Raw genomic sequence first — 109,223 nt, forward strand, 5'->3', positions numbered from 1 at the left:
CCTCGACTCGGCCGATCCTACCAACCCGCTCGCCCGGTTCCGCTCGAACCGGACCGCGGGCCTGCTCATGGCCGCGGCGTGCTTCGTCGCCGGCAATGCGTGAGGGCAGCGGTCGGTGTGCAACCTCTACCGCATGACGAAGACCGCTGCCGAGGTCGCGAACTGGTTTGAAGCGATCAACGAAGCGGCCGGCGCCAACTTCGCGGAGGAACTCTATCCCGGCTATCCCGGGCTCGTCGTCTCGGAAGGGCGGGTGCGCGCGATGAACTGGGGGTTTCCGGTCGTCCTCAAGGGCAAGAAGGGCCAGCCATTGAAGCCCAAGCCAGTGACGAACGCGCGCGACGACAAGCTGACCACCGCTTTCTGGCGCGACAGCTTCGCCAGGCGGCGCTGCCTCATCCCGGTAACGCAATGGGCCGAAGCGGAGGGAAAGCCCGGACGGATGACCCGGACATGGTACAGCCTCGCGGGCCACGATCTCTTCGCCGTCGCCGGGCTGTGGCGGCCGACGGCGGAATGGGGTCATTCCTACACGATGGTCATGGCCGATGCCTGTTCGCAGATGGTCGAGGTCCATGACAGGATGCCGGTAATCCTCACCCGCGAGCAATGGGGCCCGTGGCTCGGGGGCGCGGAGCACGAGGCGCTGGCGCTTGCACGTACTTGCGACCTTGAACTGGCGGTGGAGCGGACCGACGCTCTGTGGGTGACCGGCGAGCGCCCGGCGCAGAATCCGCTGTTCTAGGCCTGCCGTGACGAACCCGCCGCGCTTCCTTACCACGGGGCAGGAATACCTGCTCGCGCTGGCGGCCGCAGTGGTCACGGCGAATGCCTATTACATCCATCCCATCATCGGCGATGTCGCTCAACACTTTGGCGTCAGCGCCGCGCGCATCGGGCTGGTGCCGGCGCTGAACCAGCTTGCGGTCGCGGTCGGCATCCTGTTGTTGCTGCCGCTTGGCGACCGATACTCGAACCGGACGCTCACGATCGTGTTCACGACCGGGCAATGCGCGGGCCTCGTCACGATGACGGTCGCGCGCGACTTCGCGCTCTTCACCGCCGGATCGACCCTGCTGGGGTTCTTCACAATCGCGCCTTACCTGCTGCCGGCCTACGCCTCCAAGCGCGTCGCGCCCGACCGGCTCGGCCACGTGACCGCTACGCTGACTGCCGGGGTCATCTTCGGCATCCTGATCGCGCGGGTGGGGGCGGGCGTGGTTGCGCACTATTTCGGCTGGCGGACCGTCTACTGGCTGGCCAGCGGCGCGATGATCGCGATCACCGTCGCTCTGCCCCGGATCATGTCGGGCGCACCTGCCGAGCGCGAGGCGAGCCCGCTTTCGTACGGGCGACTGCTGCTGTCGCTCGTCACGCTCGCGCGCACGCACCGCGAGATCCTGATCTCGGGCGCGATCCAGGGGATCGGTTTCGGCCAGTTCATCGCGTTGTGGCTGGGCCTCGCGTTGCACTTCACCGGCCCCGAGATGAATTACGGTACCGACGTGGTCGGCTACCTCGCCGGCTTTGCGGCCGTCAGCGTGTTCACGACGCCGATGTGGGGAAGGATGGCCGACCGGATCGGTCCGCGCCGCGCGCGCGTGACGTTCGCGCTCGTGCAGACCGCCGGGTGCGCTCTGTTGCTGCCGTTCGGCTGGAACCTGTGGCTGCTGATGATCCCGCTGCTGCTGGGCAACGTCGTCGGCCCGGCGATCGACGTCACCAGCCGCATGACCTTCCTGTCGCTCGCGCCCGAAGTGCGCACGCGGCTGACGACGATCTATATCGTGATGATGTTCGTGGGGGGTGGCGCGGGGAGCCTGGCGGGCACGGCGGTATTCGATGCCTTCGGTTGGACCGGAACCGCGCTCTACGTCAGTGCTTCCTGCCTCGTCCTCACCGCGCTCAGCGTGGTCGGATATCGCCTTTACGGATCGGGCGAGAGGGACGGGACTTCACGGGTATAGCTCACGATCTCCCACTCGATTCCGTCCCAGTCGAAGAAGTAGAAGCGCCGGCCCGGCTCGTAGTCGCCATGGTTGATCGCCTCGAGGCCTGCCTCGACCACGACGCGTTCGGCGGACTCGAGATCGTCCACCACAAGCGCGACGTGCTGCAATGGCCGGCCTTTCTCGAACGGCCCGCGGATGTCGGGATGGCAGTAAAGCGCGACATAGGCATCGTCGTTTCCGCAATGGATCGTCCGGCCGCCCATAAGCGAAGGCCCTTCCCAACGCCGCCGCCAGCCGGCCAGCCGGCCAAGCAGGTCGGCCATGCGATCGGGGTCCGAGACCGAGATGTTGACGTGTTCCAGCGTGCCCGTGGGCATCGTTCGCCTCCTGCTGTTCGATGCGGATCGAATCGTCCGCTTGGCGTTGATGCAACCTCAAGCTAGGTTGAGGTCAAGGAGATTCGCGATGAGGTTGCGATCCACCGACCTGTTGTCGATTGGAGAACTCGCGCGGCGCACCGGACTCAGCGTGTCTGCGATCCGCTATTACGAGGCGCGCGGCCTGGTCGAGCCGATCCGAACCGCCGGAAACCAGCGGCGATTCCTGCGGGGCGACATCCGCCGGTTGAGCTTCGTGCTGATCGCGCAGCACCTCGGTCTCTCGCTTGCCGAGATTGAGGGCGAACTGGCCCGCCTGCCACAGGGGCGCAACCCGACGGCGGCAGATTGGAAGCGGATCAGCCGCCGCGTGCGCAGCGCGATCGATGCGAAGATCGCGACGCTCGAGAAGACCCGGGCGGACCTCGATGGATGCATCGGCTGCGGTTGCCTGAGCCTGAGGAAATGCAGGCTCTACAATCCGGGGGACCGCTGGGGCGAAAGCGGCGCGGGACCGCGGGTCCTGCGCTGATACCGCGGGGATCTAGTGCTCGGGCGCCAGGTCGGGGTCGAGATCGCGCGGGCGGGCAAAGTGGACGAGCCTTGCGCACGGCGCGCCAAGCTCGGTCCAGTCTTCCAGGTCAAGTTCGAGCAGCGCGAACGACGCGGTGGGAAACTTGACCGCCGCTTCGTCGAACAACGCATTTTCGTTGGCGGGAGGGATGAGCTTGAGCAGGACGTCCTGCATCCCGGGATTGTGGCCCGCCATCAGCACCGCCGCGGCATCGCCGCAGCCTTGCAGCACCTCGATCAGCGTCTCGACGTCGGCAAGGTAGATGCGCTGGTCCCAGCGGACATCGGCACCGGGCATGGCCTCGGCCAGGGTGGCCTTTACCCGTTCTGCGGGGCTGGCGACGACGAGATCGAAATCGATGCCCCGTTCGCCGATGTGTTCGCCGATCAGCCGCGCGCCGCGGCGACCGCGGTCGTTCAAGCCGCGATCGAAGTCGCGCTGGCCGATGTCGTCCCAGTCGGACTTGGCGTGACGCAGCAGGCCGAGGCGCTTCACTTGGCTTGGCTCATCCCTCTTGCGACGCCGGGGCGGCGACGCTCTCATCCTCGACGCCGCATCGTCCCTCCTGCAGGCGTTGTAAAGCCTCGTCGAGCGTCACGCGCTGGACCGGGGTTCCCACGGGAAACGCGGTGAGAAGGCGGCTGGGGAACGCGGGCGAGAGCACCACGAAGTGGCCGCGGTCGTCCTTGCTGCGGATCAATCGTCCGAACGCCTGCGCCAGCCGCGCGCGGATGATCCTGTCGTCGTAGGCGCTGCCACCGCCGGCTGCGCGCCGTGCGCGGTGCAGGATCGTCGGGCGTGGCCAGGGCACCTGCTCCATTACGACGCAGCGCAAGGATCGGCCAGGGACGTCGACCCCGTCGCGCAGGGCATCGGTGCCGAGCAGGCTCGCCGCCGGATCGTCGCGGAAGATGTCGACCAGCGTGCCGGTGTCGATCGGATCGACATGCTGCGAATAGAGCGGCAGGCCTGATCGGGCGAGCCGGTCGGCGATGCGGCCATGCACCGCGCGAAGCCGCCGGATCGCGGTGAACAGGCCCAGCACGCCGCCCCCGCATGCCTCGACGATCCTCCCGTATGCGCCCGCGAGCGCCGGGATATCGCCGCGCTGTACGTCGGTCACGATAAGGACCTCGGCATTGGCGGCGTAATCGAACGGGCTCTCCGCTTCGCCGAGACGCGGCGTGACCTCGATATGGCGTGCCCCGCTGCGCGCGATCGCGGCGTCCCAGTCGGGTCCGTCCTTCAATGTCGCACTCGTCAGCATGACCCCGTGCGCCGGTTCGAGCACGACGTGCGCGAACGGCTTCATCGGGTCGAGCCAGTGGCGATGCAGGCCAACATCGTATTCGCGGGTGTCGCTGCGCTCGACCGCGAGCCAGTCGATGAATTCGGGATCGCCGGGACCACCGAGCCGATCGAGCAGCGCCTCCCATGCGGCAAGCAGTTCGCATCGCCACAAGAGCGAATGGCGCGCGCCCTCGATGCGCGCGCGGCCCTGCGCGTCGAGCCAGTCGGGCGGATCGGCAAGGATCGCCTCGAGCCGCCCGCCGAGGCGCAGCAGGGGCGAACGGATCGCCGCCAGCGCGCCGGCTGCCTGCCCCGCGAGTTCGACCACGGGTCCGTCGAGCCCGGCTGCCTCGGTCTCGATGCCGTAACCCGCTTCCTGTCCGCCGCTCTCGTCGCGCGCGTAGGTGACTGCCCGCACCGCGCCGAGCAGCGCCTCGACGGGGCCGTGCGGGACGCCCTCGACGAGCCGCTGGAGCCAGCCGTCGGCGGGGAGCGCCTGCGCCGCCGCGAGCGCGGCTTCGATCGCCTTGCCGCCTGCCTCGTCGTAACTGGCGACATCCGCCAATCGCGCGGCAAGGCCGCGGCGCCGCCCGCGCGACTGCTTTTCCGGACCCACGATCCAGCGCCTGAGCTCGATCGCCTCCGCTCCGGTGAGTGCGGCGGCGAAAGTGCTGTCGGCCGCCTCGAACACGTGGTGCCCCTCGTCGAACACGATCCGGGTCGGTCGCTGGGCGTGATCGCGCCCACGCGCGGCGTTGATCATCACGAGCGCGTGATTGGCGATCACCAGGTCGGCCTGCGCCGAGGCGCGCGCCGCGTGTTCGATGAAGCATTTGCGGTAGTGCGGACAGCCGGCGTAGACGCACTCCCCGCGCTGGTCGGTCAGCGCGGCGATCCCGCGCTTCCTGAACAGCGTGCCGAGCCAGCCGGGCAGGTCGCCGCCGATCATGTCGCCGTCCTGGCTGAAGGCCGCCCAGCGCGCGACCAGTTGCGCTAGGATCGCCGCGCGGCCGCCGAAGCCCCCTTGCAGCGCGTCTTCGAGATTGAGGAGGCACAGGTAATTCTCGCGTCCCTTGCGGACCACGACGGGCCGCGAGCCGTCGGAACGCGCCGCCGGCCAGGCGCGACCGCTCTCGCCGCGGAGCTGGCGTTGCAGGTTCTTGGTGAAGGTAGAGACCCACACCGTGCCGCCCGATTTTTCCGCCCAGAGAGAGGCCGGTGCGAGGTAGCCGAGCGTCTTGCCGATGCCGGTACCAGCCTGCGCGAGGAGGACATGCGGGGTCCCCCGCTTTGCGCGCGGGGCAAAGACGCTGCCTGCATCGCGGGCGTATCTCCGCTGGCCTTCGCGCTGCTCCGCGCCTTTGCCGGTCAGGCGGGCGAGGCGGGCCTCGACCTCCTCCTCCTCGATCAGCACGTGCGCGGGCTGCGGTCGTTCGGGCCCTTCCTCCCACTCGGGCAGGCGCGCGAAGAGCCAGCGCTCGGCGCGCTCGGGTTTGCGGACGTGCGGCAGCAAGACCTGCGCCCACGGCCAGCGCAGGCGCACCAGCGACTGCAAGGAGGACCACGCTCCTTCGCGCTGCGCCCAGTCCTCGCCTTCGCACGTCGCGATCAGTTGGCCCGCGGCGCGCTGGAGAAAGGCGGGGACCGCGTCGTCGCTCGCCGGTTCGTCGATGCCCAGTGCGTGCGCCAGTCCCTTCGGCGTGGGCACCGCGAACTGCGCGGGGTGAACGAAAGCGAAAAGTTCGAGCAGGTCCAGACCCGACAGGTCCGGATAGCCGAGCCGGGTCGCGACCAGCGGCGCGTTGAGCAGTAGAAGCGGAGTATCCGCCGCGGCGGTAACCGCCTCGCCCTTGCTGCACGCCCGGGTGCTCGGCCCGTCCCGCAGCCAGGTCCCCGCATGGCTCGCGTGAAGCGCGGGGAGGGCAAGCTGAAAGGTCACGTCCGATCCGTGAAAGAAGCAGAACGAAAAGTAAACATCTACGGGCCCCGGAAAGCCCGGCTTGCCACCGCCGCGCGCTTGCGCGATGGCGCACGGCGATGACCGACGATGCCCTCATGGAAGCCGCCCGCACGTCCAAGGCCTGGCCGTTCGAGGAGGCGCGCAAACTGCTGAAGCGCTATCCCGACGGCCGCCGGCCCGACGGTCGGCCGGTCCTGTTCGAAACGGGGTACGGCCCAAGCGGCCTCCCGCATATCGGCACGTTCCAGGAGGTGCTGCGCACCACATTCGTGCGCCGCGCGTTCGAGGCGCTCACCGGCGGGGCGCCAACGCGGCTGGTCGCCTTTAGCGACGACATGGACGGCCTGCGCAAGGTGCCGGACAACGTGCCCAACCCGCAGTTGCTGGCGGACAACCTGGGCAAGCCACTCAGCCGCATTCCCGATCCGTTCGATGCCGGGTTCGAGAGTTTCGCGGCCCACAACAACGCGATGCTGCGGCGGTTTCTCGACCGGTTCGGCTTCGAATACGAGTTCGTCTCCTCCAGCGAGATGTACAATTCAGGCGCCTTCGACGACGGCCTGCGCGGCGTGCTGCGCAACTACCAGGCGATCCTCGACATCATGCTGCCTACGCTCAGGGCCGAGCGCGCCGCCACCTATTCGCCCGTCCTGCCCGTCAGCCCGGCGAGCGGCCGGGTGCTGCAGGTCCCGGTCGAGGTCGTCGACGCCGAGGCAGGCACGATCCGCTTCACCGACGAGGACGGCAGCGTCGTCGAGCAATCGGCGCTGGGGGGCAGCGCCAAGCTGCAGTGGAAGGTCGACTGGGCGATGCGCTGGGTCGAACTGGGCGTCGATTACGAAATGTACGGCAAGGACCTGACCGACAGCGGCGTTCAGTCGGGCAGGATCGCGCAGGTGCTCGGCGGGCGGAGGCCCGAAGGGCTGGTGTACGAACTGTTCCTCGACGCGAACGGCGAGAAGATCTCGAAGTCGAAAGGCAACGGCCTGACGATCGAGGAATGGCTGACCTATGGCAGCGAGGAAAGCCTGGGGTTCTATATCTTCCCAAATCCCAAGAGCGCCAAGAGTCTGCACGCCGGGGTCATACCGCGGGCGGTCGATGACTATTGGCAATTCCGCGCCGCGCTGGCCGATCAGCCGATCGAGAAGCGACTGGGCAATCCCGTCTGGCATCTTCTCGGCGTAACGGATCCGGAGCGCGCGGGGGCGGGCGATAGCCTGCCGGTGACCTATGCCCTTCTTCTCAATCTCGTCGGCGTACTCGGCCCGCACGCGACGCGCGAGCAGGTCTGGTCGTACCTCGCCAATTACGTCGACGATGCCGACCCGGCCGCGCATCCCGCGCTCGACCGGCTGGTGGACAACGCGCTCTCCTACAACCGCGAATTCGTGGCACCGGGTCTCGTGCGCGCCAGGCCGACCACGAACGAGGCGGCGGCGCTTCGGGAGCTCGACCGGCAACTGGCAAGTATGGAACCCGATACGCCCGCGGAAGATTTGCAGACCATGGTGTACGAAATCGGCAAACGCGAGGAGTTCGGTTTCGCCTCGCTGCGCGACTGGTTCCAGGCGCTGTACCGCACGCTGCTGGGCAGCGAGCAGGGGCCCCGCATGGGCAGCTTCATCGCGCTTTATGGGATTGCGAACACGCGCAAGCTGATCGCCGAGGCGCTGGCCCGGTGAACCGGTCCGCCGATCCCGAGAAGCTGGCGCGCGATCTTCTCGGGCGCGAACTTGCGGAACTCGACGAGGAAGAGCAGGACGTCATCCAGCGTGTCGCGGCGGGATGCTACCTCGGGCTCGATGCATCAGAGGCGCAGCAGCTCGAAGCGAGCTTCGGCGACCGCTTGGCAGACCGGGTTGCCGCGATCGGTGGCAGCTGGGGCTTCATCGTCGTCTTCATCGCCGTCATGGCGGCGTGGATGGCCCTCAACGTCACCCACGCGATGGGCGTGGATTTCGACCCCTATCCGTTCATCCTTCTCAACCTGACGCTATCCACGCTGGCGGCGCTGCAGGCCCCCGTCATCCTGATGAGCCAGAACCGACAATCGAAGAAGGACCGGATTACCGCCCGCCACGACTACGAGGTCAACCTTCGCACCCAGCTGGAAATCGTGCGCCTGTCGCGCAAGCTCGACCGGATGATGCACATCGCGATCAAGGGGGCCAAGCGGGCGGAGGAAAACCTCGAGGACGTGGTCGGCGGGGTCATCGCCGACAAGTAGGCCGGTTATTTCCAGCGCCGGGTCCGGTACCACTTGGTCAGGACGTACTTCACCCCTTCCAGCACCGGGGTACCGGCATGGAGCGTGTTCTCGTTGGGCGATCCGTCCGGCAGCGCATTGTTCCACACCAGCAACACGCCCGGCTTGGGTTCGATCTTGGCACCCACTTCGACGAAGTGCGTCTCGCCGCCCTTTTCGACCCTGTTCAGGAACGCCATCGCCGTCCAGGCACGCTGTCCGCCCCGTTTGCGTTCACCCTTCCAGTAGTCCTGGTCCGTGTAGAACCAGTCGTTGTGCGGCTTGAACTGCTGGCCGGGGAAATAGCGCTGCGCCTGGATCGCTTCGCCGCAGATGGGATTGATGCCGAGCAGGTCGTCGATCCGCCGGCTCACCGCCTTGACGAGCGGATCGTGCGGATCGAGGTCGCCGGAGTACGAGGTGCGAAAGCCGGTCGAGTAGTCCTGGTCGTACAGCGAACTCGGCCGCGCGACGGTATCGGTCATCAGGATCAGCCGCCGGCATTCCGACGGGCTGAGGAAATCGCCCACCGCGAAGATTTCCGCCTTGTCGGTCGGCACCCGGTAGACCCGCGGATCGGCCTTGAGCCGGGTGCGGACCGTTTCGCCCAGTCGCCTCAGGGCGTCCTTGTCGGGAATCATTTCGGTCGTCGCCATGATGTGCTCCTACCAACCCGCTTGCGGCGCGCAAACCCGTCGGTAGAATTGTCCGCGAACCTTGGGGGAGATGGTCGATGAACCAACCGGAGCGCACGCGGTATTCCCGGGTGGCGATGCTGCTGCACTGGCTGATCGCGATCGCGGTGATCGCGCAATGGCGCATCGCAGAGAGCGCCGAACACGCCGCCAGCGAGACCGCCGGCCGCGCGATCATGGCAAACCACTTCTCGCTGGGCGTGACGACGCTGATGCTGGTGCTGCTGCGGCTCGGATGGCGGTTCGTGGCGCCGAACCCGCCGCTTGCGGCGCACCTTGCGCAATGGGAGCGCTGGCTGTCGCGCACGACCCATACGCTGTTCTACGTCCTGCTGGTCGTCATGCCACTCGCCGGGTGGATGGCGATGTCGAAATACGGCGCGCCGGTTTCGGTCTGGGGTCTGTTCGCGCTTCCTCCCCTTCCGGTCGCCCCTGATCCCGATGGCGCCAAGGCGATCTTCGGGGCGCATGCCACGGCCGGTATGGTCCTGCTCGGCCTGCTGGCGCTGCACGTGCTCGGCACCCTGAAACACACCGCGATCGACAAAGACGGCAACCTGTTCCGGATGCTGCCGTTCGGCACCCCCCGGGCCTGACACAAACGAAAGAAGCCCCGCCGGCGCAGGCCAGGCGGGGCTTCAGTCCTCCCGCGGCGAGCCACTCAATCCCGCCCGGGAAACCTTACCAGAAGAAGTCGTAGATCACGTCGACGACCTCGCCGCTGTAGATGTCGACCAGCAGCGCGTCGTCGTAATAGCGAACCCAGCGATACGGGCCGTAGGCCGGCGGCAGCCGGTACTGCCACGGGTCGTTGATCCAGTAGCGGCTGCCGAAGAACAGGCTGTCGAGGTAGACCCCGATGCTCAGCCGGTTGTAGCGGTAGTTGCGGTACGGCGCATAGTAAGCGCCGAGCCGGTAAGTATCGCGGTGAAGCCTGCGATGGCTGTACCAGTTGTACCGGTTGTCGCGCCGCCAGTCGTGGCTCCACCGGCGGTGATCGCGCCGGTCGTAGCGGTCGCCGTCGCGCCGTCCGTCCCAGCGCCGACCGTCGCGCCAGGTGTCGGTCCGCTGGCCGTCGCGATAGCCCGAGCGGTAGGCATCGCGCCGATCCGAGCGATCCTGCCGGCTGTCGGCGGTGCGTCCGTCGCGATAGCCGTCGCGGTAGGTGCGGTTGCGCGCGCCGTCGGAGTAGCCGCGGTTGCGGTCACCGTCCCCGCGGCGCCATTCGCCACCGCTGCGGTTCCAGTCCTGCGAACGCTGACGCGCGGATGCCTGCGCCTCGGCTCGCTGGCGTGCTTCCACCCGGGCTTGTGCCTGCGCCTGTGCCTGTGCGGCGCGGGCTTGGCCCCAGCTGTTGTTGTCGCTGCGGTTCCACTCGCGGCCGCTGCGCTCCTGCGCGCGTTCGGCGCGCCGGGGCGGCTCGGCGTGCTGGCGCGGGGAGTGGGCGCGGTCGACCTCACGCGCCTGCTGGCGTTCGGCGCGCCGGTTCTGCCACTGCTGGCGCGCCTCGTCGCGCTCGCCCAGTTCGGTGCGGTCGCGGCGGTCGCGCCGCTCGTCGCGTTCGTCGGCGGAGGCGGGTGCGGCAAGCGCGCCGAGCGAGAGCGCGGCGACGAGCGCCGATGCCCCGCAGGTGCGCAGGATGGTCTTGAAGTTCATTGGGCGTCCTTTCGTCCAAGAACCGCCCCACCACCTGCGGTTGCCTGTTAACGACTCGTCGACTAGTTCATTCAGCCTGTCCGAAATCTGAACCGCGCGGCCCGCGAGGGGCCGGATCGTGCGCCCGTGTCAAACAGTCCCGGTCAAGACATGCCCCGCTGGCCACGGCACGGCATGCAGGAATGCGGGCTCCCGCGATCACCCTACCGGGCAAGCCGCGCCGATCCTGCGGACAGCCTCGTGCGCGGCCGCGAGCGCGTCGGCGCGGGCTTCGTCGCCAAGCCCGAGACCTTCGGCGATGACGAACTGCGGCTGGGTGATCCCGATGAACGCGAGCGCGTCGGCAAGGTAGCGTTCGGCGTGCTCAAGGCTGCGCTGCGGCGTGCCTTCGCCATAAAGTCCGCCCCGGGCGAGCGCGACGATCACCGTCTTGTCGCCGGCAAGCCCTTGCGGTCCGCTATCGGTGTAGCGAAAGGTCTCGCCCGCGATCAGCACCCGGTCGATCCAGGCCTTGAGCTGGGTGGGCACGGTGAAGTTGTACATCGGCGCGCCGATCACCACGACGTCAGCGGCGTGAAATTGGGCGAGCGCCTCTTTCGAAGCATCGCTGGCGAAGCCGGGCAGGGTCAGGTGCTCGAGCGGCTGGGCAACGAGATCGCGATAGGTCACCCGAGCTGAAGGATCGGCATCGGTCAGCTCGCGTACGATCGCGGCGGACAGCGCGCGGCTGGCCGAATTGTCGCCGGTGATGCTCGAATCGAGGTGCAGGATGTTCATGCGGTGAGGCTCCGTAAGGGTGGTCACAAATATTGACCTGAACCAGATAAGTGACCACATAGGTCCCGCAAGGACGCAAATTTTCATGACCAGGTCAGCTCAATGTGACCGGGTCCGAGGGACGAGATCGCATGACCGAAACCCCGCATCCCCACGCCGATCCCGATTGCCGCGCGGTGAGCGAGATGCTCGGCCGCGTCGGCGACAAGTGGACGGTGCTGATCGTCAAGACGCTGGTCGCCAGGCCCTGCCGCTTCAACGAACTCAAGCGCGCCGTGGGCGGGATATCGCAGCAGATGCTGACCCGCACCCTCCGGACGCTAGAGCGGGACGGCATGGTCGAACGGACGGTGCACCCGACCGTGCCGCCCTCGGTCGAATACGCGCTGACCGACCTCGGCCGCTCGCTCAGCGTCCCGGTGCTCGCCTTGACCGAGTGGACCTTCGCGCACCTGCCGCAGATCCACGCCCACCGGGCGGCCTACGACGCGGCCGAAACGCAGGCTGCCTGACCGCGTCGCACCGCTTCGCGGCTGCACCGGGCGAACAGGGAGCCCGTCGGAAGCCGGGAACCGTGAGCGATTTCGCGTGTCCTCCCTCTGCAGGCCCGCGAACACGGTGTTCGAGAGGCCGGACAAGGGAAAGATGACCATGAAAAAGGCACTTATCGCCCTGGCTCTCTCGAGCGGGCTTATCCTGTCGGCGTGCAACACGGTGCGCGGCGCCGCCGCCGACGTCGAATCGGTCGGCGACTGCGTGGACGGCAAGCGCGGCAACTGCTGACCGGCCAGGGAATTTGAGCGGCGGGTCGGAGGCAGGGCCTCCGACCCGCCGTTCGCGTATCAGCGGGTCAGCTTCTTGTAGGCCAGCCGCGTTGGCCGGTCGGCGGCATCGCCGAGGCGGCGGCGCTTGTCTTCCTCATACGCCTCGAAATTGCCTTCGAACCACTCGACATGGCTGTCGCCCTCGAACGCGAGAATGTGGGTCGCGAGCCGGTCGAGGAAGAAGCGGTCGTGGCTGATGACCACCGCACACCCGGCGAAGTTCTCGATCGCGTCTTCCAGCGCGGCAAGGGTCTCCACGTCGAGGTCATTGGTCGGCTCGTCGAGCAGCAGCACGTTGCCGCCTTCCTTGAGCATCTTGGCCATGTGAACCCGGTTGCGTTCGCCGCCAGACAGCTTGCCAACGTTCTTCTGCTGGTCCGGCCCCTTGAAATTGAACGCGCCGACGTAGGCCCGCGTGCTCATGTCCTGGCCGTTGACCTTCATGTAGTCGAGCCCGTCCGAAATCTCTTCCCAGACGTTGTGCTTCGGGTTCAGGTGGTCGCGGCTCTGATCGACGTAGCCGAGGTGGACGGTCGAACCGATCTCGATCGTGCCGCTGTCGGGCTGCTCCTTGCCGGTGATGATCTTGAACAGCGTCGATTTGCCGGCGCCGTTCGGGCCGATGACGCCGACGATGCCGCCCGGGGGCAGGGTGAACGACAGGTCTTCGAACAACAGCTTGTCGCCATAGGCCTTCGAGATGTTCTTCACCTCGATCACCTTGCCGCCGAGGCGCTCGGGCACCTGGATGACGATCTGCGCCTTGCCGACCTGGCGGCTGTCCTGGCTGTTCTGCAGTTCCTCGAACTTGCGGATGCGCGCCTTCGACTTGGTCTGGCGCGCGGCCGGGGTCTGCCGGATCCACTCGAGCTCGCGCTGGAGCGCCTTCTGCTTGCCCGATTCCTCGCGGCTTTCCTGCTCGAGCCGCTTGGCCTTCTTTTCCAGGTAGGTCGAGTAGTTGCCTTCGTACGGATAGTAGCGCCCGCGATCGAGTTCGAGAATCCAGCCGACCACGTTGTCGAGGAAATAGCGGTCGTGGGTGATCATCAGCACCGCGCCGGCGTAATCCTTGAGGTGGTTTTCCAGCCACTGGACGCTTTCCGCGTCGAGGTGGTTCGTCGGCTCGTCGAGCAGCAGGATGCCGGGCTTCTGGATCAGCAGGCGGGTGAGGGCGACCCGGCGCTTCTCGCCGCCCGACAGGTCCTTCACCGACCAGTCGCCGGGCGGGCAGCGCAGGGCCTCCATCGCGACCTCGAGCTGGTTGTCGAGCGTCCAGCCGTCGACCGCGTCGATCTTGTCCTGCAGCTCGGCCATCTCGGCGCCCAGCGCGTCGAAGTCCGCCCCGTCCTCGGCCATTTCCATGCCGATCGCGTTGAACCGCTCGACCATGTCGGCGATGTGGCGCGCGCCGTCCTTCACGTTCTCGAGCACGGTCTTGCTCTCGTCAAGCTCGGGCTCCTGCTCGAGGTAGCCGACGGTAATGTTCTCGCCTGCCCACGCTTCGCCGGTGAAGTCCTTGTCGATCCCGGCCATGATCTTGATCAGGGTCGACTTGCCCGCGCCGTTGGGGCCGACGATGCCGATCTTGGCGCCCTGGTAGAACTGCAGGTTGATGTTGCTGAGCACCGGCTTCTGTGCGCCGGGGAAGGTCTTCGTCATGTCCTTCATGACGTATGCGTACTGGGCGGCCATCGGGGGTCCTTCGAAGAATCCGTAGGTGTCTGGAGTTGGCGGCCAGATAGGCGCTCGCCCCGCCGCGGGCAAGCCGCGGGTCGGCACGGCCGGAACATCTGGGCCTGCCGGTTCGTAAGTCTGTCATGATTAAGAAAACACTGGCATCGATGAGCGCACTGGCGCTCGTGATTATCCCCGCTCCCGCGCTGACCCAGGATGGCAAGTCCCGGAACGATCAATCGCAGGGCACTTCGCGCACGACTGCTAACGGGCTCAATGTCTCGTTGCCCGGCGGCGTCACCCGCGAGATGCTTGGCGAGCGCAGCGTCGAAACGGTGGCGGTCCAGGTCATGCTCGACCGCAGCCGTCACTCGCCCGGGGTCATCGACGGCTACATGGGCGGAAACACCCGGCGAGCAATCCGGTATTACCGCGAAGCGAACGGGCTGCCGTCAGGAGACAGGATCGACAAGGAGCTGCTGCGATCGCTCGTCGACACTCAGACCGGCGACATCTTTCGCACCTACAGGATCACCGAGGACGATCTCGACCGCTCGTTTCGGGAAAATCCGGACGGGTTTGCCGAAATGGCGAAGCAGGACCGCATCGGCTACGAGACCCCGCTCGAGATGTTCGCCGAGCGATTCCACATGGACCGCGATTTCCTCGCCGCGCTCAACCCCGACGCCGACTTCGGCACGGCGGGGACCGAACTGGTGATCGTCTCCCACGGCGACGAGGAGCTGTCCACGGACCTCGACAAGATCGAGATCCGCAAGTCGGAAAATACGGTCGCGCTGTTCGACGCAAGCGGCAAGCTGGTCGCGAGTTACCCGGCGACGATCGGCAGCGACGACTTCCCCAGCCCGAGCGGCGACATGGAGGTGCGGGCGGTCGCGCCCGAAGCCGTCTACTACTTCTCGCCGGAAGGACGTGAATGGGGACCGGACAAGCGCCTCGAGATTCCCGCCGGCCCTAACAACCCGGTCGGGGGCATCTGGATCGACCTTAGCAAGGAGGGATACGGCATCCACGGATCGCCCGATCCGCAGATGGTCGGCAAGCGCACAAGCCACGGGTGCGTGCGGCTTACCAACTGGGATGCCCGCGAAGTCGCCGGAGCAGTGGAATCCGGGGTCCGCGTGGTCTTTGTCTAGGCTCCGCGGGAAAGGCTTGGCAGCACCGGGGCGCGCGGGTAACGAGCGGGCGATGAGGTCGCTCCCCCTGGCGCTCGGCGCCGCTTCGCTCCTGGCTGTCAGCTCTCCGCCAGCCGCCGCCCGCCCCACGCTCGAAGAGCGGATCGCCGCAGCCGCCGACGCAGCGCAGGAAGGCGACACCCTGGCGTGGGATTTCGTCGAGGGCATCACCACCGAGGTCGGGCCGCGCCAGGCCGGGACCGAGGCCGAGGCGCGCGGGCGCGCCTGGACGTCCGCCTGGCTCAAGGCCAATGGCTTCGGCAAGGTCACGGTTGAACCCTATCCGATGCCGACATGGGTCCGCGGCGACGAGCGGGCCGAGATCGTCGCGCCCTTCGCCCAGCCAATGCGCGTGACCGCGCTCGGCAATTCGGCGTCCACGGGCGAAGGCGGGCTGACTGCCGAGGTCGTCCATTTTCCCAGCTATGCCGCGCTCGAGGCCGCGCCCGCCGGCAACCTCGCGGGAAAGATCGCGTTCATCGATCACGCGATGCGGCGCACGCAGGACGGATCGCACTACGGCGTGTTCGGCAATGTCCGCCGGGCCGGGCCCAGCCTCGCCGCGAGTAAGGGTGCGGCAGGGGTCGTGATCCGCTCGATCGGCACCGAGAGCCATCGCACCCCGCACACCGGGGGCACGAGCTTCGCCTCCGGGGTGACGCCGATCCCGGCGGGCGCGCTGAGCAATCCCGATGCCGACAACCTTGTGCGCATGCTGAGGCGCGCACGCGGCAAGCCCGTCACCATGAAGCTCGTGCTCACCCCGCGCAATCTCGGCGAGACGGAAAGTGCGAACGTGGTGACCGAGGTGACCGGTCGCGATCCCGCGCTGCCACCGCTCCTGCTTGCCTGCCACCTCGACAGCTGGGACCTTGGCACCGGAGCTATCGATGACGGCGCAGGCTGCGGCATCATCGCCGCAGCGGCCCGGCGCGTCGCCGAGGCGGGCCAGCCGCTGCGCACGATCCGCCTGCTGTTCGCCGGAGCGGAAGAAACGGGGCTGTGGGGCAGCAAGGCCTATGCGGCTGCGCACAAGGGCGAGGCAATCTACGCCGGTCTCGAGAGCGATTTCGGCGCCGATCGGATCTGGCGGATCGACACAAACTTCTCGAAGTCGGATCCCGCGCTATACCGCGCGCTGGCACAAGCGGTGGCGCGTTTCGGGGTCGCGCCTTCGAACGCGGTCGCGACCGGCGGAGCCGATCTGAATCTCGCCCGCGAATCGAACGCGGCGATCCTCGACCTGCAGCAGGACGGCACGCACTACTTCGACCTGCATCACACCCCCGATGACACGCTGGACAAGATCGATCCCAACGCCCTGCGGCAGAACGTGGCGGTGTGGACTCAGGTGGTCGGTATTCTCGCCAACCGGGCCGAGCCGATCGCCAGAGGCGAATAGGTCGTCCGGTCCGGTTCCGGCCGGGGCTTACGTGCGCCCGCGTAATCGGCGATACCGGGCCGAAACTAGGGCGAACCTGTCATGACCATCCCCGCGGCACGAGACGATCACCCCGAAATCCGCGAGGCGGTGCGCGCGCTCGTGCGGGAATTCGGCGACGCCTATTTCCGCGCCGCCGACGAGGCCTGCGCGTACCCCGAGGAATTTGTCGAGGCGCTGACCAGGGCTGGCTGGATGGCCGCCCTGATCCCGGAGGAATACGGGGGCGCCGGGCTCGGGCTTACCGAGGCTTCGATCATCATGGAAGAGATCAACCGGGCGGGCGGCAACTCGGGCGCCTGCCACGGGCAGATGTACAACATGAACACGCTTCTGCGTCACGGCAGCGACGAGCAGAAGCGGCGGTTCCTGCCCGAGATCGCCAGTGGCGCGCTGCGGCTTCAGTCGATGGCGGTGACCGAGCCGACCACCGGCACCAATACGACCGAGCTGAAGACCCGCGCGGTGCGCAAGGGGGATCGCTACGTCGTCGACGGGCAGAAGGTATGGATCAGCCGGATCCAGCACTCCGACCTGATGATCCTCCTTGCCCGCACGACCCCACTTACCGAAGTGAAGAAGAAAGCCGACGGGCTGTCGATCTTCCTCGTCGACCTGCACCGGGCGATCGGCAAGGGCATGGAGATCCGCCCGATCCGCAACATGGTCAACCACGAGACAAACGAAGTGTTCTTCGACGGGCTGGAACTGCCCGCGGAGAGCCTGATCGGGGAAGAGGGCAAGGGTTTCCGTTACATCCTAGACGGGCTCAATGCCGAGCGCGCGCTGATCGCGGCCGAGTGCATCGGCGACGGCTACTGGTTCGTCGAGAAAGCCGCCCAGTATGGCCGGGAACGGGTCGTCTTCGATCGCCCGATCGCGAAGAACCAGGGGATCCAGTTTCCCATCGCCCAGGCCTATATGGAAGTGCGCGCGGCCGACCTCATGCGCTACGAGGCGTGTCGCCTGTTCGACGCGCACCTGCCGTGCGGGGCGGAGGCCAACATGGCCAAGCACCTTGCCGCCGAAAGCTCATGGAAGGCGGCCAATGCCTGCATGCAGACGTTCGGCGGCTTCGGTTTCGCCGCCGAGTACGACGTCGAACGCAAGTTCCGAGAGACCCGGCTCTATCAGGTCGCGCCGATCAGTTCGAACCTGATCCTGAGCTATGTCGGGGAGCACGTTCTCGGCATGCCGCGCTCGTTCTGAAATCCCGTGGGCACCTAGTGCCCGATCGACGGCGCGGCCTCGATATCGCTGCGCAGCACGGCCCGTCCGGCGGCAAGCGCGATCAGCACGAGCAGCAGGTAGCATATGCCGGGCACGATGAAGGCGGTCGCATAGCTCGTGGCGTCGGCTACCGCGCCGGTCAGCACCGGCAGCAGCGCGCCGCCGATGATCGCGGTGCACAGGAAGCCCGATGTCGCCTCGGTCGAGGCGGTCGAGCGCTCGAGCGTCAGCGTGAAGATGACCGGGAACATGATGGAATTGAACAGGCCGATCGACAGCGCCGCATAGCCCCCGGTGACCCCGCCAACGACGAAGACGAACAGGCACAGCAGCGTGTTGGCCGCGGCAAAGGCGGCGAGCAGCCGGGCAGCGGGAATGCGGGTCAGCAGCGCCGAGCCGGCGAACCGTCCGATCATCGCGCCGAGCCAGTACAGGCTGACGTAATAACCCGCGCTCTGGAGCGGGATGCCCCAACTCTGGTCCGAGTGCAGGTAGAGCGCCATCTGCGTCCCGATCGCGACTTCCGCCCCGACGTAGAGGAAGATCGCGAGGCCGCCGAGCAGCGCCCAGCGGGACCGGGCCACTTCAGAAAGCGTCGCGGAAAAGCCATGCGCTTCTGCGGTGTGCGGCGCCGCCCGGGTAATCCGGTGGCGCGACAGCCAGATAAACGCCGCGAGCAGGGCCAGCATGCCTGCGATCAGGAGGAAACTCACGTCGATGGAGGCGAGCGCGGCGGCGCGATCCTCGGCAGCGATCTGCGTTCCGGGAGCGACCTCGACCCGCTCGAGCAGCAGCTTTGCGCCCAGCAGCGGACCGAGGACGGTGCCGAGCGAATTGAACGCCTGGCTGAACGTCAGCCGGAAATGGCTGCGTTCGGGCCGGCCGAGCGCGGCGGCGAGCGGATTGGCGGCGACCTGCAGGATGGTGATGCCGCTCGCGAGGACGAACAGGCCGAGCAGGACCCCCTCGTAGGTGGCAAGGTTGCTGGCGCCCAGGATGATCAGGCACGCGCCAATCATCAGGCCGATCGCAAGCACGATCGAGGGGACGGCGCGCAGGCGCGACACCAGGATCGCGGCCGGGATCGAGACGACTCCGTAGGCGATGAAGAACGCGAACGCGGTCAACTGCGCCTCGAGGTTGGAGAGCGAGAAGATGCCCTTCACCGCTGCGACCAGCGGGTCGATCATCGAGGTTATGAATCCCCAGGCGAAGAACAGCGTGGTGACGCTGGCGAATGCGCCGACCGTAGAAGGAGGCGCAGAGGTTCCCGTCGGTGCCTGAGATGCCATCGTCTTCACTCTCCCCGATGTGCCGGGGCTGGCGCCCGGCTCCATGTGTTCGTCGGTCGATGCCAGCAGGCGGCCGGGATGTCACCGCCCGAATCGCGTGCATACGATTTCGTGGAAGGCGTTCACGGAGAAGGTGGCGCTGCGTGGGGCGGGGAACCGGCGCCGATTGGTCGGGGAGACAGGATTCGAACCTGCGACATCCTGCTCCCAAAGCAGGCGCGCTACCGGGCTGCGCTACTCCCCGACCTGATCGGCCGGCCGGTGGTGGGCCCGGCAGGATTCGAACCCGCGACCTAGCCGTTATGAGCGGCCAGCTCTAACCGCTGAGCTACAGGCCCCATCCGTGACCCCGATGGTCGCGGCCGGTGCGGCGCTCGGTAGACTCGGCCACGCGCGCTGGCAAGCGTGTCAGCGAAGGGCCGTGTCGAGGATACCTTCCACCGTCGTCGGCGCGACACCGCGCATGCCGAGGTAGGCGTAGACCCGGTCCAGCCAGTCGTAGAGCTGTTCGACGTCGGCTTCGCTGCGCACGTAAGGCGTGAGACCTGCCGCGAGCGAGGGGCTGTGAAAACTGAGCACGAGGAGGGGAAGTCCGTCATCGAGGGCGATGTCGATGCCGCGCAGCGCCTCGTCGGCGGTCACCCCTTCGGGGGTCAACGCGATTCGCTCGAGCAGGCCCGTCCGCGCCAGCGCGCCCAGCGCGCGCGGACTGCTCGCCAGCAGGCGCTGGAGCGCGGGCCCCTGCTTGCGGAGCAGGCCGAAATGGACCGTGGTGAGCGGCAGTTCGAGCAGCGTGCGATCCCCATCCACCCAATAGGGCGCGAGCGGGTGGCGGCCGTAATCGGGACCGTGATCGGTGCTGTAATCGTGGTTCGCGCGCACCGAACTGTCGACCGGTATCCCGGCTTCCTTCAGCAGGGCGGCCGTGTGCGGACCAAGCCCGTAGCGCCCGGCCCGGTAGATCAGCGGATCGGTCCCGAACGCTTCCGCGATCCGGTCGCGCAGGCGGAAGAACTTCTCGCGCTCGAGCGCAGGCGGAAGGTTTCCGGCAAAGCTGTTGCGAACGCCAAGCTCTTCGTCGAACGGCGGATTGACCCACGGGTGCAACTGGATGCCGACTTCGGCCGCGCCCCCGCGCACCGCGCCGCCGATGATCTCGACCGCGCGCGGATCGGTGGCGACCGGCCAGTCGACGAGATAGACTGGCGACACGCCAAGCGTCTCGCAGAACGACTGGAAGCGCGGGATCGCGGCGACATGAGTCAGCCCGTGTCGGTCGCGGGTAAACGGGGCCCCCCAGTCGAATTCCTCCTCCGTATCGACGGTAAGCAGCGCGCGCTGGCCCGAACCCGGCGCAAAGTGCGTGGCGCGGCCGGGCGGCGGCGGTTCGGTGATCGGACGGTCCATCTTGCCCCCTCACCTCCGAAGTCCGTTCCGGAGGCCTTGTCCGGCGCGTACCGCGGCCCCTAACCCAGAGCGGCGTCGGCCTCGGCGGGGCTAGGATCGCGCTGCGCTGCGGTCAAGCGGGGCAGGGTGACAATCAGGCGGTCGCCGTCACGCTCGAGCGAGCCGCCGATCGCGTTCGCCTCGGCGCGGGCGAGGCGCAGCGCGAACCCGGCGCCGAACATGCCGGCACTGACGGCGCCCCCGCCGGCACGCCCGTCGGCAGCGAATATGTCGCCTGCCTGCGCCATCGATGCGGGGATCTTAGCGGACAGGCAAACCGCTTCGTCGTCGTGCGTCAGATCGAGCGCGAGAGCCTCGCCCGCGCCGGCGGCGCCGGTCAGCGTTGCCAGCACTCGCCAGCCCAGCGCCTCGGCGTCGTGCGTGTCGAGCGGCACGGGCATCGGACCGGGCGCGCTCGACAGTTCGAAGCGTGCACCGCGCGGACCGAGCACCTCGTCGAGCTGCCGCGCCAGCGCCGCGACGATACCCGCCCAGTCCGCCTCGCCGGGTTCGGGCTGCAGCGCGCCGCTTTCGAGCCGCGCCAGCCGGTCGAGCTCGTCGAAACCGGCAAGGATGCGCGCAGCATCGCCGGCGATCGCCGCGGCAAGCGCGCGATATTCGTGGGGCGTGGGCCCGAAAAGCTGCTGCTGGATGACCTCGGCAAATCCCTGGATTGCGTTGACCGGCGTCTTCAGCTCGTGAAGCAGCTGCCGCATCCGGTCGGCGGCGGGATCGTGCGGCGGTGCGGCGACTTCGGGCGCGGGCGGACGGCGGAACCGGCCCGCGTACCCCAGGAACCGCCCACCCGGATCGCTGAATCGCGGCGCTGCATCGACGATCCAGTCCCCCTCCACCGCTGGCGCACCCTGCCAGGCAACAGGGGCGGCGACGATGGGCTGGTGGCGGCCCGGCCGGGCGATCGCGGGAGGCAGCAGCGCGCCCACGACCATCGGCGCCACGGGCGCGTCGGCCCAGTCGAGGCGCCCCTCGGAATCGGTGGTGAAGGCAAAGCCCGCCGGCGGCCGCGCCGCCGCCTCGCCGCGCTCTCCCAGGGGCAGGCGGGGATCATCCTGTGGTTGGCCGGGGTGGGCGGCGCGATGCTTTCGAAACGCTTCGATCCGCTTGACCAGCGCGCCGATCTCGCTGTCGTCCCCGGTGCCGGCAGGAGCCGGAGCTGGTTCGGAGGAAGGCGCGGGCTCGTCGGCGAGGTCGTTTGCGGGAATCGGCCGTCGCGCCGCTGCAGATCCGGCTTCCACGACGAGGTCGAGCGGTTCGGCAGCGTCGCCCGCGGCGCGGCCGGGCCGGGGCAAACCGCGATCGCGCACGCCCAGCCGCTCAAGGAGTTCCTGTGTCGGGACGGGCAGGTCGCGGCGAAGGCGAAGGAAGCCCCGCGCGCGGATCGGCAGGCGCGGGATCAGCGCGTCCCAGTCGTCGACACCGAGCTGCGCCACCGCGAGCGCGGCCGCAGCGACCTCGGGCTCGTCCTCAGCGAGATGCAGCGCCAGTTCGGGATTGCGGAACCGCAGGCCCGGTTCGCGGATCATCCGCGCGCGTTCGTCCGCGGGTAGCGATTCGCCGAGGGCGGCAAGTCGCAGCCATGCTGCCGCGAGCATGCTCTCGTCGCGTCCGTGCCGGCGGCTTCCGAGTAGATCGAGAAGCTGGCGAAACTGCGTGCGCGCCGCGCGCTCGCCGGCCGCGCGGTGGCGCAGGACCGTGGCGAGGCGATCATCGAAATGCATGGCGCTCCTGATATGGCACTGCCGCGCTCAACCGGAAGGAGCGCGAACGACTTGTCGACTACCATGCGGCGAAGCGCCCCGCATCGGCAGCGGACCGTGCGTTGCAAAGCGGGACAATTGCTGGCAGGAACAATAAAATTATCCGGCAGCGCGACTCAGCGCGGCCTTAATTGCCCGGGGACAGGGCCCGGGCGGGCATACCAGGGGCGCCGTGATGGCCAATCTCGACGATATCGACCGGAAATTGCTGGCGGAACTGCAGACCGAGGGGCGGGTTACGAACGTCGAACTCGCCAGCCGGGTCGGCCTGACCGCTCCGCCGTGCCTGCGCCGGGTCCGCAGCCTCGAGGAAGAAGGCGTGATCCGGGGCTACCACGCCGATCTTGACCCCTCGAAACTCGGCTTCGCGATCACGGTCTTCGCCATGGTGAGCCTCAAGAGCCAGGCCGAGAGCGCCCTGCGCGAATTCGAGGAGCACATGAAATCGCTGCCCGAAGTGCGCGAATGCCACATGCTGAACGGCGAGATCGACTTCATCCTGAAGATCGTCAGCCAGGACCTTCAGAGCTTTCAGGAGTTCCTGACCAGCAAGCTGACCCCGGCGCCGAACGTGGACAGCGTGAAGACTTCGCTGACGATCCGCACCGCAAAGCACGAGCCGGGGGTCCCGCTCGAGTGAGCGGGTAGGCCGCGCTCGGTCGAGTGGGATGGGGAGCTGGTCGATCCCGTGATGCCCTGACATCGCGAAATCCGCAGGAGCGGGCGGACCATCAGGAGTCCGTTCGGCCATGATCCGTTTCGTTCCGTTTGCCTTGCTCGCGCTGGCCCTTGGCACGCCCGCGCCGGATGTCCGCGCGTCGCCGGCTTCCCCAGCTGCGGATCGGGCCGGCGATTTTGCCACAGACCACCCAGCGGGCGCCCCTGCGCGAGCGTTCCTCGAATTGCTGACAGGTTCTGAACCGATTGCTCCAAGGCTCGGCGGTATCTTTTCAAAAGCCGCGCTCGAACGGCTGGGGTCCGAAGCAGTCGTTCACGACCTTGAAACAATGCGCCGGCAAAGCGGCGGATTCGATCTGGTATCCATTGCTTTCCCCGGCGAACGCATGGCGGAAATCCGCCTTCGGTCGGTGGCTGGCTCGCGGCACGGCAAGCTTGTGCTGTTTCTCGCCAGAGACGAGCCGGGGCGGGTGAGCCAGTACTTTTTCCTGGCCGACCGCGACCCCGAACGGGCTGCCGCCGATGCGTTCCCTCGGCAAAAGGTGGATCGCGACACCCTGCGCCGACTGGTCGTGAATCGGCTCGACGCACTTGCCCAGGAGGGACATTTTTCCGGCGCTTTGCTGGTGGCGCAAGGCGACGAGATCGTGCTCCGCGAGGCGCGCGGGTTTGCCGACGCGGTCTGGGGAATAACCAACACCCCCGACACCCGTTTCAACATCGCTTCGATCGGAAAGATGTTCACCGCGGTCGTTATCCTGCGCCTTGCCGAACAAGGCGTGCTCACCCTCGATGATACGGTCGGCAGGTGGGTTCCCGAATACCCGCACAAGGACGCCGCGCAGAGGATGACCTTGCGCAGCCTGCTAAACCACACCGCGGGGGTCGGCGCATGGGACGGGCGGATGCTACGGAGCGCCGCCCGGCCAAACGAAAAGGCGGCCAGCATGACTGCGCAACCCAATCCGTCCGGCGGGCGCGTGTCCTACAGCAATGCCGGCTACGTGCTCTTGGGCGCGGCGGCCGAGGCGGCCACCGGAAAATCGTTCGAGCAATTGGTAGACGAACTGGTGTTCCGTCCGGCAGGCATGGGGCGCAGCGGGTACTGGCCCGTAACAGCCGTAATCACGGATCGGGCCACCGGCTACCGTCTCCCGGAATCGGACCCGCTCGGTTTCAACGGCCGGATGTCGAACGAACAGTTCCTGGGTTACGCTGGCGATCCCTCCGGAGGTGCCTACGCGACAGTCGATGACATGATGGCCTTCCACCGTGCGCTTGCCGATGGAACGCTCCTGTCCGCCGCCTCGAGAGCGGCGATGATCGCCGACCCCGTGCCCTTTCCCGGTGCCCCCCGGCCGTGGACCTACGGGCTTGGCATGCGGCTGGAGGATTGCGCGGGCGTGCCAACCCTGGGCCACAGCGGCGGCGGGGCGAACAGCGGCGTGAGCGCGAGTACCCACGCCAGCCTAGACGGCAGCTGGACGATTATCGTGCTCGGCAACGTTGATCCGATGCCCGAGGAGCTCGCAATGGACATTTGCGAGCTCGTCCACCAGCAATAGGCCGCTATCGCCTTATTACGCGCGGGTTTTCAGCCACTCCTCGAGCCACTTGATCGAGTAGTCGCCGCTCAGCACGTCGGGTTGGCGAATCAGCTCCTGGTGCAGCGGGATCGAGGTCTTCACCCCTTCCACCACCATCTCCTCAAGCGCGCGGCGCAGGCGCATGATGCACCCCTCGCGCGTGCGGCCGTACACGATCAGCTTGGCGATCATGGAGTCGTAATACGGCGGTATCCGGTAGCCGGCGTAGAGGCCGCTATCGACCCGCACGTGCATGCCGCCCGCCGCGTGGTACGCTGTCACCGCGCCGGGCGAGGGGGCGAAGGTCCACGGATCCTCCGCGTTGATGCGGCACTCGATCGCGTGGCCCTTGAACTCGATCTCGTCCTGCGTGACCGACAGCGGCTTGCCGTCGGCGACGCGGATCTGCTCGCGGACGAGGTCGAGACCGGTGATCGCCTCGGTGACGGGGTGCTCGACCTGGAGACGGGTGTTCATCTCGATGAAGTAGAACTCGCCGTCTTCCCACAGGAACTCGATCGTGCCCGCGCCGCGATAGCCCATGTCAGCCATCGCCTTGACGCAGACCGCGCCCATGCGGGCCCGGTCCTCGGGCGTGATGACGGGCGAGGGCGCCTCCTCGAGCACCTTTTGGTGGCGCCGCTGGAGCGAGCAGTCTCGCTCGCCGAGGTGGATCGCGTTGCCGTTTCCGTCGCCGAATACCTGGAACTCGATGTGCCGCGGATTGCCGAGGTACTTCTCGATATAGACAGTGGCGTCGCCGAACGCCGCCTTCGCCTCGCTGCCGGCCTGCTTCATCAGCGTCTCGAGCGTGTCCTCGCTCTCGCACACCTTCATCCCGCGGCCGCCGCCACCCGACGCCGCCTTGATGATGACCGGGTAGCCGATCTCCGCGGCGATCCTGCGTGCTTCCCCGACTTCCGAAACGGCGCCGTCGCTGCCCGGCACCAGCGGCAGGCCGAGCTTGCCCGCGGTGCGCTTGGCCTCGACCTTGTCGCCCATCGTCACGATGTGTTCGGGCTTTGGGCCGATCCAGGTGATCCCGTGCGCCTCGACGATCTCGGCGAACTTGGCATTCTCGGACAGGAATCCGTAGCCCGGGTGGATCGCATCGGCCTGCGCGATTTCGGCTGCCGAGATGATCGCGGCAACGTTGAGGTAGCTGTCGGTCGCCGGGGGGGGGCCGATGCACACCGCGTGATCGGCGAGGCGGACGTGCATTGCATCTGCATCGGCGGTTGAATGCACCGCGACCGTTTCGATGCCCATCTCGTGCGCGGCGCGATGGATGCGCAGGGCGATCTCGCCTCGGTTGGCGATCAGGATTCGAGAGATACCCATGGCGTCGTCAGCCGATCACGACCAGCGGCTGGTCGTATTCGACCGGCTGGGCGTTCTCGACGAGAATCGCCTTGATCGTGCCCGCCTTGTCGGCGGTGATCGGGTTCATCACCTTCATCGCCTCGACGATGAGGAGGGTGTCACCCTGCTTCACGCTGTCACCCACCTTCACGAACGGCGCGGTCCCGGGCTCGGCCGAGAGGTAGACCGTTCCGACCATCGGCGACTTGAGCGCACCCGCCACATCGGCAGGGGCCTCGGGCACCGGCGCAGCGGCGGGGGTGGCCGGCGCGACTTGCGGGGGCGGCGCGGCCATCGCGACCGGTGCGGCCATCGCCACTCCGCCGCCTCGCGATACGCGGACCTTGCGGTCCCCGTCCTCGACCTCGATTTCGGTAAGCCCCGTTTCGGCGAGCAGCTCGGCAAGCTCGCGTACGAGTTTGGTGTCGACGTTCATGCCCGAGCTACGCCCGGCGGCGCCCTTTGTTTCGGCCATCTCTGCCTCTTGTTGTGTCAGGCGGGTGCCTATGCGCGGGGCGGGCCGCGCTTGCAAGTCCGCCGGGTCAGAGCGCGGCGGCCTTTTCCAGCGCGACGACGTATCCGTGCGCTCCGAGCCCCTTGACCTCGTCGATCGCCGCCATGCCCACGTATGACACGTGGCGGAACGCCTCGCGTGTCGACGGGTCGGACAGGTGGACCTCGATCACCGGCACCCCGATCGCGCGGACCGCATCGAGCAGTGCTATCGAGGTATGGGTATAGGCGCCTGCGTTGAGCAGGACCGCCCTAGCCCCGTCGGCGCGGGCCTCGTGCAGCCAGTCGACGAGGTGGCCTTCGTGGTTCGACTGGCGCACGTCAACTTTAAGGCCGAGTTCGCGTGCCCGGTCCTCGAGCATGCCAGCAATATCGTCGAGCGTGTCTGACCCGTAGATCTCCGGCTCGCGGGTGCCGAGCAGGTTCAGGTTGGGCCCGTTGAGGACGTAGACGAGGTTCGAAGCCATGGCGTTTCGCTTAGCTCGCCATCGAGGCTGCGGCTAGAGCGAGGCGAGAACGGTGTCGGTCCCGCGGACCGGAACGACCAGCGCCCGATCGAGCGGTTCGAACCCGTGACCGCATAGCGTCAGGTCCGACAGTCCGCCAAGATGGAAGAGGCCGAGCGAGGGAACCTCGTCGTGGCGGCGCGCCTTGGCCGGGTTGATCGCGCGCAGGTAGGCAAGCCCGTTGCGGTCGATGACCTGGTGCGGGTGGAGTTCGACCGCCTTGCCATTGTAGCACGCTCTGATCGCCGCCCGGCGGTCTATGGCGAGCGCGCACAGTGCGACCTTGGGATCGGGAAAGGCGGCAGGATTGTGCATTGCAACAAGATAGGCGCCGCATCGGCGATATCCACCGGCGCGACAAGATAGTGCCCCCGGGATTTCGTATGCATGCCGAACCTCAGGCATCGACCCCCTTGATTTTCCCCCATTGGCGCGCAGCGGTGTAGCCAAGGTACCCGGTGCCGAACAGCGCGTAGAGTTCGTCGGGCAGGCCGCGCAGGTAGGCCGTCATCGAGCCGGCAATCCGTCCGGCGGCGTCTGGCAGGAAAAGCGACAGCAGGCCGACGGGTAGGGCGAACAGCAGCATGGCGTACATCACGTACAGGAAGCTGGGGCGCGCGCGGCTGGTCCAGGGGTCGGGCGACTGCGCCTCGGTCACGATCGCGGAAAGGCGCGCTTCGATCTGGCGCAGTTCCTGCGTGCCCTCGAGCTCGATCAACGCGAGCTTGGCCCTCGCGCGGGCCTCCTTGTCCGGGATGATCTTGTCGATGATCGAGGCGATGGGACCTGCAAGGGTCTCGAGGACGGGCATGCTGCAACCTCCTGATTCGCTCTCTGCATAACCAAACTGGTTCGTGTAGGAAAATCGTATCGCCAGATGCGCCATCGCTTTGCGCGTTGACACGGGCCTCCCCGGTTCGCAGAACGATCGGATATATGGGCGCGAGCAAGAAGCCCGGACAATTCGGAGGGATGGGTGCGACGCAGCCGGGTGACATCGTTCGACGTGGCTGAGGCGGCCGGTGTCAGCCAGTCGACCGTCAGCCGCGCGCTGGCCGGGTCGCCCTCGATAACCGACGAGACGCGCGCCCGCGTCGAGGCGGCGGCGGCGAAACTGGGATACCACGTGGACGCCCGCGCAGCGCGGCTTCGCAGCGGGCGCACCGGGACGCTGGCGATCGTCGTTGTCGGGCGGACGGGCTTCGATCCGACGCGCGTAAGCGGGTTTCATTACGCCCTGCTCGGGAGCACGTGCGCGGCGGCGGCCGAGTGCGGTTACCAGTCTCTGGTGTCGTTCCAGTCGGACCCGGGCGAATTCGGTTGGAATTACTACGCACAGGGCCAGGCCGACGGGCTCGTCGTGATGGGCACGAGCGTCAACCGCGCGGCATGGGCCGACCTGCTCGAAACCGCCCCCGAGGGGCCGGTGGCGGTCTGGGGCGCGCCGCACGACGACGGGCGTTGGGTGCGCGCCGATAACGCGAGGGGCGCCGAACTCGCGGTGGAACGCCTCGTCGCCGCGGGTTACCGCCGGATCGGCTTCCTCGGCACCGTCGATGCCGAGCATCCCCAGTTTGCCGAGCGGTACGAGGGATACCGCCAGACCCTCGAACGACGCGGCCTCCCCGCGATTGCCCCTTTCGATGTCGCCGGCGCGGACCGCGTCGCCGGGGGTCGCGAAGCCATCGAGCGGCTGCTTGCGATGCCCGGCCCGCCGGACGCGGTGTTCGCCGCCAACGATGCGATCGCCCTGGGCGCGCTCGAGGCGCTCGATCGCGCCGGCGTGGAGGTGCCCGGGGAATTCGGCGTGATCGGGTTCGACGGACTCGCAGCCGGTGTCCACGCGCATCCCCCGCTGACCACGATCGAGCCCGACTTCGCCGAAGCTGGCCGCGCGCTGGTCTCGCGCATCTGCGATCCCGACGGCGAGCCGACCCGGCGGGTGCCGGTCGACCTCATCGAACGCGGCAGCGTGCGCCCCGCGCGCTGATGTTCACGCCGGACGGGGAAGCGCGGTGGTCGATTTCATCGCTTCCATCGAGAACGTCGAACTGACGTCGCTGAGTCCCGGGACCGAGGCGATCAGCTTCTGGTAGATGCGGTCGTAGTGAGCGATATCGCGCACCGCGATCTTCATCAGGTAATCGACCTCGCCTGCCATCCGGTGGCACTCGAGAATCTCCGGTATCGACGCGATTCCGTCGGCGAATGCCCTTAGCCATTCGGGGTCATGGCGGGTCGTGCGGATTGCGACGAAGACCGTCGTGGGAAGGCCCACCCGGACGGGATCGAGCAGGGCGACACGGCGCGCGATGATCCCCCTGTCCTCCATCCGCCTGATCCGCCGCCAGCACGGGTTGATGGACAGGCCGACCCGCTCCCCGATTGCTTGGATCGGCTGGCTGGCGTCACGCTGAAGTTCGCGCAGGATTGCCCAGTCGATCTCATCGAGTTCCATAGATACCCTCAACGATGGGATATTTTCCCAACATAGGTATGTGAACCAGTGAAGTTTGGGAACCCTTTCACGATCCCCGGTGGTAAGACAACCGCGTCTGATCCGGGAGGCCTGCCGTGTCGCTACGAAAATTCTTCACCGAACATCCCGCCTCGGTCGGTGAGACCTATGGTGAACATCTCGTCCATGCCGCGGGTTTCGGCATCCGGATGGTTCTTGGAGGGCTGGCGTGCATCCTCCATGGTCTCTTGCCCTTCATGTTTGTCCGGACCGGGAGCCGGCAGATCTCCCGGCTGCACGGGGCGATGGTGACGGGCCGGGCCAAGCCGCTGCCGGGAGTGCTCGATTTCGTGATCTGACCGGGGAGAGCGACGAGATCGAAAGCCCTCCCCGGTCCGGGGCCAGTCAGGGCCGGCGCAGGAACCATTCGCTGGTAAGCACCTCGACCCGTCGGTCGGTTATGAACCATGCCTGCGCCGCCGGGTTGTAATCGCAGCTGAAGGCGCGCGTCAGGAAGCTGGCGACATCCCCGCGGCGCGAGAAGAACTGCGGAAAGCGCTGAAGCAGGACAGGACCGTCCTCGGCGGCGAACTGCGCGATGGCGGATTCGCAGGCGCCGCGGCTGGCATAGGGCGTATCGAGATTGTTGATATGATCGGCCGCTGCCGGTGCGGCGACGGCGAAAGCACCCAGGGCGAGCGCGGCTTTCAGGTAACGCATCACGAACCTCCGTGTAGTGACGAATGCGACCCGGGCGGGCCGCTGTCGGACACGGTATCGAGGCGCCAGACGATGCCCATGATGGGCCACCGATGGATTGCCGATGTTTCCCGGAGGATTTGGTAGGGAGGGGATGCCACTGGTCGGGACGAGAGGATTCGAACCTCCGACCCCCACACCCCCAGTGTGGTGCGCTACCAGGCTGCGCTACGTCCCGAGACCAGTGGAGCGCGCGCCTATAGGTCGGCCCTTCCGGCATGGCAAGCGGCCTATCCCCACTGTTGCCTCGTCGCCACGCTGCGGCGTCGATTGCCCTTGCCCGGCGATGCTGCTAGGCGCCCGCCCATTGTCGCCCGCGGGTCATTTCCTATCTGGACGTGGCCCATCCGGCGGGCGCCCATCAATCGTTCGAACGGACCGACAAGACGATGCTCGATATTCTCGCTGCCGCCACTCCCGCGGCCGCGCCCCCCGTCTGGATCAGCTGGCTGCCCATCGTGGGCATGATCGCGATCTTCTGGTTCCTTCTCATCCGGCCGCAGATGCGCCAGCAGAAGGCGCACCGCGAAAAAGTGGCCGGTCTCAAGAAGGGTGACCAGGTGGTCACCGCGGGTGGCCTCGTCGGCAAGGTGATCAAGGTCGACGAACATTACGTCGATCTCGAACTGGGCCAGGGCGTCAAGGTCAAGGCCGTGAAGGCGACCATCGGGGACGTCATCCCGCCGGGCGGCACCGCCGCCGCCAACGACTGACCGCAGGCAGCCCCGACCCATGCTCGATTTCCCGCGGTGGAAGAAGATCTGGCTGTGGAGCCTGATCATCGTCGTGTCGCTCGCGTCGCTGCCGACACTCGCGTCGCTCGCGGGACAGAAGTGGCCTGAAAGCCTGCCCGACCCGGCGGTCAACCTCGGCCTCGACCTTGCCGGCGGAAGCCACATCCTGCTCGAGGCCGATGCCAGCCAGATCGCGGCGCAGCGCCTCGAGACGATGGAGGAGTCGGTCCGTACCGTACTCCGCCAGGCCGAGCCGGCGATTCGCATCGGCGACCTGTCGACGCAGAACGATCGGCTGTCGTTCATGGTCGAGAGCGCTGCGGACGTCGATCGTGCGCGCGAGGCGATCCTTCCGCTCGTTAACGGCACCGGGCTGACCCGCGAATGGTCGCTTTCCGTGGTCGACGAGACGCGGTTCGTGCTGACCCCGACGCAGCAGGGTCTCGACAATGCGCTCGACCAGGCGATGGACAGCGCGAAGGACGTGATCGACCGCCGGATCAACGCGATCGGCACGCTCGAGCCCACGATCATCCGCCAGGGCGACACCCGCATCGTGGTCCAGGCACCGGGGCAGCAGGACCCCGAGGCGTTGAAGGCACTCATCGGACAGACCGCCAAGCTCGAATTCAAGCTCGTCGATCTCAACGCGCTGCCCAGCGACGTGCAGGCGGGGAATGCTCCTCCGGGTAGCCAGATCTATCCCTATGCCGACGGTTCGCCGAATACCGGACAGATGGTTGCGGTCCGGCGGCTGGGGGGCATCAAGGGCGACAATCTGGTGGGCGCGCAGCAGGGTTTCGACCCACGCGACAATTCTCCCGTGGTCAACATCCAGTTCGACCAGCAGGGAGCTGCCAAGTTCGCCCGGCTTACGACCCAGAACGTCAACAAGCCGTTCGCCATCATCCTCGACGACAAGGTGCTTTCGGCACCCAACATCAACGAGCCGATCCGGGGCGGGACCGCGCAGATTTCGGGTGGCTTCACCGTCGAGAGCGCCAATCAGCTCGCGATCGCGCTGCGCTCGGGTGCCCTGCCGGTCGATCTCAAGGTGATCGAGGAGCGGACCGTCGGACCCGACCTTGGCGCAGACTCGATCCGTCGCGGCCTCATAGCGCTGGCGGTCGGCACGGTGCTGATCCTGATGCTGATGATCGTCACCTATGGCCGGTTCGGTATCTACGCGAATGCGGCGCTTATCCTGAACGTGCTCATGATCCTGGGCATCATGGCGGTGATGAACGCCACGCTGACCCTGCCGGGTCTTGCCGGTTTCGTCCTGACGATCGGCGCGGCAGTCGACGCCAACGTGCTCATCAACGAACGCATCCGCGAGGAACGGAGACGCGGGCGGAAAGTGCTCGCGGCGGTCGAAACCGGGTACAAGGAAGCGAGCCGGGCGATCTACGACGCGAACATCACCAACGTGATCGCGGCGACGTTGCTGTTCCTCTTCGGCCAGGGTCCGGTAAAGGGGTTCGCGGTCGTGCTCGTCATCGGCGTCGCGACGTCGATGTTCACCGCGGTCACCATTACCCGCATGTGGGTCGCCGGCTGGCTCCGCCGCGCGCGGCCCGCGGACCTGCACATTTGATCCGGAGACCAGCGACATGAAACTCCTCAAGCTCGTTCCGGACAACACCAACATCCACTTCCTCAAATGGCGGATGCCGTTCTTCGTGGTGTCGGGCCTGCTGATCGCGGCCAGCTGGGCGCTGGTATTCTTCAACGGCCTCAACCTCGGCGTCGACTTCGTCGGTGGGCAGATGATCCGGGTGACCTTCGTCGGGCAGAGCGATGCGCCGGTCAGCGAGATGCGCGAGCAGATCGCCGAGCTCGGCTATGGCGATCCGATCATCCAGCGATTCGGCGAGCCGAACGAGGCGTCGATCCGGATGAAGCTGCCCGAAGGGGCGGACCGGCAGCCCGATCTCGCCAACACGATGGCCGACCGGATTACTGGGGCATTGAAGGCCGCGCATCCGGAAATCCGCATCGACGGGGTCGATTCGGTCTCGGGCAAGGTGTCGAGCGAGTTGTTCCAGACCGGCCTGCTGTCGCTGCTGTTCGCGATGGTCGCGATCTCGATCTACATCTGGATCCGGTTCGAATGGCAGTTCGGGGTCGGCGCGCTGTTCGCGCTGTTCCACGACGTGTCTCTGACGCTGGGGATGTTCGCGATTACCGGGCTGGAATTCGACCTCAACATCGTGGCCGCGATCCTGACCATCATCGGTTATTCGCTCAACGACACGATCGTCGTCTACGACCGCATCCGCGAGAACCTGAAGAAGTTTCGCAAGATGCCGCTTCCCCAGCTTCTCGACCTGTCGGTCAACGAGACGCTGGCGCGCACGGTGATGACATCGCTCACGCTGCTGATCGCGCTGGTGCCGCTGGTGTTCTTTGGTCCGGCGAGCCTGTTCGGCATGGCTGCCGCGATCACGCTCGGCATCTTCGTCGGCACCTACAGCTCGATCTACATGGCTGCACCGCTGCTGATCTGGATGGGGGTCAAGAGCGACAGCTTCGTGCCGACGTCGGACGCATCCGAACAGGCGGAACGGATCGCACGGGGCGAAGCCTAGGCCAGCAATCCGTCGTAATACCGGGCGAGCGCTTCGGCGTTCGCCCGCCAGCTGAAGCGATCGGCCATCTCTGCCGTTTCACTGCGTGCGGGCGGATCGTCCAGCACCTGCCGGATCCCGGCGGCAATCGCTTCGGGGTTGCGCGCGGTGATGACCCCGGCATCGGGCGCGGTGACGACCTCGCGCGCGCCGCCTGCATCCGTTATCACCAGCGGCGTACCGCACGCCAGAGCCTCAACCCACGCGTTCGCCAGGCCTTCGCTGGCCGAAGGCAGGACCATCGCATCGGCAGCCGAAAGCACGAGGGGAAGCAGGTCGTGATCGAGGCTACCTAGGAAATGGACCCGATCGGCAACGCCGCAGTGCTGCGCCAGCTGCCGCAAGCTGCCTTCGTCCTCGCCTCGGCCGACCAGCAGGAGGATCGTGTCTTCGGGCAAGTCCGTCAGTGCCTCGATCACGAGGGCCTGGCCCTTGCGCGCGATGAGCGCCCCGACGGTTACCAGCACCGGGGCCGCATCCGGCAAACCGACGGCCAGCTCGCGGGCCAGGCGACGGCGGAGCTGGGGATGTTGCAGGGGGCGGAACCGGTCCCGGTCAAGGCCTGTGTAGTGCAGCGTGATCTTGTCGCGCGGCAACCCGATAGCGGTCATGTCTTCCGCGAGCGCGGCGCATACCGCGAGCAGCCCCGCAGCCTGGCTTCCCGCGGCGAGGATCTGGGGGCGAGTATCGCCGCGCGACCCCCAGTAATGCACGTCGGCTCCGCGCGCCTTGATCGACAAAGGCAGTTCGAGAGCCGCGGCGATGCGCGCGGCGGCCGGGCCGTCGGGAAAGAAGAACTGCGCATCGACGATGTCGAAAGGGGTTGCCGCGTGCAGCCGGCGAGCCAGCGGCAGTATGGCGCGCGCGATGAGTGCCGGGTTGAAGCGAGCGCCGAAGCGCGGGACGGTCCGGAAGGTGGGCCGGTAAACCCTGACCCCACGTTCCATCCCGTCGGATGCAGCTGCTTTGAGTGCGCGGTAGCGGCCAAGCACGAAGGGGGGCAGGGCGACGGGATTGATCACCGTTACCTCCCAGTCGGGCCGGGCGGCCAGCGCTTCCAGACTGCGTGCAACGAAAGTGCCGAACCGCGGAGCTGCGGCGTTGGGGTAGAGCGTCGCGAGCGAAAGGACGCGGTGCGCCATGTCAGAGCGGGCGGACGAGCATCTCGGCCACCGCAATCCACGCGGGATCCTCGACGACCTGCTGCTTCTGTCCGGCGCCCACGGGCAGTACTCCCACGCGACCTCCCTGCCGGTCGATCAGGCGGCCGAAGGCGAAGCGTCCGCCTTTCCTTGGTACGAGGACGTCGCGATTGATCGCCTGGGCGGCATCCTTGGGGGCGATCTGTCGCAACCACAGCTGATCGCCTGCGCGATATTCGCCGGCGCTCGATTCGATGGCGAGCACGACCCTCAGGTCACCGCCGCCAAGTTCGGTAGGGAGCAGCGCATCACGGGTGCTGGCAAGAGCCTCCGGCCCTGACCCACCTAGCGACGCGACGATTTGCGCGCGAGTGCTGGCATCGGACCGGACGAGAGTTTCCGGTTCGACCCCCAGTGCGTTCGCGATGCGCTCCATCCATCTGATCGAAAGGTTGCGCATGCCGGTTTCGAGGCGGCCGATCGTCTGCGGGGTGGTCGGTGGATCGCACGCCGCCGCGAGGTCTGCCAGGGTCAGTTTCTTCTCGCGCCGGATATCCCGGATACGATTTATCACGGCCCTCTCCTAACCATATCGGTTTTGAACTTTCCTACATGCAACCGATTTTGGCAAGCGTCGATTCGGCATCAGGGAGATCGAACATGCGCCACCTCGTCGAACGCGAACTGACCAGCGAGGGGCCCCGTCACACGGACGGCCCGAAGGCGAGAACCCGGTCGGTCACCGTGAACCTCGCCGAGTCTCCGATCGCCTGGCTGCACGCCCGCGGACACCTCGACGATCGACTGTTCGATGCCGGCGAGCGCCTGAGGGCGGATTACGAGCGCGCTCAGCTTTCCCCCAGCGTAACGATGCGTTGGGACCCGGTCCGGGCAAGAACGACCGGCGATTCCGGCCTGACGGCAGGAGAGAAGCAGATCGCGGCCAAGGCCCGGTTCGATGGCGCCCTCGCGGCGGCGGGCAAGGGGCTCGAGGACGTGCTGTGGCGCGTGGTATGCGCCGGCGAGGCGCTGCCCGATGCAGAGCGCGCGCTTACATGGCCTGCGCGCAGCGGCAAGCTGGTCCTGCGACTTGCGCTCGACAGGGTCGCGGATTTCTACCGGATCCGGTGAGCGATCTGCGGGTGACAAAGGCCGGGCGGATCCGCCACACCAGCTTCGATGATCGCCAGCGGACCCCTCGAGACCGACAGGCTGTCGATCAGGCCGTTCGTGCCCGACGATGCGGCGCGCCTCGTTGCGCTGTTCGCCGATGCGCTCGTTGCGCGCTTCGTGGGCGACGGGACGCCGTTGTCGCCGGCTGATGCCGCACTCTGGATCGAACGATCGGCCGCGAACCTCGCCAGGTTCGGGTACGGCACCGGCGCCGTAATCGAGCGCGCGAGCGGCCGGCTGATCGGCTGGGCCGGGTTCGCAAGGCCCGGCGATGGCGGCGAGGAGATCGTCTACGGCCTTGCGGCCGACAGCTGGGGAAACGGGTACGGCGGCGAGCTCGTCGATGCGCTGATCGCGTTTGCCCGTGAGCACGGGATCGCGCCGGTTCGCGCCACCGTCGACGAGGGCAACGCGGCCTCGATCGCCATCCTCGAGCGTCGCGGGTTTCGCCTCGCCGCGCGCGACCATGGCGGCGATGCGGGGTGCAGCCTGTACCTCAGGGGTTGAGGCCGCTCGGCGGACGCCGGGTCAGCCCTCGACCATCTCCGCCAGTTCCAGCCAGCGCTCCTCCGCCGCGTGCTTTTCCGCCCGCGCATTCGCCACGCCCTGCGTGATGTTGGCGAAGCGCTGGGGATCGCGGGTGTAGAGGTCGGGGTCGGAGAGGATGTCCTCTCCCCTCGCGATGGCCTTTTCCAGTTCCTCGATCCGCGCGGGCAGCAGTTCGTAGTCGCGCTGATCCTTGTAGGAGAGCTTGCCGGACCGGGGTGGCGGTGGCGGAGGGGGCGGGGGAGAAGCCGCTCCGGCCTTCGCGCTCCTGCCGGTGGGCGCGGTTTCGCGCCGCTTTGCCGCCCAGTCCTCGTAGCCGCCGGCGACGACGTCGATCTTGCCGCTGCCGTCGAGGCCGAGCGTCATCGTCACCGTGCGGTCGAGGAAATCGCGGTCGTGGCTGACGATGAGGACGGTACCGTCGTAATCGGCGATCACTTCCTGCAGCAGGTCGAGCGTCTCCAGGTCGAGGTCGTTGGTCGGCTCGTCGAGCACGAGCAGGTTCGACTTGCGGGCGAATTCGCGCGCCAGCAGCAGCCGGCTGCGCTCCCCGCCCGAAAGGGTGCCCACCTTCGCGTCGACGATAGCGGGATCGAACAGGAACTCCTTGAGATACCCCTGGACGTGCTTGCGGCCGTCGCCGACCTCGATCCAGTCGCCCCCTTCGGCAAGGACCTGGCGCACCGTCTTGTCAGGGCTCATCAGGCTGCGCTGCTGGTCGATCATCACCCCGGTCAGCGTCTTGGCGATAGTTACCGTGCCGCTGTCGGGTGTCATCTCGCCGGTGAGCAGCTTCAGAAGCGTGGTCTTGCCCGTGCCGTTTGCGCCAACGATGCCGATGCGGTCGCCGCGCTGGATCCGCAGGTCGAGGTTGCGGATGATCCTGCGATCACCGAAGGACTTCGACACGTTCTCGGCGACGATCACCGACTTCGATCTGAAGTCCTCCTCGACCGTCAATTGCAGCTTGGCGGCGCCTTGGGGACCGATCATCGCCGCGCGTGCGCTGCGCATCTGCCGCAGCTTCTCCAGTCGGCCCTGGTTGCGCTTGCGCCGGGCGGTGACGCCGCGTTCGAGCCAGTGCGCCTCGATCTTGAGCTTGGCGTCGAGCCGTTCGGCGTTGCGCGCTTCCTCGGCGTAGACCTGTTCTTCCCACGCCTCGTATCCGCCGAAGCCGACTTCCTTGCGCCGCATCGACCCGCGGTCGAGCCACAGCGTGGTGGTGGTCAGGCGCTTGAGGAACGTGCGGTCGTGGCTGATCACGACGAACGCGCCCTTGTACCGGCTGAGCCAGTCCTCGAGCCAGTCGATCGCGGCCAGGTCGAGGTGATTGGTCGGCTCGTCCATGAGCAACAGGTCAGGGTCCTGCGCCAGTGCGCGCGCGATCGCCGCGCGGCGCCTTTCGCCTCCGCTCGCGCTTCTTGCCTCGCGCCCCATGTCGATGCCGAGCTGGCCGGCGATCGCCTCGACCTCGTGTACCGCGGGCGGATGAGCACCCGCGAGCGCCCAATCCATCAGCGTGTCGTGGCCGGAAAGGTCCGGCTCCTGCTCGAGCAGGACGATGCGTGTCCCGGGCCTGACCTTGCGCAAGCCCCGGTCGGCCTCGATCCGGTCGTCGATCAGCCTGAACAGTGTGGTCTTTCCCGCCCCGTTGCGGCCGATCAGCGCGATCCGGTCGCGCGGCCCGATGTGGAGATCGAGGTCCTGGAACAGCCAGCGGCCGCCCTGTTGGAGGCCGAGGCCTTCCCAGCTGAGGATCGGAGGCTGTGCCATGGCGCGCGGCCCTAGTCGGCAAGCGAAGCCGGAACAACCGTGTTCCTTGGCCGGTTCACCGGTGCGTAATGGCCGCAAGCGCAGCCAGCATCCCGAAAAGGAGACCACACGCCATGATCCGTACCGCCCTTCCGATCACGCTTGCCGCATCCGTCGCCATTGCCGGGCCGGCAACTGCCGCCGACGTCCAGGTTACCGCACAGGGCCCCTTGGTCGAATTGTCCGTGACCGAAACGGTGAAGGGCAAGCCTGACGTGGCCGACGTCGGCGCAGGCGTGACCACCGACGCGCCGACCGCGGTCGAGGCGATGCGGCTCAACGCGCAGTCGATGGACGCGGTTATCGCGAAGATACGGGCGCTCGGCATCGATCCCGACGACATCCAGACCACCGGCATCGACCTCGGCGCGCAGTACGACTACGACCAGTCGCGCCAGCGGCAGGTGTTCCGCGGTTACCGAGCCTCGAACCGCGTCACCGTAACCTTGCGCGACGTTAGGCGGGTGGGACCCGTCCTCGATGCGCTGGTCGCCGCCGGCGCTACCGACCTGTCGGGTCCCGGCTTTTCGATCGACGACGATGAACCCTTGCGCGCGCAGGCCCGAAAGGCCGCGTTCGACAAGGCGCGGGCGCGGGCGATGCAATATGCACAGTGGAACGGGTACGCAGGCGTGCGGCTGCTGTCGGTCAGCGAGTCGGTGAACCCGGGAAGGCCGATCCCGATGGCGCAGATGAGGACGATGGACGCGGCCGAAAAGACACCCACCCCAATCGAGCCGGGCCTCGTCGGGACCGCGGTCACGGTCAGCGTGACCTACGAGATGACCCGCTGATCCCTGAACGGATCGCCGAGCGGACATTCACGGGTTGTTCAATGCCGGCGGCCTAGCCATCATGACATCATGACCAAGTTTGCCGCCCGCGTACTGTCGTCACTTATCGCCGCCGCGATTGTCGCGCCGGCCGCGCCCGCGCTGGCGCAGCGTAACGACCAGGGCGAGGCGCGCAAGGAGATGCGCGCGGGCAATGTCCTAAGCTTGCGCGAGATCGAAGGGCGGGTGCTGCCCCAGATGCGGGGGACCGAGTATCTCGGGCCGGCCTATGATTCCACGGCGATGGCCTACCGCCTCAAGTTCATCAAGGACGGCCGCGTCACCTACGTCGATGTCGACGCGCGGACGGGGCGCGTGCTCGGCGTATCGCGCTGAGGGCGCACGGGAAACCGCCGCGTCGGTTGACGCGTTCATCTTCAGCGCCCACATCCGGGCCAAGAAGATAACAGGGATCACCCGCCCATGCGCATCCTGATCGTCGAGGACGAACCGACCCTCGGCAAGCAGCTCAAGTCCACCCTTGAACAGAACGGCTACGCCGTCGATCTCTCAACCGACGGCGAGGACGGCCATTTCCTCGGCAGCACCGAGGAATACGACGCGGTGATCCTCGACCTGGGGTTGCCGGAGATCGACGGGCTGACCGTGCTCGGCATGTGGCGCAAGGAAGGGCGCAAGTTCCCCGTCCTCGTGCTTACCGCGCGCGATTCGTGGTCCGACAAGGTGGCCGGGCTCGATGCCGGGGCCGACGATTACCTTGCCAAGCCGTTCCAGACCGAGGAGCTTATCGCCCGGTTGCGCGCGCTGATCCGCCGCGCCTCGGGCAACACCTCGAGCGAGCTGACCGCCGGGCCGGTGCGCCTCGATACCCGCTCGGGCCGGGTCACCCTCGCCGGCGAGCCGGTCAAGCTGACCGCGCAGGAGTACAAGCTGCTGAGCTACCTCATGCATCACAAGGGCAAGGTCGTCAGCCGCACCGAGCTCATCGAACATATCTACGACCAGGATTTCGACCGCGATTCGAACACGATCGAGGTCTTCGTCACCCGTATCCGCAAGAAACTGGGTGCCGATGTGATAACGACGATCCGTGGACTCGGTTACAGCCTCGACGATCCCGACGAGCAGCCTCGCGCGAACTGACGCACCGCCCCCGGACGCTGCGGCGACCGCGGGACCGGTGACGGTGTCGCCGGCTGCCCCGGCGCATACCGGCAGTCTGTCGCGGCGGATGATGCTGATCGCGTTCGGCTGGATTTCGATCCTGCTGCTTGCGGGCGGTTTCGCGCTCGACCGGACCCTGACCAATCTCGTCGAAAAGAACTTCGACGACCAGCTCGGCTACATGCTCACCGCGATGATCGCTTCTGCCGAGATCGCGTCGGACGGCGAGGTCTATTTCATCCGGCCTTTGGGCGACCAGCGCTTCCTCGAGCCGAACAGCGGCCTCTACTGGCAGATCAGCGGCGAGGGACATGACGACTACCCAAGCCGCAGCCTGTGGGACCGGACGCTCGAGGTCCGTCACGACCACGCCGATGCGGCGACGCATATATACGATTCGAACCAGTTTCCCGGCGAGCCGCTGCGGGTGGCCGAGCGGTCGATCCGGCTGCCCGGCAGCGACGTGCGCTGGTGGTTCACCGTGGCGGCGAGCAGGGGCGAACTCGATTCGCAGCTTTCTCGGATCCGGTCGATCCTCGGCTGGAGTTTCGCGGTACTTGGGCTGGGCCTGTTCTCCATGGCGGTGCTGCAGACCTGGTACGGCCTCGGCCCGTTGCGCGGAGTGCGGCTGGCGATCCAGCGCATGCGGGCAAGCGGCCGGAACCGGGTGACCGATCCGCTCCCCCTCGAGGTGCAGCCGCTGGTCGACGAGTTGAACAGCCTTCTGGCCCATTCCGAACGCCAGGCTGAAGAGGCCCGCACCCATGCGGGCAATCTCGCCCATGCGCTCAAGACCCCGCTGACCGTCATCAACAACGCCGCGACGGCGCACGCGCCCGACCTGCCGGAAACCGTGATCCGCGAGGCGGGCACGATGCGCCGCCACGTCGACCACCACCTTGCGCGGGCGAGGGCGGTGGGACGGCGCGCGGTCGGCCACGCGGCGACCACGGTATGCGAGAGCGCCGAAGCCGTCCGGCGGGCGGTCGAGCGGCTATACCCCGAGGTTCGCTTCGACCTCGCGGGCAATCGCGCGGCCAAGGTCGCCATCGAGCGGCAGGACCTCGACGAGATTCTGGGCAACCTGATCGAGAACGCCGCCAAGTACGGGGGCGGCAGCGTGTTCGTCACGGTGGATGCGGAGCCCGGCAGCGACACCTGCGTCATCTGGGTCGAAGACGATGGGATGGGCATTCCCGAGGAAGAACGGACGCGGATATTCGATCGCGGCGCGAGGCTAGATACCGGAAAGCCGGGTACCGGTCTCGGCCTCGCGATCGTGCGCGACGTCGCGGAAATCTACGGCGGCGGCGTCACGCTGGGCGAGAGCGAGGACCTCGGCGGATTGCACGTCCGCCTGCTCCTGCCGCGCGCGGCGGGAGTGGAAGGCGCAAGTTAGGGGCCCGGGAGGCCCGGACAGGCTTTCCGGTCAACCGCGTGCGCGCTCGTGGTGGCGGATGACCTCGTCGATCACGAAGCGGATGAACTTCTCGCTGAACTCGGGGTCGAGCTCGGCCTCTTCGGCAAGCGCGCGCAGGCGCTGGATCTGAGCGGCCTCGCGCGCCGGGTCGGCGGGCGGAAGGGCGACCAGGGCCTTGTATTCCCCCACCGCCTGGGTGATGCGGAACCGCTCTGCCAGCATGTGGATGATCGCGGCGTCGATGTTGTCGATGCTCTTGCGAAAGCCGGCGAGCGTCTGGTCGGGGGTCTGGGCCATCGGCGCGCACGATAGCGGTGATTCCACGCTTGCCAAGCTACCCGGCGATCCGCAAAGCCGGCGCATGACCGCCGACGTCGTTCCGCTGAAGCGCGCAGGACAGCTGCCCTCGCTCGACCCCATGCTCGCGCTCACCGCGCCAGGGATGAACGCGGTCAACGCGGTCATCCTCGACCGCATGCAGTCGAAGATCCCGCTGATCCCCGCGCTCGCCGGACATCTCATCTCGGGCGGCGGCAAGCGGCTGCGGCCGATGCTCACGCTCGCTGGCGCCGAACTGGTGGGCTATAACGGGACGCGCCACCACCGCCTCGCCGCAGCGGTAGAGTTCATTCATACCGCCACGCTCCTGCACGATGACGTCGTCGACGGCAGCGACCTGCGGCGCGGCAAGGCGGCGGCCAACATCGTCTTCGGCAACCCGGCGACGGTGCTGGTAGGCGATTTCCTGTTTTCCCGCGCGTTCGAACTCATGGTCGAGGACGGCAGCCTGAAGGTCCTGAAGATCCTTTCGAACGCCAGCGCGGTGATTGCCGAGGGCGAGGTCGACCAGCTTACCGCGCAGCGCCAGATCGAGACCAGCGAGGAGCGTTATCTCGCGATCATCGGCGCCAAGACAGCCGCGCTGTTCGCCGCAGCAAGCCGAATCGCTGCGGTGGTTGCGGAATGCGACGAGCGGCGCGAGCAGGCCTTGGACGACTACGGGCGCAACCTAGGCATCGCCTTCCAGCTCGTCGACGACGCGATCGACTACGATTCGGACGCGAGCACGATGGGCAAGGCGCGCGGCGACGATTTCCGCGAGGGCAAGATGACCCTGCCGGTGATCCTCGCCTATGCCCGGGGAACCGAGGAAGAGCGCCGGTTCTGGCAGTCCGCCATCGCTGGACACAAGGCCGATGACGGCGCGCTAGAGGAAGCGGCGCGGCTGATCGCGAGGCACGATGCGCTGCTAGCCACGCGCGAGCGCGCCCGGCATTTCGCCCAGCGCGCGATCGATGCCCTGTCGATCTTTCCCGACGGCGCGGCGCGGCGCGCGATGGCCGAGGCTGCCGAATTCGCCGTCTCGCGCGGGTATTGACCAGCCACGTCCTGCGCTAGGGCGCCGATAGTGAGCGCCAGTCTCCCGATCCACGCGGTTCTGCCCGACGTCCTTGCGGCCCTGCGGGCTTCGCCGGGTGCGGTGCTGGTCGCGCCGCCGGGGGCGGGCAAGACCACCGCGGTCGCGCCGGCTCTGCTGAGCGAGCCGTGGTGCACCGGTCAGGTGATCGTCACATCGCCCCGGCGCGTCGCGGCGAGGGCCGCGGCCGAGCGAATGGCCGAGCTTGCCGGCGAGCCGGTTGGCGGGACTATCGGCTACGCCACCCGCATGGACAGTCGCCAGTCGGCCAGGACGCGCGTGCTCGTCGTTACCGAGGCGATCCTCGTCAACCGGCTGCTCGACGATCCGGACCTGCCCGGCGTGTCGGCGGTCCTGTTCGACGAGGCGCACGAACGGCACCTCGACGGGGATCTCGGCCTTGCGCTGGCGCTCGAGAGCCAATCGGTGCTGCGCGAAGACCTGCGCGTGCTGGTGATGTCGGCCACGATCGACGGCGCGCGGTTCGCGCGGCTGCTGGGCGCGCAGGCACCTGTTATCGAGAGTGCGGGCAAGGCATTCCCTCTCGATATCAGGTGGTTGGGATCGAATTCTCAGAAACGGATCGAGGACGCGATGGCTGATGCGATCGCGGTGGCACTGCGGGAAAGCGACGGCGATCTGCTCGCCTTCCTGCCCGGCGTTGGCGAGATCGAGCGGACCCGCGAGCGGCTGATGGAACGCGTGCGCGGCGAGGAGATACTGCCGCTTCACGGACAGGTCGAGCCGGCGGGGCAGCGCGCGGCGATCCGGCGCGATCCGCAGGGGCGCCGGCGGGTCGTTCTCGCAACCAGCATTGCGGAAACCTCGCTCACGCTGGAAGGCGTATCGGTGGTGGTCGACAGCGGTCTCGCGCGGCGCGCGGAGTTCGACAAGGCGGCCGGAACCACGCACCTTGTCACCGGTCGGGCGAGCCAGGCGGCCGCCGCCCAGCGCGCGGGGCGCGCGGCGCGGCAGGGTCCCGGGGTGGCCTATCGCCTGTGGGAGGAGGCCGCGCATCAGGGGCGTCCGCCGTTCGACCCGCCCGAAATACTGACCGCCGACCTGGCCCCGCTGGTGCTCGCGCTGGCACGGTGGGGAACGGGCGATCCGGCGGCGCTGCCGTGGCTCGATCCGCCGCCCGGCGCGGCGCTCGCCGCAGCACGCGGGCGGCTCGAGACGCTCGGCGCGCTCGATCCTGCGGGGCGGATCACCCGGCGGGGCCTCCAGCTTGCGGCCCTGCCGCTCGATCCGGCGCACGCTGCGATGGTGCTCGCCGGGGCGGAGCGCGGCGCTGCGGTCCATGCCGCCCGCGTTGCGCTGCTGTTGCAAGAACGCGGCCTGGGCGGACGGGGCGAGGACCTCGGTGCCCGTCTTCAGCGCTGGAGCGCCGATCGCGGCCCGCGCGCCGAGGCGAGCCGCAAGCTCGCGGCCGGCTGGGCACGCAAGGCGCAGGACCTCGTCGGCGTCGGCCGTCGCGAGGATACCCCGATCGCGGTCCACCTCCTCGCCGGATTACCCGACAACCTCGCGCGGCGTCGGGATGGTTCGGGCGAACACTGGCTCTCGGCCGGGGGACGCGGGTATATCCTCGATCCGGCAAGCCCGCTCGCCCGCGCCGAGTGGCTGGCGGTCGGCGACGCGCAAGGAGCGGCGAAGGGCGCTCGAATCACCGCCGCGCTCGCACTCGAACCGGCTGAAATAGAGCGCTGGTTGGGCTCCCGGATCGAGAAGCGCAGTGTCCTGAACTGGATGGGCAATCGGCTCGAGGCGAGGCTTGAGCGGCGGATCGGCGCGATCACGCTTTCCACGGGTCCCGATCCCGCGCCGGATGCCGGGGCAGTTGTGAATGTCCTTGTGGAAAAGGCTCTGGACAACCTGTCGAACATAGTGCCGCGCGATCTCGTCGCGCGCGCGCGTTTCGCGGGCGTGACCGCGCTCGACGAAGCGCCCCTGCGCACAACGGCCGGTCTCTGGCTTCGCCCGCTATTGGAGGGGCGCCGCGATCTCGCCGTGCCGACGGGCAGGGTGGTCGACAGTCTGCTCGGCTTGCTCGACTGGGACGCGCGGCAGACGCTCGACCGGCTCGCCCCGCGCCAATTCGTCAGCCCGGCGGGTACCTCGCATCCGATCGACTACACGGGCGACGATGCGCCCAGCGTCGAGGTTCGCGTGCAGGCGCTGTTCGGCCTCGACAGCCACCCGGTAATCGGCGGAACCCCGCTCCTTTTGAAGCTGACCAGTCCCGCGGGTCGCCCGATCCAGTCGACCCGCGATCTGCCCGGTTTCTGGCGTGGCAGTTGGGCGGAGGTGAAGAAGGACATGAAGGGCCGTTATCCCAAGCACCGCTGGCCCGATGCACCGTGGACCGAAAAGCCGAGCCTGAAGACGAAGAATGCCTTCCAACGATCGGAAGGCTGAATTAAGGGACGGTCATGGCCGCACGCATCTACCAACGTCCGAAGAATGCCATGCAGTCCGGCAAGGCGCTCACCGACCAGTGGATTCTCGAATTCGAGCAGTCCGAGGCGAGGAAACCGGATCCCCTCATGGGCTGGACAGGCAGCGGCGACACGCAGGCGCAGGTCGTCCTGCGGTTTCCGACCTGCGCGGACGCCCAGGCCTATGCCGCGAAGTACGGCATCCCTGCGCGGGTCCACTCGACCCCGCCCCGCGAACTCAAGATCCAGGCCTACGCCGACAATTTCCGCTGACCCGGCGTCAGGCGTTGCCGTTCCTGCGGCGCGTCTCCCATCCTTTCTTCGCCGCTCTCGACCTCTTTTCCGATGATTGGCTGGAACCGCTCTTCCGACCGCCCTTGCGGCTGCTCTCGTGAGTGTCCTTTTTTCCCCTCCCGGATACCGACTTGTTCCCGCCGCCGCTTTCCTTGTTGACCGTCGCCCAAGCTCGGCGTTCCGCCTCCTTCTTCGAAACACCGCGATCTTCGTAGCCTTCCTCGATATGCTCGGCCTTGCGTTTCTGCTTGTCGGTATATTTGCCCTTGTCGCCCTGTGGCATGATGGCTCTCCTTCGTTTGGGGAGAACGAGGAAGGCGGGAGCCGGTTGCAAACTAAACAATCGTTCGCCATATGCGCGGCCGGGAGTCGGTCGGACGTTTGCGTTCGCTCACCGGGTCAGGTCCGGAAGGAAGCAGCCCAGGTGGATTGCGGCGGGTCGGCCGGCTCCTCAATCATTTCCATGACAAGCTACACTCCGTTCCCTAGCTTCGGGTCATGATCGATTCCGGGGACATGTTCGGCGAAACCCCCGCCGACGAAGAGCAGGACGACACGCCGACGGCCGCCGAGCTCGAGGCCGCGGGCCAGAGCGCGATGTTTGCCGATCCGGCGCCCGCCGCCCCGGCTGCGCCATCCGCCAAGGGCTCGCCCGCTCCGGCATCGACGCCGGCCGGCCGGCCCTACCGCGTGCTTGCGCGCAAGTATCGGCCGCAGACGTTCAGCGAGCTGATCGGGCAGGAACCGATGGTCCGCACGCTGGCCAACGCGATCAAGCGCGACAGGCTGGCTCATGCGTTTCTGATGACCGGCGTGCGCGGGGTCGGTAAGACCTCTACCGCGCGGCTGATCGCCAAGTCCCTGAACTGCATCGGGCCGGACGGTAACGGCGGGCCGACGATCGATCCGTGCGGCGTATGCGAACCCTGCCGCGCGATCGCGGAAGGGCGCCACATCGACGTGATCGAGATGGACGCTGCCTCGAATACCGGCGTCGACGACGTGCGCGAGATCATCGAGGCAGTGCGCTACGCGGCCGTTTCGGCGCGGTACAAGATCTATATCATCGATGAAGTGCACATGCTGTCACGCAATGCTTTCAATGCCTTGCTCAAGACACTTGAGGAACCGCCACCGCATGTGAAGTTCCTTTTCGCGACCACCGAGGTCGAGAAGCTGCCGGTCACCGTGCTCAGCCGGACCCAGCGCTTCGACCTGCGCCGTATTCCGGCCGATCTGCTCGAGCAGCAGTTCGCCTCGATCTGCCGGCAGGAAGGCGTGGCGGCAGAACCCGAGGCGCTGGCGCTGATCGCGGGAGCCGCCGAAGGATCGAGCCGCGACGGGCTGTCGATTCTCGACCAGGCGATCGCGCATGCCGATCTCGACACCGACGGCAAGGTGACCGCAGAACGCGTGCGCGACATGCTCGGCCTTGCCGACCGGGGCGCCCAGAGACGGCTGTTCGCCAGCCTGCTCGAGGGCGATGCGAAGGGTCTGCTCGGCGCGCTTGGCGAGCAATATGCGCTCGGGGTCGAGCCGCTGGCGCTGATGCGCACGCTCATGGATCTTACCAACCGGATCACCGTGGCGCAGGTCGGGGGCAGCGGTGCCGACGCGCCCACCGCCGAGGAACGCGCGGTGATCGAGGACTGGGCCGCACGCCTCACGCCCGGACAGCTGCACCGGCTGTGGCAACTCCTGCTCAAGGGCTACGACGAGGTGAAGGGCGCGCCGGACCCGCTCGTCGCGGCGCAGATGGCCTTGCTCCGCGCCCTTCACGCCGCCGACATGCCGGATCCGGGGGCACTCGCGAAGCGACTGGAAGAGGCTGCTTCCCGCGCCCCGCCAACACCATCCGCCGCCGATGGCGCCGCCTGGGGGCCGGGCGCCGCTGCGAAGATCGATTGGACCGCGCTTGTCGAACGCATTGAGCGCGAGGGCGGATCGCTGCACCTTGCCTCGCGCCTGAGGATGCAGGTGCGCCCCGTCGAAGTCGCTGCCGGGACTCTGGTCTTTGCCCAGGCACCGGGGTTCACCGAGGACCTCGTTCCCGAACTACGGCAGGCGCTGCACGAACTCACCGACCGGCGCTGGCAGGTGGAACAGGTCGCCGAGGGCGGCGAGCCCTCGCTCGTCGAGCGCGAGCAGGCCGCGCGCGCCGATGCCGATGCGAAGATGCGCGCCCACCCTCTGGTGGAGGCCACCTTTGCCGCATTCCCGGAAGCCGAATTCGTCGCCGACGACGATGCCGGCGCCGTCCCATGGAGACGAAACGCATGAAATCGATGGAAGAAATGCTTGCCGCCGCGAAGAAGGCCGCGGAACAGATCCAGCAACAGATGGGCGATGCCCAGGCCAAGCTCGACAGCCTTGAGGTCGAGGGGACCGCTGGCGGAGGGCTCGTCAGGATTCGGGCGACCGCGAAGGGCCGCATCCTCTCGGTGTCGATCGACGACAGCCTGATGGTGCCCGAGGACAAGCAGATGCTCGAGGATCTCGTCACGGCCGCGTTCAACGACGCGCGCGGGAAGGCCGACCAGGTGGCGAACGAGGAGATGGCCAAGATCCAGTCTGGCATGGGATTGCCTCCCGGCCTCGGAATTCCCGGTCTCGGCTAGGGGTTAACCTGTCCATAAAGGGGGCATTCGTAGTTAACCGGATGTAACCGGGCTCCGCGCTCTGGCATGGCGGACGCGATGAATCGCGCCGCGGCCCTCCTGCTCCTGCCAATGGCTGCTGCCGCCGCCAGTGGGCCAGCCCATGCAGGGCAGGTCACCGCGGCGATGCCGGTCACGCTGGTCGTGGAGCCCGGTTGCCAGGTCAGCGCCACGCCGATGGCGTTCGCCGGCCGCCCCGGTAACGCGATCGATGCGGAATCGCGGATCGCGGTCGCTTGCAATGGCGATGTTCCGCTGCTGGTCACACTCGACGCCGGCTCGCATGCCGAGGGCGGCCAGCGCCGGTTGGCAGGCGAAGGCGGATATGTTGCCTACGCACTCTACAGCGATTCTGCTCGCGTTACGCCCTGGACCGCGGGGATGCCGCTGGCGACGGCCACGCGCGGGGGGCAGGTCGAACTTGCTGCCTATGGGCGCATCGGTGCCGGCGAGACGCTGGGCGCCGGGGGAGCCTATGCCGACACGATCGCGATCACGATAGATTTCTAGGTCCGCCGCACCGTCCACAGGACAGGCCGGCGCGGGATTGCAGGCCCGCAGCGGGCACCCCATATCCCTCGCATGAACCAGCTTTTCCCCCTGCTTCCATTGCGCGATATCGTGGTTTTCCCCGGCCAGGTCGTCTCGCTGTTCGTCGGCCGCGCGAAGTCGGTCGCCGCGCTCGAGGCGGCGATGGAGGGCGACAAGGACATCTTCCTGCTCGCCCAGCTCGATCCCGCGACCGACGATCCGACCGACGACGATCTCTACGACGTCGGCGTGGTCGCGCAGGTCCTCCAGCTCCTCAAGATGCCCGACGGCACCGTCCGCGTTCTCGTGGAAGGCGGTGCCCGCGCGAATCTCGTGGCGATGCGGCCCGAAAACGGGTTCGTCGTCGCCGAGGTCGAGGTGAAGCAACCCGAAACCGCGGCCGGCAGCGAAGTCGTGGCGATGATGCGCCAGGTCGTCGAACACTTCGCCGAATACGCCAAGCTCAACAAGAAGCTGGGCGACAGCGCATCGCAGGACCTCGGCGAAATCGACGACGCGGGCGAACTGGCCGACACGATCGCCGCCGCGCTCCAGGGCAAGGTGGCCGACAAGCAGGCGCTGCTCGGCGAGCGCAGCCCCTTGAAGCGCCTCGAGATGGTGATGGCGATCATGGAGGGAGAACTCTCGGTCCTCCAGGTCGAGCGCAAGATCCGTGGCCGCGTGAAGCGCCAGATGGAGAAGACCCAGCGCGAGTACTACCTCAACGAGCAGCTGAAGGCGATCCAGAGCGAACTCGGCGGCGGAGACGGCGAGGACGGTGACGAGATCGCCGAGCTCACCGAGAAGATCGCCAAGCTCAAGCTCAGCAAGGAAGCCCGCGCGAAGGCCGAGAGCGAGCTCAAGAAGCTCAAGACGATGCAGCCGATGAGCGCGGAAGCAACCGTCATCCGCAATTACCTCGACGTGCTGCTCGGCCTGCCGTGGGGCAAGAAAAGCCGCCTGAAGAAGGACATCGCGAAGGCCCAGGCGGTCCTCGACGAGGATCACTACGCGCTCGAGAAGGTAAAGGACCGGATCGTCGAATACCTCGCGGTCCAGGCACGGACGAACAAGCTCAAGGGGCCGATCCTGTGTCTCGTCGGCCCGCCGGGCGTGGGCAAGACAAGCCTGGGCAAGTCGATCGCCAAGGCGACGGGGCGCGAATTCGTGCGCCAGTCGCTGGGCGGCGTCCGCGACGAGGCCGAAATTCGCGGCCATCGCCGCACATACATCGGTTCGCTGCCGGGCAAGATCGTCTCGAACCTCAAGAAGGCAGGGACCAGCAACCCGCTGTTCCTGCTCGACGAGATCGACAAGCTCGGTCAGGACTTCCGCGGCGATCCCGCCTCGGCCCTGCTAGAGGTTCTCGACCCGGAGCAGAACAACAAGTTCCAGGACCATTACCTCGAGCTCGACCTCGACCTGTCGGACATCATGTTCGTCACCACTGCGAACAGCCTCAACCTGCCGCAGCCGCTGCTCGACCGGATGGAGATCATCCGCCTCGAAGGATATACCGAGGACGAGAAGGTCGAGATCGCCGAGCGCCACCTGATCCGCAAGCAGGTCGAGGCGCACGGGCTCAAGGACGGCGAGTTCTCGCTGACGACCGAAGCGCTGCGCGACCTGATCCGCTACTACACCCGAGAAGCGGGCGTGCGGACTCTCGAACGCGAAATCGCGCGGCTTGCCCGCAAGAGCTTGCGCAAGATCCTCGAGAAGGAGGTGGAGAGCGTGACCATCACGCCCGACAACCTCGGCGATTTTGCCGGCGTGCGGAAGTTCAAGCACGGCGTGTCGGAGGACGAGGCGCAGGTCGGCGCCGTTACGGGGCTCGCCTGGACCGAGGTGGGCGGCGAGTTGCTGACCATCGAGAGCGTGACGACGCCGGGCAAGGGCGAGGTCAAGACCACCGGCAAGCTGGGCGAGGTCATGACCGAGAGCGTCGCCGCCGCCTTCAGTTTCGTGAAGGCGCGCGCGCCGGCCTATGGCATACGTCCGAGCCTGTTCCACCGCCGCAACATCCACATCCACCTTCCCGAAGGCGCGGTTCCCAAGGATGGGCCGAGCGCCGGGGTGGGCATGGTTACCTCGATCGTCTCGACGCTGACGGGCATCGCCGTCCGGCCGGACGTGGCAATGACCGGCGAGGTCACGCTGCGCGGCAGGGTGCTCGCGATCGGAGGGCTCAAGGAAAAGCTTCTCGCGGCGTTGCGCGGCGGCATCAAGACCGTCCTCATCCCCGAGGAGAACGTCAAGGACCTCGTGGAGATTCCGCAGAACATCAAGGACGGGCTCGAGATCGTGGCCGTCGGCCATGTCGACGAGGTGCTCGAACGCGCGCTCGTCTCGCCGCTCGAGCCGATCGAGTGGAGCGAGGCGGACGACCTGGCAAGCCAGCCGGGTCCCGCTGCCTCGGGCGAGAGCGCGACGGCCCACTGACAGTGCGGATAACGTAACGGAAGCTGCGGATTCAGCTCGTTACGGACCAAGATGGGACAAGTCGTGCGTCAAGGCGCGCCAACCGACCGATTAGTCTTTGACTTGCGGCACAAAAGCCATTCATGTCGAGGCTTTGGTCATCGAGGCGATTCTGCGGAGTCGCCTGCGGTCGCGCGCAACGGCAAAGGGGGAAGGAATGAACAAGAACGATCTCATCGGATCGGTCGCTGAAACCGCGGGTCTTTCAAAGAGCGACGCGGCCAGCGCGGTTGAAGGCGTTTTCGATGCGATCACCGCAGCGCTTAAGAAGGGCGACGAAGTGCGGCTGGTCGGCTTTGGCACTTTCACCGTCGCGCGGCGCAAGGCCTCCACCGGTCGTAATCCGCGGACCGGCGAACCGATGAAGATCAAGGCGTCGAACCAGCCGAAGTTCAAGGCTGGCAAGGTTCTCAAGGATTCGGTGAACTGATCGGCAGGCGCGCGCTTTTATTGCAGCGCCGTCCATTTCGTCCCCACAGGAATAGTCCGGACCGCCGTGGACAGCGCGGCCTTGGCGACACCAGGTGATTCGTCGATCCGGGGAGCAATCCCGGACCTCGGTGGTGCAGACGATTGCGCTGCTCGCGCAATCAGGCCGCGAACCCCTGTTGCGTGGTACGATCAGCCCGATCGCGCGGCGATGGCATAGAGCGCAATCGCCGCGGCGTTCGAAACATTGAGGCTTTCGATCGCGTCCGAAATGGGCAGCTTTGCCAGTGCGTCGCAGTGGCCCGCGATGTTGTGCCGCAGGCCTTCGCCTTCGGCGCCCAGCACCAGCGCCACCTTGCCGGCCGGCATGGCCTCGGCGAGCGTCGTCTCGGCCTCGCCGGCAAGGCCGATCCGCCAGTATCCTGCCTCGGCCAGTTCATCGAGCGCCCGCGCGAGGTTGACGACACGCACCCACGGCACGATCTCGAGCGCGCCGCTTGCGGACTTTGCCAGCGTGCCCGACTCGGGAGGGGCGTGGCGGTCCTGGGTCACGATTGCCGCGGCGCCGAACGCCGCGGCCGAACGCAGGATCGCGCCGACATTATGCGGATCGGTAACCTGGTCGAGCACCAGGACAGGAGCGTCGCCGTCACCGATGACGTCCTCGAGGAAGACGTCGTCGAGCGGGCTGCATTCGAGGACCAAGCCCTGGTGCGGCGCATCGCGCGCGACGAGCCGGGCAAGATCGGCCGCCTCGGCCCATTCCACGGGAAAGTCGGGCGGCAGTTCGCCGTTGAGCGAGGCGACACCCTCGCGCGTGGCCCACAGCTTGCGGTGGCTGCGATCGGGATTCATGAGCGCGGCTTCGACCGCATGGCGGCCCCACAGGCGCACCTGTCCGCCGCTCGCGCGTCCGGAACCCCGTCCGCCCTGCATCCGCCCCGCGCGTCCGCGCATCGCGCGTTTCCGTTCGCCTTTTGCCATCACCCCCGCCCCTGCCAGCAGGGCCATTGACAGGCAAGCATCGCTTCGCCATTGCGCGCCTTCCTCGGCCGGCCCGCCCCCTCGCGGGGCTGATCGGATGCGAAAATGGCAAGCCCTGTGTGGACAGGTGGCCGAGTGGTTAAAGGCAGCAGACTGTAAATCTGCCCGCGCAAGCGTACGCTGGTTCGAATCCAGCCCTGTCCACCACCCCTCTTCTTTCCGAGCTGCTGGACCCTGTGTTGGAGCCGGGCATTCGCCCGGTAGGTTGGAGAACCACCCCGAAGGACATGCAAAAAGGGGAATCCATGAGGACCGCCCCTTTCGTTTTGGCGTGACATATACCGGCGAAAATCGAAGCCGGGGCGATTGTTTCACACGTAGCGAGAGACGTTCGGATCGGGACAGTACATGGGCCAGTTGCCGGTGCCGAGCGCTGTGAAGAAGTTGAAGAAGCCGCAGCGGAACCGGTCGGGAAGTATCGATTGGGATGAGGGGCCGCCGGCATAGGCCGCCACAGGGGACACAACCATTGAAGCAGCGAGTGCCGCAAGGACAATTCTCTTCATAAGACCCTCCTTTGTGGAGAGGGTGGGGCTAGTCCCCCGGAGTTGCGGAAACTTGGTATTCGCACCCCGGGGCGAACCCCTATGCGAAGTGTTGTCCTGAATTCACCATCCTTCGCCCATGCTACGTCTAGCGCTCTACGATTTCCGGCGACACGGCGGGGTCGTCGGGGCCTTACGTCAGGCTACGCCGCGTATCCTCCGGCGCAGAGTTCAGATTACTCAGGCCAAGCGCCCTGTCGTCGACCAACCGGCAGCCGCATGCTTCGATCCACGATTTCACCGCGCGCCGTCCTTGCGCCAGATGTTCGTCGAGCAGTGAGGCGAAGGATGCCGGCCAGAGGCCGACGAGAAACTGCCCTTCCAGCGCTGCGGGCGGGTTGCCGAGGATCTCCGGCAGGCGGTCGGGCAGGGGCACCGTATCGACCGGAACGCTGAGCACGGCATCGAAACCATGCTCCGCTGCATGGTGCAGTGCCGCGTTCAGACCGCCAAGCGGACCCAGCCCGGGCCGCGGCAGGTCCGGGAGCGAGAGGTACCCGGGAACGTCCCGCCCGCAGATCGCGACTGTGTGGGTCTGCCGCGAAAGGGCCACAGCGGCGTGTTCGAGCAAGGGCACGCCTTCATGGAGATGCAAGGCCTTGTCCGATCCGAACCGGCGGGACCTTCCGCCCGCGATCACGGCGCCCAGGATGTGCATCGCGGTGTCTCCCGTCACGGAACCCCCGTCGGTTGTGGACGAGGTGAGCCCCGCGCCTTGTGCCGGCCCGGCGCGCACTTATACGCCGGTACATGGCGGCGCCAAACGACAAGCGTTAGGGGCGCCGGCGGATCGGCCTGTACCGATCCGGCAGGGGGAGGGCACATCGCATGAACGCAACCAGCGAGGGGCGCGCCAACATCGGGCTTATATCGGCCATCGTCGCGGTCGCGACGATCGGCGGCCTGTTGTTCGGCTATGACAGCGGCGCGGTAAACGGGACGCAGCAGGGTCTCGTCACCGCATTCGGCCTCGACGAAGGCGGTCTGGGCTTCACCGTCGGGTCGCTTCTGATCGGCTGCTTCATCGGTGCGTTCTTCGCCGGCACGCTCGCGGATGTCATGGGGCGGCGCAACGTCATGCGCGTCGCCGCCGTCCTGTTCCTCGTCGGCGCGCTGATCCAGGGGTTTGCAGCCGATCACGCGGTTTTCGTGATCGCCCGGGTCATGGGCGGAATGGCGGTGGGTGCGGCGAGCGTGCTGTCGCCCGCCTATATTTCCGAGGTCGCCCCCGCGAATATCCGCGGGCGCATGACCACGGTCCAGCAGATCATGATCATCACCGGCCTGACCGCCGCGTTCCTCGTCAACTACTTCCTCGCGGCCGCGGCGGGCGAATCGACCAGCGATTTCTGGCTCGGCATCGCGGCGTGGCGCTGGATGTATCTGATGCAGGCGGTGCCGGCGGCGGTGTTCCTCGTGGCGCTGTTCTTCATTCCGGAAAGCCCGCGCTATCTGGTCTCGAAGGGCCGTCACGAAGAGGCGGGCGGGGTCCTGACGAGCCTGTTCGGGGCGGTCGTCGCGCAGGCCAAGCTCCGCGAGATTCGCGACAGCTTCACCGCCGACCACCGCCCCCGGCTGAGCGACGTGCTAGCACCGCCTGGTTCCCGGGGATTTCTCGGCATTCGCCCGATCGTGTGGGTGGGGATCATGCTGGCGGTGTTCCAGCAGCTCGTCGGCATCAACGTGATATTCTATTATGGCGCGACGCTGTGGCAGCTCGCCGGCTTTACCGAGGCCGACAGCCTCTTGATCAACATCGTGTCGGGCGCGGTCTCGATCGCGGCCTGCCTTGTCACGATCGCGGTAATCGACAGGATCGGCCGCAAGCCTCTGCTGCTGATCGGTTCGGCCGGCATGGCAGCGACGCTGTTCGTGATGGTCTATGCCTTCGGTCAGGGCACGCTCGATGCCGCCGGCAATCTCCGGCTGTCGACCGAGATGGGTACCGTCGCGGTTGTCGCCGCCAACCTCTACGTGATCTTCTTCAACGTCAGCTGGGGTCCGGTGATGTGGGTCATGCTGGGCGAGATGTTCCCCAACCAGATCCGCGGCAGCGCGCTGGCGGTTGCCGGGTTCTTCCAGTGGTTCGCTAACTATCTCGTCGCGCAGACCTTTCCCGCGATGGCCTCGGGGCTGGGGCTTGCCGCAAGCTACACCTTTTATGCGGTCTGCGCCGTCATCAGCTTCTTTCTGGTCAAAGCCTTCGTTCACGAGACGAAGGGGATCGAACTGGAAGACATGAAAGGCTGACGCTTCAGAGGGGGCGGGGCTTGCGCTTCGCCCTTCTGCCGAGCCCTTCTGAGCGGCCGAACCAGGTGCGGGTCCCCGACCGCGGCGGGTTTGCAACGGCTTGTCTGCCGCCTAGGCTTGCAGCGCCCTTGGGAATCCGGAGATTTCGAATGATCGCCCGCCTGCTGGCCGCTTCGCCTTTCCTGCTCGCCGCAACCGCTTTCGCACAAGAGCCGGCCGTGTCGGACACCCCGATCGAGCCCGACCGCCTCGTGCAATCGGTCAGGACGCTGGCATCCGACCAGTTCGAGGGGCGCGCCCCAGGAACGGTCGGTGAGGAACGCGCGATCGGCTACCTGATCGGCCGCTTGCAGGGGCTGGGGCTGGAACCCGGTGGCAACGAAGGAGCCTGGACCCAGGTCGTGCCGCTCCTCCGCACACGGCTTGGCGAGCCGACGCTTCTGGCGTTCGAACACGCCGGCACGACCCGCCCGCTTGCCTTTCCGCGCGACATCTATGTCTCGACCCTGCAACCAAGCGACAAGGTGCAGATCGACCGAGCGCCGCTGGTGTTCGTCGGTTACGGTGTCGATGCGCCCGAGCGGCGGTGGGACGATTTCAAGAACGCGGACCTGACGGGCAAGGTGGCCGTCTTCCTGGTCAACGATCCCGATTTTCACGCGGGAAAGGGCGAGCCCGTGGCAGGAAAGTTCGGCGGGCGCACGATGACGTATTACGGGCGCTGGACCTACAAGTTCGAGGAAGCCGCGCGCCGGGGTGCCGTGGGCGCGCTGATCGTCCACGAAACCGATGCCGCGGGTTATGGCTGGAACGTGATCGAAAGCCCGGGCGGCGAGAATTACGATATCGTCCGCAAGCCGGAGAACGTGACCAGCCTCGCCCTGCAGGGATGGATTTCCGGCGAGACTGCGAAGGCGCTGTTCGATCGGGCCGGATACGACCTTGTCCGGGCGAGCGCGGCCGCCCGACGCAGTGATTTCAGGCCAATCGACCTCAAGACGACGTTTTCCGCATCGTTCCCGGTCGAGCAGGAGGTCGTGAAGAGCCAGAACGTGCTCGCGCGCATAACCGGCGCGGACCGACCAGACGAGGTCGTGATGTATGGCGCGCACTGGGATGCCTTCGGCGAAGGCAAACCAGACGCCATGGGACGGATATACAGGGCGGGAGCCAACGACGACGCGCTGGGCGTTGCCGCGCTGCTCGAGATCGCGCGGGCGTTCAAGGCGGCGCCGCAGCCCGAACGCAGCGTGGTCTTCTCATTCTGGACGGCCGAGGAACGCGGCCTGCTGGGGTCTGAATACTATGCGGCCAATCCGGTCTACCCGCTCGAGAAAACCGTCGCGAACTTTGCGATCGACATCCTTCAGACGGCGGGCCGTGCGCGAGACGTCATCCTCGTCGGTAAGGGGCAGGGCACGCTCGAGGACGATCTGGCGCGGTACGCTCGCGCGCAGGGACGAACCGTCACCGAGGAAAGCCTGCCCGAGCGGGGGTTGTTCTATCGCGCAGACCATTTCAGCCTCGCCAAACGCGGCGTTCCCGTGCTCCTGCTGATGGGGATTGCCGGGGCCTCCGATCTCGTCGAGGGAGGCAGGGCGGCCGGCAAGGCGTGGGTCGATACATATACCGGGCAGTGCTATCACGCCGCGTGCGATGCCTGGAGCGAGGATTGGAACCTCGCTGGCGCAGTGCAGGACATCGCGCTGGTCCGCGACATCGGGGCCGACCTCGCGAACTCCCGGCGCTGGCCGGGATGGAAGGATGGTTCGGAATTCAAGGCCGTGCGCGAGAAAACCGAGGTGGCGCGAACGATCCCCTGAAACCTGCTGAGCCCCTCCTGCCGGAGTGACCGGGGACTCCGGCGCATGGATAGCAGCGGGCACCGGCCCGATCGGGCCAAGCCGGGCGCTTAGACCGAAGAGAGGCGGAGGATCGCCAGCTCGGTTCTGTTTTTCACGCCGCACTTGTCGAATATGCGGTGAAGGTAGATCTTGATCGTGCCCTCGGTGGTGCCGAGAGCGGCGGCAATCTCCTTGTTCCGGCGGCCTTCCCCGACGAACTCGACGATCCGTCGTTCCCGTTCGCTCAGGCCCTCGATCGGCGAAGCCGCTCTGGCGCCCGAGGCGATGGCCAAGGTGCGGTCGAGGATCTCGCCGCTGATGTACCGGGAACCGGCCAGGACCTGCCCGATCGCCTCTTCGATATGAAGTTCGGCGCCCTGTTTGAAAACGATCCCGTTCACGCCCGCGTGCATAGCCTCGAGGAGGCGCGAATCCTCTATCTCTGCGCAAAGCAGGATGACCGGTATGTCGTTGCCGGCCGAGCGCAGGCGCTGAAGCACCTCCACGCCGTCGAGGCCGGGCATGCGCACGTCGAGAACGGCCAGATCGGGCATCGTTTGCGTGATCGCCTCGAGCACGGCCGTGCCGTCCCCGACAGACGCGACGATCTCCATTCCGAGCGAATGAAGCATCCCTTCCACTCCGGACCGCAGAAAGGCGTGGTCGTCGGCAAGGACAATCCTGATCATGCGAGACACCTTTCAGGCAAAGTGATTTCGAGCCGGGTGTTGCCTGGGTACGACTGGACCGCCAGCGTGCCGCCCAGGGAGGAAACGCGGTCGTGGATCGAGCGCGGAAGCCTCGGCGCGGCATCTTCGAAACCCCGTCCGTCGTCCTCTATCACGATCCGCAGGCCCGCGCTGGTGATCGCCGCGTCGACTATGGCCCGTCTCGCCGCTCCGTGCCGGACCGCGTTCGCGACCGCCTCGCGCAGGATCTGCTGCAGCTCGAATACCAGCGATGCCGGGGCCATGATCGAATCCTGCGCCCGGATCAGCTCGACCGATATCCCCCACCCTTCAGAAAGTCTTCCGAGCAGGAGGGCAATTTCGGTCAGGAGGTTTCGGCTCCCCGTGCGCGGCGTGCCGGCCCTGAGGCTCGCGATCACGTCCCGGACGGACGCCTGCTCGACACCGAGGCTCCGGCTGATCTGGTCGAGTTCGGGCAGCGGGTCGCGTCCCTCCGATATGATCTTGCGTAGCGAAGCCAGGCGAAAGACAGCCCCGGCGAGCGATTGCGAGACGCTGTCATGCAGATCGCGAGCGATGTCGGCACGTACCCGCGTCACGCTTGCATTGCGGCCCGACGCCTCGATCTGGTCGCGGTCGAGCGCGCGAGAAAGTTCATGCCCGACCAGCTGCGCTATCCCAATGTGATCGACCCCGACGCCGGCGATCCCGGCCAGCACGAGGTGTCCGCGGCCAGTGTTGCCCGAAAGCGGGACGAACAATCCGCTGACGGGCAGCGCCGCGGCGGGATCCCGGAGAAGCGGTGAAACCGAACCGATGGCCCTTATCCGGCCGTCCGGATCGCGGACGAGGGAACGTCCTCGCACTCGATCGAACAGATGCGCGTGAGCGTCTATCGGCTCGTCGTGGCCTGCCTCTGCTTCGTCTCGCACGAGCGAGCCGGCAAATCTTCTCAGGGTGGAGGGTTCGCCGTTCCACCGCCACGCAAGGAGCGCGCCTCCGGCACCGGTCTCGCGCATGGCGTATTGCAGCAAGCGCTCGAACAGAGGCGAGTTGGCTTCGGGAAGATCATACGGGAAGGGTTCGATCGTCGCGGTTTTGCGCTCGTGCGCGAACCAGACGAAGATGAACACCATCACGGCCATGAAGCTCGCGCGGCGGACGAACTTCAGCGGGTCGACGTCCAGTCCGGCGGTTATCAACAGCAAGCCTTCGGCAGCGAACGCAAGGCACAGTAGCAACCCGAATGCGAGGCCCGACCGCCAGCTCCAGCTGATCACCACAGCGAGGACGAGGAATGCGAGGAAAGCGATAAAGGGGCTGACGAGATCGGAATCGGCGGACTGGGTAAAATACAGGGCCAGAAAGAACGCCGCGCAGTCGACCGCGAGAGACAGCGAACGCAGCCTGAAGTCGATCCACCAATTCGACCAGGCGATCTTTGCTTCGATTGCGGCGATCACGAGGTACACGGCGAAAATCGCTGCGCCGAGTTGACCTCCCCGTACCGGCTGCTTGGGATCCAAACCGATCCACACGACGAACATCAGCACCAGAACCAGCCTGGTGACCGCGATCAGCCGCGCGGACCGGTAGCGGAAGATCCCTTCCGGGCTATTTGCGAACCATGTGAAGATTTTCGTCCTGCCTGACCTGGGTTCGAAACCCGCGAACTGTCTGGATTTGTAGACTTTACTCCCGGCTTTGCCGGACTTGCAGTCATCGAAAGTAAGGGGCGGCTTCCCATCCGGCAGAATGCCCTGCGCCTGATCCCGGCAAGGCAGGGGAGGCGAAGTCCGTAGCGCTTCTCTTGCCGCTCGGCGTGCGCGGGCCTAATCGGCGGCGATGCCCAGCCCCGTCATTTCGGCCACCGGCCTGTTCACGCCTCCGCAGACGATCTCGAACGAGGAACTCGTCGACAGCTTCAACGCGTTCGTCACGCGCCACAACGCCGAACACGCGGCCGAGATCGCGGCCGGCGAGATTGCCCCGCTCGAGCCGAGTTCCGTCGAATTCATCGAGAAGGCGAGCGGAATCAGGTCGCGCCACGTCATCGACAAGGCGAACGTTCTCGATCCCGCGACGATGTGCCCCCGCATTCCCGAACGCGGCAACGACGAATTGTCGATCATGGCCGAGATCGGGGTGGCCGCGGCCAGGCAAGCCCTCGAACGTGCGGGGCGCGATCCCAGCGAAGTCGACGCGGTGCTGTGCGCAGCGTCGAACATGCAGCGCGCCTATCCTGCCATGGCCATCGAGATCCAGCACGCGCTGGGGATCGAGGGTTTCGGCTTCGACATGAATGTCGCCTGTTCTTCGGCGACCTTCGGGATCCAGACGGCCGCGGACTACATCCGGGCGGGGAACGCGCGCAGCGTCCTCGTGGTCAGTCCCGAAATCACCAGCGGGCACCTCAACTGGCAGGACCGCGACAGCCATTTCATCTTCGGCGATGTCGCGACCGCCGTGCTCGTCGAGGACGGGGACATCGCGCCGGCGGCTCGCTGGGACATTCTCGGAACGAAGCTCAAGACGGTCTTTTCCAACAACATCCGGAACAATTTCGGCTTCCTCAACCGGACCGCGCCCGAGTCCCGCGACGAGGCGGACAAGCTGTTCGTCCAGGAGGGCCGCAAGGTTTTCAAGGAGGTGGTTCCGATGGTCGCGGCGATGATCGTCGAGGAAGCGCAGCGGCTGGGCATCGACCCGGCCGGTCTGCGCCGGCTCTGGCTCCACCAGGCGAACGCGGGGATGAACCGGCTGATCGCGCACAAGGCATTGGGACACGAGGCAAGCCCCGACGAGAGTCCCACGGTTCTCGATACCTACGCCAACACGTCGAGTGCGGGATCAATCATCGCCTTTCACAAGCACTCAGACGATCTGGCCACGGGGGACATCGGCCTGATCTGTTCGTTCGGCGCCGGCTATTCGGCCGGAACCGTGTTCGTGCGGAAGGCCGGCTGAACCGGTTTCTCTTGTGACCGGCGGGTCCAGCACCTAAGCCTTCGGGTCTATGGCCGGAGAAATACTCGATAACAGGGGCCGGGGGGACGCGCACTGGCGGTTGCCGCCGGTCCATCCCGAGGGACGCAAGTTCGCCCTGATTGCCGGCGCTGCCAGCCTCGTTACCGCGCTCCTCGCGTGGGAGACGCTGGCGTGGCCGCTCGCCTTCCTGACGATCGGCATCCTCGCCTTCTTCCGCGATCCGGAGCGGGTCGTGCCGCAGGGGGACGACCTGATCGTTTCGCCAGCTGACGGCCTCGTCTCCCTGATTGCCGAGGTCGAACCGCCCGAAGAACTGGTGGTAGCGGATGGCAGCGGGAGCCGCGGGCTCGCGCCGGGCCCGATCACGCGGGTCTCGATCTTCATGTCGGCGTTCGACGTGCACATCAACCGTGCGCCAATCGGAGGTACCGTAAGGCGGCTGGTCTATATCCCCGGCAAGTTCATGAATGCGGACCTCGACAAGGCGAGCGAGGAGAACGAGCGCCAGCACATGCTGATCGAGCGGACTGACGGACTGCTGATCGGTTTCACCCAGATCGCCGGTCTGGTCGCGAGGCGCATTGTTCCCTTCGTCAAGCCCGGCGACCTGGTCGCCGCGGGTCAGCGGGTCGGGCTGATCCGGTTCGGCAGCAGGGTGGATGTCTATCTTCCTGCCGGAACCGCCGCAAAGGTCGTGCTGGGCCAGACGGTCGTGGCGGGGGAAACTGTGCTCGCGGAAGCGGGCGCGCAGCAATTGATCGAAGGGGTCAGCCAGTAATGTCCGAGCAACCGCGCGTTGGACCCAAGGCGGCCGAGGACGAAACCCCGCTGCGCCAGCAGGGGCGCATGCAGGGGCTTCCGATGCGAGCAGTCCTGCCGAATGCCATTACCGCCGCGGCGCTGTGCGCAGGATTGACCGGCATCCGTTTTGCGATCGACGGCATGTGGCGCGAGGCGGTCATCGCCGTCATCCTCGCCGGAGTTCTCGACGGGATCGACGGACGCGCCGCGCGCCTTCTCAAGGCCCAGTCGCGGTTCGGCGCCGAGCTTGACAGCCTGGCCGATTCGCTGAGTTTCGGGACCGCGCCCGCGCTCATCCTCTTTCTCTGGTCGCTGGGCGATCTTCTGCGAATCGGATGGTTCGCGGCCCTTGCATTCGCCATTTCGGGCGCGTTGCGGCTGGCGCGGTTCAACGCGCAGATCGACGTCAAGGAACAGCCGCACAAGTCGGCCGGTTTCCTCACCGGCGTACCCGCCCCCGTTGGAGCGGGCCTCGCATTCCTGCCAATCTACTTGTGGATGGCAACCGGCGACGAAACCTTCCGGGACCCGCTGCTCGTGGCGCCGTGGACCGTCCTGGTGGCGTTCCTGATGATCTCGAATCTCGCAACGTTGAGCTGGGGCCGCATGCGTCCGCGCCGGGACGTGCGGCTGGGGGTCATTGCGGTGGTCGGGATGGTATTCGCCGCGCTGCTGCTCGAACCGTGGTGGACCCTTGCGGCGATCTGCCTTGTCTACCTGGCGACGTTGCCGTGGTCGATCCTGCGCTACGCCCGAATCAGGCGGCAACGCGCAGCGGGGCCGATACCCGCGCCGTTCGACGCTGCGACGGGCGACCTGCACTGAGAGTAACGGGACGCAGCGCCGGCATGCGCGCGCCGTCAGCACCGTCCATGGTCACGGTGATCATCCGGACCGCATCACTGCGCGCAAGCTCGCGACGCACGTGCCGGAACGCATTGCGGCCGCGCACGGCGCAATCGGCAAGGGTCAGCGCGCTGGTGATGGCGACAACGGCGAACAGCAGCGCGAGCAGGATGGCGGTCATCGATCGATACCTTCAATGCGGCACAGGCACGTTGACAGCCTGTGGACAACCAGTGGAAACCACCAGGCCGCGAGACGTTCCCGCGACCTGAGTTTTGTTCCCTGTATGTTCTCTCTCGTCAAGAGAATTCGCGCCAAGATTCGCTTTTTCCGCGACGAATTGAGGCTGGATTTATCGCCGACGGGACGCTAAGGGCCGCGCCGTTCGACACGGTTCCAGCCGTCTTGGCGGCGGCTTCGCGTCGGACAAATCCACATGGAGAGCGCCACATACCGGTGCCGGCCAGCGGGATCTCCGCACGGTTCCAGCTCTCCAGAGGCTCAACCGGAAAGGAATTACCTATGGCGGCCCCGACCGTCACCATGCAGCAATTGATCGAGGCCGGCGCGCACTTCGGCCACCAGACCCACCGCTGGAACCCGCGGATGAAGCCGTACATCTTCGGCGCCCGCAACGGTGTTCACATCATCGACCTGTCGCAGACGGTTCCGCTCATGGCGCGGGCGCTCGACTTCATCCAGGACACCGTTCGCTCGGGCGGCAAGGTCCTCTTCGTCGGCACCAAGCGCCAGGCGCAGGAGCCGATCGCCGAGGCCGCGCGGCGCTCCGGCCAGCATTTCGTCAACCACCGCTGGCTCGGCGGCATGCTGACCAACTGGAAGACGATCTCGGGCTCGATCCGCCGTCTCAAGAGCCTCGAGGAACAGCTTTCGGGCGACACTTCGGGCCTCACCAAGAAGGAAGTCCTCCAGCTCACCCGCGAGCGCGACAAGCTCGAGCTGTCGCTCGGCGGGATCCGCGACATGGGTGGCATTCCGGACGTGATGTTCGTGATCGACGCCAACAAGGAAGATCTCGCGATCAAGGAAGCCGGCGTGCTCGGCATCCCGGTGGTGGCGGTTCTCGATTCGAACGTCGACCCGTCGGGCATCGCGTTCCCCATCCCGGGCAACGATGACGCGGCGCGCGCCGTCCGCCTCTACTGCGACGCGGTCGCCGAAGCCGCGACGACCGGCAAGGGCAAAGCCACGATCGATTCGGGCGAGGACGTCGGCGCGATGGCCGAACCGCCGGCCGAAGCGGCCGCCGCCGAAGCTGCCACCGAGGCGTAACGCCCGCCTCGCATGTCCCGATTACCGGCGCCGGGACGCATCGCTCCCGGCGCCACATTGCTTGCAAGACAAAGGAATTGAACATGGCTGCTTTCACCGCCGCCGACGTGAAGAACCTGCGCGAGAAGACCGGCGCCGGGATGATGGACGCCAAGAAGGCCCTCGAAGCCTCCAACGGCGACATCGAGGCCGCGGTCGACGCGCTGCGCGCCAAGGGCCTCGCCACCGCTGCCAAGAAGTCGAGCCGCACTGCGGCCGAAGGCCTTGTCGGCGTCGCCGTCGAGGGTACCCGCGGCGTGGCAGTCGAGGTTAACTCGGAAACCGACTTCGTTGCCAAGAACGACAAGTTCCAGGACTTCGTCCGCAAGGTAACCGAGGTCGCGCTCAACGAGGGATCGGCTGACGTCGAGGCGCTCAAGGCCGCCGGCTACCCCGACGGTGGTACGGTTGCCGACAAGCTGACCGACAACGTCGCGACCATCGGTGAGAACCAGCAGATCCGCCGCCTCAAGCACGTCTCGGTCACCGATGGCGTCGTGGTGCCCTACATGCACAACGCGGCAGCGCCGAACCTCGGCAAGATCGGCGTGCTCGTGGCGCTCGAATCTTCGGCCGACAAGGGCGCGCTCGAGGCGCTGGGCAAGAGCCTTGCGATGCACATCGCCGCGGCGTTCCCGCAGGCGCTCGACGCCGACGGCCTCGACCCCGAGGTGATCGAGCGCGAACGCAAGGTCGCCGCCGAGAAGGCTGCCGAAAGCGGCAAGCCCGCCGAGGTCCAGGCCAAGATGGTCGACGGGGCGATCGCCAAGTTCGCCAAGGAGAACGCGCTTCTGAGCCAGGTCTTCGTGATGGACAACAAGACCCCCATCAGCGAAGTCGTGGCCAAGGCCGGCAAGGATGCCGGCGCGCCGATCACGCTCAAGGACTACGTCCGCTTCCAGCTCGGCGAAGGGATCGAGAAGGAAGAAACCGACTTCGCCGCCGAGGTGGCCGCCGCGGTCAAGGGCTGAGCGCTTCGACCCAAGAGCCATCCAGGGCTAACCGATCACGGCCGCCGGAGCGATCCGGCGGCCGTTTTGGTGTGACGGGGCTGCAGGTCGATCACCCAAACCTCGGCCCGGGTGAACAACCGGAATGGCAGCAGGCTCGTCCCGATGCCCGCGCTGGTGACAAGCGTGTTGGCTCCTTCGCGTACCACCCCGCAGGCGTACCGGTTCCCGTAGCGCGAGTTCGTGACCGGTGCGCCGCCACCCGGCCAGGCGATCTGGCCGCAATGCGTATGGCCCGAGAGCATCAGGCCGGTACCGGTCGGAAGGTTGGGGAAGGGATCGGGGCTGTGGCTCAGCACCACTCCGCCGCGGCCGTGAGCTGCGAATTCTTCGGTCACGCGGGTAACTGCGGCGCGCCCGGTAAAGCTGTCGTCGATGCCGCCGACGAGCAATCCGCCAATGTCGACGACCTCGTTTCGCAGCAGTCCGATCCCGACCCGCTGCAGCTCGCGTTCGAGTTGGCCAACGCTGCGCCAGTGGTCGTGATTGCCCGGGACGGCCAGCTTGACCGCATCCGGATCGATCCGAGCAAGCGGCGCGACTGACTCCCGGGTGGAATAGCGGCGGGTTGCGAGCGACCGGTCGGTCACGAAATCGCCCGCGAACAGAACCATGTCGGGATGCAGGGCGTTCACCTGTCTCACGATTCGCGCCAGCCGTCGGGGCGGCATGTCGGGACCGCCTACGTGAATGTCGCTGAGCAGGACGATACGGCGAGGCGTGCGGTCCCCATCGACAACCGGGACCGTCGCCGTCAGCCGGCGGACGACCGGATCGCCGGTGGTATCGTGCCACGCGCGCGCCGCGAGACCGAGCAGCAGCCCGCTCGCGACCAGCATCCAGACAATCGTGCGGGGCTTTCCCTTTGCGCGCTCCATGCTTCGTGGCTAAGGAGCCGCAACCCCAGTCGCAACTTGGAAAAACATCTCCCCATGGCCCTGCCTCCGCTCAAACGCGTCCTCCTCAAGCTCTCGGGCGAGGTGCTGATGGGGGGGCAGCAGTTCGGGATCGATCCGTCGTTCGTCATGGAACTGGCGAAGGAAGTGAAGGCGGCGAAGGATACCGGCCTCGAGATCTGCCTCGTCATCGGCGGCGGCAACATCTTTCGCGGCATGGCAGGTGCGGCGCAGGGCATGGACCGCGCGCAGGCCGATTACATGGGCATGCTGGCGACTGTCATGAACGCGCTGGCCATGCAGAGCGCGCTCGAGCAGATCGGGGTGGCCACGCGGGTCCAGTCGGCGATCGAGATGGACAAGGTCTGCGAACCGGTAATCCGCCGCCGGGCGGAACGGCACCTGGAAAAGGGGCGGGTGGTGATCTTCGCGGCAGGCGTCGGTGCGCCCTATTTCACGACCGACAGCGGGGCGGCGCTGAGGGCGGCCGAGATGAAGTGCGATGCGCTTCTCAAGGGCACGAGCGTCGACGGGGTCTACGACAGCGATCCCAAGAAGAATTCCGGAGCGAAGCGTTTCGATACCGTCACCTACGACAAGGTGCTGGCAGACAATCTCAAGGTTATGGATGCCTCGGCCGTCGCGCTGTGCCGCGATAACGGGATCCCGATCGTGGTCTTCTCGATCCGCGAGCAGGGCAACCTGGCCAAGGTCCTGGAAGGCCGGGGAGTCCAGACCATAGTGCAGGGAAGCTAGATCATGGCAAAGTATGAAAAGGCCGACATCGAGCGGCGGATGCAGGGTGCGGTGGATTCGCTGAAAGGCGACCTCCAGGGCTTGCGCACTGGCCGTGCGAACACCAGCCTGCTCGATCCCGTCGTATGCGAGATCTACGGCGCGATGATGCCGCTCAATCAGGTGGCCACCGTGTCGGCTCCGGAGCCGCGGATGCTCAGCGTGCAGGTCTGGGACAAGTCGAACCTGACGGCGGTGGAAAAGGGCATCGCGCACGCCAACCTCGGGCTCAACCCCATGACCGACGGACAGACCATCCGCCTGCCGATCCCCGACCTGACCGAAGAACGCCGCAAGGAACTCGCCAAGCTCGCCGGCAAGTATGCCGAGAACGCGAAGATCGCGATCCGCAACGTGCGCCGGGACGGGATGGAAGCGCTCAAGGAAGACGAAAAGAAGAAGGACATTTCGGAAGACGATCGCAAGCGGGGCGAGGACGAGGTCCAGAAGCTGACCGACAAGTACGTCGGTCTCGCCGACGAGGCTGCGGCGGCGAAGGAGAAGGAAATCCTCTCGCAGTGAGGGTTCGGGACGCCGGAGCGGCCTGATGGCGAGCGCGGATGCGGTCGCACGTCACGTCGCGATCATAATGGATGGCAACGGGCGCTGGGCGAAGGCCCGGCACCTGCCGCGCGCGGTCGGTCACCAGCGCGGCGTCGAGGCGGTGCGCAGGCTCGTGCGCGCGCTCGGGGACACCGGCATCGAGTGTCTGACGCTCTACGCATTCAGCACCGAAAACTGGCGCCGGCCCGAAGAAGAGGTCGGCGACCTGATGAACCTCATGCGCAAGTTCGTGAAATCGGACCTGCCGGAATTCATCGCCAACGACGTCAAGCTGCACATCCTCGGCGACTGGCGCGGCCTTGCCCCCGACATCGTCGAAATGCTCGAGGATGCGCTGGCCAGGACCGCGGGGGGCACGCGCACGCTTGCGGTGGCGCTCAACTACGGGGCGCAGGGAGAGATCGCCCGCGCGGCCGCGAAGGCCGCGGCAGAGGGCGAGATCACGCCCGAAGCCATCGACAAGCACCTCGACACCGCGCCGCTGCCGCCGCTCGATCTACTCATCCGCACCAGCGGCGAGGTACGGCTGTCGAATTTCCTGCTATGGCAGTGCGCCTATGCCGAGATGATCTTCACCGAGGTGCTGTGGCCGGATTTCACCCCCGATCACCTGCGACAGGCACTCGATGAATTTGCGCGCAGGGAGAGACGCTATGGCGGACGCTGACGCCGCCGACCGCCGCACGAAGAGCGACTTGCCGGTCCGGCTGGCATCGGCCGCGATCATGCTGGCGGTCGCCATCGGCGCGCTGGTGGCGGGCGGAACGGTCTTCGACACTTTCGTCGTGGTCGTCACTCTCGTCGCCTTCGTGGAATTCGTGCTGCTTGTTGTGAGGGCAACTCCTGTAGTCCCCTATCGGCTTGCCGCGCTGATCGCCGGTGCGCTGTATTTCGGAATCGCCGCGGCGGTACTTGCGGGGGCGGGCGATTTCCTCATCGTGCTCGTCGTGGGCACGGTCGTGTTCACCGATACCTTTGCCTATTTCGCCGGTCGCGCGATCGGCGGGCCGAAGATCGCTGCCTCGATCAGCCCGTCGAAGACCTGGGCGGGCCTTGCGGGCGGCATGGCAGGCGCGGCGCTGTGGGTGGTCCTGTGGGTTCTCGCGATCGACGGCGGCATCGCCGGCCCCCGGTTCGAGCTGGGTCTTGCCCTCACGGCGGAAAATATCGGCACGGCGGCGCTGCTGGGTGCTGGCCTCGCCGTTCTCGCGCAGGCGGGCGATTTCCTTGAAAGCTGGCTCAAGCGGCGGGCGGGGGCCAAGGACAGTTCCAGGCTGATCCCGGGTCACGGCGGCGTGTTCGACCGGATCGACGGGATGGTGCCGGTGACGATCGCCGTGGGCGCGATGGCCGCGGCGCTGGCGAACTGATGCGGACCATCTCCATCCTCGGAGCGACAGGGTCGGTGGGCGCTTCGACGCTCGACCTCGTGAGGCGGAATCGCGATGCATGGCGTGTCGTCGCGCTCACGGCGAACTGCAACGTCGGGGAACTCGCTTCGCTGGCGAGGGAGTTTTCGGCCGAGGTCGCGGTCGTTGCCGACCCGGCCTGCCTTCCGGCCTTGCGCGACGCGCTCGGCGGGACCGGGATCGAGGCGGCGGGCGGCACATCGGCGCTCATCGAGGCGGCATCACGCGGCGCGGACATCACGGTCGCGGCGATCGTCGGTTGCGCGGGCCTTGCGCCGACGATGGCGGCGATCGAACAGGGCGGCAACATCGCGCTGGCCAACAAGGAGGCATTGGTCTCTGCCGGAGAAGTGATGACCGCCGCCGTCGCGAGGCACGGCGCGACGCTTCTCCCGGTCGACAGCGAACACAACGCGATATTCCAGTGCCTCGCCGGCAACCGGGTCGGCGACGTCCGCAGGATCACCCTTACCGCGAGCGGCGGTCCGTTTCGAACGTGGTCGCAGGCCCGGCTCGAGGGGGCGACGCCCGAGCAGGCGGTCGCGCATCCAAACTGGGATATGGGCGCAAAGATCAGCGTCGATTCCGCGACCATGATGAACAAGGGGCTCGAATTCATCGAGGCTCACCACCTGTTTCCTGTCGGATTGGACCGGATTTCCATCGTGGTGCATCCGCAGAGCGTGATCCATTCGATGGTCGAATACCGGGACGGGTCAACCCTCGCGCAGCTCGGGCCGAGCGACATGCGCGTGCCGATCGCCTCGTGTCTCGCATGGCCCGAACGGATGGACACGCCGATGGCACCGCTGGACCTCGCGACGCTTGGTACGCTGACATTCCAAAAGCCCGACGAGGAGCGGTTCCCGGCCACCCGGCTAGCCCGGGAAGCGGCAGAGGCGGGAGGGGCGGCGCCGGCCGTTCTGAACGCTGCCAACGAATCGGCCGTCGCGGCCTTTCTCGCCGGCAAGATCGCGTTCACACGGATCGCACTAACGGTTGAGCGAGCACTGTCGCGCGACCTTCCGCCGCCACCCGCCTCGCTCGAGGACGTGCTGGCGATCGACGGCGAAGCGCGGGCGCGCGCGAACGAATTGCTGGAGCTTGCCTGAATTGATCGAAACGCCGCCTTTCTGGTTTTACCTCGTCGGGTTCGTGCTGCTGCTCGGACCCCTGGTGACCGTCCACGAGTTCGGCCACTACCTGATGGGGCGGGTGTTCGGCGTCGGGGTCGAGGCCTTTTCGGTCGGGTTCGGCAAGGAGATCGCGGGTTTCACCGACCGGCGCGGAACGCGCTGGAAGCTCTCGGCGCTGCCCCTGGGCGGTTATTGCCAGTTCAAGGGCGACATGAACCCGGCGTCGATTCCCGATGCCGATGCCGTCGCCGCGATCCCGGCCGACGAGCGCGGTGGCAGCTTCCATCACGCCGCGTTGTGGAAGCGCGCGCTGATCGTGGCGGCCGGGCCGATCACCAATCTCGTCGTGGCGGTGGCGATCTTCGCGGCGTTCTTCATGACAATCGGCAAGCCGATGCAGGCGGACCCGGCGGAAACCAACGTGGTTCAGCGCTTTGCGGCGGGATCGGTCGCCGAAGCTGCGGGAATCCGGGTCGGCGACCGGATCGTCGCGATCGACGGCACCCCCGTGAGCGAGTTTCGCGACATTACCGAACGCGTGCTCATGCATCCGGGCAAGGCGGTGGTGATTGCGGTCGAACGGGACGGAGAGCGGTTGCGCATCCCACTGACCATCGGCACCGCAATCGAGACCGACCGTTTCGGCAACGAATCGCGGATCGGCCGGTTGGGCGTATGGTCGAGCCCGATCCGTTATCAGCCTGTCGGACCGCTCGAGGGGATCGCGCTCGGCTTCGAGGAGTGCGCCGACCTGACCCGGATGATGGTCACGGGTATCGGCCAGATCGTCACCGGGGATCGATCGGTCAAGGAGCTTGGCGGACCGATCAAGATCGCCAAATTCTCGGGCGAGCAACTCAGCTTGGGACTGACGGCATTCGTCAGTTTCGCCGCGCTGATCTCGCTTAACTTGGCATTCATCAACCTGTTGCCAATCCCCGCGCTCGACGGCGGGCACCTGGTTTTCTACGCGGCCGAAGCGGTCCGCCGGAGGCCGGTGGGTCCGCGTGGTCAGGAAATGGCGTTCCGTGCCGGCGTGGCCGTGATCCTCGCGCTGATGCTGTTCGTCACGGTCAACGACCTGCTGTCACTGCCCGTGTTCGGGCGATAGCGGGCCAGCCAAGGGATCGCGCGCGCGAGGGTAGTTCACAGGGCACAAGGGCCTTCCACCGCTTGATTGGAAACCGGGTATCGGGCAAGGGCGCCGTTCGCTCGCCCGCCCCACGCCGCAGCTGGCGACACGGAGCATACCTGAGCACATGACTTGTTATCTGGACGGGAGTCCCACGTCGATGAAGGCACGCGATACAGCCGGTAGCATTAGCCGGCCGGGTCCGGCGAAACTGGGCCTGTCGCTCCTGTGCGGAACGATCCTCGCCGGCATGCCGGTCGCCGCGTCTGCGCAGGTTGCGCCGGCAACGCCCGCGCCGGCTGCGCCCGCGCCGCAGGCCGACGTTATCCGCACGATCGCCGTGTCGGGAGCCGAGCGCCTCGAGCCGCAGACGATCGTCTCGTACATCCGCCTGCGGACGGGCCAGGTCTATACCCAGGCGGCTGCCGACCAGGCGCTCAAGGACCTGTACGCGACCGAGCTGTTCGCCAGCGCCAGCATCGTCAACAACAACGGCGATGTCGTGATCACCGTGGTCGAGAACCCGGTCATCAACCGCGTCGTTCTGGAGGGCAACAAGCGGATCAAGAACGACAAGATCGTGCCCGAGATCAAGCTGGCGCCGCGGCAGATCTTCACCCGTTCCAAGGTCCGCGCCGACGTTGCGCGCATCGTCGAGCTCTACAAGCGGCAGGGCCGCTTCGCCGCGACGGTCGAGCCCAAGATGGTCGAACTGTCGCAGAACCGCGTCGACGTCGTCTTCGAGATCAACGAGGGCCCCAAGTCGAAGGTTCGGCAGATCAACATCCTCGGCAACGAGGCGTTCTCCGACGGAGAGCTGCGCGGCGAGATGCTGACCAAGCAGGCTCGCCTGTCGAGCTTCCTGTCGTCGCGTACCAGCTACGATCCCGATCGTCTGGCGTTCGACCAGCAGAAGCTTCGCCAGTTCTACCTGACCCAGGGTTACGCCGATTTCCGCGTGGTCTCGGCAGTGGCCGAGCTGACCCCCGACAAGCGCGATTTCATCATCACCTACGTCGTCGAGGAAGGTCCGCGCTACAAGTTCGGCGATGTCGCCGTGCAGAGCGAGCTACGCGATTTCTCGAGCGACGCCCTGACGCGCAACCTGCCGATGCAGCAGGGCGACTGGTACGACGCGAAGATGGTCGAGGACACGTCGGAACAGTTCAAGGAACTGGCGGGCACGTTCGGATATGCATTCGCCGAGGTCGAGCCCCGGTTCAGCCGGAACAAGGACGACCTCACGATGGACGTCACGTTCGTCCTGCGCGAGGCGCCCCGCGTCTATGTCGAGCGGGTGGACGTCAACGGCAACACGCTGACGCAGGACAAGGTCATTCGCCGGGAATTCCGCTTGGTCGAAGGTGACGCGTTCAACAGCCTGCAGGTCAAGCGGACCGAGAACCGCATCAAGTCGCTCGGGTTCTTCCAGGAGAACTTCGAGATTTCGCAGAAAGAGGGCACGACCCCCGATCGTATCGCGCTCGAGGCCAACGTCGAGGAGCAGGCGACCGGCCAGCTCCAGCTTTCCGCCGGTTTTTCGTCGATCGAAAGCTTCATCCTCGCCGCGTCGATCCAGCAGCGCAATTTCCGCGGCCGCGGCCAGACGGTCGGCGCGGGGGTCAACTATTCGCGCTACTCCAAGAGCGCGAACATCAGCTTCTCGGAGCCGTACGTCTTCGATCGCAACATCTCTGCCGGGATCGACATTTACCGGCGCGATCTCAACAGCTTCAACTACCTCAACAGCAACCGCAACACGACCTTCCAGCAGACCACCACGGGCGGTCAGCTGCGGCTGGGCGTTCCGCTTACCGAGTACACCTCGCTGATCGGGAGCTATACGCTCAACTTCGACAGCGTGACGCTGGACCGCAACCAGTTCTTCACCAATCGCCTCGATCCGCCGAATCTCACGTGCGATCCGCTGCTTGCCGGCCGCTACCTGTGCGAGGCGGTGGGCGACCGGACGAGTTCGATTCTCGGGCTGACCTTCGCCTATGATTCGCTCGACAGCCGTCTGCGTCCCACGCGCGGCCGCTCGGCCTCGATCACGGGCGAGTTTGCCGGCCTGGGCGGATCCGTGAAGTATGCCCGCCTGCGTGGCCGGGCGGCCCAGTACTTCCCGCTCGGCAAGGGCTTCATCTTTTCGCTCCAGGCCGAAGGCGGTGCGATCGAGGCGCTCGAGGGCGGAAACGTCCAGCTGACCGACCGCTTCTTCCTCGGTGAACCGCAGATCCGCGGCTTCGACATTCGCGGCGTGGGGCCGCGCGTGCTGCGCCAGCCCATCATCGCCGATCCCGACAGCGCCGATCCGGCGAACCCCGATCCGCTCGTCATCACCGATCGCAACCGGGTCTCGGACGACGCGCTGGGCGGGAAATTCTACTACTTGGGCCGGGCCGAGCTCGAGATTCCGCTCGGCAGCGGGGTCAAGGAGCTGGGGCTGCGGCCGTCGATATTTGTCGATGTGGGTGCGCTCTGGGGCGGCCGCCGGCCCGCCCTGACGACCAGCCCGTTCCCTGACGGCATCAATTTCCCGCAGCGCGACGCGAACGGCGATCCGCTCTTCACGCAAACCGTCATCAATCCCGATGGCACGACGACGTCCACGCTCGTCACGACCCCGTTCGCGCCCGACGGTTCGGCCAACACGCCGCTGACCAACAACGTCCCGCCCTTCCAGGAAGTCTTCCTCGGAGACAGCCCCAGCCCGCGCGTTTCGGTGGGCGTAGGGGTCAACTGGAATTCACCCTTCGGTCCGTTCAGGATCGATTTTGCCCAAGTCCTGTTGAAGCAGCCCGGTGATGACACCAAGCGCTTCACGTTCAACGTAGGAACTCAATTCTGATGACCAAATTCCCCAAGAACCTGACCAGGATCGCCCTGGCTGCGGGTGTCGCCATTGCCACCCTGTCCCCGATCGCCGCGGCGCCCGCCGCAGCGCAGATCGTCAAGGGCATCGGCGTCGTCAGCCTGCCGGCGGTCGTTGCCAATTCGAACGCTTTCAAGGTGGCCCAGCAGCAGCGTCCGGTCACCTACAAGCCGCAGATCGACCAGGCCGAGGCACGCCGCGCCGCCATCGCCGCGCAGCTCCAGCCGCTGGTCGACAAGTTCAACAAGGACCGCCAGGCCAACCCGAACAACCCCGCGCTGCAGCAGCAGGCGGCAGCGATCCAGCAGATCCAGCAGTCCGGTCAGCAGGAACTCCAGCAGCTGATCCAGCCGATCGCGCTGAGCGAAGCCTATGTCACCGAGCAGATCGAGGACAAGCTCGACGCCGCGGTGCAGGCTGCCGCCAAGAAGAAGAACGTCCAGCTCATCCTCGACCCCACGCAGGGCGCCGTCCTTTATGCCGACGCGGCCTACAACATCACGCAGGACGTACTGAACGAACTCAACGCGTTGCTGCCCTCGGCGCAGCTGGTTCCGCCGCAGGGCTGGGTGCCGCGCCAGATGCGCGAGCAGCAGGCCGCGCAGGCCGCCGCGCAGGGCCAGGCTCCGGCGAATAATCCGCCGGCCGCGACCGGCCGCTGAGCGAAGGGCGAGGGGCAGGGCCGATGAGCGAGGACACTGCAAGCCCCGATACGGGAGCGTACGACATCCTCAAGGTGCTCAAGGCCCTGCCGCACCGCTATCCGTTGCTGCTCGTCGACCGGGTCCGGTCGATCGAGCTGGGGACGCGGATCCACGCCGTGAAAGCGGTCTCGTTCAACGAGCAGTTCTTCCAGGGCCATTTCCCGGGGCGACCGATCATGCCGGGCGTCTTGCAGATCGAGGCGCTGGCGCAGGCCGCCGGCGTGCTCGGAATCGAGACGTTCGAGCTCGCCGGATCGGGCAAGCTCGTCATCTTCATGGCAATCGAGAACGCGAAGTTCCGGGCGCCCGTCGAACCCGGGTGCCTGCTCGATCTCGAGGTCGAGTTTACCCGCAAGTCGAGCCGGGTGTGCAAGTTCAAGGGCCGCGCGAGCGTCGAGGGGAACACGACCTGCGAGGTCGAGTTCACTGCGATGATCGCCGATCCTCCCAAGGACTGATCGGCGCTTGCCAAAACGTGCCCCCGTCGCTAGGGGCGCGCCTTTCCCACCACAGCTGGACCGGTCGGAACCGTTCCGAGGCTAAGGAGACACGCGATGAAGACCGAAGGTCACCCCGACTACCACATGATCACCGTCAAGATGACCGACGGTACCGAGTTCCAGACCCGTTCGACCTGGGGCGCTGAGGGCGACGTGCTCGCGCTCGACATCGACCCGACGAGCCATCCGGCGTGGACCGGCGGCAAGCAGCAGGTTTCGGAAGGTGGCCGCGTCGCCAAGTTCAACCAGCGCTTCGGCGGGCTCACGCTCAAGAAGTAATCCGGCCTGCGACTGGAGATCAGGAGGGCGGTCCCGCAGGGCCGCCCTCTGTCGTTTCAGCCCCAGGGCTTCTCGCGATACCACTTGGTGATCACGTACTTCACGCCCTTGCGGACCTTCATCCCGTGGTGGAGCGTGCCGGGATTCGGGCTTCCGTCCGCGCGGCGGTTGTTCCAGGCGAGCAGTTTGCCGGTTTCTGGCTGGACGATCTTCCTGGGCACCCCGAACCGGGTGCCGCCGCCAGCCTCGACGGCGTTGAGGTAGACCATGAAGGTCCAGGTTCGCTGACCGGCGATCGAACAGTAGCGGTCGTAATCGGCGCCCCCGGGTTCGAAGTAATCGGTGTGCGCTTTGAATTCCTGACCGACTGCATAGCGCTGGCCCTGCACCGGTTCGCCAAATTCCGGGTCGATGCCGTTGAGCGCGAACAGCCGTGCCTCGAGATCGAGGACGCTGGGTTCGGCGGGGTCGAGATCGCAGGTTTCACTGGTGCGAAAATAGTCGTCGCCATTGGGATCGGCGATCGTCGATGGCCGGCGGTTGGCGTCGATCAGCGCGATGAGCTGGCGGCACAGGTCCTGCGGCAGAAACCCGCGCAGCTGGAACAGCTCGAGCTTGGGAAAAGGGGCGCGCTGAATCCCCGGCACCTGCATGAGTACGTGGGCCGAAGATTCGCCGGGTGCCACCATGGCTTAAGACTACGCGAACCAGCGGTGCGAAACAATCTTGCGCGCATGGATGGGATGCGCAGTTTTCGCTTCCCAAATCGCGGACCTTATGCAACAGGCCCTCGCCCGTGCCGGAAGCGCCTTGACGGTGCCCCGCGCGGCTTTCATGGCCCCCCATCACGGCATGCCGGGGGCATGTGGCGATCGTAGCTCAGTTGGTTAGAGCGCCGGTTTGTGGTACCGGAGGTCGGGGGTTCGAGACCCCTCGATCGCCCCATTTCCCCCATTCTTTGCCAAACGATTCCAGCGCGGTGGCCTGCGCGATGTGGGGGCTTTCATGACGGCTTTCTGGACCCAGGCGGACTACGACGACCACGAATTGGTGCAGTTCGTTCGCGATCGCAATTCGGGTCTCACGGCGATTATCGCGCTGCATTCGACCCATCTCGGGCCGGGTGCCGGCGGGACACGCTTCTGGCATTACTCCGCGCCGGCGGATGCCATGCGCGACGCGCTGCGCCTAAGCCGGGGGATGAGCTACAAGAATGCGATGGCCGGCCTGCCGATGGGCGGGGGCAAGGCGGTTATCCTTGCCGACCGGAACCGGGCCAAGACACCCGAAATGCTCGCTGCGTTCGGCGATGCGGTCGAGGCTCTGGGCGGCAAGTACGTTACCGCGGAAGACGTCGGTATCAGCGAGGCCGACATGGTCGCCGTGTCGCAGCGAACCGGCTATGTGTCGGGCCTGCCGGTCGGCGAAGGGCAGGCGGGAGGCGATCCGGGGCCCTTCACGGCGATGGGCATCTATCATGGTATCAAGGCGGCCGTCGCACACAAGCTCGGCAAGGACAGCCTCGATGGCGTCAGGGTCGCCCTGCAGGGAACCGGCAGCGTCGGCGGCGGTGTTGCCCGGCTGCTCGCGAAGGACGGCGCGCGCCTGATCGTGGCCGACGTCGATGAAACTCGTGCCGATGCGCTGGCGAAAGAAGTCGGCGGCGAGTCGGTTGCCCCCGAGCAGATCATGTCGGTCGCCTGCGACGTCTTCAGTCCCAATGCGCTGGGTGCGATCCTCGACGAGGAAGGGATCGCCCGGCTCGACTGCGCGATCGTGGCAGGCGGAGCCAACAACCAGCTCGCCCGCGCGGAACACGGCAGGCTGCTTGCCGAACGCGGCATTCTCTATGCCCCCGATTACGTGATCAACGCCGGGGGCATCATCTCGGTGACGCTCGAATACCTTGCCCGCACGAATGGCGAGCCTTGCGACATCAACGAGGTGAGGAAGCGGATCGCGCACATTCCCGACAGGCTGGTCGCGATCTGGGAGGAAAGCGACCGCATCGGTGTCTCCGCCGACGAGGTGGCGGATCGCATGGCGCAGAAACTGATCGGGCGCTGAAGCGGAAGGGGTGAATAGCCCCATCGAGCCCTTGCCGCATCGACCCGGGACTGCCAAAGCGGCGCCTACGGTTATCCGATGCACGGTTTCGCCAATCCCGCCCGCTTCCTGCGCATTGCCCGCCCGCTGACTCCATGGCTCCTTGGCCTCGGACTGGCGATTGCGGGAGGCGCGATCGTGTGGGGGTTTGCCGCGGCCCCGGCCGAGCGGTTGCAGGGCGAGACCGTCCGCATTCTCTTCATTCACGTTCCGACCGCCTGGCTGGGCATGGCGGGATGGACCGCGATCGCCGGCGCGAGCGTTGCCGAGCTCGTCTGGCGGCATCCGCTCGCGGCGATCGCCGGCCGCGCGGCGGCGCTTCCGGGCGCCGTGTTTACCGCTTTGTGCCTCGCCACCGGATCGCTCTGGGGGCGGCCCGCATGGGGAACCTGGTGGGAGTGGGACGGGCGGCTGACCAGCATGCTCGTACTGCTGTTCCTTTACTTCGGTTACATGGCGCTGGCTGCGGCCTCCGCGCGCGAAGGAGCGCCTTCGCGGATACCGGCGATCTTCGGCATCGTGGGCGTCGTCAACGTGCCGGTAATCCACTACTCGGTGCTGTGGTGGTCCTCGATCCACCAGCCGCCGAGCATCAGCACCGGCGGATCGGCGATGGCGCCGGAATATCTGGTGCCGCTGCTGGTTTCGACCCTGGGCTTTACGCTGCTGTTTGTTGCAATAGTGCTCATGCGGATGCGCGCGCTGTTGGCCGAGGCGCAGGTCGAGGCGCGGCTGCGCCGCCGGGCGCGCGAGGGCTAAAGTGAGAGAATCGCTCGATCCGTGGCCCTTCGTCATTGCCGCCTACGCGCTGGTCGTCTCGGCGACCCTGATCCTGGCCGGGTGGAGCTGGCTTGCGATGCGCCGGGCCGAACGGCGCCGCGAGGAGTCCCGCAAGTGAACGATGAAGCCGCCCGCCGTCCGAAGGCGAAACACCAGAGGCTCGCCCTTGTGGTCCTTGCCCTGGTGGTGCTCCTCGCCGCGGCAGTCATCGCCACGTGGGCGCTACGCAATCAGGCGAGCTACTTCTATGTGCCGAGTCAGATCGCCAAGGATCCCCCGGCACCGGGCCGCGCCGTCCGGCTCGGCGGAATGGTCGAAGACGGATCGATCGTCACCCAGGGCGATGGGGTGACGATCGAATTCGTCGTCGGGGACGGTGATGCCCGCGTGCCGGTGCGCTATTCGGGAATCGTGCCCGATCTGTTCGTGGAAGGGTCGGGCGTTGTTGCGGAAGGGCGGATGCAGGCGAACGGCACGTTTCTGGCTGACACCCTGCTTGCCAAGCACGACGAGAACTACGTGCCGCGCGAACTCGAGGCGATGACGGCGGCCCAGAAGAAGGCCACCGTGGCCGAAACGACGCAATGATCGCCGAACTCGGTCTGGCGGCCCTGTGGATGGCCGCGGCGCTCGCCGCGCTGCAGCTCGTCGCCGGGTTTCTCGCGGCACGCAGAGACGATGCCGAGATCGCCCTGCTCGTTAGGCCGGCGGCGATCGTTCAGGGCGCGCTGTGCGCGTTCGCATTTGCGATGCTGCTCTGGCTGTTCGTCCGGACCGATCTGTCGGTGAAACTGGTCGCAATGAACTCCCACTCCGACAAGCCGCTCGTCTTCAAACTTGCCGGTGCGTGGGGCAATCACGAAGGGTCGATGCTTCTTTGGGTCACCGTGATGAGCGCGGCCGGCGCGCTCATCGCGTTGGTCGAGCGGCGGCTGCCCGAGCGCACGATGCAGGCGACTCTCGCGGCGCAGGGCTTCGTCGCGCTGGGCTTCTACGCGTTCCTCCTGTTCAGTTCCAACCCGTTCGAGCGGCTGCCGCTCCCCGCGCTCGAGGGAAACGGCCTCAACCCGCTGCTGCAGGACATCGGACTCGCGTTCCATCCGCCCACGCTCTACCTCGGCTACGTCGGCCTCTCGGTCGCGTTCAGCTTCGCCGTGGGGGCGCTGCTGACGCGGCAGGTGACCCCCCAATTCGCCCGCGCAATGCGCCCGTGGGTCCTCGGCGCGTGGATCTTCCTGACAGTCGGCATCACCGCGGGCTCTTACTGGGCCTACTACGAGCTCGGCTGGGGAGGCTGGTGGTTCTGGGACCCGGTCGAGAATGCCTCGCTCATGCCCTGGCTTGCCGCCACCGCGCTCCTACATTCGGCGAGCGTGCTCGCCGCGCGCGATGCATTGCGGGCTTGGACGATCATGCTCGGAGTGGTCGCATTCTCGATGAGCATGGTCGGTACCTTCCTCGTGCGCTCGGGAATCCTGACCAGCGTGCATGCCTTCGCGGTCGATCCCGAGCGTGGCTCGTTCATCCTCGTACTGCTGGCGATCTACATCGGCGGGGCGCTTGCCGTGTTCGGCCTGCGTGCAGGCTCGGTGGCGGAGGGTAAGAAGTTCGAGGCTGTCAGCCGTGAGGGCGCGCTGGTGATCAACAACGTGCTGCTCTCCGCCATCCTCGGCGTCGTTCTGCTTGGCACTCTCTATCCCCTGCTGACCGAGGCGTTGGGCGTGCGGGTGTCGGTGGGACCGCCCTATTTCGATCCGGTCGGGGCGATCTTCGTGGTCCCGATGCTGCTGGTCATGCTGGTCGGGCCACTGCTGCGCTGGGGCCAGGATCGTCTCGCGCGGGTGCGGCGGAGCGCGGTTATGGGCGGTCTTGCCGTCCTCACCGGGCTGCTCGTGGCGATCGCACTCGGCGCCGGCGTCCTGCCGTTGATCGGTCTTGCGCTGGGATTGGGACTCGCGGTGGCGAGCGTGCTCCCGCTCAGGGGCCGCAGCCTGCGTCGCGTGCCGCTGTCGACGTGGGGCATGGTGACCGCCCACTTCGGCATCGCGGTCGCGCTGCTCGGTATGGCGAGCGAGAGCGCTTTCAGCGAAGAACGGCTGGCTGCCGTCAAGGTGGGCGAGCAGGCATCGATCGGTCCGTGGTCGGTTACTCTGGCAGCGGTCGATCCGGTTGCGGGGCCGAACTGGACCGCGCTCGAAGGGGTCATGCTTGGCAGCTATCGGGGCGGCGAGCCGATCGCGCTTCGCCCGCAGGCGCGCAGTTTCTGGTCGCCACCGCAGGAGACAACCGAAAGCGCGCTCGCGACGCGCTGGAACGGCCAGCTCTACGCGGTTCTGGGCAAGGCTGCCGATGGCGAGCGGTGGCAGGTCCGGCTGTGGTGGAAGCCGTTCGTCACACTCATCTGGTATGGCGGCCTACTGGTGGCGCTGGGCGGGCTGCTGGCCCTGATCGGACGCGTGCGCGATGACCTGAGGCGGCGCTATGTCACCCGCAAGGCATCCGAGCGCAGGGCCGAGGTGGGAGCATGAAACGCTGGCGCTTCTTTCTTCCGCTCGGCGTTTTCGCGCTGTTTCTCGGCATCGCCGGTTACCAGCTGACGCAGCCCAAGCAGGATTTCGTCCGCTCCGAGATGATCGGTCGGCCGATGCCGCAGTTTGCCATGCGGCCGGCCAGCCCCGATCGCCCGGGCCTTGCGCTGGCGGATCTCAAGGACGGGACGCCCAAGCTGCTCAACGTCTGGGCGAGCTGGTGCATTCCCTGTGCCGCCGAGGCGCCGCACCTGGCTGCGCTCAAGGCGCGCGGTGCTCCTATTGTCGGCGTCGCGATCCGGGATCGTCCCGAGGACGTGGCGGCTTTCCTCGAACGCTACGGAAATCCGTTCGACCGCATCGGCGCCGACGACCTGAGCGAGTTGCAGCTGGCGATCGGCAGTTCCGGCGTGCCCGAGACCTTCGTGATCGATGGCAAGGGGATAATCCGCTACCAGCATATCGGCGACATCCGGGCCAATGATGTGCCGGTCATCCTGGAGAAGTTGCGGGAGGCGGGATCTTGAGAACGCTGGCGGTTCTTGCCCTTGCATTCACTACCCTGCCGCTTTCGGCGCAGGATGCGATGCCGCCCGCTCCCTATGCGTACAGGCAACTGGAGGATCCTGGGCTCGAGGCACGCGCGCAGGGCCTCATGGAAACGCTGCGCTGCCTGAAGTGCCAGAGCCAGTCGATCGCCGACAGCGATGCACCGATGGCAGGCGACATGCGCCACCAGGTCCGCACCCGCATCGCCGCCGGAGAGGACCCCGAAGCGATCCGCGAGTGGATGATGACGCGGTACGGTGACTACGTCAGTTACGCACCCGTCGTCAGCCGAACGACATGGCCGCTTTTCGCCGGACCGCTCGTCCTGCTCGCGCTTGCGGCCTTCATGATCTGGCGGCGCTTTCGGAGGGGCGGGTGACCTTCGTTCCCATCCTGCTGCTTGCTGCCGGCGCGTTCGGGTTTGCCGTGGTCGCGCTTCGTCTGCCGCGCACCGGGTGGGCCTTGCTGGGGGCCACGCTGCTGTTCGGGCTTACCGGGTATGCCCTGCAAGGGTCTCCGGGGCAGTCCGGCTCCCCCAAAGCCGCCGGGGGCGATCTTGCTGCGGAAGGTGCCGAACTGGTCGAGGCGCGCCGCGCAATCTACGGGCCTGCGCCGCCGAGCCGCTTCGTGACGGTCGCCGATGGGTTCGCCCGGCGGGGACAGTTCGCCGACGCCGCGGGGATCCTGCGCGGATCTCTGGAAGGGCAGCCCAACGATCCGGAAGCGTGGCTCGCGCTGGCCAACGCGCTCATGGAACATGCGGGGGGGCAACTTACCCCGGCGGCGGTCTATGCCTACGAACAGGCCGAGCGCGCCGATCCGGGGCAACCGGGGCCCGGCTTCTTCCTGGGCGTGGCGTTAATCCGCAGCGGACGCCTGATGCAGGCGCGCTCGCTGTGGGCGGACATGATCGAGGATGCTCCCGAAGACGCGCCATGGCGGGACGGGCTCGAGGAGCGGCTGACCCGTCTCGACGCCCTGATTGCCCAATCGGGCGGGTGAGAGGCCGTAAAGCGTGGCCGATTGCCGACCCGTCGGCCGAGTGCTAAGCGCCGCCGCCTTCATGGCAGGAATCGAGCCTCGATGAGTCAAGCGCTCGCGCACGGTGCCGGCGGCGACAAGACCGTCAGCGCCAAGGCCAAGCTCGCATTCGGTGCGATCGGCATCGTCTTCGGCGATATCGGCACCAGTCCGCTCTACGCATTCCGCGAGACATTCGTCGGTCCGCACCCGCTCGCTCTGGACACCCTCCATGTCCTTGGTGTGGTCAGCCTGATCTTCTGGTCGATGACTATCGTGGTGTCGCTCCAGTACGTGTCGATCCTCATGCGCGCCGACAACAAGGGGCAGGGCGGTAGCCTCGCCCTGGTCGCGCTGATTTCCCGTCAGCTCGGCAAATCGCGATACGGCTGGATCGCCGTGCTGCTTGGGGTGTTCGCCACGGCTCTTTTCTATGGCGACAGCATGATCACCCCGGCGATCTCGGTGCTTTCGGCAGTCGAGGGGCTGACCGTCGTGAATGCAGGCCTTTCGCATCTCGTCATCCCGATCGCCCTCGTGCTGCTGATCCTGTTGTTCTTCCTGCAAAGCCGCGGGACGGCGAAGGTCGGCGCACTGTTTGCTCCGGTCATGATCGTCTACTTCACGGTCATCGCGGGGCTGGGGATCGCGCAGATCGTCCAGCATCCGGAAATCCTGGCCGCGCTTAACCCGTGGTACGCGGTCCAGTTCTTCATCGTCGACAAGACGCTTGCATTCCTTGCGCTGGGTTCGGTCGTGCTCGCGGTGACCGGGTCCGAAGCGCTCTATTCCGACATGGGCCACTTCGGGCGCGGCCCGATGCGGCTGTCCTGGTTCGGCTTCGTGATGCCGTGCCTCCTGCTCAACTATTTCGGCCAGGGAGCGATGATCCTGAGCCTCGACGCCGCCGCCGCGGCCGAGGCGATCACCAGCCCGTTCTTCATGCTCGCCTCGGAGCAGTTCCGTCTGCCGCTGGTGATCCTGGCGACCTTCGCGACGTTCATCGCCAGCCAGGCCGTGATCTCGGGGGCGTTCTCGATCACGCACCAGGCGATGCAGCTGGGTTTCATCCCCCGTCTGTCGATCCGCCACACGAGCGAGACCGAGGCGGGCCAGATCTACATCCCCAGCATCAACTGGGCCCTGTTGATCGCGGTAATCGTGCTGGTGCTGACTTTCCGCAACTCGTCGAACCTTGCCAGTGCCTACGGCATCGCGGTGACCGGTGCGATGCTGATCGACACGTGCCTGATGGGCGTGCTCTTCATCGGCGTGTGGAGATGGAAACTCTGGCTGGCGATCCCCGCGCTCGCGGTGTTCTTCCTGGTCGACGGGGCCTACTTTGCGGCCAACATCACCAAGGTTCCCGATGGGGGCTGGTTCCCGCTGCTGATCGGCGGGATCGCCTTTACCCTGCTGACCACTTGGGCGCGCGGACGCAAGCTGATGCGCGAGCGGATGAGCGAGGTGGCTCTCCCGATCTCGATCTTCGCCAAGAGCGCCCGCAATTCGGCAACGCGCGTTCCGGGCACGGCGATCTTCATGGCGTCGAGCAGCGGCGGGGTGCCGAGTGCGCTTCTGCACAACATCAAGCATAACAAGGTGCTGCACGAACGGGTGGTGATCCTGACCGTGCAGATTGCCGACGTACCCTACGTGGACCCCGAGGAACGCTTCGAGATCCACGATGTTGGCGACGGCTTGTTCCGCGTGATCCTGCACTACGGCTTCATGGAGGAAACCGACGTGCCGGCTGCGCTCAAGAACATCGGCGAATGCGGCGGACTGTTCGACATGATGCAGACCAGCTTCTTCCTCAGTCGCCAGACGCTGATCGCCAGCAAGAAGCCCGGAATGGCCGTATGGCGCGAAAAGCTGTTCAGCTGGATGCTGCGCAATTCGGCGACCGCGATGGAATTCTTCCGGCTGCCGACCAACCGCGTGGTCGAACTGGGCAGTCAGGTCGAGATCTGATTCACGCCGTCGGCGGCGGCGTTTTTTCTTCTTCATCAAGGCCCTCGCGCGCCAGCCCGTGGCGCATGAGCATCGGGATCTGCGCGAAGGTGAAGACGAACGACAGTGGCATGAACACCCAGAGCTTGGCCCACAGCCAGTCGCCGAAGTTCAATTGAGTGCGCAGCACCTCGTTGAGCGCGGCGAGAAACACGAAGAAAAGGCCCCAGTTCCTGCTGAGCTTGAGCCAGCCTTCGCGGTCGAGCCCCTCGAACGCGGCCTCAAGCAGAATCTGGAGCAGCGCCTTGCCGCGCAGCCACCCGCCGATGAGCGTCACCGCGAACAGCGCATAAATGGCAGTCGGTTTGATCTGGATGAAACGTTCGTCGCGCAGCCAGATGGTCAGCACGCCAAACCCGACGATCAGCGCGGTAGAGAGCATCAGCATCGGCGAAATGCGACCGAGCTTCCATTTCGAGAAGACCAGCGCGGCCAGCGCCGCGACGATGAACGCGCCCGTGCTCTGGACGACCGCCATGATCTCGGCGGCAGGGGACGTCTCGTCCGGCTTCGACCAGCGATAGACGAGGAAGAACACGAGGATCGGCCCGTAGTCGATGGCGACGTTAAGCCAGCCCGAAGGCTTCCTGTCCGAACTGTCCGCCATCAGGCGACTCCTGCAATGACGCGCGCGACGAGATCGGGATCGAACGGGCGCAGGTCGTCGATCTTCTCGCCCACGCCGATGGCGTGGATCGGCAGCCCAAACTGCTCGGCCGCGGCGACCAGCACACCGCCACGCGCCGTGCCGTCGAGCTTGGTCATGACGAGCCCGGTCACGCCTGCTACCTCCTTGAAAATCTCTATCTGCGACAGCGCGTTCTGTCCGTTCGTGGCGTCGAGCACCAGGATCACGTCGTGTGGGGCCTCCGGGTTGAGGCGTCCCAGGACGCGGCGGATCTTGCCCAGTTCGTCCATCAGCTCGCGCTTGTTCTGCAGACGTCCGGCGGTATCGACGACCAGCGCGTCAATCCCGGTTGCGGTCGCTTCCTTGACAGCGTCGAACACGATCGAGGCCGGATCGCCGCCCTCGGGACCCTTGACGATCGGGACGCCGACCCGCTCCGCCCATGTCGCCAGCTGGCCGATCGCCGCCGCGCGGAAGGTGTCGCCCGCCGCCAGCATCACGCCGTAATCGTCTTCTTGCAGCCAGTGGGCGAGCTTGGCGATGGTCGTGGTCTTGCCGCTGCCGTTGACCCCGATGACGAGGATGACCTGCGGACGCGGAAACGCGGTGATCTCGATCGGCTTCGCGACGGGGCGCAGGATCGCGGCGATCTCCTCGGCCACCGCTTCCTTAAGTTCGCTTTCGGTTACGTTCAGGCCGAAGCGCTTTTCCGCCAGCTTATCGCGGATACGTCGCGCGGCAGCCGGGCCGAGATCGGAGACGATCAGCGCGTCCTCGACATCGTCGAGGGTCGCCTCGTCCAGCTTGGCGGTCCCGACCACGCCGGTCAGGTTCTCGCTCAGCCGTTCCGAGGTCTTGCGAAAGCCGCCGAACAGTCGCTCCGCCCAGGAGCGGTTGCGGTCCTCGGCGCGATCCTGCGGTTCGCTCATGCGAGCAGGCCTTCCTCGATTGATGTGGGGGTGATGGTCACCATAGATCCCGCCGGCGTCCCCATCGGCAGGCGCACGCGGGCGAAATCGGGGGCATGGCCCGTTCCGTCGCGTTCCGCGAGCACCGCGAGCGGGCGGCCGAGGTGCGCCGACAGCCATCCGGCGCGGGCTTTCGCCACCGCGCTTCGCAACTCTGCGGCGCGGGCGCGCACGATCGCGCGGTCCAGTTGCGGCATTCGCGCCGCCGGCGTCCCGGGTCGGGGGGAGTAGGGAAAGACGTGGCCGTGGACGATCCCGAGGTCCTCGACAACCGATACGTTGGCCGCGTGTTGTTCGCTCGTCTCGGTCGGGAATCCGGCGATGAGGTCCGCGCCGATCGCAATGTCCGGGCGGCGCGCGCGCAACCGTTCGACCAGCGCGATGGCGTCGGCGCGCAGATGGCGCCGCTTCATGCGCTTCAGGATCATGTCATGACCGTGCTGCAGAGAAAGATGGACGTGCGGCATGACCCGCGGCTCGCTGGAGATCATATCCTCGAGCAGGGGATCGATCTCGACGCCGTCGACCGACGACAGCCGAAGCCGTTGGAGCCCGGGAAACTCGCCGAGGATCGCGGCGACAAGAGTGCCGAGCCGCGGTGCGTCCGGCAGGTCGGCGCCCCAGCTTGTCAGGTCTATGCCGGTCAGTACCACTTCCGCAGCTCCGCGCGCGATGTCCGCTTCGGCGGCGCGAAGAACGTCCGCCACGCTCAGCGACCGGCTGGGTCCGCGTCCGCGCGGGATCACGCAGAACGTGCAGGCGTGGTCGCACCCGTTCTGGACCGCGACGAACGCGCGCGTGTGGCGCGATCGGCCGGTCGACCCTGCGGCAGGCACGTTCCACGCGCGCGGATCGAGCTTGGCGGCATTGGAGACTATGCCGTCGACCTCTGGCATCGCAGCAATTGCGCCCCTCTCCACCTCGGCCGCGCACCCGGTGACCAGCAGCCGGGCATGGGGCCGGTCGCGGCGGGTCCGCCGGATCGCCTGGCGCGTCTGGCGAACCGCCTCGGTCGTGACTGCGCACGAATTGACGACGACGGTATCCGGTTCGTCCGCGAGCAGCGTCCGGATGCGTTCGCTTTCGGACAGGTTCATCCGGCAGCCCAGCGACACGACCTCGACGCTCAAGCGAAGTCACCCCAGTCGAAGGTGCCCCGGAAGGATTCGGCCGCCGGGCCGGTCATCAGGACGCGCCCGTCGATGGCCCATTCGATCTCGAGAGGGCCGCCCGGCAAGTGGACGGTCGCCGCGCGGCCCGCGATGAGGCCACGGCGAATCGCGGCCACGGCCGTCGCGCAGGCGCCGGTGCCGCATGCGCGGGTGAGCCCCGCTCCGCGTTCCCATACCCTCAGGTCGATCGAGGCGGGACCGGTGACCTGGGCGACGTTGACGTTGACCCTTTCGGGAAAAATGGGATCGCGTTCGATCTCCGGACCGATCCGTTCGAGCGGCACGCCCTGAACGTCGGAGACGAAGAAGACCACGTGGGGGTTTCCGACGTTGACCGCAGCGGGGGCCTCGAGTTCTTCCCAGCCGACCGGCATCGAGAGGGTGTCCATCGCGTAGGCAAGGGGCAGCCGGTCCCATTCGAAGCGCGGCGCGCCCATGTCGATCCGGGCTCCGTGGCCGGTCGGCTCGACGGCGATCGTGCCGCCGGCGGTCTCGACCCGGGCTGGCTGGCCGTGGAGCAGCGCGACCGCACGGCTGGCGTTTCCGCACGCCTCGACCTCGCTGCCGTCGGCGTTGAATATCCGCATGCGGAAGTCTGCGCTCGTGGACTGCTCGAGGAGGATGAGCTGGTCGCAGCCGATCCCGGTGCGCCGGTCGGCGAGCGCGGCGACCGTTGCCGGACCGATCGGCGGCAGCGCGTCCGTGCGCGCATCGAGCACGACGAAATCGTTGCCGAGGCCGTGCATCTTGATGAAGGGAACCCGCATCGCGGATGGGGCTCTATGCGGGGGCGGGCCGCGCGTCCAGTGGCCCGCGCGGTCAGCCCGTCTTGCGCTGGTCCCCGTCGGCGGCTTCCGGAGTGGCGGGCAGCACGCGGGGCGCGGCCAGCTTGCCCGCACCCGCAAGGCGGGCGCGGACCTCGGTGATGCTTTCGGGCCTGCCGTAATAGTATCCCTGCCCCTTCAGCCGGCCCATCGCGCGCAGTCTATCGAGGATCGCGGTATCCTCGATACCCTCGGCGGTGATCGGCAGGTCGAGCCCGTCGCCGAGTGAGATAATCGCCCTCACGAGCCGGTCGCTATGGTCCTCGGTACCGAGGCCGGAAACGAAGCTGCGGTCGATTTTCAGCCTGTCGAACGGCAGCGTGCGCAGCTGCGCGAGGCTGGAGAATCCGGTCCCGAAATCGTCGAGGCTGATCGTTACGCCCTGGTTCTTGAGGCTGGTGATGATCGACCGGACCGCCCCGATGTTCTCGTGCAGACAGCTTTCGGTGATCTCGATGTCGAGCCGGTTGGGCGGGAAGTTGTGCTTGACCAGGAGCTTGAGGATCTTCTGGGCGAACCAGGGGTCGCGCAGCTGGACGGGCGAAATGTTGACCGAAAGGGACAGCGCCGGATCCCAGTCGCGAGCGTGTGCCAGAGCCTGGTCGATAAGGCTTTCGCTCAATTCGGCGATCACGCCGATTTCCTCGGCGACGGGGATGAACACCTCGGGCCCGACCAGTCCCAGGGTCGGCGATTGCCAGCGCGCGAGCATCTCGAAGCCGGAAATCTCACCGGTTTCAAGGTCGATCTGCTGTTCGTAAAAGGGCACGAACTCGCCGCGGGGGATGCCGCGCCGGATGCCGGTTTCGAGTTCGCTGCGGAAGCGCAGCTCGCTCTCCATCGCCTCTTCGAACCAGAAATGGCGGTTCTTGCCCTGCTTCTTGGCGTGGTACATCGCCATGTCCGCGCGATGGACGAGGGTGAGAACGTCGGCAGGCGCAGCGACCGCGCCGCGCTCGTCGAGATTGCTGGCGATACCGATCGAAACGGTGATCCCGAGTGAGAGCCCGTCATGCTCGGAGGGTTCTCCGACCCGTTCGATGAGCGTACCGGCGAGCTGGTCGATCCGGTCCGCGAATCGCGGATCATAGGGTACGGCGCAGGCGAACTCGTCCCCGCCCAGCCTGGCGAGCAGAGATCCCCGCGGCAACAGCGCGCGAATCCGGTCGGCGGTGATGCACAGCAGGCGGTCGCCTGCCTGGTGACCGTTGAGGTCGTTGATCGACTTGAAGTTGTCGAGATCGACCATCATGAAGGCGACCGCCTGTCCCGCGGCGTCTGCCTGGCTCAGCAGTTTTTCAGAGGCCGGCACGATGCTGCGACGGTTGAGGCTGCCGGTCAGCGGATCGGTTTCGGCGAGCTTGCGGGCCAGTTCCTCGGCCCGGCGGCGCACGGCGATTTCCTGTGTCAGTTCGGCGTACCGCCGCCATCCGAAGATCACCAAAGCGATGTTGAGCAGCAGCACGCTGACGAGGACCGGGTCCGGCGCGGCGCCGAGGCCCATCCACGAGCGGACCACCTGCGGCAGGACCATTCCTCCGGTGCCGACGAACAGCAGGATCGCCGCCACCGCGATGCCCAGCGCTACGAGGTCGCGCTCGGCGCGGCCCAGTGCCGGGTCTCCCGTGATGCTCACGCTGTACTTGCCGTGACCGCCTGGCAACTTCGCCCCCTGCTGTTGCGATGGAGCGGCTATCGCCTATGAGCCTGAAAATCGGGTTAAGCCGGGGTTAGGTAGCCTCGCCCCCCTCGGGAGACCATGAAGTGCCGCGTTACTGGTTGATGAAATCGGAACCTGACGCCTACAGCTGGGACGACCTCGTCGCACAGGGCGAAGGGACCTGGGACGGGGTCCGCAACTACCGCGCGCGCAACAACCTCGCCGCCATGGAAGTCGGCGACCGAGCCTTCTTCTATCACTCGAACATCGGCAAGGAGATCGTCGGCATCGTCGAGATCACCGAGGCCGGCATCGCCGATCCGACCGACGAGAGCGGAAAGTGGGCGGCAGTGAAGGTGCGTCCGGTCGAAAAGCTGGCACGCCCGGTCACGCTGGCTGAAATCAAGGCCGACAAGACGCTCGAGGATATCGAACTTCTCCGCCTGTCGCGGCTGTCGGTGGCAGAAATCCGGCCGGCTGAGTGGGAACATATCCTAGCGCTTGCAGAGGGTTAAGCCGGAACAACAGATCGCTTGACCCGTTGACCGGACGAGGCTTGCGGCAATCGCGCCGCGCCGTTCGATCAAGGAGATGCACCATGGGTGAACTCAAGGACAAGGCAAAGGGAATCGGCAACGAGGTTGCCGGTAACGCCAAGCAGATGACCGCCGACGCGACCGACGATCCGTCGCTCGACGCCGAGGGCAAGGCCCAGGAGCGCAAGGGCGAAGCGCAGAATGTGTCGGGTGAGATCAAGGGCGCCATGGGCGACAAGGTCTGACTTCCCGACACAGGTAATCGGTAAGGGGCCGTCCCGCGGGGCGGCCCCTTTTCTCTGTGCAAAGCGCTCCATGGTCAACGAAGACCATTAATGTCCCGCGGCGCGACAGGCGCGATTCGGCCGGAGCGTCATGGTTTCGAAAACGTTAAGCGGACCATGATGCGACGTTCTCTCGTAGTGACTGACGAACAGTCCCGGCACCCCTTCAGGGCCCAGCAGCCCCCTCACGTCTGCCGCGGTGGGCGCCTGATCCCGGCGCGCCGGCCGCGAGGGCTGTCGCGTGACGACCTGTACGGCTTCGCCGGGGCCTACTTCGCCTGCCTCGCAGCGGTCGCGATCTTCATCGTCTAGCGCCCGGATTCAGCAGTGCGCGACGCGTTCCGCGCGCAGCAGCAGCAGCCCGAGCCATGCCGAAATGAGGCACATCGCGGCGCTCAGCAGGAGGTGGTGGACGATGTCGAGCCCGATGGCCGACAGGCCCGTTGCGATCAGCGACCCGACCACCATCGCACCCGAATTGACGATGTTGTTGGCCGCGATCGTGCGGGCCGTCTGCGTCTTCGGCACGAAGGTCGTCAGAAACGCATAGAGCGGCACGACGAACATCCCCCCCGCAATCGCGATGCCGAGCAGGCAGACCAGCAAGGGGATCGCCATCGAGTGCGACACGAACTGGGAGACGCCGAGCAGGGTGCCTTCCGGTTCGGCCGGCCAAGCGCGACAGACGAAGTAGAACGCGAGCACGAACAGTCCCATCGCGATGACCGAAATCGGTGAATAGCGAGCGGACACGGTTCCCTTGAGAAGCGCGTTCACAGACATCGAGCCGATCGCCACGCCGACCGAGAAGATGACGAGGAACAGGCTCGCGACTTCCTTGCTCGCGGTAAGCACGTTCTTGGCGAGGGGAGGGAACTGGATGAACAGGACCGCCCCGATCGTCCAGAAAAAGCTGATTGCCATGATCGCGAGGAATACGCGGCGGTCGTGGCTGGTGTTGCGGACCAGCGCGATCGAACTGCGCACGAAGTGATAGTCCAGCGGCTCGACCTCGCCCTGGGCCGGTGCTTCGGGCACCTGCCGGGCGACGAGATACCCGACGACCGCGGTGACCACGACTGCTGCCGCTGCCGCCTCTACCGGTATCCACCCGGCAAGGATGGTGCCGAACAGGATGGCGATGTAGGTGCCCGCCTCGACGAGCCCCGTCCCGGCGAGCACCTCGTCCTCGCGCAGGTGTTGCGGCAGGATCGCATACTTGATGGGGCCGAAGAACGTCGAATGGACGCCCATTGCGAACAGCGCGAGCATCAGCAGGGGGATCGCCAGGAACTGGACTGCCACGCCCTTCCAGGCGAGCAGGAGGCCGATCGCGCCAACCCCCATGATCGCAATCTCGGACGCCTTGACGATGCGGATGATCCGCGCTTTGTCGCGCATGTCCGCCAGTTGGCCCGCGAGCGCCGAGAGCAGGAAAAAGGGCAGGATGAAAATCCCGCTCGCAATCGCGCTGAAGGTCCCTTCGGCCGCTTCCGAGTTGTAGACGCTGTAAACCACGAACAGCACCATCGCGGTCTTGTAGAGGTTGTCGTTGAAGGCGTTGAGTAGCTGGGTGATGAACAACGGCAGGAAACGCCGGCGGCGCAGCATGTGCGTGGAAACGGTCATGCAGGTCCTGTCGCCAGCCTCTCGGAGAGGCGGGTCTAGCGTGTCGCGCAGCCGGGACAAGCGTTAACGGCGCTTTTGCCACCGGCGCGGGTGCGCTAGGGCGGGTGCACATGCTCACGCTGCCCAACCTGCTGACGCTCAGCCGCATCCTGGCGGTTCCGTTGCTGGCGTTCCTGCTGTGGTGGCCCGACTGGCGGTTGGGTTATGCGATCGGCTTCGTCCTCTACTGCGTGATCGGCTTCACCGATTACCTCGACGGGTATCTCGCGCGGGCACAGGGGACGGTCAGCAAGCTCGGCCAGTTCCTCGATCCGATCGCCGACAAGATCATGGTCGCCGCGGTAATACTGGTGCTGGCTTCGCAAGGGTACATGCGCGGTCCCTACGTGGGCGACCTGCACGTCATCGCCGGGCTCATCATCCTGATCCGCGAAATCGCCGTGTCGGGGCTACGTGAATTTCTCGGCCCATTGCAGGTCTCGGTGCCTGTATCGCGGCTCGCCAAGTGGAAAACGACGTTCCAGCTCGTCAGCCTCGGCGCGCTCATTCTGGGCGGAGCGGTCCACGGCGCCCCCTGCGTCGTGCGCGGGGATTGCGGTCCACTGGCGGGCCAGTGGATTCATCTCGTCGGGCTGGGCAGCCTGTGGGCGGCCGCGGTCCTCACCCTGATCACGGGCTGGGACTACCTCAGGGTAGGACTCAAGCACATGGATTGAACGGTGCGGCTTTTCGCAACTGCACAATAGTTCGTGCGTTTCGGCGGAGGACTGCTAAGGGGGCGGATGCCTTTTCCCCCATTGCCGGATTTCCTTGCGGGCGCGCTGGCCGAGCGCGGCTACGCCGAACCCACCCCTGTCCAGTCTGCGGTGCTGCAACCCGATGCCGCCGGACGCGATCTTCTCGTTTCCGCGCAAACCGGATCGGGGAAGACCGTCGCCTTCGGTCTGGCGATGGCTGCTGAACTGATCGCAGAGGGCCGCGACGCGTTGCCCGTCGAGGCTCCGCTGGCCCTTGTCGTCGCACCCACGCGCGAGCTTGCCCTTCAGGTGAGCCGCGAACTCGTCTGGCTCTACGGTCCCGCGGGAGTCCGCATCGCGAGCTGCGTAGGAGGCATGGACCCGTCGAAGGAGCGCCGCGCGCTGCGCGCGGGGCCGCAGGTCGTGGTCGGTACGCCCGGACGCCTGCGCGACCATCTCGAGCGCGGCGCGCTCGATCTCTCCGCGATCCGGAGCGTCGTCCTCGACGAGGCGGACGAGATGCTCGACATGGGTTTTCGGGAAGATCTCGAGGAACTGCTCGATGCGACCCCGGAAGAGCGCCGCACACTCCTGTTCTCGGCAACGATTCCCGCCGCGATCGCCGCGCTCGCGCGCCGATACCAGCGTGATGCCCTGCGCATCTCGACCGTGGGCGACGAACGCGGTCATGGCGATATCGCCTACCAGGCCGTTACTGTCAGCCCTTCGGAGATCGAGCACGCGGTCGTCAACCTGCTTCGGTTCCACGAAGCGGAAACCGCGATGCTGTTCTGCGCGACCCGCGAAAATGTGCGCCGGCTCCACGCCACCTTGCAAGAGCGCGGCTTTGCCGTCGTCGCCCTGTCGGGCGAGCATTCGCAGTCCGAACGCAACCACGCCCTCCAGGCGCTGCGCGATCGGCGCGCGCGGGTCTGCGTCGCCACCGACGTCGCGGCGCGGGGGATCGACCTGCCTGCCCTCAGCTTGGTGGTTCACGTCGAGATCCCGCGCGATGCCGAAACACTGCAACACCGGTCCGGCAGGACCGGGCGGGCGGGCAAGAAGGGCACGGCAGTACTGATCGTCCCCTATCCCCGCCGCCGGCGGGTCGAATCGATGCTGCGCGGCGCCCGAATCGAAGCCGACTGGATATCCCCGCCGTCCGCCGACGATATCCGCACGAAAGACCGGCAGCGGCTGCTCGAAGGATTGCTCGCCCCGCAGGACTACGACGAGGAAGACCGCGCGCTGGCGGCCGAACTCCTGGCGAAGCGCAGCGCGGAAGACATCGCTGCCGCGCTGGTCCGGGTGCACCGCGCCGCACTGCCGCAGGCCGAGGACCTGATTCCCAGCACGCCTGAAGCGCACCGGGCCGACAAGCAGGAGCGGCACCGCCCGGGCTTCGACGATGTCGTATGGTTCCGGATGAATGTCGGGCGCCGCCACAACGCCGACCCGCGATGGATACTCCCGCTGCTTTGCCGCCGGGGACACATAACCCGCAACGAGATCGGCGCGATCCGCATCGGACCGTCCGAGACCTTTTTCCAGGTCCCCCGCACAATCGCCGACCGGTTTGCCGGCGCAGTGGCGCGGACCGCCGGTTCGGAAGACGGCGGCGACATCCTTATCGAGGCGTCGGCGCAAAGTCCGCGGGACATGGCGCGGGGACATCGCAAGGCGGGAGGCGCGGGCGGAAAGCCTCCGTTCAAGCGGAACGACGATCGCCGTGGACCTGCGCCGCGTGGGAAACCCGGAGGCAAGCCGCATCGAAAGGGCCCGCGGCAGGGTTGAGCGTGCGGATCAGCCTGCGCGCAGTTCGTCCGCAAGCAACTTGAATTCGTCCGCTCGGGGCGAATTCTTGCGCCAGATCAGCGCGATCTCGCGGCTCGGCGCCTTGCCCTTCAGCGGCCGGGCGACGACGTCGGTTTCGTGCAGTATCCCTGCATCGATGGCCATCTCGGGCAGCATCGTCAGGCCCAGGCCGTTGTCGACCATCTGCACCAGCGTATGGAGCGAGGTGCCGATCATCGTGGCCGAAGCGCGCAGTTCCGGCCGGTTGCACGCGGCAAGCGCGTGTTCCTTGAGGCAGTGTCCGTCCTCGAGCAGGAGCAAGCGGCCCTCGTCGATCATCGAGGCAGGGACTTCGGCGGGCGGATCGCGCGGATCGTTCTTGGGAAACGCGACGAATAGCCGGTCGTCAGCGATGTGCGCGCTTTCGACCTCTCCGGTGGCGAACGGAAGCGCGAGCAGGACGCAATCGGCGCGGCCGTGGTGCAGGCTTTCGACCGCGTGGTCGCTCGTCTCCTCGCGAAGGAACAGCTTCAGGTTGGGTCGCTCCCTGCGCAGGCGGGGCAGGATCCGCGGAAGCAGGAATGGGGCGATCGTCGGGATCACGCTCATGCGCAGTTCGCCGGAAAGCGGCTTGCCGCTCGCCTGGACGAGGTCCGACAGCTCCTCCGCCTCGCGCAGCAGCCGGTGGGCCTTGGCAACGACCTGCTCTCCCAGCGGGGTGAAGCGGACGACTCGCCGGCTCCGTTCGACCAGGGTCACCCCCAGCAGCGATTCCAGCTCGCGAATCCCTGCAGACAGGGTCGACTGCGAAACGAAACTGGCCTCGGCGGCGCGGCCGAAATGGCCGTGCTCGTGCAGCGCCACGAGGTACTGGAGCTGCTTGATGGTAGGAAGATAGGTGGTCACTCGGCCGCCTGCGCTTCCCCCTCCGGCACCTCGATCCGGGTCATCTTGAGCCGGCCGTTCTCGACTCCGAAGCCGAGCTTGCCCTCCACCAGTTCGAGCGCGTCCTTGCCAAAGACGTCATAGCGCCAGCCCTTGAGGACCGGCAGATCGCGCACTCCGGCGGCAAGCGCCTCCATCTCGTCGCTGCGGGTGAGCAGGCGCGCGGCCACATCGATTTCGCGGCTGCGGATCTTGAGCAGGAGCTTGAGCAGGTCGGCGACCAGCGCGCCTTCCTTGCCCAGTGGCGCGCCACGCTTGGGCTTGTCGGGCATTTCGCTCGCCGGGAGGGGTTCGGCCTTCTCGATGACCTTCATCAGCCGCTTGCCGATGTCGTTGTCCTTCCACGCCGCCGAAAGGCCGCGCACCTTGACCAGGTCGCCCTGCTGCCTCGGCGGGTGACTGGCAAGGTCAGCCAGGGTCTCGTCGCGCATGATCCGGCCGCGCGGAATATTCTTGTGCTGGGCCTCCTGCTCGCGCCAGGCGGCGAGTGCCTTCAGCCGTCCGAGGACCGTCGCGTTGCGGCTGGGCGCGCGAATGCGCTGCCACGCCTGGCTGGCGTCGTTGGCGTAGTTCGCAGGATCGGCGAGCTTGTCCATCTCGGCGTCGAGCCAGGCGCCGCGGCCCGTCTTGAACAGCTTCTTGAGGATCTTCGGAAAGATCGCCGACAGGTGCGTGACGTCGCCGATCGCGTATTCGATTTGCCGGTCGGTCAGCGGGCGGCGGCTCCAGTCGGTGAACCGCGCGCCCTTGTCGACTGTGAAGCCGAGCCAGCTTTCGACGAGGTTGGCGTAGCCGATCTGTTCGGACTGGCTGATCGCCATCATCGCCACCTGGGTGTCGAAAATCGGGTGCGGGGTCTTGCCGGTGAGGTTGTAGACGATTTCCACGTCCTGCCCGCCGGCGTGGAAGACCTTGAGCACGTCCTCGTTCTCGCAAAGGAGGTCGAGCAGGGGCGCGAGGTCTATCCCGTCGGCCAGCGGATCGATCGCCGCGGCCTCCTCGTTGTTGGCGATCTGCACCAGGCACAGTTCGGGCCAGTACGTGTTCTCGCGCATGAATTCGGTGTCGACCGTAACGAAATCGGATTTCGCAAGCCGCTCGCACAGATCGGTGAGCGCATCGGTCGTGGTAATCAGGTCGTGTATCTTCATCGTACTTTTCTTGTTTCCCGGGCGGAGTGCCGCCCTCGGGATCGCCGGATGCCTTGACAAAGCACCCCCGTTCCCCTGTTAGCGCGCGCGATTTCCGCTATGGGAGCCGCGCGCGCCGCGCCCTAGCGCCATACCCGCCAAAATGGAAAGATTTTAGATGCACGCCTATCGTACCCACAGTTGCGGTGCCCTGACCAAGGCCGAGGTCGGCCAGACCGTCCGCCTGTCGGGATGGGTGCACAACAAGCGCGATCACGGCGGGGTCCTGTTCGTCGACCTGCGCGATCACTACGGCATTACCCAGGTCGTCGCCGACAGCGACAGCGCTGCGCTGCCCGTGCTGGAGAAGCTCAAGCTGGAATCGGTCGTCACCATTGACGGGACGGTCAAGGCGCGGGCCGAGGCGGCAGTGAACCCGAACCTGCCCACCGGCGAGATCGAGGTTTTCGCGCACGAGGTGACGGTGCAGAGCCGGGCGGACGATCTGCCGCTGATCGTGAACTCGGCGGAAGATTATCCTGAGGAAACGCGCCTCAAGTACCGCTTCGTCGATCTGCGGCGCGAGCGCGTGCACGCCAACATCATGCTCCGTTCGAACGTCATTGCCTCGCTGCGGCGGCGGATGATCGAAAAGGGCTTCACCGAGTTCCAGACCCCGATCCTCGGCGCCTCGTCTCCCGAGGGCGCGCGCGACTACCTTGTGCCGAGCCGCCTTCATCCGGGCCGCTTCTACGCGCTCCCGCAGGCGCCGCAGATGTTCAAGCAGCTTCTGATGGTCGCCGGGTTCGACCGCTATTTCCAGATCGCGCCGTGCTTTCGCGACGAGGACCTGCGCGCGGATCGCAGCCCCGAGTTCTACCAGCTCGACTTCGAGATGAGCTTCGTCACCCAGGAAGACGTGTTCCAGGCGATCGAGCCGGTGCTTGCAGGCGTGTTCGAGGAATTCTCGGGCGGGAAGAGCGTGACCCCCGCAGGCAGCTTCCCGCGCATTCCCTACCGCGAAGCCATGCTCAAGTACGGCACCGACAAGCCGGACCTGCGCAACCCGCTGATCATCTCCGATGTTTCCGGCCACTTCGAAAAATCGGGCTTCGGCCTGTTCGAGAAGATAGTCGGTACCGGCGGTGTGGTTCGCGCGATTCCCGCGCCTTCGACCCATGAAAAGAGCCGCAAGTTCTTTGACGAGATGAACGACTGGGCGCGCCGCGAAGGCTTCGCGGGTCTCGGCTATGTCACCCGCAAGGCCGGCGAATTCGGCGGCCCGATTGCCAAGAACCACGGCACCGAGGGCATGGAGAAGCTCTTTGCCGAGCTGGGCCTGGGCGAGAACGACGGATTGTTCTTCGCCGCCGGCAAGGAAAAGGACGCCGTCCGCCTCGCCGGTGCTGCCCGCACCCGCGTCGGCGAGGAACTCGGCCTGATCCCGGAAGACCGCTTCGAGTTCTGCTGGATAGTCGACTTCCCGATGTTCGAATACGACGAGGACGCCAAGAAGGTCGATTTCAGCCACAACCCCTTTTCGATGCCGCAGGGCGAGATGGAGGCGCTGGAGACGAAGGATCCGCTCGACGTGCTCGCCTGGCAATACGACATCGTCTGCAACGGGTACGAGCTGTCCTCGGGCGCGATCCGGAACCATCGCCCGGACATCATGTACAAGGCCTTCGAGATCGCCGGCTACAGCCGGGAAGATGTCGACGCGAACTTCTCGGGCATGATCGAGGCGTTCAAGCTCGGCGCGCCGCCGCACGGAGGCTCGGCCCCGGGCATCGATCGCATCGTCATGCTGCTCGCCGACGAGCCCAACATCCGCGAGGTCATCGCCTTCCCGCTGAACCAGCGCGCGCAGGACCTGATGATGGGCGCTCCGAGCCAGGTGTCGCCGCGCCAGCTGCGCGATGTTCACATCCGGTTGATGGAGCAGCCGAAGACCGATGCGCGGCCCAACCCGGACGCGCTCGTCGCTCCAAAGGCAGGCTAGGGCTTGGCGGCGGCCGGTCGGACCGCCGCACAGAGGGATCGCTCAGTTGGCTTTCGGCGCGGCCGCGGATGCGTCGTCCGGCAGTCCGCCCAGCCGTGTGACGAGCTTGGTAAAGGCGTCGAGATAGGCCAGCACGATGACCTGGCCAATCTCGGTGTTCTGGTAGCCGGTGCCGCCCGCTGCGCCGAACCCGCCCCACCAACCGCCACCCGCTCCTCCGCCGAAGCCGATGTCGGACTTGCGCGCGTATCCTTCGACCAGCGCCTCTTCGACGGTGGTCCGCGCATTCACGATCGAAAGCGTGACGTTCGCTTCCTTCTTCTTGACGTTGAGACCGCCTGCAATACCGCCGAGGAACCTGCGGCCGAGCAACCCGCCCGCCAGCGCGCCGATACCCCCGCCGCCACTGTTCGAGTTGCTCGTCACGATGTCTGGCTGGAGGAAGTAATCCGCCGCCTTCACCTGTCCCTTGCCGATGTTCGAGTTGTCCTGCAGCTCGCCGTTGTCGGCCAGCGCCCGCTCCATCGCGCGGTTCTGCAGGCTGCGTCCGCGATTGACGAGAGTGAAGCAACCCGACTGCTGCACGAACACGCGTAGAATGGCTTCCGGGCTTCCCAGGCTGAGTTCCCGCCACCACTGGGTGTCCGGTTCGACGATCGCCACGGTGCCCAGGCTTTGCGTGCAGCGCGGAATGTCCGCCGTGCCCTTTGCCTGGGCCTTGCGCCCGGATGATTCGTCGTTGGCGTGCGCTGCACCGGAGACGAGCAGGCCCAGCGCCGCCGCGGCGCCGAATACCGACCTTGCAATCATGGGTACCCCCTAGAGTTCGACCAGAAAGCCTCGCTGTTGCGATTGGCGGACCATCGACCCTCGCCCTCCTTACCCCCGAATACGGCATGAATCCATCCGGGGAACGAGGGCGGTGCCCGCGCCTTGCGGCACTTGCACAGTCTTGCTGCGTTCATTAGGGCGACAGGCAATTCGAAAACCCCAGTCTATAGAGGGAACACTCATGAGCGATACCGCCGACCGCGTGCAGAAGATCGTCGTCGAACATCTCGGCGTCGAGGCCGACAAGGTCACACAGGACGCGAGCTTTATCGATGATCTCGGCGCGGACAGCCTCGACATCGTCGAGCTGGTCATGGCGTTCGAAGAAGAATTCGGCGTCGAGATCCCGGACGATGCGGCCGAGAAGATCGCTACCGTCGGCGATGCGACCCGGTATATCGAAGAGCACAAGGGCTGATTGCCCATCCCGCCGCGCTCGCTTGACCGGATTGGGCGGGGCGACGGGGCCTTGTCGCGGCACTGCCGCGATGGGATTGGTGGCAGGCTCGGCCCTTCGCGGGGTCCGGGCCTGTTCCGTATACGGAGAGAAACATGCGTCGAGTGGTCGTAACCGGACTGGGCCTCGTCACCCCGCTGGGAGCGGACGTTGAAACGACATGGACGAACCTTGTCGCGGGCAAGAGCGGAATCGGCCCGATCACCCGCTTCGACGTGTCGGACCAGAAGGCCAAGATCGCGGGCGAAGTGAAGCCCGCCGATCATCCCTGGGGCTTCGACCCGAACAAGCGCGTCGATCACAAGGTCCAGCGCCAGGTCGATCCGTTCATCGTCTATGCGATCGACGCGGCAGGCCAGGCGATCGAGGACGCTGGCCTCGAGAACATGACCGACGAGCAGAAGGAGCGCGCGGGCGTTTCGATCGGCTCGGGCATCGGGGGCCTTCCGGGAATCGAAAGCGAATCGCTGGTCCTCGCCGAAAAGGGTCCGGGCCGTGTCAGCCCGCACTTTGTCCACGGACGCCTGATCAACCTCACCAGCGGACAGGTTTCCATCAAGTACGGCCTCATGGGACCCAATCACTCGGTCGTCACCGCGTGCAGCACCGGCGCCCATTCGATCGGTGACGCCGCGCGCATGATCAAGGACGGCGATGCCGACGTCATGCTCGCAGGCGGGGCGGAAAGCACGATCAACCCGATCGGCATCGCTGGTTTCGCGCAGGCCAAGGCGCTCAACATGAGCATGAACGACCAGCCCGAAAAGGCGAGCCGCCCGTACGACAAGGGCCGCGACGGTTTCGTCATGGGCGAGGGCGCAGGCGTCATGGTGCTCGAGGAATACGAGCACGCCAAGGCCCGCGGCGCGAAGATCTACGCCGAAGTTGTCGGTTATGGCCTTTCGGGCGACGCCTATCACGTCACGGCTCCGCACCCCGAAGGCAAGGGGGCCGAGCTGGCCATGAAGATGGCGCTGCGCAAGGCGGACATGCAGCCGGGCGACATCGACTACGTCAACGCCCACGGCACCTCGACAATGGCTGACACGATCGAGCTTGCGGCGGCCAAACGCGTGCTCGGCGACGACCTTTCCGGTGCGTCCATGTCCTCTACCAAGAGCGCCATCGGGCACTTGCTCGGTGGAGCCGGCGCGGTCGAGGCGATCTTCTGCGTGCTGGCGATCCGCGACCAGATCGTGCCGCCAACGCTCAATCTCGACGATCCCGACGAAGGGACCGAGGGCGTCGACCTCGTGCCGCATCACGCCAGGAAGCGCGAGGTCAAGGCCGCGCTGTCGAACAGCTTCGGCTTCGGCGGCACCAATGCGAGCGTGATCTTCAAGAAGGTAGACTGAGGTGAAGCGCCTTCTCGTCGTCGCCGCGCTCGTCGGCGCGTTGGCGTTCGCGTGGTTTGCATTCGGCTGGTACGGGACTAGCAGCGTCGAGGAGGAAGCCGCCTTCACCGTGCCCGAGGGCGCGACGCTGACCAGTGTTGCGCGCAAGCTGGAGGACGAGGGCCTGATCGGCTCGGCCGACAACTTCCTGCTCCGCGCCAAAATCCTCGGCAGCGGCGATCCTGTCCAGCGCGGCGAGTTCGCGCTGCCGGCCGGCGCCAGCCCGGCTTCGATACTCGACACCCTACAGCATGGCCAGGCGATCCGCCGCTTTGTGACGGTCCCCGAAGGGATGCCCTCGATCATGGTCTACGAGCGGCTGATGGCCGAGCCGTTGCTGACCGGCCCCGTCCCCGTGCCGGAAGAAGGATCGGTCCTTCCCGATACCTACGATTTCGAGCGCGGAGACGCCCGCACCAAGGTACTGGCCCGGATGCAGGCGGCGATGAAGACCTATCTCGCCGAAGCCTGGGCGAAGCGCAAACCGGGCATCGCGGTGTCGACCCCTCAGGAAGCGGTGGTCCTCGCCTCCATCGTCGAGAAGGAAACCGGCGTCGCCAGCGAACGGCGCATGGTCGCGGGGCTTTATTCCAACCGGGTGAAACAGGGCATGCCGCTTCAGGCCGATCCCACGATCATCTACCCGATCACCAGGGGCAAGCCGCTGGGCAGGCGGATCCGCCAGTCCGAAATCGCCGCGGTGAACGGGTACAACACCTATACCATGAGCGGGCTGCCGAACGGGCCGATAACCAATCCCGGGCGCGAATCGATCGCGGCAGTGCTCGATCCGGCGAAGACCGATGCCCTTTACATGGTGGCCGACGGGAAGGGCGGGCACGTCTTCTCGACGACCCTTTCCGAGCACAACGAGAACGTTCGCAAGTGGTTCGCCATCCGGCGCGCGCGCGGGGAGCTTGATTGAACCCTGAAGGCGATCTCGCCCCGCTGATCGTCACCGCCGAACTGCCCGAGGCGCTCCAGTCGCGCGCCGACCAGCTGCGTGCCGCGCATTTTCCCCCCGAGCGCAATCATCTGAAGGCGCACGTCACTCTCTTCCACGCCTTGCCGCCGATGGTGGAGGGCGAATTGCGAGACGCGCTCGCGGTGGAGGCGCGGGCGGCGCCGGTGCGGGCCCGGCTGGAGGGGGTGATGAACCTCGGCAGAGGAACCGCGCTGCGCCTGTGCAGCCCCGGGATGCTCGAATTGCGTGAGCGGATTGCAGACCGGTTGCACGGCCTGCTCACCCCGCAGGACCAGCAGGCGCCGCGGCTCCACGTGACAATCCAGAACAAGGTCGCACCCTCGGTCGCAAAGGCCCTTCAAGCTGCTCTCGCGCGGACGCTGGAGCCGCGCGACTTCACCTTCGCCGGCCTTGCGCTCCATCGCTATCGCGGCGGACCCTGGGAAACCGTGCATCGCTGGCCGTTTCGCGGTAATCCTCGCCGCAGCGATTGAACGGGAGCGTCCGCATGCAGCCGAGCGAACTGCTGTTCCACCTGGCCGCAGCGCTGCTGATCGGATCGGCGCTTGTGCGCACTGTGCGCGCAGTTCGCATTCTTGCGATGGCGGCCGGGCTCGCCACGATGAGCTGGAGCCTGGTCGTGGGCAATCAGGGAAGCGTGCTGGCTTGGTCTGCCGCGTTCGTGGCCGTCAATGCCGCGCAGGCCATGTTGTCGGCTCGGCGGTTGCGCCGTGGCGACATGCGGGCCGAGGAACGCGCGCTGATCGAGGATATCCTGAGGGTCGACGAGCCGGCGCGCCAGCGGCGGCTGGTGGGACTGCTTTCGTGGCGCGACGCCGGCCCCGGCGAAGTTCTGATCCGGCAGGGCCAGGAGCACCCGCCGCTGATCTACGTCGCCTCGGGCGCAGCGGGTATCGAACTCGACGGCCGGCTGGTCGGGGTTGCGGGGGCGGGCGATTTCCTCGGCGACATGAGCGTCGCGACGGGGGAACCAGCGTCGACAGCGGCAGTGGTGACCAACGCCATGCGGATTGCCATCGTCGACAAGGACGCTCTGGCGCAGTTGGCGGAAGTCGCACCAGAGATCGGGGCGGCGTTCGACAGCGCGCTCAATCGCGCGCTCGCTGCCAAGATCCGCCGGATGAACGAAGCTGCAGCGGGCAACGTCAGGCCCTCTTCGTGACGTGCATTTGCCCGGTTGACCCGATGAAACCCCGGCCCTAAATGCGCCGCCTGCCCGGCGCTCCCCAAGCGCGGGGCCTGCCCCTGGGGCGGAGTAGCTCAGCCGGTTAGAGCAGCGGAATCATAATCCGCGTGTCGGGGGTTCGAGTCCCTCCTCCGCTACCATGATTACCGATCAGCGAACTGTCAGCGCGATGCGAGGCTTCACGATGCTGGCGCGGCTTTGAGCGCTTTAGCCAGTTCATCGAGCGCCAAAGGCCAGTTTTCCGCGTGAGCATCGCGCGATTGCCTCGACACAAAGCCCGAATGCGTCAGCCTGAGCATCGTCGCGTTGCCCTCGGGTTCGAGCACAATCCGCAAGACCGTCTCGGCACCGCCGGTGCCCGCGTCGGTGCCATTCCCGGTCAGCCAGGTGGTTTCGATCAAGCGGTCCGGGTCGAGTCGCAGGAAGCGCCCGTAATGTGGGTGACGACCCCACTCGTCACGATTGTAGAAGAACCACGCCCGGCCCTCCCGGGGTTCCATCGACAAGGTGCCCCGTTGCGCGAACCAGAGATCGAAGTCGGTCGTCCACGCTGCGTAGAGGGATGCCGCGCCCGCAGCGAACATACGCTCCGCTGTTGCAGATAGACAGGACGATCCCAACGCTGGCAGGGGAATGGGCGGCATCCGGGAACTCTATCCAGATCTGAATGCGACGCTACCCTGCAGCCGAGGTCCTGCCCGCATCTTCGTTGACCGGCCGGTTCAGCCAAGGCCGTTCAGCTCCCCGCAGTCGTCCCCGGTCAATACAGATGCACCGACGAGGGTAGTTTCGGCACCTCGCGACCCGCCAGCTTCGCTTCGACCGCGTGGAGCGCAGAGCGCAGGCTGCGTTCCACGATGGGCTTGTGCAGACACCCCACCGCGACCGGGCGCCCACTTTCCCCAGGACAGTTGCCAGTGGCGAAAAGCACCGGGATACCCCGTTCGCGCAATTCACGCGCCACCCGCAATCCGCTTTCGCCCATTGCAAGCTGGATATCGACCAGGGCGAGATCCGGCGGGCTCGTCTCGACTACCTCGATCGCCGACGCGAGGTCGTCGGCATTCCCGACGGGTAGATATCCCGCTTCCTCGAGCATGAACTCGAGTTCCATGGCAACGAGGGCCTCGTCCTCGACAATCAGGACACGAAGCCCGCTGGGCCCGGCTTCTCGTGGCGGCGTCGTCCCCATGTCAGTCCTTCTCGTGGACCGGGACGGCTATGTCGAACCGCGCGCCCTTTTCGCAGGCCGGAACCGACAACTGCCCGCGAACCTGCCGGAGGAGCGAGGTCACGATCTTCATTCCGAGACCTCCGGAGCTTGCCGGATCGAACCCTTCGGGCAGGCCGACCCCCTGGTCCTCGATCCGTATCGATACATGGTCGCCTTCATCATAAAGCCCGACGAAGACTTCACCGCTTTCTCCGGCGGGGTAGGCGTACTTCATCGTGTTAGTGATCAGCTCGCTGACCACGAGCGCGAGCGGAACGGCTTGCGCAAGGTCCATGACGATTCCGCGGTCGATTTCGGTGCGAAGCGAGATCCGGTCGCTCGATCCCATCGACTGCATCGCCTCGTCGGCAAGGTCAGCGAGATAGTCACCGAAATCGACACGGTCGTGATGGCTTGTCGCATAGAGGCGGTGGTGCATCGAGGCGATTACCGCCACCCGATTGCGCGCCTCCTGCAGGCTTTTCGCGAGGTCCCCTTCGCCAGCCTTGCGTGCTTGCAACGTCAGCAGCGACGTCACGACCTGCAGGCTGTTCTTGACCCGGTGATTGACCTCGTGAAGCAGGATGTCCTTCACCTTCAGCGCTTCGGCGAGCTCGGCGGCCCGCTTCTGCTCGTCGGCGATATTGCGGACCTCGATGATCGTCCCGATCGTTTGCGATGCTTCGTCCCGAATGGGTGAGGCGGTGAAATGGACCGGGTAGAAGGTCCCGTCGCGGTGGACGAAGATCTCCTCCCCCTCGGTCTGCGCGTTTTCCGGAAAGGCGCGGTCGATGGGGCACTCGTGCAGGGGATAGTGCGAACCGTCCGGCCGGGTGTGATGGATTATGTCGTGCAGCGCCTTGTCCTGCATCTCGCCGAACGAGTACCCGGTCAGCTCCTCCGCGGCGGAATTGGCATACACGCAGTGCTGTCTCTCATCCATAAGGAAGACGGCCATGCGGGTGTTGTTGAGGACGGCATCGAACCGCAGGCTGATTTCGCGCAGCGCCTTTTCGGTCTGTTTGCGCTCCTTGATCTCGTCCGTTGCCGCCCGGAAAAGCCGCGCATTGTCGATTGCCACGGCGGCCTGGGCGGCGATGCCGAGGATCAGACGTTCGTGCCGGTCGGTGAACTGGGCCCTGTCGGGATGACCGAAGAACAACCCTCCGATGACCTCGCCCGACCGCGACTTCACCGGTACCGCCAGGTAACTCGTGACGGGGAGATGGCCTTCGGGCATTCCCTTGTGGGGCGCGTTTCGCCCGTAGCGTGCGTCGGCGGTGATGTCGTCCGATCGCACCGGGCCGTCGCCGTCGAACGTGGGGGCGAAGATGTCCGTCTTGCGGGGCATGGGGAACTGCGCGAACGCCTCACGCTCGACCCCCGAGAGCGTGTAGAGCATGTATGACGCGCCATCGGGATCGGTCACGTTGTAGAAGAAGGCCCCGAACGCCGCCCCGGTGAGGGCGACTCCTGCGTCGGTGACCTGCTGCACCACCTGCTCGAGATCGAGCTCGCTCGCGATCGCCTCGCCTGTACGGTTCAAGGTCTCGAGGGTCCGCCGCTCGTCCTCGAGCGCCATCTCGGCACGCTTTCGCTCGATGATCACGGCCGCAGTCCGGATGACGAAATCGACCATCTCGATATCTGCCGGCAGCGGCTCGCGCGGGTGGCGGTGATACATCGCGAACGTGCCCAGAACCTGGCCGGCCGACGAAAGGATCGGCATCGACCAGCAGGCCAGAAGGCCATGCGCGAGAGCCAGATCCTTGAAGTCAGACCATTTCGGGTCCGTCCTCACGTCCGAGACGAACACCGGCTCGTGCGTGTAGGCCGCGGTCCCGCACGAACCGACCGCCGGGCCGATTGCGATTCCGTCGATGGCATCGTTGTACGCCTTGGGAAGGCTGGGCGCGGCGCCGTGCAGCAGACGCTTGCCTTCATCGTCGAGGAGCAGGATCGATCCGAGCGTTTCGGACTGGGTTTCCTCCTCGACGGTCCGAAGCAGCATCTCCAGCAGGTCCGCGAGGCTTTCGTCGCGGAAAGCCGCCTCGAGCATTCTGCTCTGGGCGGCGCGGAACCGTTCGGCGCGCGTGCGTGCGGTGACATCGGTCCCCTGGACGAAGATGCCCGTGACCTTACCCGACACGTCCTTGATCGGCTGGTTCACGAAATCGACGAAAATCGCGTCGTCACGCCCGTGCAACCGCACCTCGACCGCTTCGCCGACGTATGGCTGCCCCGTCCGGTAGACCTCGTCGAGGATGTCGAGAAAACCCTGCTCCACGGCCTCCGGGGCCGCCGCTGCCATGGGTCGTCCGATCAGGTCCCTGTCGCCGATCAGGGCCTTGTACGCCGGGTTCACGAGTTCGAACACGTGTTCGGGACCGCGCAGAAGCGCCATGAAACCGGGAGCCTGCTCGAACATTTCCGCCAGGAGACCCGCATTGACCGCGAGGTCCGCGTGGCGGCCGACTTGCTGATCCATGTCCGACGAAATTCCTCCCCGAGCCGAGGCCTGCCGGGCGTATGACAGGCGCGGCAATATCTTATTGGCGGACCCGATGCCCGCATGAGCGTCCTCGATCCGACCGAGGGAACCTCGGTCACGCAATGAATCGGCACGCGTTGGGTTCCCGGCATAGCCGGAAAAGAGACCGGGATTCCGGAAGCCTGCAGGCTGCGCTGGGCGCGACTATTCTATCCGGCGGGCTCCAGGCCCACGATCGGGGGTCTCTGGGCGCGCAGGGCCGGCGATCCGCCAGATGGTGTTGGAAACGTCGTCCGCCACGAACAGCGCGCGCCGCTCGGGGTCGAAGAGCACGCCGACCGGGCGCCCACGCGCGTGACCGTCCTTGAGAAATCCGGTGGCAATGTCGATCGGCTTGCCCGCAGGCCGGCCACCGCGGAAGGGGACGAAGACCACCTTGTATCCCGAGGGATCGCTTCGGTTCCAGCTTCCGTGCTGGCCCACGAAGGCGCCATTCACGAAGGGTCCGCCCAATCCGCCATCGACCGCGAAATCGAGGCCGAGGGCGGCGACGTGCGAGCCTAGGGCGTAATCGGGGATGACCGCCTTGCGCACCAGATCGGGCCGCTGCGGCCGGATGCGCGGATCGACGTGCTGGCCGTAATAGCTATAAGGCCATCCGTAGAAGGCACCCTCGCGCACCGAGGTCAGATAGTCCGGCACGAGCTGCGGACCGAGTTCGTCGCGTTCGTTCACCACCGTCCACAACTGTCCGGTCGAAGGATGAAAGGCGAGCGCCGTGGGGTTGCGCAGACCCGAGGCAAATATGCGGCTTGCGCCGGTTTCGCGGTCGATCTCCCAGACGACGGCGCGATCTTCCTCCACCTCCATGCCGCGCTCGCCGACGTTGCTGTTGGATCCGATGCCGACATAGAGCCTGGAGCCATCCGGGCTGGCGGTCATCGCCTTGGTCCAGTGATGGTTGATCACCGCCGGCAACGCGGTCAACTCGGTGGCGGGCGCGGTTATCCTTGTCGCGCCGTTTGTATAGGGAAAACTGACGAGGTTGCCCTGGTTGGCAACGTAGATCGTGTTGTCGACGAACGCGAGGCCGTAGGGCGCGTCGAGCCCGTCGATAAAGGTCGTCTGCAGGTCGGTCCGGCCGTCGCCGTCGATATCGCGCAGAAGCGTGATGCGATCGCCGCCTTTCACCGAACTCTTGCCCCGTTTCTTGATCAGGCCGGCAATCACGTCCTTGGGCCGCACCTTCGGTGCATGTCCTCCCGATCCTTCCGCTACGAGCAGGTCGCCGTTGGGCAACAGAAGCATCTGCCGGGGGATGCTCAGGTCCTTGGCGACCGGTGTGATCGTAAACCCCGCTGGCACCGTCGGAAGATCGCCCCCCCAGCTTGCCGGCGTCGGGATTTCCATTGCCGGGACCAGTGAATCGTTCTGTTCAGGAAGTTGCGGGGTGGCGCCCGTCTGGTCGAGCGCGGGGTCGCTTTCGACCTGGCACGCCGCGAGGGCGAGGATGAGCGGGAAGAGAAGGGATAGCCGGTTCATGCGCGGTTCTCCGGGTGGATCGTGCCCGAATAGGCGATGAGAGCGGCCACAAGGGCGAGCACGGTGCACGCGATCGACATCACGAGGCCGGCGGTCCCGACGGAGTGCCAGCCGTCGCGTGCGTGGTGGAATGCATTGACGACGCCGATTACGAACATCGCGGCGATCACTACAAGGTAGAGAAAACCTCTACCTCTGGCGTGTCTCGCCCGTCCGAGAAACAGGCCGAGCGCCGCCCAGGCGAGC

General features: G+C 66.5%; 114 protein-coding genes, 6 tRNA genes and 1 other RNA gene (2 of these 121 cut by a window edge). 74 read left to right on the forward strand and 47 right to left on the reverse strand.

Annotation, left to right across the window (positions count from 1 at the left end; genetic code table 11):
* The 3 genes in view from ubiA to ACPV3N_RS12110 are tightly spaced (at most 12 nt apart) and all read left to right on the forward strand, a layout consistent with a single transcriptional unit that may run on beyond the window.
* On the forward strand, positions 1–103 hold the final stretch of the coding sequence (gene ubiA / locus ACPV3N_RS12100; protein WP_440118117.1) for a 4-hydroxybenzoate octaprenyltransferase. Its footprint begins 803 nt before the window's first position; only the last 103 of its 906 coding nucleotides appear in the window; its start codon lies off the left edge, out of view; the stop codon is at positions 101–103.
* Positions 104–115: 12 nt separating this feature from the next.
* The gene (locus ACPV3N_RS12105; RefSeq protein WP_440118119.1) at positions 116–745 is read left to right on the forward strand and encodes an SOS response-associated peptidase; all 630 of its coding nucleotides are present in this window, start codon (positions 116–118) and stop codon (positions 743–745) included.
* 7 nt (positions 746–752) lie between these two features.
* Complete coding sequence (locus ACPV3N_RS12110; protein WP_440118121.1) at positions 753–1,967, forward strand: MFS transporter; 1,215 nt, start codon at positions 753–755, stop codon at positions 1,965–1,967.
* On the opposite strand, the gene ACPV3N_RS12115 is transcribed toward ACPV3N_RS12110, so the two are convergent.
* Positions 1,928–2,329 carry a VOC family protein gene (locus ACPV3N_RS12115; RefSeq protein WP_440118123.1) on the reverse strand — a complete coding sequence of 134 codons (402 nt, stop codon included), beginning with the start codon at positions 2,327–2,329 and terminating at the stop codon, positions 1,928–1,930. The genes ACPV3N_RS12110 and ACPV3N_RS12115 overlap by 40 nt on opposite strands.
* Before the next feature lie 94 nt (positions 2,330–2,423).
* Between ACPV3N_RS12115 and soxR the strand changes: the two genes are divergently transcribed.
* Positions 2,424–2,861, forward strand: a complete 438-nt coding sequence (soxR, locus tag ACPV3N_RS12120) for a redox-sensitive transcriptional activator SoxR (RefSeq protein ID WP_440118417.1) — start codon at positions 2,424–2,426, stop codon at positions 2,859–2,861.
* A 12-nt stretch (positions 2,862–2,873) separates the two neighbouring features.
* Here soxR and ACPV3N_RS12125 read toward each other — a convergent pair whose 3' ends face one another.
* Together ACPV3N_RS12125 and ACPV3N_RS12130 are read right to left on the reverse strand one after the other, a co-directional pair.
* Positions 2,874–3,398 carry a SixA phosphatase family protein gene (locus ACPV3N_RS12125; RefSeq protein WP_440118125.1) on the reverse strand — a complete coding sequence of 175 codons (525 nt, stop codon included), beginning with the start codon at positions 3,396–3,398 and terminating at the stop codon, positions 2,874–2,876.
* Between the two features lie 10 nt (positions 3,399–3,408).
* Positions 3,409–6,132 (reverse strand): ATP-dependent DNA helicase, encoded by a 2,724-nt coding sequence (locus ACPV3N_RS12130; RefSeq protein ID WP_440118127.1) that lies wholly within the window; start codon positions 6,130–6,132, stop codon positions 3,409–3,411.
* Positions 6,133–6,230: 98 nt separating this feature from the next.
* On the opposite strand from ACPV3N_RS12130, the gene ACPV3N_RS12135 reads away from it, so the two are divergent.
* Both ACPV3N_RS12135 and ACPV3N_RS12140 read left to right on the forward strand, forming a co-directional pair.
* Positions 6,231–7,838 carry a lysine--tRNA ligase gene (locus tag ACPV3N_RS12135; RefSeq protein WP_440118129.1) on the forward strand — a complete coding sequence of 536 codons (1,608 nt, stop codon included), beginning with the start codon at positions 6,231–6,233 and terminating at the stop codon, positions 7,836–7,838.
* Entirely contained in the window at positions 7,835–8,383 is a 549-nt protein-coding gene (locus tag ACPV3N_RS12140) for a DUF1003 domain-containing protein (protein WP_440118131.1), read from the forward strand. Before ACPV3N_RS12135 ends, ACPV3N_RS12140 begins: the two co-directional genes overlap by 4 nt.
* A 5-nt stretch (positions 8,384–8,388) precedes the next feature.
* On the opposite strand, the gene ACPV3N_RS12145 is transcribed toward ACPV3N_RS12140, so the two are convergent.
* A complete protein-coding gene (locus ACPV3N_RS12145) occupies positions 8,389–9,057 on the reverse strand; it encodes a prolyl hydroxylase family protein (protein WP_440118132.1) in 669 nt (222 codons plus the stop codon).
* Positions 9,058–9,134: 77 nt separating this feature from the next.
* Between ACPV3N_RS12145 and ACPV3N_RS12150 the strand changes: the two genes are divergently transcribed.
* Positions 9,135–9,692 carry a cytochrome b gene (locus ACPV3N_RS12150; RefSeq protein WP_440118134.1) on the forward strand — a complete coding sequence of 186 codons (558 nt, stop codon included), beginning with the start codon at positions 9,135–9,137 and terminating at the stop codon, positions 9,690–9,692.
* An 85-nt stretch (positions 9,693–9,777) separates the two neighbouring features.
* Here ACPV3N_RS12150 and ACPV3N_RS12155 read toward each other — a convergent pair whose 3' ends face one another.
* Complete coding sequence (locus ACPV3N_RS12155) at positions 9,778–10,752, reverse strand: RcnB family protein (protein ID WP_440118136.1); 975 nt, start codon at positions 10,750–10,752, stop codon at positions 9,778–9,780.
* Positions 10,753–10,950: 198 nt separating this feature from the next.
* Positions 10,951–11,529, reverse strand: a complete 579-nt coding sequence (locus ACPV3N_RS12160) for an FMN-dependent NADH-azoreductase (RefSeq protein WP_440118138.1) — start codon at positions 11,527–11,529, stop codon at positions 10,951–10,953.
* A 131-nt stretch (positions 11,530–11,660) separates the two neighbouring features.
* Between ACPV3N_RS12160 and ACPV3N_RS12165 the strand changes: the two genes are divergently transcribed.
* Together ACPV3N_RS12165 and ACPV3N_RS12170 are read left to right on the forward strand one after the other, a co-directional pair.
* On the forward strand, positions 11,661–12,041 hold the full coding sequence (locus ACPV3N_RS12165; protein ID WP_440118140.1) for a winged helix-turn-helix transcriptional regulator: 381 nt from the start codon (positions 11,661–11,663) through the stop codon (positions 12,039–12,041).
* 139 nt (positions 12,042–12,180) lie between these two features.
* Positions 12,181–12,312, forward strand: coding sequence for an entericidin A/B family lipoprotein (locus ACPV3N_RS12170; RefSeq protein WP_440118142.1), 132 nt, complete (start codon positions 12,181–12,183; stop codon positions 12,310–12,312).
* Positions 12,313–12,371: 59 nt separating this feature from the next.
* On the opposite strand, the gene ettA is transcribed toward ACPV3N_RS12170, so the two are convergent.
* A complete protein-coding gene (ettA, locus tag ACPV3N_RS12175) occupies positions 12,372–14,045 on the reverse strand; it encodes an energy-dependent translational throttle protein EttA (RefSeq protein WP_440118144.1) in 1,674 nt (557 codons plus the stop codon).
* Between the two features lie 125 nt (positions 14,046–14,170).
* On the opposite strand from ettA, the gene ACPV3N_RS12180 reads away from it, so the two are divergent.
* The 3 genes from ACPV3N_RS12180 (at position 14,171) to ACPV3N_RS12190 (ending at position 17,873) form a co-directional block, all read left to right on the forward strand.
* Complete coding sequence (locus tag ACPV3N_RS12180; RefSeq protein ID WP_440118146.1) at positions 14,171–15,184, forward strand: L,D-transpeptidase family protein; 1,014 nt, start codon at positions 14,171–14,173, stop codon at positions 15,182–15,184.
* Positions 15,185–15,236: 52 nt separating this feature from the next.
* Positions 15,237–16,625: a M20/M25/M40 family metallo-hydrolase gene (locus ACPV3N_RS12185; protein WP_440118148.1), complete on the forward strand. Its 1,389-nt coding sequence runs from the start codon at positions 15,237–15,239 to the stop codon at positions 16,623–16,625.
* Positions 16,626–16,706: 81 nt separating this feature from the next.
* Entirely contained in the window at positions 16,707–17,873 is a 1,167-nt protein-coding gene (locus ACPV3N_RS12190; RefSeq protein ID WP_440118150.1) for an acyl-CoA dehydrogenase family protein, read from the forward strand.
* 14 nt (positions 17,874–17,887) lie between these two features.
* Here the strand turns inward: ACPV3N_RS12190 and gluP are convergent, their stop codons facing one another.
* The 5 genes from gluP to ACPV3N_RS12215 all read right to left on the reverse strand — a co-directional run bounded on the left by gluP (position 17,888) and on the right by ACPV3N_RS12215 (position 22,371).
* Positions 17,888–19,186, reverse strand: a complete 1,299-nt coding sequence (gene gluP / locus ACPV3N_RS12195; protein WP_440118152.1) for a glucose/galactose MFS transporter — start codon at positions 19,184–19,186, stop codon at positions 17,888–17,890.
* A gap of 167 nt (positions 19,187–19,353) precedes the next feature.
* Positions 19,354–19,430, reverse strand: a tRNA-Pro gene (locus tag ACPV3N_RS12200).
* Positions 19,431–19,448: 18 nt separating this feature from the next.
* Positions 19,449–19,524: transfer RNA gene (locus ACPV3N_RS12205), tRNA-Ile, on the reverse strand.
* Between the two features lie 70 nt (positions 19,525–19,594).
* Positions 19,595–20,593 carry a polysaccharide deacetylase family protein gene (locus tag ACPV3N_RS12210; protein WP_440118154.1) on the reverse strand — a complete coding sequence of 333 codons (999 nt, stop codon included), beginning with the start codon at positions 20,591–20,593 and terminating at the stop codon, positions 19,595–19,597.
* A 59-nt stretch (positions 20,594–20,652) separates the two neighbouring features.
* A complete protein-coding gene (locus ACPV3N_RS12215) occupies positions 20,653–22,371 on the reverse strand; it encodes a histidine kinase dimerization/phospho-acceptor domain-containing protein (RefSeq protein WP_440118156.1) in 1,719 nt (572 codons plus the stop codon).
* Positions 22,372–22,585: 214 nt separating this feature from the next.
* On the opposite strand from ACPV3N_RS12215, the gene ACPV3N_RS12220 reads away from it, so the two are divergent.
* Positions 22,586–23,050, forward strand: coding sequence for an Lrp/AsnC family transcriptional regulator (locus ACPV3N_RS12220; RefSeq protein WP_440118158.1), 465 nt, complete (start codon positions 22,586–22,588; stop codon positions 23,048–23,050).
* Between the two features lie 133 nt (positions 23,051–23,183).
* Complete coding sequence (locus tag ACPV3N_RS12225; protein ID WP_440118160.1) at positions 23,184–24,653, forward strand: serine hydrolase domain-containing protein; 1,470 nt, start codon at positions 23,184–23,186, stop codon at positions 24,651–24,653.
* A gap of 15 nt (positions 24,654–24,668) precedes the next feature.
* On the opposite strand, the gene accC is transcribed toward ACPV3N_RS12225, so the two are convergent.
* The 5 genes from accC to ACPV3N_RS12250 form a co-directional block, all read right to left on the reverse strand.
* Positions 24,669–26,015: an acetyl-CoA carboxylase biotin carboxylase subunit gene (accC, locus tag ACPV3N_RS12230; RefSeq protein WP_440118162.1), complete on the reverse strand. Its 1,347-nt coding sequence runs from the start codon at positions 26,013–26,015 to the stop codon at positions 24,669–24,671.
* Positions 26,016–26,022: 7 nt separating this feature from the next.
* Positions 26,023–26,472, reverse strand: a complete 450-nt coding sequence (gene accB / locus ACPV3N_RS12235; RefSeq protein WP_440118164.1) for an acetyl-CoA carboxylase biotin carboxyl carrier protein — start codon at positions 26,470–26,472, stop codon at positions 26,023–26,025.
* A gap of 106 nt (positions 26,473–26,578) precedes the next feature.
* The gene (locus ACPV3N_RS12240) at positions 26,579–27,016 is read right to left on the reverse strand and encodes a type II 3-dehydroquinate dehydratase (RefSeq protein ID WP_440118166.1); all 438 of its coding nucleotides are present in this window, start codon (positions 27,014–27,016) and stop codon (positions 26,579–26,581) included.
* Between the two features lie 33 nt (positions 27,017–27,049).
* Positions 27,050–27,370, reverse strand: coding sequence for a hypothetical protein (locus tag ACPV3N_RS12245; RefSeq protein WP_440118168.1), 321 nt, complete (start codon positions 27,368–27,370; stop codon positions 27,050–27,052).
* An 82-nt stretch (positions 27,371–27,452) separates the two neighbouring features.
* Complete coding sequence (locus ACPV3N_RS12250) at positions 27,453–27,866, reverse strand: holin family protein (protein WP_440118170.1); 414 nt, start codon at positions 27,864–27,866, stop codon at positions 27,453–27,455.
* A gap of 180 nt (positions 27,867–28,046) precedes the next feature.
* On the opposite strand from ACPV3N_RS12250, the gene ACPV3N_RS12255 reads away from it, so the two are divergent.
* Positions 28,047–29,045, forward strand: coding sequence for a LacI family DNA-binding transcriptional regulator (locus ACPV3N_RS12255; RefSeq protein ID WP_440118172.1), 999 nt, complete (start codon positions 28,047–28,049; stop codon positions 29,043–29,045).
* Positions 29,046–29,048: 3 nt separating this feature from the next.
* On the opposite strand, the gene ACPV3N_RS12260 is transcribed toward ACPV3N_RS12255, so the two are convergent.
* On the reverse strand, positions 29,049–29,513 hold the full coding sequence (locus ACPV3N_RS12260; protein ID WP_440118174.1) for an Lrp/AsnC family transcriptional regulator: 465 nt from the start codon (positions 29,511–29,513) through the stop codon (positions 29,049–29,051).
* A gap of 116 nt (positions 29,514–29,629) precedes the next feature.
* Here ACPV3N_RS12260 and ACPV3N_RS12265 point away from each other — a divergent pair, with 116 nt between their 5' ends.
* On the forward strand, positions 29,630–29,872 hold the full coding sequence (locus ACPV3N_RS12265) for a DUF6356 family protein (RefSeq protein ID WP_440118176.1): 243 nt from the start codon (positions 29,630–29,632) through the stop codon (positions 29,870–29,872).
* A 46-nt stretch (positions 29,873–29,918) separates the two neighbouring features.
* Here ACPV3N_RS12265 and ACPV3N_RS12270 read toward each other — a convergent pair whose 3' ends face one another.
* Positions 29,919–30,233, reverse strand: a complete 315-nt coding sequence (locus ACPV3N_RS12270; protein ID WP_440118178.1) for a hypothetical protein — start codon at positions 30,231–30,233, stop codon at positions 29,919–29,921.
* Between the two features lie 140 nt (positions 30,234–30,373).
* Positions 30,374–30,450: transfer RNA gene (locus ACPV3N_RS12275), tRNA-Pro, on the reverse strand.
* A 211-nt stretch (positions 30,451–30,661) separates the two neighbouring features.
* On the opposite strand from ACPV3N_RS12275, the gene yajC reads away from it, so the two are divergent.
* From yajC to secF, 3 genes are read left to right on the forward strand one after another with little or no spacing between them, the layout of a single operon-like run.
* The gene (yajC, locus tag ACPV3N_RS12280; protein ID WP_440118419.1) at positions 30,662–30,985 is read left to right on the forward strand and encodes a preprotein translocase subunit YajC; all 324 of its coding nucleotides are present in this window, start codon (positions 30,662–30,664) and stop codon (positions 30,983–30,985) included.
* Between the two features lie 19 nt (positions 30,986–31,004).
* The gene (gene secD, locus ACPV3N_RS12285) at positions 31,005–32,603 is read left to right on the forward strand and encodes a protein translocase subunit SecD (protein WP_440118180.1); all 1,599 of its coding nucleotides are present in this window, start codon (positions 31,005–31,007) and stop codon (positions 32,601–32,603) included.
* A 16-nt stretch (positions 32,604–32,619) separates the two neighbouring features.
* Positions 32,620–33,597: a protein translocase subunit SecF gene (gene secF / locus ACPV3N_RS12290; protein WP_440118182.1), complete on the forward strand. Its 978-nt coding sequence runs from the start codon at positions 32,620–32,622 to the stop codon at positions 33,595–33,597.
* On the opposite strand, the gene ACPV3N_RS12295 is transcribed toward secF, so the two are convergent.
* On the reverse strand, positions 33,594–34,778 hold the full coding sequence (locus tag ACPV3N_RS12295; protein WP_440118184.1) for a glycosyltransferase: 1,185 nt from the start codon (positions 34,776–34,778) through the stop codon (positions 33,594–33,596). The two genes, secF and ACPV3N_RS12295, sit on opposite strands and share 4 nt — an antisense overlap.
* A gap of 1 nt (position 34,779) precedes the next feature.
* On the reverse strand, positions 34,780–35,352 hold the full coding sequence (locus ACPV3N_RS12300; RefSeq protein WP_440118186.1) for a helix-turn-helix domain-containing protein: 573 nt from the start codon (positions 35,350–35,352) through the stop codon (positions 34,780–34,782).
* A gap of 86 nt (positions 35,353–35,438) precedes the next feature.
* Between ACPV3N_RS12300 and ACPV3N_RS12305 the strand changes: the two genes are divergently transcribed.
* Both ACPV3N_RS12305 and ACPV3N_RS12310 read left to right on the forward strand, forming a co-directional pair.
* Positions 35,439–35,909 (forward strand): DUF6456 domain-containing protein, encoded by a 471-nt coding sequence (locus ACPV3N_RS12305; RefSeq protein WP_440118188.1) that lies wholly within the window; start codon positions 35,439–35,441, stop codon positions 35,907–35,909.
* A gap of 48 nt (positions 35,910–35,957) precedes the next feature.
* On the forward strand, positions 35,958–36,458 hold the full coding sequence (locus ACPV3N_RS12310) for a GNAT family N-acetyltransferase (RefSeq protein ID WP_440118190.1): 501 nt from the start codon (positions 35,958–35,960) through the stop codon (positions 36,456–36,458).
* Positions 36,459–36,479: 21 nt separating this feature from the next.
* Here the strand turns inward: ACPV3N_RS12310 and ACPV3N_RS12315 are convergent, their stop codons facing one another.
* The gene (locus tag ACPV3N_RS12315) at positions 36,480–38,270 is read right to left on the reverse strand and encodes an ABC-F family ATP-binding cassette domain-containing protein (RefSeq protein ID WP_440118192.1); all 1,791 of its coding nucleotides are present in this window, start codon (positions 38,268–38,270) and stop codon (positions 36,480–36,482) included.
* A 113-nt stretch (positions 38,271–38,383) separates the two neighbouring features.
* Between ACPV3N_RS12315 and ACPV3N_RS12320 the strand changes: the two genes are divergently transcribed.
* The 4 genes from ACPV3N_RS12320 to ACPV3N_RS12335 all read left to right on the forward strand — a co-directional run bounded on the left by ACPV3N_RS12320 (position 38,384) and on the right by ACPV3N_RS12335 (position 41,666).
* On the forward strand, positions 38,384–39,103 hold the full coding sequence (locus ACPV3N_RS12320) for an SIMPL domain-containing protein (RefSeq protein WP_440118194.1): 720 nt from the start codon (positions 38,384–38,386) through the stop codon (positions 39,101–39,103).
* A 69-nt stretch (positions 39,104–39,172) separates the two neighbouring features.
* The gene (locus tag ACPV3N_RS12325; protein WP_440118196.1) at positions 39,173–39,478 is read left to right on the forward strand and encodes a PepSY domain-containing protein; all 306 of its coding nucleotides are present in this window, start codon (positions 39,173–39,175) and stop codon (positions 39,476–39,478) included.
* Between the two features lie 87 nt (positions 39,479–39,565).
* Complete coding sequence (locus ACPV3N_RS12330; RefSeq protein ID WP_440118198.1) at positions 39,566–40,246, forward strand: response regulator transcription factor; 681 nt, start codon at positions 39,566–39,568, stop codon at positions 40,244–40,246.
* An 88-nt stretch (positions 40,247–40,334) separates the two neighbouring features.
* Entirely contained in the window at positions 40,335–41,666 is a 1,332-nt protein-coding gene (locus ACPV3N_RS12335; protein ID WP_440118421.1) for a sensor histidine kinase, read from the forward strand.
* A 30-nt stretch (positions 41,667–41,696) separates the two neighbouring features.
* On the opposite strand, the gene ACPV3N_RS12340 is transcribed toward ACPV3N_RS12335, so the two are convergent.
* Positions 41,697–41,984, reverse strand: coding sequence for a chorismate mutase (locus ACPV3N_RS12340; RefSeq protein WP_440118200.1), 288 nt, complete (start codon positions 41,982–41,984; stop codon positions 41,697–41,699).
* 64 nt (positions 41,985–42,048) lie between these two features.
* Between ACPV3N_RS12340 and ACPV3N_RS12345 the strand changes: the two genes are divergently transcribed.
* The 3 genes from ACPV3N_RS12345 to ACPV3N_RS12355 are packed head-to-tail and all read left to right on the forward strand — an operon-like array spanning position 42,049 to position 45,815.
* The gene (locus ACPV3N_RS12345) at positions 42,049–43,065 is read left to right on the forward strand and encodes a polyprenyl synthetase family protein (RefSeq protein ID WP_440118202.1); all 1,017 of its coding nucleotides are present in this window, start codon (positions 42,049–42,051) and stop codon (positions 43,063–43,065) included.
* 30 nt (positions 43,066–43,095) lie between these two features.
* The gene (gene hrpB, locus ACPV3N_RS12350; RefSeq protein WP_440118204.1) at positions 43,096–45,522 is read left to right on the forward strand and encodes an ATP-dependent helicase HrpB; all 2,427 of its coding nucleotides are present in this window, start codon (positions 43,096–43,098) and stop codon (positions 45,520–45,522) included.
* Positions 45,523–45,536: 14 nt separating this feature from the next.
* Positions 45,537–45,815, forward strand: a complete 279-nt coding sequence (locus ACPV3N_RS12355; protein ID WP_440118206.1) for an ETC complex I subunit — start codon at positions 45,537–45,539, stop codon at positions 45,813–45,815.
* Between the two features lie 7 nt (positions 45,816–45,822).
* Here the strand turns inward: ACPV3N_RS12355 and ACPV3N_RS12360 are convergent, their stop codons facing one another.
* A complete protein-coding gene (locus ACPV3N_RS12360) occupies positions 45,823–46,119 on the reverse strand; it encodes a plasmid stabilization protein (RefSeq protein ID WP_440118208.1) in 297 nt (98 codons plus the stop codon).
* A gap of 79 nt (positions 46,120–46,198) precedes the next feature.
* On the opposite strand from ACPV3N_RS12360, the gene ffs reads away from it, so the two are divergent.
* From ffs to ACPV3N_RS12390, 6 genes are all read left to right on the forward strand, one after another.
* An RNA gene (gene ffs / locus ACPV3N_RS12365) (signal recognition particle sRNA small type) lies at positions 46,199–46,293 on the forward strand.
* 41 nt (positions 46,294–46,334) lie between these two features.
* Positions 46,335–48,116 (forward strand): DNA polymerase III subunit gamma/tau, encoded by a 1,782-nt coding sequence (locus ACPV3N_RS12370; protein WP_440118210.1) that lies wholly within the window; start codon positions 46,335–46,337, stop codon positions 48,114–48,116.
* Positions 48,113–48,454 (forward strand): YbaB/EbfC family nucleoid-associated protein, encoded by a 342-nt coding sequence (locus ACPV3N_RS12375; protein ID WP_440118212.1) that lies wholly within the window; start codon positions 48,113–48,115, stop codon positions 48,452–48,454. Before ACPV3N_RS12370 ends, ACPV3N_RS12375 begins: the two co-directional genes overlap by 4 nt.
* A 78-nt stretch (positions 48,455–48,532) precedes the next feature.
* Positions 48,533–49,003 carry a Csu type fimbrial protein gene (locus ACPV3N_RS12380; protein WP_440118214.1) on the forward strand — a complete coding sequence of 157 codons (471 nt, stop codon included), beginning with the start codon at positions 48,533–48,535 and terminating at the stop codon, positions 49,001–49,003.
* A gap of 72 nt (positions 49,004–49,075) precedes the next feature.
* A complete protein-coding gene (gene lon / locus ACPV3N_RS12385) occupies positions 49,076–51,466 on the forward strand; it encodes an endopeptidase La (protein ID WP_440118216.1) in 2,391 nt (796 codons plus the stop codon).
* A 196-nt stretch (positions 51,467–51,662) separates the two neighbouring features.
* The gene (locus tag ACPV3N_RS12390) at positions 51,663–51,935 is read left to right on the forward strand and encodes an HU family DNA-binding protein (RefSeq protein WP_067681025.1); all 273 of its coding nucleotides are present in this window, start codon (positions 51,663–51,665) and stop codon (positions 51,933–51,935) included.
* Between the two features lie 191 nt (positions 51,936–52,126).
* Here the strand turns inward: ACPV3N_RS12390 and rlmB are convergent, their stop codons facing one another.
* Positions 52,127–52,918, reverse strand: a complete 792-nt coding sequence (gene rlmB / locus ACPV3N_RS12395) for a 23S rRNA (guanosine(2251)-2'-O)-methyltransferase RlmB (protein WP_440118218.1) — start codon at positions 52,916–52,918, stop codon at positions 52,127–52,129.
* Between the two features lie 121 nt (positions 52,919–53,039).
* Between rlmB and ACPV3N_RS12400 the strand changes: the two genes are divergently transcribed.
* Positions 53,040–53,125: transfer RNA gene (locus ACPV3N_RS12400), tRNA-Tyr, on the forward strand.
* Between the two features lie 164 nt (positions 53,126–53,289).
* On the opposite strand, the gene ACPV3N_RS12405 is transcribed toward ACPV3N_RS12400, so the two are convergent.
* A complete protein-coding gene (locus ACPV3N_RS12405) occupies positions 53,290–53,484 on the reverse strand; it encodes a hypothetical protein (RefSeq protein WP_440118220.1) in 195 nt (64 codons plus the stop codon).
* Between the two features lie 172 nt (positions 53,485–53,656).
* Positions 53,657–54,181: a molybdenum cofactor guanylyltransferase gene (locus ACPV3N_RS12410; RefSeq protein WP_440118222.1), complete on the reverse strand. Its 525-nt coding sequence runs from the start codon at positions 54,179–54,181 to the stop codon at positions 53,657–53,659.
* Between the two features lie 170 nt (positions 54,182–54,351).
* On the opposite strand from ACPV3N_RS12410, the gene ACPV3N_RS12415 reads away from it, so the two are divergent.
* The gene (locus ACPV3N_RS12415; RefSeq protein WP_440118224.1) at positions 54,352–55,773 is read left to right on the forward strand and encodes a sugar porter family MFS transporter; all 1,422 of its coding nucleotides are present in this window, start codon (positions 54,352–54,354) and stop codon (positions 55,771–55,773) included.
* Between the two features lie 149 nt (positions 55,774–55,922).
* Positions 55,923–57,596, forward strand: a complete 1,674-nt coding sequence (locus ACPV3N_RS12420) for a M28 family metallopeptidase (RefSeq protein WP_440118226.1) — start codon at positions 55,923–55,925, stop codon at positions 57,594–57,596.
* 89 nt (positions 57,597–57,685) lie between these two features.
* Here the strand turns inward: ACPV3N_RS12420 and ACPV3N_RS12425 are convergent, their stop codons facing one another.
* Positions 57,686–58,306, reverse strand: a complete 621-nt coding sequence (locus ACPV3N_RS12425) for a response regulator (protein ID WP_440118228.1) — start codon at positions 58,304–58,306, stop codon at positions 57,686–57,688.
* Positions 58,303–59,853 carry a sensor histidine kinase gene (locus ACPV3N_RS12430; protein WP_440118423.1) on the reverse strand — a complete coding sequence of 517 codons (1,551 nt, stop codon included), beginning with the start codon at positions 59,851–59,853 and terminating at the stop codon, positions 58,303–58,305. The genes ACPV3N_RS12425 and ACPV3N_RS12430 overlap by 4 nt, the downstream gene beginning before the upstream one ends.
* A gap of 298 nt (positions 59,854–60,151) precedes the next feature.
* On the opposite strand from ACPV3N_RS12430, the gene ACPV3N_RS12435 reads away from it, so the two are divergent.
* The 3 genes from ACPV3N_RS12435 to ACPV3N_RS12445 are packed head-to-tail and all read left to right on the forward strand — an operon-like array spanning position 60,152 to position 62,920.
* Positions 60,152–61,273: a beta-ketoacyl-ACP synthase III gene (locus tag ACPV3N_RS12435; protein ID WP_440118230.1), complete on the forward strand. Its 1,122-nt coding sequence runs from the start codon at positions 60,152–60,154 to the stop codon at positions 61,271–61,273.
* 49 nt (positions 61,274–61,322) lie between these two features.
* Entirely contained in the window at positions 61,323–62,072 is a 750-nt protein-coding gene (locus ACPV3N_RS12440; RefSeq protein ID WP_440118232.1) for a phosphatidylserine decarboxylase, read from the forward strand.
* On the forward strand, positions 62,072–62,920 hold the full coding sequence (locus ACPV3N_RS12445; RefSeq protein ID WP_440118234.1) for a CDP-alcohol phosphatidyltransferase family protein: 849 nt from the start codon (positions 62,072–62,074) through the stop codon (positions 62,918–62,920). The genes ACPV3N_RS12440 and ACPV3N_RS12445 overlap by 1 nt, the downstream gene beginning before the upstream one ends.
* Here ACPV3N_RS12445 and ACPV3N_RS12450 read toward each other — a convergent pair.
* Positions 62,853–63,122 (reverse strand): hypothetical protein, encoded by a 270-nt coding sequence (locus tag ACPV3N_RS12450; RefSeq protein ID WP_440118236.1) that lies wholly within the window; start codon positions 63,120–63,122, stop codon positions 62,853–62,855. The genes ACPV3N_RS12445 and ACPV3N_RS12450 overlap by 68 nt on opposite strands.
* A gap of 341 nt (positions 63,123–63,463) precedes the next feature.
* On the opposite strand from ACPV3N_RS12450, the gene rpsB reads away from it, so the two are divergent.
* Both rpsB and tsf read left to right on the forward strand, forming a co-directional pair.
* A complete protein-coding gene (gene rpsB / locus ACPV3N_RS12455) occupies positions 63,464–64,234 on the forward strand; it encodes a 30S ribosomal protein S2 (RefSeq protein ID WP_440118237.1) in 771 nt (256 codons plus the stop codon).
* A gap of 83 nt (positions 64,235–64,317) precedes the next feature.
* Entirely contained in the window at positions 64,318–65,244 is a 927-nt protein-coding gene (gene tsf, locus ACPV3N_RS12460; protein ID WP_440118239.1) for a translation elongation factor Ts, read from the forward strand.
* Positions 65,245–65,279: 35 nt separating this feature from the next.
* Here the strand turns inward: tsf and ACPV3N_RS12465 are convergent, their stop codons facing one another.
* Positions 65,280–66,161: a metallophosphoesterase gene (locus tag ACPV3N_RS12465; protein ID WP_440118241.1), complete on the reverse strand. Its 882-nt coding sequence runs from the start codon at positions 66,159–66,161 to the stop codon at positions 65,280–65,282.
* Between the two features lie 54 nt (positions 66,162–66,215).
* Between ACPV3N_RS12465 and pyrH the strand changes: the two genes are divergently transcribed.
* The 10 genes from pyrH to rpmE all read left to right on the forward strand — a co-directional run bounded on the left by pyrH (position 66,216) and on the right by rpmE (position 75,573).
* Positions 66,216–66,935, forward strand: coding sequence for a UMP kinase (gene pyrH / locus ACPV3N_RS12470; protein WP_440118243.1), 720 nt, complete (start codon positions 66,216–66,218; stop codon positions 66,933–66,935).
* Positions 66,936–66,938: 3 nt separating this feature from the next.
* Positions 66,939–67,496: a ribosome recycling factor gene (gene frr, locus ACPV3N_RS12475; protein WP_440118245.1), complete on the forward strand. Its 558-nt coding sequence runs from the start codon at positions 66,939–66,941 to the stop codon at positions 67,494–67,496.
* Between the two features lie 25 nt (positions 67,497–67,521).
* Positions 67,522–68,205 (forward strand): polyprenyl diphosphate synthase, encoded by a 684-nt coding sequence (uppS, locus tag ACPV3N_RS12480; RefSeq protein WP_440118247.1) that lies wholly within the window; start codon positions 67,522–67,524, stop codon positions 68,203–68,205.
* Positions 68,192–68,908, forward strand: coding sequence for a phosphatidate cytidylyltransferase (locus ACPV3N_RS12485; protein WP_440118249.1), 717 nt, complete (start codon positions 68,192–68,194; stop codon positions 68,906–68,908). The genes uppS and ACPV3N_RS12485 overlap by 14 nt, the downstream gene beginning before the upstream one ends.
* The gene (locus tag ACPV3N_RS12490) at positions 68,908–70,059 is read left to right on the forward strand and encodes a 1-deoxy-D-xylulose-5-phosphate reductoisomerase (RefSeq protein WP_440118251.1); all 1,152 of its coding nucleotides are present in this window, start codon (positions 68,908–68,910) and stop codon (positions 70,057–70,059) included. The genes ACPV3N_RS12485 and ACPV3N_RS12490 overlap by 1 nt, the downstream gene beginning before the upstream one ends.
* Complete coding sequence (rseP, locus tag ACPV3N_RS12495) at positions 70,052–71,194, forward strand: RIP metalloprotease RseP (protein WP_440118253.1); 1,143 nt, start codon at positions 70,052–70,054, stop codon at positions 71,192–71,194. Before ACPV3N_RS12490 ends, rseP begins: the two co-directional genes overlap by 8 nt.
* A 181-nt stretch (positions 71,195–71,375) precedes the next feature.
* Complete coding sequence (bamA, locus tag ACPV3N_RS12500; protein WP_440118255.1) at positions 71,376–74,066, forward strand: outer membrane protein assembly factor BamA; 2,691 nt, start codon at positions 71,376–71,378, stop codon at positions 74,064–74,066.
* Positions 74,066–74,752, forward strand: coding sequence for an OmpH family outer membrane protein (locus ACPV3N_RS12505; RefSeq protein WP_440118257.1), 687 nt, complete (start codon positions 74,066–74,068; stop codon positions 74,750–74,752). Before bamA ends, ACPV3N_RS12505 begins: the two co-directional genes overlap by 1 nt.
* A 23-nt stretch (positions 74,753–74,775) precedes the next feature.
* Positions 74,776–75,252, forward strand: coding sequence for a 3-hydroxyacyl-ACP dehydratase FabZ (gene fabZ / locus ACPV3N_RS12510; RefSeq protein WP_440118259.1), 477 nt, complete (start codon positions 74,776–74,778; stop codon positions 75,250–75,252).
* A 96-nt stretch (positions 75,253–75,348) separates the two neighbouring features.
* On the forward strand, positions 75,349–75,573 hold the full coding sequence (gene rpmE / locus ACPV3N_RS12515) for a 50S ribosomal protein L31 (RefSeq protein ID WP_259962688.1): 225 nt from the start codon (positions 75,349–75,351) through the stop codon (positions 75,571–75,573).
* Positions 75,574–75,629: 56 nt separating this feature from the next.
* Here the strand turns inward: rpmE and ACPV3N_RS12520 are convergent, their stop codons facing one another.
* Entirely contained in the window at positions 75,630–76,262 is a 633-nt protein-coding gene (locus tag ACPV3N_RS12520) for a prolyl hydroxylase family protein (RefSeq protein ID WP_440118261.1), read from the reverse strand.
* Positions 76,263–76,441: 179 nt separating this feature from the next.
* Here ACPV3N_RS12520 and ACPV3N_RS12525 point away from each other — a divergent pair.
* From ACPV3N_RS12525 to ACPV3N_RS12570, 10 genes are all read left to right on the forward strand, one after another.
* A tRNA-His gene (locus ACPV3N_RS12525) sits at positions 76,442–76,518 on the forward strand.
* A gap of 60 nt (positions 76,519–76,578) precedes the next feature.
* The gene (locus ACPV3N_RS12530; RefSeq protein WP_440118263.1) at positions 76,579–77,640 is read left to right on the forward strand and encodes a Leu/Phe/Val dehydrogenase; all 1,062 of its coding nucleotides are present in this window, start codon (positions 76,579–76,581) and stop codon (positions 77,638–77,640) included.
* A gap of 78 nt (positions 77,641–77,718) precedes the next feature.
* Positions 77,719–78,438, forward strand: a complete 720-nt coding sequence (gene ccmC, locus ACPV3N_RS12535) for a heme ABC transporter permease CcmC (RefSeq protein ID WP_440118265.1) — start codon at positions 77,719–77,721, stop codon at positions 78,436–78,438.
* Between the two features lies 1 nt (position 78,439).
* Positions 78,440–78,577, forward strand: coding sequence for a hypothetical protein (locus ACPV3N_RS12540; protein WP_440118267.1), 138 nt, complete (start codon positions 78,440–78,442; stop codon positions 78,575–78,577).
* Complete coding sequence (gene ccmE, locus ACPV3N_RS12545) at positions 78,574–79,047, forward strand: cytochrome c maturation protein CcmE (protein ID WP_440118269.1); 474 nt, start codon at positions 78,574–78,576, stop codon at positions 79,045–79,047. The genes ACPV3N_RS12540 and ccmE overlap by 4 nt, the downstream gene beginning before the upstream one ends.
* Positions 79,044–80,987: a heme lyase CcmF/NrfE family subunit gene (locus tag ACPV3N_RS12550; protein ID WP_440118271.1), complete on the forward strand. Its 1,944-nt coding sequence runs from the start codon at positions 79,044–79,046 to the stop codon at positions 80,985–80,987. Before ccmE ends, ACPV3N_RS12550 begins: the two co-directional genes overlap by 4 nt.
* Positions 80,984–81,514, forward strand: coding sequence for a DsbE family thiol:disulfide interchange protein (locus tag ACPV3N_RS12555; RefSeq protein ID WP_440118273.1), 531 nt, complete (start codon positions 80,984–80,986; stop codon positions 81,512–81,514). The genes ACPV3N_RS12550 and ACPV3N_RS12555 overlap by 4 nt, the downstream gene beginning before the upstream one ends.
* Positions 81,508–81,915: a cytochrome c-type biogenesis protein gene (locus ACPV3N_RS12560; protein ID WP_440118425.1), complete on the forward strand. Its 408-nt coding sequence runs from the start codon at positions 81,508–81,510 to the stop codon at positions 81,913–81,915. Before ACPV3N_RS12555 ends, ACPV3N_RS12560 begins: the two co-directional genes overlap by 7 nt.
* Positions 81,912–82,538 carry a tetratricopeptide repeat protein gene (locus ACPV3N_RS12565; RefSeq protein WP_440118275.1) on the forward strand — a complete coding sequence of 209 codons (627 nt, stop codon included), beginning with the start codon at positions 81,912–81,914 and terminating at the stop codon, positions 82,536–82,538. The genes ACPV3N_RS12560 and ACPV3N_RS12565 overlap by 4 nt, the downstream gene beginning before the upstream one ends.
* Positions 82,539–82,619: 81 nt before the next feature.
* Positions 82,620–84,530 carry a potassium transporter Kup gene (locus tag ACPV3N_RS12570; protein WP_440118277.1) on the forward strand — a complete coding sequence of 637 codons (1,911 nt, stop codon included), beginning with the start codon at positions 82,620–82,622 and terminating at the stop codon, positions 84,528–84,530.
* Between the two features lies 1 nt (position 84,531).
* Here ACPV3N_RS12570 and ACPV3N_RS12575 read toward each other — a convergent pair whose 3' ends face one another.
* The 5 genes from ACPV3N_RS12575 to ACPV3N_RS12595 are packed head-to-tail and all read right to left on the reverse strand — an operon-like array spanning position 84,532 to position 89,797.
* Entirely contained in the window at positions 84,532–85,176 is a 645-nt protein-coding gene (locus ACPV3N_RS12575) for an inner membrane-spanning protein YciB (RefSeq protein ID WP_440118279.1), read from the reverse strand.
* On the reverse strand, positions 85,176–86,126 hold the full coding sequence (ftsY, locus tag ACPV3N_RS12580; protein WP_440118281.1) for a signal recognition particle-docking protein FtsY: 951 nt from the start codon (positions 86,124–86,126) through the stop codon (positions 85,176–85,178). The genes ACPV3N_RS12575 and ftsY overlap by 1 nt, the downstream gene beginning before the upstream one ends.
* Positions 86,123–87,295: a MiaB/RimO family radical SAM methylthiotransferase gene (locus ACPV3N_RS12585; protein ID WP_440118283.1), complete on the reverse strand. Its 1,173-nt coding sequence runs from the start codon at positions 87,293–87,295 to the stop codon at positions 86,123–86,125. Before ACPV3N_RS12585 ends, ftsY begins: the two co-directional genes overlap by 4 nt.
* On the reverse strand, positions 87,292–88,104 hold the full coding sequence (dapF, locus tag ACPV3N_RS12590; RefSeq protein ID WP_440118285.1) for a diaminopimelate epimerase: 813 nt from the start codon (positions 88,102–88,104) through the stop codon (positions 87,292–87,294). The genes ACPV3N_RS12585 and dapF overlap by 4 nt, the downstream gene beginning before the upstream one ends.
* Positions 88,105–88,156: 52 nt before the next feature.
* Positions 88,157–89,797: a putative bifunctional diguanylate cyclase/phosphodiesterase gene (locus tag ACPV3N_RS12595; RefSeq protein ID WP_440118287.1), complete on the reverse strand. Its 1,641-nt coding sequence runs from the start codon at positions 89,795–89,797 to the stop codon at positions 88,157–88,159.
* A gap of 146 nt (positions 89,798–89,943) precedes the next feature.
* Between ACPV3N_RS12595 and ACPV3N_RS12600 the strand changes: the two genes are divergently transcribed.
* The 3 genes from ACPV3N_RS12600 (at position 89,944) to ACPV3N_RS12610 (ending at position 90,953) form a co-directional block, all read left to right on the forward strand.
* Complete coding sequence (locus ACPV3N_RS12600) at positions 89,944–90,336, forward strand: EVE domain-containing protein (protein WP_440118289.1); 393 nt, start codon at positions 89,944–89,946, stop codon at positions 90,334–90,336.
* An 83-nt stretch (positions 90,337–90,419) separates the two neighbouring features.
* A complete protein-coding gene (locus ACPV3N_RS12605) occupies positions 90,420–90,602 on the forward strand; it encodes a CsbD family protein (RefSeq protein ID WP_440118291.1) in 183 nt (60 codons plus the stop codon).
* A gap of 177 nt (positions 90,603–90,779) precedes the next feature.
* Positions 90,780–90,953 (forward strand): hypothetical protein, encoded by a 174-nt coding sequence (locus ACPV3N_RS12610; RefSeq protein ID WP_440118293.1) that lies wholly within the window; start codon positions 90,780–90,782, stop codon positions 90,951–90,953.
* Positions 90,954–90,962: 9 nt separating this feature from the next.
* Here the strand turns inward: ACPV3N_RS12610 and ACPV3N_RS12615 are convergent, their stop codons facing one another.
* On the reverse strand, positions 90,963–92,270 hold the full coding sequence (locus ACPV3N_RS12615; protein ID WP_440118295.1) for an MFS transporter: 1,308 nt from the start codon (positions 92,268–92,270) through the stop codon (positions 90,963–90,965).
* A 110-nt stretch (positions 92,271–92,380) separates the two neighbouring features.
* On the opposite strand from ACPV3N_RS12615, the gene pgsA reads away from it, so the two are divergent.
* Both pgsA and ACPV3N_RS12625 read left to right on the forward strand, forming a co-directional pair.
* Positions 92,381–92,986 (forward strand): CDP-diacylglycerol--glycerol-3-phosphate 3-phosphatidyltransferase, encoded by a 606-nt coding sequence (gene pgsA, locus ACPV3N_RS12620; RefSeq protein WP_440118297.1) that lies wholly within the window; start codon positions 92,381–92,383, stop codon positions 92,984–92,986.
* Between the two features lie 66 nt (positions 92,987–93,052).
* Entirely contained in the window at positions 93,053–94,801 is a 1,749-nt protein-coding gene (locus ACPV3N_RS12625; RefSeq protein WP_440118299.1) for a DEAD/DEAH box helicase, read from the forward strand.
* A gap of 9 nt (positions 94,802–94,810) precedes the next feature.
* Here the strand turns inward: ACPV3N_RS12625 and ACPV3N_RS12630 are convergent, their stop codons facing one another.
* Together ACPV3N_RS12630 and rnd are read right to left on the reverse strand one after the other, a co-directional pair.
* Positions 94,811–95,707 (reverse strand): hydrogen peroxide-inducible genes activator, encoded by an 897-nt coding sequence (locus tag ACPV3N_RS12630; RefSeq protein WP_440118301.1) that lies wholly within the window; start codon positions 95,705–95,707, stop codon positions 94,811–94,813.
* The gene (rnd, locus tag ACPV3N_RS12635) at positions 95,704–96,897 is read right to left on the reverse strand and encodes a ribonuclease D (protein ID WP_440118303.1); all 1,194 of its coding nucleotides are present in this window, start codon (positions 96,895–96,897) and stop codon (positions 95,704–95,706) included. The genes ACPV3N_RS12630 and rnd overlap by 4 nt, the downstream gene beginning before the upstream one ends.
* 157 nt (positions 96,898–97,054) lie before the next feature.
* Here rnd and aspS point away from each other — a divergent pair, with 157 nt between their 5' ends.
* Positions 97,055–98,878 carry an aspartate--tRNA ligase gene (aspS, locus tag ACPV3N_RS12640; protein ID WP_440118305.1) on the forward strand — a complete coding sequence of 608 codons (1,824 nt, stop codon included), beginning with the start codon at positions 97,055–97,057 and terminating at the stop codon, positions 98,876–98,878.
* A 42-nt stretch (positions 98,879–98,920) separates the two neighbouring features.
* On the opposite strand, the gene ACPV3N_RS12645 is transcribed toward aspS, so the two are convergent.
* On the reverse strand, positions 98,921–99,688 hold the full coding sequence (locus ACPV3N_RS12645; RefSeq protein WP_440118307.1) for a CsgG/HfaB family protein: 768 nt from the start codon (positions 99,686–99,688) through the stop codon (positions 98,921–98,923).
* Between the two features lie 202 nt (positions 99,689–99,890).
* On the opposite strand from ACPV3N_RS12645, the gene ACPV3N_RS12650 reads away from it, so the two are divergent.
* The 6 genes from ACPV3N_RS12650 (at position 99,891) to ACPV3N_RS12675 (ending at position 103,871) form a co-directional block, all read left to right on the forward strand.
* Entirely contained in the window at positions 99,891–100,127 is a 237-nt protein-coding gene (locus tag ACPV3N_RS12650) for an acyl carrier protein (RefSeq protein ID WP_440118309.1), read from the forward strand.
* 134 nt (positions 100,128–100,261) lie between these two features.
* A complete protein-coding gene (gene fabF / locus ACPV3N_RS12655; protein WP_440118311.1) occupies positions 100,262–101,521 on the forward strand; it encodes a beta-ketoacyl-ACP synthase II in 1,260 nt (419 codons plus the stop codon).
* Between the two features lies 1 nt (position 101,522).
* Positions 101,523–102,485, forward strand: coding sequence for an endolytic transglycosylase MltG (mltG, locus tag ACPV3N_RS12660; RefSeq protein WP_440118313.1), 963 nt, complete (start codon positions 101,523–101,525; stop codon positions 102,483–102,485).
* Positions 102,482–103,018: a 2'-5' RNA ligase family protein gene (locus tag ACPV3N_RS12665; protein WP_440118315.1), complete on the forward strand. Its 537-nt coding sequence runs from the start codon at positions 102,482–102,484 to the stop codon at positions 103,016–103,018. Before mltG ends, ACPV3N_RS12665 begins: the two co-directional genes overlap by 4 nt.
* Before the next feature lie 14 nt (positions 103,019–103,032).
* Entirely contained in the window at positions 103,033–103,707 is a 675-nt protein-coding gene (locus ACPV3N_RS12670; protein WP_440118317.1) for a Crp/Fnr family transcriptional regulator, read from the forward strand.
* A gap of 87 nt (positions 103,708–103,794) precedes the next feature.
* A tRNA-Met gene (locus tag ACPV3N_RS12675) sits at positions 103,795–103,871 on the forward strand.
* Between the two features lie 39 nt (positions 103,872–103,910).
* Here ACPV3N_RS12675 and ACPV3N_RS12680 read toward each other — a convergent pair.
* From ACPV3N_RS12680 to ACPV3N_RS12700, 5 genes are all read right to left on the reverse strand, one after another.
* Entirely contained in the window at positions 103,911–104,315 is a 405-nt protein-coding gene (locus ACPV3N_RS12680) for an SRPBCC family protein (protein WP_440118319.1), read from the reverse strand.
* Between the two features lie 176 nt (positions 104,316–104,491).
* Entirely contained in the window at positions 104,492–104,923 is a 432-nt protein-coding gene (locus ACPV3N_RS12685; RefSeq protein ID WP_440118321.1) for a response regulator, read from the reverse strand.
* Position 104,924: 1 nt separating this feature from the next.
* Positions 104,925–107,432 (reverse strand): GAF domain-containing protein, encoded by a 2,508-nt coding sequence (locus ACPV3N_RS12690; RefSeq protein WP_440118323.1) that lies wholly within the window; start codon positions 107,430–107,432, stop codon positions 104,925–104,927.
* 207 nt (positions 107,433–107,639) lie between these two features.
* A complete protein-coding gene (locus ACPV3N_RS12695) occupies positions 107,640–108,977 on the reverse strand; it encodes a PQQ-dependent sugar dehydrogenase (RefSeq protein WP_440118325.1) in 1,338 nt (445 codons plus the stop codon).
* A protein-coding gene (locus ACPV3N_RS12700; protein ID WP_440118327.1) for a DUF2231 domain-containing protein crosses the window boundary here: on the reverse strand, positions 108,974–109,223 show its 3' portion. It continues 188 nt past the right edge of the window; the window shows 250 of its 438 coding nt (coding positions 189–438); its start codon lies beyond the right edge, outside the window; its stop codon occupies positions 108,974–108,976. The genes ACPV3N_RS12695 and ACPV3N_RS12700 overlap by 4 nt, the downstream gene beginning before the upstream one ends.

Source organism: Tsuneonella sediminis, assembly GCF_051912845.1.
Classification (GTDB): Bacteria; Pseudomonadota; Alphaproteobacteria; order Sphingomonadales; family Sphingomonadaceae; genus Tsuneonella; species Tsuneonella sediminis.

Coding starts and splice junctions, on each gene's coding strand:
- ACPV3N_RS12115 (WP_440118123.1), bottom strand. CDS start 2,329: ATGCCCACGGGCACGCTGGAACACGTCAACATCTCGGTCTCGGACCCC.
- ACPV3N_RS12135 (WP_440118129.1), top strand. CDS start 6,231: ATGACCGACGATGCCCTCATGGAAGCCGCCCGCACGTCCAAGGCCTGG.
- ACPV3N_RS12145 (WP_440118132.1), bottom strand. CDS start 9,057: ATGGCGACGACCGAAATGATTCCCGACAAGGACGCCCTGAGGCGACTG.
- ACPV3N_RS12150 (WP_440118134.1), top strand. CDS start 9,135: ATGAACCAACCGGAGCGCACGCGGTATTCCCGGGTGGCGATGCTGCTG.
- ACPV3N_RS12155 (WP_440118136.1), bottom strand. CDS start 10,752: ATGAACTTCAAGACCATCCTGCGCACCTGCGGGGCATCGGCGCTCGTC.
- ACPV3N_RS12160 (WP_440118138.1), bottom strand. CDS start 11,529: ATGAACATCCTGCACCTCGATTCGAGCATCACCGGCGACAATTCGGCC.
- ACPV3N_RS12165 (WP_440118140.1), top strand. CDS start 11,661: ATGACCGAAACCCCGCATCCCCACGCCGATCCCGATTGCCGCGCGGTG.
- ACPV3N_RS12170 (WP_440118142.1), top strand. CDS start 12,181: ATGAAAAAGGCACTTATCGCCCTGGCTCTCTCGAGCGGGCTTATCCTG.
- ettA (WP_440118144.1), bottom strand. CDS start 14,045: ATGGCCGCCCAGTACGCATACGTCATGAAGGACATGACGAAGACCTTC.
- ACPV3N_RS12180 (WP_440118146.1), top strand. CDS start 14,171: ATGATTAAGAAAACACTGGCATCGATGAGCGCACTGGCGCTCGTGATT.
- ACPV3N_RS12185 (WP_440118148.1), top strand. CDS start 15,237: ATGAGGTCGCTCCCCCTGGCGCTCGGCGCCGCTTCGCTCCTGGCTGTC.
- ACPV3N_RS12190 (WP_440118150.1), top strand. CDS start 16,707: ATGACCATCCCCGCGGCACGAGACGATCACCCCGAAATCCGCGAGGCG.
- gluP (WP_440118152.1), bottom strand. CDS start 19,186: ATGGCATCTCAGGCACCGACGGGAACCTCTGCGCCTCCTTCTACGGTC.
- ACPV3N_RS12210 (WP_440118154.1), bottom strand. CDS start 20,593: ATGGACCGTCCGATCACCGAACCGCCGCCGCCCGGCCGCGCCACGCAC.
- ACPV3N_RS12215 (WP_440118156.1), bottom strand. CDS start 22,371: ATGCATTTCGATGATCGCCTCGCCACGGTCCTGCGCCACCGCGCGGCC.
- ACPV3N_RS12220 (WP_440118158.1), top strand. CDS start 22,586: ATGGCCAATCTCGACGATATCGACCGGAAATTGCTGGCGGAACTGCAG.
- accC (WP_440118162.1), bottom strand. CDS start 26,015: ATGGGTATCTCTCGAATCCTGATCGCCAACCGAGGCGAGATCGCCCTG.
- accB (WP_440118164.1), bottom strand. CDS start 26,472: ATGAACGTCGACACCAAACTCGTACGCGAGCTTGCCGAGCTGCTCGCC.
- ACPV3N_RS12240 (WP_440118166.1), bottom strand. CDS start 27,016: ATGGCTTCGAACCTCGTCTACGTCCTCAACGGGCCCAACCTGAACCTG.
- ACPV3N_RS12245 (WP_440118168.1), bottom strand. CDS start 27,370: ATGCACAATCCTGCCGCCTTTCCCGATCCCAAGGTCGCACTGTGCGCG.
- ACPV3N_RS12250 (WP_440118170.1), bottom strand. CDS start 27,866: ATGCCCGTCCTCGAGACCCTTGCAGGTCCCATCGCCTCGATCATCGAC.
- ACPV3N_RS12260 (WP_440118174.1), bottom strand. CDS start 29,513: ATGGAACTCGATGAGATCGACTGGGCAATCCTGCGCGAACTTCAGCGT.
- ACPV3N_RS12270 (WP_440118178.1), bottom strand. CDS start 30,233: ATGCGTTACCTGAAAGCCGCGCTCGCCCTGGGTGCTTTCGCCGTCGCC.
- yajC (WP_440118419.1), top strand. CDS start 30,662: ATGCTCGATATTCTCGCTGCCGCCACTCCCGCGGCCGCGCCCCCCGTC.
- secD (WP_440118180.1), top strand. CDS start 31,005: ATGCTCGATTTCCCGCGGTGGAAGAAGATCTGGCTGTGGAGCCTGATC.
- secF (WP_440118182.1), top strand. CDS start 32,620: ATGAAACTCCTCAAGCTCGTTCCGGACAACACCAACATCCACTTCCTC.
- ACPV3N_RS12295 (WP_440118184.1), bottom strand. CDS start 34,778: ATGGCGCACCGCGTCCTTTCGCTCGCGACGCTCTACCCCAACGCCGCA.
- ACPV3N_RS12305 (WP_440118188.1), top strand. CDS start 35,439: ATGCGCCACCTCGTCGAACGCGAACTGACCAGCGAGGGGCCCCGTCAC.
- ACPV3N_RS12310 (WP_440118190.1), top strand. CDS start 35,958: ATGATCGCCAGCGGACCCCTCGAGACCGACAGGCTGTCGATCAGGCCG.
- ACPV3N_RS12315 (WP_440118192.1), bottom strand. CDS start 38,270: ATGGCACAGCCTCCGATCCTCAGCTGGGAAGGCCTCGGCCTCCAACAG.
- ACPV3N_RS12320 (WP_440118194.1), top strand. CDS start 38,384: ATGATCCGTACCGCCCTTCCGATCACGCTTGCCGCATCCGTCGCCATT.
- ACPV3N_RS12325 (WP_440118196.1), top strand. CDS start 39,173: ATGACCAAGTTTGCCGCCCGCGTACTGTCGTCACTTATCGCCGCCGCG.
- ACPV3N_RS12330 (WP_440118198.1), top strand. CDS start 39,566: ATGCGCATCCTGATCGTCGAGGACGAACCGACCCTCGGCAAGCAGCTC.
- ACPV3N_RS12335 (WP_440118421.1), top strand. CDS start 40,335: ATGATGCTGATCGCGTTCGGCTGGATTTCGATCCTGCTGCTTGCGGGC.
- ACPV3N_RS12340 (WP_440118200.1), bottom strand. CDS start 41,984: ATGGCCCAGACCCCCGACCAGACGCTCGCCGGCTTTCGCAAGAGCATC.
- ACPV3N_RS12345 (WP_440118202.1), top strand. CDS start 42,049: ATGACCGCCGACGTCGTTCCGCTGAAGCGCGCAGGACAGCTGCCCTCG.
- ACPV3N_RS12355 (WP_440118206.1), top strand. CDS start 45,537: ATGGCCGCACGCATCTACCAACGTCCGAAGAATGCCATGCAGTCCGGC.
- ACPV3N_RS12360 (WP_440118208.1), bottom strand. CDS start 46,119: ATGCCACAGGGCGACAAGGGCAAATATACCGACAAGCAGAAACGCAAG.
- ACPV3N_RS12370 (WP_440118210.1), top strand. CDS start 46,335: ATGATCGATTCCGGGGACATGTTCGGCGAAACCCCCGCCGACGAAGAG.
- ACPV3N_RS12375 (WP_440118212.1), top strand. CDS start 48,113: ATGAAATCGATGGAAGAAATGCTTGCCGCCGCGAAGAAGGCCGCGGAA.
- ACPV3N_RS12380 (WP_440118214.1), top strand. CDS start 48,533: ATGAATCGCGCCGCGGCCCTCCTGCTCCTGCCAATGGCTGCTGCCGCC.
- lon (WP_440118216.1), top strand. CDS start 49,076: ATGAACCAGCTTTTCCCCCTGCTTCCATTGCGCGATATCGTGGTTTTC.
- ACPV3N_RS12390 (WP_067681025.1), top strand. CDS start 51,663: ATGAACAAGAACGATCTCATCGGATCGGTCGCTGAAACCGCGGGTCTT.
- rlmB (WP_440118218.1), bottom strand. CDS start 52,918: ATGGCAAAAGGCGAACGGAAACGCGCGATGCGCGGACGCGCGGGGCGG.
- ACPV3N_RS12405 (WP_440118220.1), bottom strand. CDS start 53,484: ATGAAGAGAATTGTCCTTGCGGCACTCGCTGCTTCAATGGTTGTGTCC.
- ACPV3N_RS12410 (WP_440118222.1), bottom strand. CDS start 54,181: ATGCACATCCTGGGCGCCGTGATCGCGGGCGGAAGGTCCCGCCGGTTC.
- ACPV3N_RS12415 (WP_440118224.1), top strand. CDS start 54,352: ATGAACGCAACCAGCGAGGGGCGCGCCAACATCGGGCTTATATCGGCC.
- ACPV3N_RS12420 (WP_440118226.1), top strand. CDS start 55,923: ATGATCGCCCGCCTGCTGGCCGCTTCGCCTTTCCTGCTCGCCGCAACC.
- ACPV3N_RS12425 (WP_440118228.1), bottom strand. CDS start 58,306: ATGATCAGGATTGTCCTTGCCGACGACCACGCCTTTCTGCGGTCCGGA.
- ACPV3N_RS12430 (WP_440118423.1), bottom strand. CDS start 59,853: ATGTTCGTCGTGTGGATCGGTTTGGATCCCAAGCAGCCGGTACGGGGA.
- ACPV3N_RS12435 (WP_440118230.1), top strand. CDS start 60,152: ATGCCCAGCCCCGTCATTTCGGCCACCGGCCTGTTCACGCCTCCGCAG.
- ACPV3N_RS12440 (WP_440118232.1), top strand. CDS start 61,323: ATGGCCGGAGAAATACTCGATAACAGGGGCCGGGGGGACGCGCACTGG.
- ACPV3N_RS12445 (WP_440118234.1), top strand. CDS start 62,072: ATGTCCGAGCAACCGCGCGTTGGACCCAAGGCGGCCGAGGACGAAACC.
- ACPV3N_RS12450 (WP_440118236.1), bottom strand. CDS start 63,122: ATGACCGCCATCCTGCTCGCGCTGCTGTTCGCCGTTGTCGCCATCACC.
- rpsB (WP_440118237.1), top strand. CDS start 63,464: ATGGCGGCCCCGACCGTCACCATGCAGCAATTGATCGAGGCCGGCGCG.
- tsf (WP_440118239.1), top strand. CDS start 64,318: ATGGCTGCTTTCACCGCCGCCGACGTGAAGAACCTGCGCGAGAAGACC.
- ACPV3N_RS12465 (WP_440118241.1), bottom strand. CDS start 66,161: ATGGAGCGCGCAAAGGGAAAGCCCCGCACGATTGTCTGGATGCTGGTC.
- pyrH (WP_440118243.1), top strand. CDS start 66,216: ATGGCCCTGCCTCCGCTCAAACGCGTCCTCCTCAAGCTCTCGGGCGAG.
- frr (WP_440118245.1), top strand. CDS start 66,939: ATGGCAAAGTATGAAAAGGCCGACATCGAGCGGCGGATGCAGGGTGCG.
- uppS (WP_440118247.1), top strand. CDS start 67,522: ATGGCGAGCGCGGATGCGGTCGCACGTCACGTCGCGATCATAATGGAT.
- ACPV3N_RS12485 (WP_440118249.1), top strand. CDS start 68,192: ATGGCGGACGCTGACGCCGCCGACCGCCGCACGAAGAGCGACTTGCCG.
- ACPV3N_RS12490 (WP_440118251.1), top strand. CDS start 68,908: ATGCGGACCATCTCCATCCTCGGAGCGACAGGGTCGGTGGGCGCTTCG.
- bamA (WP_440118255.1), top strand. CDS start 71,376: ATGAAGGCACGCGATACAGCCGGTAGCATTAGCCGGCCGGGTCCGGCG.
- ACPV3N_RS12505 (WP_440118257.1), top strand. CDS start 74,066: ATGACCAAATTCCCCAAGAACCTGACCAGGATCGCCCTGGCTGCGGGT.
- fabZ (WP_440118259.1), top strand. CDS start 74,776: ATGAGCGAGGACACTGCAAGCCCCGATACGGGAGCGTACGACATCCTC.
- rpmE (WP_259962688.1), top strand. CDS start 75,349: ATGAAGACCGAAGGTCACCCCGACTACCACATGATCACCGTCAAGATG.
- ACPV3N_RS12520 (WP_440118261.1), bottom strand. CDS start 76,262: ATGGTGGCACCCGGCGAATCTTCGGCCCACGTACTCATGCAGGTGCCG.
- ACPV3N_RS12530 (WP_440118263.1), top strand. CDS start 76,579: ATGACGGCTTTCTGGACCCAGGCGGACTACGACGACCACGAATTGGTG.
- ccmC (WP_440118265.1), top strand. CDS start 77,719: ATGCACGGTTTCGCCAATCCCGCCCGCTTCCTGCGCATTGCCCGCCCG.
- ACPV3N_RS12550 (WP_440118271.1), top strand. CDS start 79,044: ATGATCGCCGAACTCGGTCTGGCGGCCCTGTGGATGGCCGCGGCGCTC.
- ACPV3N_RS12555 (WP_440118273.1), top strand. CDS start 80,984: ATGAAACGCTGGCGCTTCTTTCTTCCGCTCGGCGTTTTCGCGCTGTTT.
- ACPV3N_RS12570 (WP_440118277.1), top strand. CDS start 82,620: ATGAGTCAAGCGCTCGCGCACGGTGCCGGCGGCGACAAGACCGTCAGC.
- ACPV3N_RS12575 (WP_440118279.1), bottom strand. CDS start 85,176: ATGGCGGACAGTTCGGACAGGAAGCCTTCGGGCTGGCTTAACGTCGCC.
- ftsY (WP_440118281.1), bottom strand. CDS start 86,126: ATGAGCGAACCGCAGGATCGCGCCGAGGACCGCAACCGCTCCTGGGCG.
- dapF (WP_440118285.1), bottom strand. CDS start 88,104: ATGCGGGTTCCCTTCATCAAGATGCACGGCCTCGGCAACGATTTCGTC.
- ACPV3N_RS12600 (WP_440118289.1), top strand. CDS start 89,944: ATGAAATCGGAACCTGACGCCTACAGCTGGGACGACCTCGTCGCACAG.
- ACPV3N_RS12605 (WP_440118291.1), top strand. CDS start 90,420: ATGGGTGAACTCAAGGACAAGGCAAAGGGAATCGGCAACGAGGTTGCC.
- ACPV3N_RS12615 (WP_440118295.1), bottom strand. CDS start 92,270: ATGACCGTTTCCACGCACATGCTGCGCCGCCGGCGTTTCCTGCCGTTG.
- pgsA (WP_440118297.1), top strand. CDS start 92,381: ATGCTCACGCTGCCCAACCTGCTGACGCTCAGCCGCATCCTGGCGGTT.
- ACPV3N_RS12625 (WP_440118299.1), top strand. CDS start 93,053: ATGCCTTTTCCCCCATTGCCGGATTTCCTTGCGGGCGCGCTGGCCGAG.
- rnd (WP_440118303.1), bottom strand. CDS start 96,897: ATGAAGATACACGACCTGATTACCACGACCGATGCGCTCACCGATCTG.
- aspS (WP_440118305.1), top strand. CDS start 97,055: ATGCACGCCTATCGTACCCACAGTTGCGGTGCCCTGACCAAGGCCGAG.
- ACPV3N_RS12645 (WP_440118307.1), bottom strand. CDS start 99,688: ATGATTGCAAGGTCGGTATTCGGCGCCGCGGCGGCGCTGGGCCTGCTC.
- ACPV3N_RS12650 (WP_440118309.1), top strand. CDS start 99,891: ATGAGCGATACCGCCGACCGCGTGCAGAAGATCGTCGTCGAACATCTC.
- fabF (WP_440118311.1), top strand. CDS start 100,262: ATGCGTCGAGTGGTCGTAACCGGACTGGGCCTCGTCACCCCGCTGGGA.
- ACPV3N_RS12670 (WP_440118317.1), top strand. CDS start 103,033: ATGCAGCCGAGCGAACTGCTGTTCCACCTGGCCGCAGCGCTGCTGATC.
- ACPV3N_RS12680 (WP_440118319.1), bottom strand. CDS start 104,315: ATGTTCGCTGCGGGCGCGGCATCCCTCTACGCAGCGTGGACGACCGAC.
- ACPV3N_RS12685 (WP_440118321.1), bottom strand. CDS start 104,923: ATGGGGACGACGCCGCCACGAGAAGCCGGGCCCAGCGGGCTTCGTGTC.
- ACPV3N_RS12690 (WP_440118323.1), bottom strand. CDS start 107,432: ATGGATCAGCAAGTCGGCCGCCACGCGGACCTCGCGGTCAATGCGGGT.
- ACPV3N_RS12695 (WP_440118325.1), bottom strand. CDS start 108,977: ATGAACCGGCTATCCCTTCTCTTCCCGCTCATCCTCGCCCTCGCGGCG.